The 111,792-nt window shown below is 68.1% G+C and carries 98 protein-coding genes (2 of these 98 running past the window's edge); 56 read left to right on the top strand and 42 right to left on the bottom strand.

Features of this window, described 5'->3' with window-relative positions:
• Positions 1 to 80, bottom strand: the 5' portion of a protein-coding gene (locus tag ACQ7JA_RS16665; protein ID WP_430899700.1) for an Lrp/AsnC family transcriptional regulator. It extends 388 nt beyond the left edge of the window; the window shows 80 of its 468 coding nt (coding positions 1–80); its start codon is at positions 78 to 80; its stop codon lies beyond the left edge, outside the window.
• A 143-nt stretch (positions 81 to 223) separates the two neighbouring features.
• Between ACQ7JA_RS16665 and ACQ7JA_RS16660 the strand changes: the two genes are divergently transcribed.
• Both ACQ7JA_RS16660 and ACQ7JA_RS16655 read left to right on the top strand, forming a co-directional pair.
• Entirely contained in the window at positions 224 to 3,778 is a 3,555-nt protein-coding gene (locus ACQ7JA_RS16660) for an indolepyruvate ferredoxin oxidoreductase family protein (protein ID WP_430899792.1), read from the top strand.
• Between the two features lie 150 nt (positions 3,779 to 3,928).
• A complete protein-coding gene (locus ACQ7JA_RS16655; protein ID WP_430899698.1) occupies positions 3,929 to 4,180 on the top strand; it encodes a hypothetical protein in 252 nt (83 codons plus the stop codon).
• Here ACQ7JA_RS16655 and ACQ7JA_RS16650 read toward each other — a convergent pair.
• The 5 genes from ACQ7JA_RS16650 to ACQ7JA_RS16630 all read right to left on the bottom strand — a co-directional run bounded on the left by ACQ7JA_RS16650 (position 4,177) and on the right by ACQ7JA_RS16630 (position 10,583).
• A complete protein-coding gene (locus ACQ7JA_RS16650) occupies positions 4,177 to 5,088 on the bottom strand; it encodes an alpha/beta fold hydrolase (RefSeq protein ID WP_430899696.1) in 912 nt (303 codons plus the stop codon). The two genes, ACQ7JA_RS16655 and ACQ7JA_RS16650, sit on opposite strands and share 4 nt — an antisense overlap.
• Positions 5,089 to 5,179: 91 nt before the next feature.
• Positions 5,180 to 5,788 carry a redoxin family protein gene (locus ACQ7JA_RS16645; protein WP_430899694.1) on the bottom strand — a complete coding sequence of 203 codons (609 nt, stop codon included), beginning with the start codon at positions 5,786 to 5,788 and terminating at the stop codon, positions 5,180 to 5,182.
• A 32-nt stretch (positions 5,789 to 5,820) separates the two neighbouring features.
• A complete protein-coding gene (locus ACQ7JA_RS16640) occupies positions 5,821 to 7,914 on the bottom strand; it encodes a protein-disulfide reductase DsbD family protein (RefSeq protein WP_430899692.1) in 2,094 nt (697 codons plus the stop codon).
• Between the two features lie 116 nt (positions 7,915 to 8,030).
• Complete coding sequence (locus ACQ7JA_RS16635) at positions 8,031 to 10,028, bottom strand: LTA synthase family protein (protein WP_430899690.1); 1,998 nt, start codon at positions 10,026 to 10,028, stop codon at positions 8,031 to 8,033.
• 210 nt (positions 10,029 to 10,238) lie between these two features.
• The gene (locus ACQ7JA_RS16630; protein ID WP_430899688.1) at positions 10,239 to 10,583 is read right to left on the bottom strand and encodes a four-helix bundle copper-binding protein; all 345 of its coding nucleotides are present in this window, start codon (positions 10,581 to 10,583) and stop codon (positions 10,239 to 10,241) included.
• Positions 10,584 to 10,708: 125 nt separating this feature from the next.
• Between ACQ7JA_RS16630 and ACQ7JA_RS16625 the strand changes: the two genes are divergently transcribed.
• From ACQ7JA_RS16625 to ACQ7JA_RS16610, 4 genes are all read left to right on the top strand, one after another.
• Complete coding sequence (locus tag ACQ7JA_RS16625) at positions 10,709 to 11,362, top strand: MarR family winged helix-turn-helix transcriptional regulator (RefSeq protein ID WP_430899686.1); 654 nt, start codon at positions 10,709 to 10,711, stop codon at positions 11,360 to 11,362.
• Between the two features lie 101 nt (positions 11,363 to 11,463).
• The gene (locus ACQ7JA_RS16620) at positions 11,464 to 12,006 is read left to right on the top strand and encodes a carboxymuconolactone decarboxylase family protein (protein ID WP_430899790.1); all 543 of its coding nucleotides are present in this window, start codon (positions 11,464 to 11,466) and stop codon (positions 12,004 to 12,006) included.
• Complete coding sequence (locus ACQ7JA_RS16615; RefSeq protein ID WP_430899788.1) at positions 12,006 to 12,542, top strand: redoxin domain-containing protein; 537 nt, start codon at positions 12,006 to 12,008, stop codon at positions 12,540 to 12,542. Before ACQ7JA_RS16620 ends, ACQ7JA_RS16615 begins: the two co-directional genes overlap by 1 nt.
• A 76-nt stretch (positions 12,543 to 12,618) precedes the next feature.
• Positions 12,619 to 13,269: a hypothetical protein gene (locus ACQ7JA_RS16610; RefSeq protein WP_430899684.1), complete on the top strand. Its 651-nt coding sequence runs from the start codon at positions 12,619 to 12,621 to the stop codon at positions 13,267 to 13,269.
• Positions 13,270 to 13,428: 159 nt separating this feature from the next.
• On the opposite strand, the gene ACQ7JA_RS16605 is transcribed toward ACQ7JA_RS16610, so the two are convergent.
• The 7 genes from ACQ7JA_RS16605 to ACQ7JA_RS16575 form a co-directional block, all read right to left on the bottom strand.
• Positions 13,429 to 15,717: a GH92 family glycosyl hydrolase gene (locus tag ACQ7JA_RS16605; protein ID WP_430899682.1), complete on the bottom strand. Its 2,289-nt coding sequence runs from the start codon at positions 15,715 to 15,717 to the stop codon at positions 13,429 to 13,431.
• A gap of 21 nt (positions 15,718 to 15,738) precedes the next feature.
• On the bottom strand, positions 15,739 to 18,102 hold the full coding sequence (locus ACQ7JA_RS16600; protein ID WP_430899680.1) for a GH92 family glycosyl hydrolase: 2,364 nt from the start codon (positions 18,100 to 18,102) through the stop codon (positions 15,739 to 15,741).
• Between the two features lie 282 nt (positions 18,103 to 18,384).
• Positions 18,385 to 27,855, bottom strand: coding sequence for an SdrD B-like domain-containing protein (locus tag ACQ7JA_RS16595; protein ID WP_430899678.1), 9,471 nt, complete (start codon positions 27,853 to 27,855; stop codon positions 18,385 to 18,387).
• Positions 27,856 to 28,000: 145 nt separating this feature from the next.
• A complete protein-coding gene (locus ACQ7JA_RS16590; protein ID WP_430899676.1) occupies positions 28,001 to 28,195 on the bottom strand; it encodes a PEP-CTERM sorting domain-containing protein in 195 nt (64 codons plus the stop codon).
• 477 nt (positions 28,196 to 28,672) lie between these two features.
• Entirely contained in the window at positions 28,673 to 31,075 is a 2,403-nt protein-coding gene (locus tag ACQ7JA_RS16585; RefSeq protein ID WP_430899674.1) for an ABC transporter permease, read from the bottom strand.
• Positions 31,076 to 31,085: 10 nt separating this feature from the next.
• Positions 31,086 to 31,766: an ABC transporter ATP-binding protein gene (locus ACQ7JA_RS16580; protein WP_430899672.1), complete on the bottom strand. Its 681-nt coding sequence runs from the start codon at positions 31,764 to 31,766 to the stop codon at positions 31,086 to 31,088.
• A gap of 33 nt (positions 31,767 to 31,799) precedes the next feature.
• A complete protein-coding gene (locus ACQ7JA_RS16575) occupies positions 31,800 to 33,083 on the bottom strand; it encodes an efflux RND transporter periplasmic adaptor subunit (RefSeq protein WP_430899670.1) in 1,284 nt (427 codons plus the stop codon).
• Positions 33,084 to 33,296: 213 nt separating this feature from the next.
• Between ACQ7JA_RS16575 and ACQ7JA_RS16570 the strand changes: the two genes are divergently transcribed.
• Entirely contained in the window at positions 33,297 to 34,646 is a 1,350-nt protein-coding gene (locus ACQ7JA_RS16570) for a sigma-54-dependent transcriptional regulator (RefSeq protein ID WP_430899668.1), read from the top strand.
• Positions 34,636 to 35,868 carry a sensor histidine kinase gene (locus ACQ7JA_RS16565; protein WP_430899666.1) on the top strand — a complete coding sequence of 411 codons (1,233 nt, stop codon included), beginning with the start codon at positions 34,636 to 34,638 and terminating at the stop codon, positions 35,866 to 35,868. Before ACQ7JA_RS16570 ends, ACQ7JA_RS16565 begins: the two co-directional genes overlap by 11 nt.
• Here ACQ7JA_RS16565 and ACQ7JA_RS16560 read toward each other — a convergent pair.
• Positions 35,858 to 36,652: an AraC family transcriptional regulator gene (locus ACQ7JA_RS16560; RefSeq protein ID WP_430899664.1), complete on the bottom strand. Its 795-nt coding sequence runs from the start codon at positions 36,650 to 36,652 to the stop codon at positions 35,858 to 35,860. The two genes, ACQ7JA_RS16565 and ACQ7JA_RS16560, sit on opposite strands and share 11 nt — an antisense overlap.
• Before the next feature lie 88 nt (positions 36,653 to 36,740).
• Here ACQ7JA_RS16560 and ACQ7JA_RS16555 point away from each other — a divergent pair, with 88 nt between their 5' ends.
• On the top strand, positions 36,741 to 37,964 hold the full coding sequence (locus ACQ7JA_RS16555) for an MFS transporter (RefSeq protein WP_430899662.1): 1,224 nt from the start codon (positions 36,741 to 36,743) through the stop codon (positions 37,962 to 37,964).
• A 4-nt stretch (positions 37,965 to 37,968) separates the two neighbouring features.
• Here the strand turns inward: ACQ7JA_RS16555 and ACQ7JA_RS16550 are convergent, their stop codons facing one another.
• From ACQ7JA_RS16550 to ACQ7JA_RS16535, 4 genes are all read right to left on the bottom strand, one after another.
• On the bottom strand, positions 37,969 to 38,343 hold the full coding sequence (locus tag ACQ7JA_RS16550; RefSeq protein ID WP_430899660.1) for a hypothetical protein: 375 nt from the start codon (positions 38,341 to 38,343) through the stop codon (positions 37,969 to 37,971).
• A 46-nt stretch (positions 38,344 to 38,389) separates the two neighbouring features.
• The gene (locus tag ACQ7JA_RS16545) at positions 38,390 to 38,782 is read right to left on the bottom strand and encodes a hypothetical protein (protein ID WP_430899658.1); all 393 of its coding nucleotides are present in this window, start codon (positions 38,780 to 38,782) and stop codon (positions 38,390 to 38,392) included.
• Between the two features lie 406 nt (positions 38,783 to 39,188).
• Positions 39,189 to 39,656, bottom strand: coding sequence for a MarR family winged helix-turn-helix transcriptional regulator (locus tag ACQ7JA_RS16540; protein ID WP_430899656.1), 468 nt, complete (start codon positions 39,654 to 39,656; stop codon positions 39,189 to 39,191).
• A 32-nt stretch (positions 39,657 to 39,688) separates the two neighbouring features.
• Positions 39,689 to 40,918: a metal-dependent hydrolase gene (locus ACQ7JA_RS16535; protein ID WP_430899654.1), complete on the bottom strand. Its 1,230-nt coding sequence runs from the start codon at positions 40,916 to 40,918 to the stop codon at positions 39,689 to 39,691.
• Positions 40,919 to 41,089: 171 nt separating this feature from the next.
• Between ACQ7JA_RS16535 and ACQ7JA_RS16530 the strand changes: the two genes are divergently transcribed.
• The 6 genes from ACQ7JA_RS16530 to ccoS all read left to right on the top strand — a co-directional run bounded on the left by ACQ7JA_RS16530 (position 41,090) and on the right by ccoS (position 48,670).
• Entirely contained in the window at positions 41,090 to 42,664 is a 1,575-nt protein-coding gene (locus tag ACQ7JA_RS16530) for a methyl-accepting chemotaxis protein (protein WP_430899652.1), read from the top strand.
• 149 nt (positions 42,665 to 42,813) lie between these two features.
• The gene (locus ACQ7JA_RS16525; protein ID WP_430899650.1) at positions 42,814 to 43,794 is read left to right on the top strand and encodes a hypothetical protein; all 981 of its coding nucleotides are present in this window, start codon (positions 42,814 to 42,816) and stop codon (positions 43,792 to 43,794) included.
• A 62-nt stretch (positions 43,795 to 43,856) separates the two neighbouring features.
• The gene (gene hemN, locus ACQ7JA_RS16520) at positions 43,857 to 45,299 is read left to right on the top strand and encodes an oxygen-independent coproporphyrinogen III oxidase (RefSeq protein ID WP_430899648.1); all 1,443 of its coding nucleotides are present in this window, start codon (positions 43,857 to 43,859) and stop codon (positions 45,297 to 45,299) included.
• Positions 45,296 to 46,069, top strand: a complete 774-nt coding sequence (locus ACQ7JA_RS16515; protein ID WP_430899646.1) for a sulfite exporter TauE/SafE family protein — start codon at positions 45,296 to 45,298, stop codon at positions 46,067 to 46,069. The genes hemN and ACQ7JA_RS16515 overlap by 4 nt, the downstream gene beginning before the upstream one ends.
• Positions 46,066 to 48,495, top strand: a complete 2,430-nt coding sequence (locus ACQ7JA_RS16510; protein WP_430899644.1) for a heavy metal translocating P-type ATPase — start codon at positions 46,066 to 46,068, stop codon at positions 48,493 to 48,495. Before ACQ7JA_RS16515 ends, ACQ7JA_RS16510 begins: the two co-directional genes overlap by 4 nt.
• 1 nt (position 48,496) lies before the next feature.
• Entirely contained in the window at positions 48,497 to 48,670 is a 174-nt protein-coding gene (ccoS, locus tag ACQ7JA_RS16505; RefSeq protein ID WP_430899642.1) for a cbb3-type cytochrome oxidase assembly protein CcoS, read from the top strand.
• Between the two features lie 44 nt (positions 48,671 to 48,714).
• Here the strand turns inward: ccoS and ACQ7JA_RS16500 are convergent, their stop codons facing one another.
• Positions 48,715 to 49,113 carry a TraR/DksA family transcriptional regulator gene (locus ACQ7JA_RS16500; protein WP_430899640.1) on the bottom strand — a complete coding sequence of 133 codons (399 nt, stop codon included), beginning with the start codon at positions 49,111 to 49,113 and terminating at the stop codon, positions 48,715 to 48,717.
• 170 nt (positions 49,114 to 49,283) lie between these two features.
• Between ACQ7JA_RS16500 and ccoN the strand changes: the two genes are divergently transcribed.
• From ccoN to ACQ7JA_RS16470, 6 genes are read left to right on the top strand one after another with little or no spacing between them, the layout of a single operon-like run.
• On the top strand, positions 49,284 to 50,735 hold the full coding sequence (gene ccoN / locus ACQ7JA_RS16495) for a cytochrome-c oxidase, cbb3-type subunit I (RefSeq protein ID WP_430899638.1): 1,452 nt from the start codon (positions 49,284 to 49,286) through the stop codon (positions 50,733 to 50,735).
• An 18-nt stretch (positions 50,736 to 50,753) separates the two neighbouring features.
• A complete protein-coding gene (ccoO, locus tag ACQ7JA_RS16490; RefSeq protein ID WP_430899636.1) occupies positions 50,754 to 51,368 on the top strand; it encodes a cytochrome-c oxidase, cbb3-type subunit II in 615 nt (204 codons plus the stop codon).
• A 2-nt stretch (positions 51,369 to 51,370) separates the two neighbouring features.
• Positions 51,371 to 51,571 (top strand): cbb3-type cytochrome oxidase subunit 3, encoded by a 201-nt coding sequence (locus ACQ7JA_RS16485; protein ID WP_430899634.1) that lies wholly within the window; start codon positions 51,371 to 51,373, stop codon positions 51,569 to 51,571.
• Positions 51,564 to 52,499 carry a cytochrome-c oxidase, cbb3-type subunit III gene (gene ccoP, locus ACQ7JA_RS16480; RefSeq protein WP_430899632.1) on the top strand — a complete coding sequence of 312 codons (936 nt, stop codon included), beginning with the start codon at positions 51,564 to 51,566 and terminating at the stop codon, positions 52,497 to 52,499. Before ACQ7JA_RS16485 ends, ccoP begins: the two co-directional genes overlap by 8 nt.
• Complete coding sequence (gene ccoG, locus ACQ7JA_RS16475) at positions 52,496 to 53,875, top strand: cytochrome c oxidase accessory protein CcoG (protein ID WP_430899630.1); 1,380 nt, start codon at positions 52,496 to 52,498, stop codon at positions 53,873 to 53,875. The genes ccoP and ccoG overlap by 4 nt, the downstream gene beginning before the upstream one ends.
• A gap of 14 nt (positions 53,876 to 53,889) precedes the next feature.
• On the top strand, positions 53,890 to 54,408 hold the full coding sequence (locus ACQ7JA_RS16470) for a FixH family protein (protein ID WP_430899628.1): 519 nt from the start codon (positions 53,890 to 53,892) through the stop codon (positions 54,406 to 54,408).
• A 28-nt stretch (positions 54,409 to 54,436) separates the two neighbouring features.
• Here the strand turns inward: ACQ7JA_RS16470 and ACQ7JA_RS16465 are convergent, their stop codons facing one another.
• The 3 genes from ACQ7JA_RS16465 to ACQ7JA_RS16455 form a co-directional block, all read right to left on the bottom strand.
• The gene (locus tag ACQ7JA_RS16465) at positions 54,437 to 54,922 is read right to left on the bottom strand and encodes a hypothetical protein (RefSeq protein WP_430899626.1); all 486 of its coding nucleotides are present in this window, start codon (positions 54,920 to 54,922) and stop codon (positions 54,437 to 54,439) included.
• 59 nt (positions 54,923 to 54,981) lie between these two features.
• Positions 54,982 to 55,752: a ThuA domain-containing protein gene (locus tag ACQ7JA_RS16460; RefSeq protein WP_430899624.1), complete on the bottom strand. Its 771-nt coding sequence runs from the start codon at positions 55,750 to 55,752 to the stop codon at positions 54,982 to 54,984.
• A 298-nt stretch (positions 55,753 to 56,050) separates the two neighbouring features.
• Positions 56,051 to 56,509 carry a hypothetical protein gene (locus tag ACQ7JA_RS16455; protein WP_430899622.1) on the bottom strand — a complete coding sequence of 153 codons (459 nt, stop codon included), beginning with the start codon at positions 56,507 to 56,509 and terminating at the stop codon, positions 56,051 to 56,053.
• 165 nt (positions 56,510 to 56,674) lie between these two features.
• Between ACQ7JA_RS16455 and ACQ7JA_RS16450 the strand changes: the two genes are divergently transcribed.
• From ACQ7JA_RS16450 to ACQ7JA_RS16430, 5 genes are all read left to right on the top strand, one after another.
• Positions 56,675 to 58,498 (top strand): DUF885 domain-containing protein, encoded by a 1,824-nt coding sequence (locus ACQ7JA_RS16450; protein WP_430899620.1) that lies wholly within the window; start codon positions 56,675 to 56,677, stop codon positions 58,496 to 58,498.
• A gap of 91 nt (positions 58,499 to 58,589) precedes the next feature.
• On the top strand, positions 58,590 to 58,958 hold the full coding sequence (locus ACQ7JA_RS16445) for a hypothetical protein (RefSeq protein ID WP_430899618.1): 369 nt from the start codon (positions 58,590 to 58,592) through the stop codon (positions 58,956 to 58,958).
• A gap of 36 nt (positions 58,959 to 58,994) precedes the next feature.
• Positions 58,995 to 60,389, top strand: coding sequence for a serine hydrolase domain-containing protein (locus tag ACQ7JA_RS16440; RefSeq protein WP_430899616.1), 1,395 nt, complete (start codon positions 58,995 to 58,997; stop codon positions 60,387 to 60,389).
• Positions 60,390 to 60,424: 35 nt separating this feature from the next.
• Positions 60,425 to 60,853 (top strand): VOC family protein, encoded by a 429-nt coding sequence (locus ACQ7JA_RS16435; RefSeq protein ID WP_430899614.1) that lies wholly within the window; start codon positions 60,425 to 60,427, stop codon positions 60,851 to 60,853.
• 49 nt (positions 60,854 to 60,902) lie between these two features.
• Positions 60,903 to 61,736 carry a metallophosphoesterase gene (locus ACQ7JA_RS16430; RefSeq protein ID WP_430899612.1) on the top strand — a complete coding sequence of 278 codons (834 nt, stop codon included), beginning with the start codon at positions 60,903 to 60,905 and terminating at the stop codon, positions 61,734 to 61,736.
• A 4-nt stretch (positions 61,737 to 61,740) separates the two neighbouring features.
• Here ACQ7JA_RS16430 and ACQ7JA_RS16425 read toward each other — a convergent pair whose 3' ends face one another.
• The 4 genes from ACQ7JA_RS16425 to ACQ7JA_RS16410 form a co-directional block, all read right to left on the bottom strand.
• A complete protein-coding gene (locus ACQ7JA_RS16425) occupies positions 61,741 to 62,670 on the bottom strand; it encodes a DMT family transporter (RefSeq protein WP_430899610.1) in 930 nt (309 codons plus the stop codon).
• Between the two features lie 57 nt (positions 62,671 to 62,727).
• Entirely contained in the window at positions 62,728 to 63,486 is a 759-nt protein-coding gene (locus ACQ7JA_RS16420; protein ID WP_430899608.1) for an AraC family transcriptional regulator, read from the bottom strand.
• 14 nt (positions 63,487 to 63,500) lie between these two features.
• Positions 63,501 to 64,265 carry a fumarate/nitrate reduction transcriptional regulator Fnr gene (gene fnr, locus ACQ7JA_RS16415; protein ID WP_430899606.1) on the bottom strand — a complete coding sequence of 255 codons (765 nt, stop codon included), beginning with the start codon at positions 64,263 to 64,265 and terminating at the stop codon, positions 63,501 to 63,503.
• A gap of 108 nt (positions 64,266 to 64,373) precedes the next feature.
• Positions 64,374 to 66,014, bottom strand: coding sequence for a hypothetical protein (locus tag ACQ7JA_RS16410; RefSeq protein ID WP_430899604.1), 1,641 nt, complete (start codon positions 66,012 to 66,014; stop codon positions 64,374 to 64,376).
• A 318-nt stretch (positions 66,015 to 66,332) separates the two neighbouring features.
• Between ACQ7JA_RS16410 and ACQ7JA_RS16405 the strand changes: the two genes are divergently transcribed.
• From ACQ7JA_RS16405 to ACQ7JA_RS16300, 22 genes are all read left to right on the top strand, one after another.
• Complete coding sequence (locus ACQ7JA_RS16405) at positions 66,333 to 67,820, top strand: cytochrome ubiquinol oxidase subunit I (protein ID WP_430899602.1); 1,488 nt, start codon at positions 66,333 to 66,335, stop codon at positions 67,818 to 67,820.
• 1 nt (position 67,821) lies between these two features.
• Positions 67,822 to 68,829: a cytochrome d ubiquinol oxidase subunit II gene (gene cydB / locus ACQ7JA_RS16400; RefSeq protein WP_430899600.1), complete on the top strand. Its 1,008-nt coding sequence runs from the start codon at positions 67,822 to 67,824 to the stop codon at positions 68,827 to 68,829.
• Entirely contained in the window at positions 68,829 to 68,972 is a 144-nt protein-coding gene (locus ACQ7JA_RS16395) for a DUF2474 domain-containing protein (protein ID WP_430899598.1), read from the top strand. The genes cydB and ACQ7JA_RS16395 overlap by 1 nt, the downstream gene beginning before the upstream one ends.
• Positions 68,973 to 69,047: 75 nt before the next feature.
• On the top strand, positions 69,048 to 69,746 hold the full coding sequence (locus ACQ7JA_RS16390) for a TorD/DmsD family molecular chaperone (protein ID WP_430899596.1): 699 nt from the start codon (positions 69,048 to 69,050) through the stop codon (positions 69,744 to 69,746).
• Positions 69,747 to 69,763: 17 nt separating this feature from the next.
• Positions 69,764 to 70,003 (top strand): twin-arginine translocation signal domain-containing protein, encoded by a 240-nt coding sequence (locus ACQ7JA_RS16385; RefSeq protein ID WP_430899594.1) that lies wholly within the window; start codon positions 69,764 to 69,766, stop codon positions 70,001 to 70,003.
• 28 nt (positions 70,004 to 70,031) lie between these two features.
• Positions 70,032 to 72,851, top strand: a complete 2,820-nt coding sequence (locus ACQ7JA_RS16380; RefSeq protein ID WP_430899592.1) for a formate dehydrogenase subunit alpha — start codon at positions 70,032 to 70,034, stop codon at positions 72,849 to 72,851.
• A 28-nt stretch (positions 72,852 to 72,879) separates the two neighbouring features.
• Complete coding sequence (fdh3B, locus tag ACQ7JA_RS16375) at positions 72,880 to 73,563, top strand: formate dehydrogenase FDH3 subunit beta (RefSeq protein WP_430899590.1); 684 nt, start codon at positions 72,880 to 72,882, stop codon at positions 73,561 to 73,563.
• On the top strand, positions 73,560 to 73,775 hold the full coding sequence (locus ACQ7JA_RS16370; protein WP_430899588.1) for a hypothetical protein: 216 nt from the start codon (positions 73,560 to 73,562) through the stop codon (positions 73,773 to 73,775). The genes fdh3B and ACQ7JA_RS16370 overlap by 4 nt, the downstream gene beginning before the upstream one ends.
• A 12-nt stretch (positions 73,776 to 73,787) precedes the next feature.
• Positions 73,788 to 74,891: a formate dehydrogenase subunit gamma gene (locus ACQ7JA_RS16365; protein ID WP_430899586.1), complete on the top strand. Its 1,104-nt coding sequence runs from the start codon at positions 73,788 to 73,790 to the stop codon at positions 74,889 to 74,891.
• Positions 74,892 to 74,901: 10 nt separating this feature from the next.
• Positions 74,902 to 75,357: a hypothetical protein gene (locus tag ACQ7JA_RS16360; RefSeq protein ID WP_430899584.1), complete on the top strand. Its 456-nt coding sequence runs from the start codon at positions 74,902 to 74,904 to the stop codon at positions 75,355 to 75,357.
• Complete coding sequence (locus ACQ7JA_RS16355) at positions 75,354 to 76,004, top strand: hypothetical protein (RefSeq protein ID WP_430899582.1); 651 nt, start codon at positions 75,354 to 75,356, stop codon at positions 76,002 to 76,004. The genes ACQ7JA_RS16360 and ACQ7JA_RS16355 overlap by 4 nt, the downstream gene beginning before the upstream one ends.
• Positions 76,001 to 76,441 carry a DUF3305 domain-containing protein gene (locus ACQ7JA_RS16350; protein WP_430899580.1) on the top strand — a complete coding sequence of 147 codons (441 nt, stop codon included), beginning with the start codon at positions 76,001 to 76,003 and terminating at the stop codon, positions 76,439 to 76,441. Before ACQ7JA_RS16355 ends, ACQ7JA_RS16350 begins: the two co-directional genes overlap by 4 nt.
• 11 nt (positions 76,442 to 76,452) lie before the next feature.
• Positions 76,453 to 76,923 carry a DUF3306 domain-containing protein gene (locus ACQ7JA_RS16345; protein WP_430899578.1) on the top strand — a complete coding sequence of 157 codons (471 nt, stop codon included), beginning with the start codon at positions 76,453 to 76,455 and terminating at the stop codon, positions 76,921 to 76,923.
• Complete coding sequence (locus ACQ7JA_RS16340; protein WP_430899576.1) at positions 76,920 to 78,599, top strand: 4Fe-4S binding protein; 1,680 nt, start codon at positions 76,920 to 76,922, stop codon at positions 78,597 to 78,599. Before ACQ7JA_RS16345 ends, ACQ7JA_RS16340 begins: the two co-directional genes overlap by 4 nt.
• Positions 78,600 to 78,691: 92 nt before the next feature.
• Positions 78,692 to 80,380, top strand: a complete 1,689-nt coding sequence (locus tag ACQ7JA_RS16335) for an AMP-binding protein (protein ID WP_430899574.1) — start codon at positions 78,692 to 78,694, stop codon at positions 80,378 to 80,380.
• Between the two features lie 521 nt (positions 80,381 to 80,901).
• Positions 80,902 to 81,807: a universal stress protein gene (locus ACQ7JA_RS16330; RefSeq protein ID WP_430899572.1), complete on the top strand. Its 906-nt coding sequence runs from the start codon at positions 80,902 to 80,904 to the stop codon at positions 81,805 to 81,807.
• 37 nt (positions 81,808 to 81,844) lie between these two features.
• Positions 81,845 to 82,033 carry a hypothetical protein gene (locus tag ACQ7JA_RS16325; protein WP_430899570.1) on the top strand — a complete coding sequence of 63 codons (189 nt, stop codon included), beginning with the start codon at positions 81,845 to 81,847 and terminating at the stop codon, positions 82,031 to 82,033.
• Between the two features lie 6 nt (positions 82,034 to 82,039).
• A complete protein-coding gene (locus ACQ7JA_RS16320; protein WP_430899568.1) occupies positions 82,040 to 82,597 on the top strand; it encodes a universal stress protein in 558 nt (185 codons plus the stop codon).
• A gap of 110 nt (positions 82,598 to 82,707) precedes the next feature.
• Positions 82,708 to 83,220, top strand: coding sequence for an SET domain-containing protein (locus ACQ7JA_RS16315; protein WP_430899566.1), 513 nt, complete (start codon positions 82,708 to 82,710; stop codon positions 83,218 to 83,220).
• Positions 83,221 to 83,229: 9 nt separating this feature from the next.
• Positions 83,230 to 84,423 (top strand): nicotinate phosphoribosyltransferase, encoded by a 1,194-nt coding sequence (gene pncB, locus ACQ7JA_RS16310; protein WP_430899564.1) that lies wholly within the window; start codon positions 83,230 to 83,232, stop codon positions 84,421 to 84,423.
• Positions 84,424 to 84,784: 361 nt separating this feature from the next.
• On the top strand, positions 84,785 to 85,534 hold the full coding sequence (locus ACQ7JA_RS16305; protein WP_430899562.1) for a GAF domain-containing protein: 750 nt from the start codon (positions 84,785 to 84,787) through the stop codon (positions 85,532 to 85,534).
• 92 nt (positions 85,535 to 85,626) lie between these two features.
• The gene (locus ACQ7JA_RS16300; protein ID WP_430899560.1) at positions 85,627 to 86,076 is read left to right on the top strand and encodes a DUF4019 domain-containing protein; all 450 of its coding nucleotides are present in this window, start codon (positions 85,627 to 85,629) and stop codon (positions 86,074 to 86,076) included.
• 3 nt (positions 86,077 to 86,079) lie between these two features.
• Here the strand turns inward: ACQ7JA_RS16300 and ACQ7JA_RS16295 are convergent, their stop codons facing one another.
• The 4 genes from ACQ7JA_RS16295 to ACQ7JA_RS16280 form a co-directional block, all read right to left on the bottom strand.
• Positions 86,080 to 87,144, bottom strand: coding sequence for an L-dopachrome tautomerase-related protein (locus ACQ7JA_RS16295; RefSeq protein WP_430899558.1), 1,065 nt, complete (start codon positions 87,142 to 87,144; stop codon positions 86,080 to 86,082).
• A complete protein-coding gene (locus ACQ7JA_RS16290) occupies positions 87,141 to 88,349 on the bottom strand; it encodes a DNA topoisomerase IB (protein WP_430899556.1) in 1,209 nt (402 codons plus the stop codon). Before ACQ7JA_RS16290 ends, ACQ7JA_RS16295 begins: the two co-directional genes overlap by 4 nt.
• Before the next feature lie 76 nt (positions 88,350 to 88,425).
• A complete protein-coding gene (locus ACQ7JA_RS16285; protein WP_430899554.1) occupies positions 88,426 to 90,078 on the bottom strand; it encodes a Na+/H+ antiporter in 1,653 nt (550 codons plus the stop codon).
• Positions 90,079 to 90,122: 44 nt separating this feature from the next.
• Entirely contained in the window at positions 90,123 to 92,378 is a 2,256-nt protein-coding gene (locus ACQ7JA_RS16280) for an ATP-binding protein (protein ID WP_430899552.1), read from the bottom strand.
• Between the two features lie 156 nt (positions 92,379 to 92,534).
• Here ACQ7JA_RS16280 and ACQ7JA_RS16275 point away from each other — a divergent pair, with 156 nt between their 5' ends.
• Genes ACQ7JA_RS16275 through ACQ7JA_RS16260 form a run of 4 tightly spaced genes read left to right on the top strand, consistent with a single transcriptional unit; the run spans position 92,535 to position 97,370 of the window.
• The gene (locus ACQ7JA_RS16275; protein ID WP_430899550.1) at positions 92,535 to 94,919 is read left to right on the top strand and encodes a bifunctional salicylyl-CoA 5-hydroxylase/oxidoreductase; all 2,385 of its coding nucleotides are present in this window, start codon (positions 92,535 to 92,537) and stop codon (positions 94,917 to 94,919) included.
• A 24-nt stretch (positions 94,920 to 94,943) separates the two neighbouring features.
• Complete coding sequence (locus ACQ7JA_RS16270; RefSeq protein WP_430899548.1) at positions 94,944 to 95,798, top strand: enoyl-CoA hydratase family protein; 855 nt, start codon at positions 94,944 to 94,946, stop codon at positions 95,796 to 95,798.
• Between the two features lies 1 nt (position 95,799).
• Positions 95,800 to 96,981 carry an acyl-CoA dehydrogenase family protein gene (locus ACQ7JA_RS16265; RefSeq protein ID WP_430899546.1) on the top strand — a complete coding sequence of 394 codons (1,182 nt, stop codon included), beginning with the start codon at positions 95,800 to 95,802 and terminating at the stop codon, positions 96,979 to 96,981.
• Positions 96,978 to 97,370, top strand: a complete 393-nt coding sequence (locus tag ACQ7JA_RS16260; RefSeq protein ID WP_430899544.1) for a RidA family protein — start codon at positions 96,978 to 96,980, stop codon at positions 97,368 to 97,370. The genes ACQ7JA_RS16265 and ACQ7JA_RS16260 overlap by 4 nt, the downstream gene beginning before the upstream one ends.
• 9 nt (positions 97,371 to 97,379) lie before the next feature.
• Here ACQ7JA_RS16260 and ACQ7JA_RS16255 read toward each other — a convergent pair whose 3' ends face one another.
• A complete protein-coding gene (locus ACQ7JA_RS16255; protein WP_430899542.1) occupies positions 97,380 to 98,579 on the bottom strand; it encodes a GGDEF domain-containing protein in 1,200 nt (399 codons plus the stop codon).
• Between the two features lie 276 nt (positions 98,580 to 98,855).
• Positions 98,856 to 99,383 (bottom strand): PH domain-containing protein, encoded by a 528-nt coding sequence (locus ACQ7JA_RS16250; protein WP_430899540.1) that lies wholly within the window; start codon positions 99,381 to 99,383, stop codon positions 98,856 to 98,858.
• A gap of 141 nt (positions 99,384 to 99,524) precedes the next feature.
• Between ACQ7JA_RS16250 and ACQ7JA_RS16245 the strand changes: the two genes are divergently transcribed.
• A complete protein-coding gene (locus ACQ7JA_RS16245; protein WP_430899538.1) occupies positions 99,525 to 99,848 on the top strand; it encodes a hypothetical protein in 324 nt (107 codons plus the stop codon).
• Positions 99,849 to 99,967: 119 nt separating this feature from the next.
• Here the strand turns inward: ACQ7JA_RS16245 and ACQ7JA_RS16240 are convergent, their stop codons facing one another.
• Complete coding sequence (locus ACQ7JA_RS16240) at positions 99,968 to 102,214, bottom strand: molybdopterin cofactor-binding domain-containing protein (RefSeq protein ID WP_430899536.1); 2,247 nt, start codon at positions 102,212 to 102,214, stop codon at positions 99,968 to 99,970.
• Positions 102,211 to 102,690: a (2Fe-2S)-binding protein gene (locus ACQ7JA_RS16235; protein WP_430899534.1), complete on the bottom strand. Its 480-nt coding sequence runs from the start codon at positions 102,688 to 102,690 to the stop codon at positions 102,211 to 102,213. Before ACQ7JA_RS16235 ends, ACQ7JA_RS16240 begins: the two co-directional genes overlap by 4 nt.
• 183 nt (positions 102,691 to 102,873) lie before the next feature.
• On the opposite strand from ACQ7JA_RS16235, the gene ACQ7JA_RS16230 reads away from it, so the two are divergent.
• The gene (locus ACQ7JA_RS16230) at positions 102,874 to 104,859 is read left to right on the top strand and encodes a diguanylate cyclase domain-containing protein (protein WP_430899532.1); all 1,986 of its coding nucleotides are present in this window, start codon (positions 102,874 to 102,876) and stop codon (positions 104,857 to 104,859) included.
• Positions 104,860 to 104,973: 114 nt separating this feature from the next.
• Here the strand turns inward: ACQ7JA_RS16230 and ACQ7JA_RS16225 are convergent, their stop codons facing one another.
• From ACQ7JA_RS16225 to ACQ7JA_RS16190, 8 genes are all read right to left on the bottom strand, one after another.
• Positions 104,974 to 105,246 (bottom strand): erythromycin esterase family protein, encoded by a 273-nt coding sequence (locus ACQ7JA_RS16225; RefSeq protein WP_430899530.1) that lies wholly within the window; start codon positions 105,244 to 105,246, stop codon positions 104,974 to 104,976.
• 97 nt (positions 105,247 to 105,343) lie between these two features.
• Entirely contained in the window at positions 105,344 to 106,096 is a 753-nt protein-coding gene (locus ACQ7JA_RS16220) for a hypothetical protein (protein WP_430899528.1), read from the bottom strand.
• The gene (locus ACQ7JA_RS16215) at positions 106,093 to 106,830 is read right to left on the bottom strand and encodes a phosphoribosyltransferase (protein ID WP_430899526.1); all 738 of its coding nucleotides are present in this window, start codon (positions 106,828 to 106,830) and stop codon (positions 106,093 to 106,095) included. Before ACQ7JA_RS16215 ends, ACQ7JA_RS16220 begins: the two co-directional genes overlap by 4 nt.
• Before the next feature lie 150 nt (positions 106,831 to 106,980).
• Positions 106,981 to 107,931, bottom strand: coding sequence for an IS481 family transposase (locus tag ACQ7JA_RS16210; protein ID WP_430899524.1), 951 nt, complete (start codon positions 107,929 to 107,931; stop codon positions 106,981 to 106,983).
• A 95-nt stretch (positions 107,932 to 108,026) separates the two neighbouring features.
• Positions 108,027 to 108,869: an S-formylglutathione hydrolase gene (gene fghA, locus ACQ7JA_RS16205; RefSeq protein ID WP_430899522.1), complete on the bottom strand. Its 843-nt coding sequence runs from the start codon at positions 108,867 to 108,869 to the stop codon at positions 108,027 to 108,029.
• A gap of 58 nt (positions 108,870 to 108,927) precedes the next feature.
• Positions 108,928 to 109,512, bottom strand: coding sequence for a chromate transporter (locus ACQ7JA_RS16200; RefSeq protein WP_430899520.1), 585 nt, complete (start codon positions 109,510 to 109,512; stop codon positions 108,928 to 108,930).
• Positions 109,509 to 110,078 carry a chromate transporter gene (locus tag ACQ7JA_RS16195; protein ID WP_430899518.1) on the bottom strand — a complete coding sequence of 190 codons (570 nt, stop codon included), beginning with the start codon at positions 110,076 to 110,078 and terminating at the stop codon, positions 109,509 to 109,511. Before ACQ7JA_RS16195 ends, ACQ7JA_RS16200 begins: the two co-directional genes overlap by 4 nt.
• Before the next feature lie 53 nt (positions 110,079 to 110,131).
• Positions 110,132 to 110,308 carry a hypothetical protein gene (locus ACQ7JA_RS16190; RefSeq protein WP_430899516.1) on the bottom strand — a complete coding sequence of 59 codons (177 nt, stop codon included), beginning with the start codon at positions 110,306 to 110,308 and terminating at the stop codon, positions 110,132 to 110,134.
• A 198-nt stretch (positions 110,309 to 110,506) separates the two neighbouring features.
• On the opposite strand from ACQ7JA_RS16190, the gene ACQ7JA_RS16185 reads away from it, so the two are divergent.
• Positions 110,507 to 110,734, top strand: coding sequence for a hypothetical protein (locus ACQ7JA_RS16185; RefSeq protein WP_430899514.1), 228 nt, complete (start codon positions 110,507 to 110,509; stop codon positions 110,732 to 110,734).
• A gap of 427 nt (positions 110,735 to 111,161) precedes the next feature.
• Positions 111,162 to 111,792 carry the beginning of an ATP-dependent helicase gene (locus ACQ7JA_RS16180; protein WP_430899512.1) on the top strand. Its footprint extends 1,457 nt past the window's final position, so only the first 631 of its 2,088 coding nucleotides appear in the window; the start codon lies at positions 111,162 to 111,164; its stop codon lies beyond the right edge, outside the window.

Genomic DNA, 111,792 nt, shown 5'->3' with positions numbered 1-111,792 from the left:
TCGTTGACGGACAGGCGCGCGTCCTGCTGCAGTTCGCGCAGGATGCGTACGGACGCCGGATCGAGGTTGGATTTATCCATATCGTGCTCAATATCGAAATAATTTACCTATTCTGACGTAAAACCCGACAAGTTAGAAATGCTATTTCATAGCAGAAGACTATCATCTACCACAATAGACAAGCCCTGCAGGGCTGCACAGTGGAGACGAATAGATGGGATCGATGCACGAGGAAGTGGGTAGCATGGGACAAGGCACGGGAGCGACGCTCGCCGACCCCGGCTACCAGCTGGACGACAACCTGAAGCGTGAGCAGGGCAGGGTCTTCCTGACCGGCACGCAGGCCCTGATCCGGCTGACGGTGATGCAAAAGGCCCTCGACGAACGCGCGGGCCTGAACACCGCCGGCTTCATCTCGGGCTACCGCGGCTCGCCCTTGGGCGCGGTCGACCAGGAAGTCTGGCGCGCCTCGAAGATCCTCAAGGCGAACGCCATCGAATTCCTCCCCGCGATCAACGAGGAACTGGGCGCGACCGCCGTGTTGGGCACCCAGCAGGTCGGCGGCGACCCGAACCGCACGGTCGACGGCGTGTTCGCCATGTGGTACGGCAAGGGCCCGGGCGTGGACCGCGCCGGCGACGCCCTCAAGCACGGCAACGCCTACGGCGCCTCGCCCCTGGGCGGTGTGCTGGTCGTGGCCGGCGACGACCACGGCTGCGTGTCCTCGTCGATGCCGCACCAGAGCGACCACGCCTTCATGGCCTGGGGCATGCCCGTCATTAACCCCGCCAACATCGAGGAATACCTGGAGTTCGGCCTCTATGGCTGGGCCCTGTCGCGCTTCTCGGGCGCCTGGGTCGGCTTCAAGGCGATCTCCGAAACCGTCGAGGGCGGCGCCGTCGTCGAGCTGCCCGAACCTCCCGTCTTCAAGGCGCCCGAGAACTTCGCGGCCCCGGCCGACGGCCTGCACTACCGCTGGCCCGACCTGCCCAGCCTCGCGATCGAACAGCGCGTGGCCGACAAGCTGGAGGCCGTGCACGCCTTCGCGGCCGCGAACTCGATCGACCGCCTGGTGGTCGCGGCGCCTGGCGCGAAGCTCGGCATCATCGCGGCCGGCAAGGCTTACCTCGACCTGCTCGAGGCACTCGACCGTCTCGGCCTGAAGCTCGACAGGCTGGAGGAAATCGGCCTGCGCCTGTACAAGCCCGGCCTGACCTTCCCGCTCGAGCGTACGCGCCTGCACGCTTTTACGGAAGGCCTGCAGGAAGTGCTGGTGGTGGAAGAGAAGGGCGACGTCATCGAAGGCCAGCTGAAAAGCCTGCTCTACAACCTGCCGCCAGACCGACGTCCGCAAGTGCTCGGCAAGACCGATGTGGCAGGCGCCCCGCTGCTGTCGCACCTGGGCGAGCTGCGTCCCTCGCGCATCGCCCCGGCGCTGGTGCGCTGGCTGGCGCCGAAGCTGCCCGGCATGCAGCTCGAGCAGTACCTGCCGCAGTTCTGCCGCGCCGAGGTCCTGTCCAACGGCGCCGATTCAGTAAAACGTACGCCTTACTTCTGCTCCGGCTGCCCGCACAATACCTCGACCAAGGTCCCCGAAGGCAGCCGCGCGCTGGCCGGCATCGGCTGCCACTTCATGGCGAGCTGGATGCAGCGCGACACGTTCACTCTCACGCAGATGGGCGGCGAAGGCGTGCCCTGGGTCGCGGCCTCGCGCTTCACGCGCGAGAATCACGTGTTCCAGAACCTGGGCGACGGCACCTACTACCACTCGGGCTACCTGGCGATCCGCCAGGCCATCGCGGCGCGCACCAACATCACCTACAAGATCCTGTACAACGACGCGGTCGCCATGACGGGCGGCCAGCCGGTCGACGGCACCCTCACCGTGCCGCAAATCCTGCAGCAGGTGCTGAGCGAAGGCGCGGTCGAGGCGGTGGTCGTCAGCGACGAGCCGGAAAAGTACGCGGGCATCCAGCTGCCGTCCGGCGTCACCGTACACCACCGCAACGAACTCGATGCCATCCAGCGTCGCCTGCGCGAGGTCACGGGCGTGACCGTGCTGGTCTACGACCAGACCTGCGCCGCCGAGAAGCGCCGCCGCCGCAAGAAGAACAAGCCGGACAAGGTGGTCTTCCCGGACCCGGCGCGCCGCATGGTGATCAACCCGGCGGTCTGCGAAGGCTGCGGCGACTGCGGCGTGCAGTCGAACTGCCTGTCCATCCTGCCGCTGGAAACCCCGCTGGGCCGCAAGCGCCAGATCGAACAGTCGTCCTGCAACAAGGACTACTCCTGCGTGGAGGGCTTCTGCCCGAGCTTCGTCTCCGTCATCGGCGGCGCGCTGAAGAAGCCGGCGGCAGCCACCCTGTCGCTCGGCCAGCTGGAGGACATGCTGGCCGCCTACCCGCTGCCGCAGCCGTATGGCTTCGACAAGCCCTTCGAGATGCTGGTGGCCGGCGTCGGCGGCACCGGCGTGGTCACGGTGGGCGCGCTGATCACGATGGCGGCCCACCTGGAAGGCAAGGGCGCCTCCACCCTCGACTTCATGGGCTTCGCCCAGAAGGGCGGGGCGGTGATGTCGCACGTGCGCGTGGCGCCATCGCCCAAGGCATTGCATCAGGTGCGCATCGACCTGCAGCAGGCCGACGCCCTGCTGGCCTGCGACCTGGTGGTGGCTGCCATGCCGGACGCGCTGGCCGTCATGCGCCGCGGCCATACCCGCGTGGTCGCCAACGAGAACGAGACCCCGACCGCCGAGTTCACGCGCGATCCGGACGCCGACATCCGCAAGGACGATCTGCTCGCCAAGATCCAGGACGCCGGCGGCGACCTGCTCTGCCTGAACGCCCAGGAAGTGGCGGCCAGCGTGCTGGGCGACCCGATCGGCGCCAACATCCTCATGATGGGCGCTGCCTGGCAGCTGGGACTGGTGCCGGTGGGCCTGCCGGCGTTGATGCGCGCGATCGAGTTAAATAACGTCGCCGTCGAGATGAACAAGAAGGCCTTCCTGCTGGGGCGCCTGGTGGCGGCCGACGGCAAGGCGATCGCGCGCCTGGCCCAGCCGGCCAGGGTGATCCAGTTCACGCCGCCGGCTTCCCTGGCAGACATCGTCGCTTTCCGCGCCGACTGGCTGACGAAGTACCAGGACGCCCGCTACGCCCAGCAGTACCGCGCGGCCGTCGCGCGGGTCGAAGCGCGCGAGGTCGCGATCGAAGGGCCGGATTCGAAGAAGGCGGTCAGCAAGGCCGTGGCCCGCTCGCTGTTCAAGGTCATGGCCTACAAGGACGAGTACGAGGTGGCGCGCCTGCACCTGGACACCGGCTTCCTGGAGGGACTGGAAAAGCAGTTCGAGGGCGGCTTCCGCGTCGAGTACCACCTGGCGCCGCCGCTGCTGGCCCGGCGTAAGCCCGGCAGCGACCTGCCCGCCAAGATGCGCTTCGGCTCCTGGATGCAGACGGCCTTCCGCGTGCTCAAGCCGATGAAAGTCCTGCGCGGCACGGCCTTCGATCCCTTCGGCTATACCCACGAACGGCGCGCGGAGCGCCGCCTGCGCGACGACTATCTGGCCCTGGCGGACATGCTGGCAAGCGGGCTGACCCTGGAAAACCGGGCCGCGGCCCTGAAGTTGGCCCAGGTCGCGGAGACCATCCGCGGCTACGGCCACGTAAAGGCGGCGAACATGGCGCGGGCGCAGGAAGAGAGTGCGCGCCTGCTGCAAGCCTTCCGCCAGCCGCCTGGCGCGACCTCGGTGGTGCAGCTGCACCGGCAGGCACAACGCTGAGGTCTCCGTACCACGCAGTTTCCTTGCTCAACGACAATATGCTGCAGTGCAGCGTATAATATGCTGTATCGAATCGCCGGCCTGCGCCGGCGATTGTCATTTCCGGCGCCGATCTTTCATTTTCATCATTGCCGAACAGCGGACACGACCATGGGCCACGACATCAAGACTTTCAGGGAAGCCGCCGCGCTCATGCTGCGCGTGTGGCGCGAATCGCGTGCATTCTTTCTCAGCATCGAGCTGTGGCTGATGGTGCTGGTCGCCGGCGCCACCGTGGGCGGCGCCTGGCTGGCGGTGATGGGGAGCGGCTGGAGCCTGCCGGTCTTCGGCTTCGCGATCGGCTACGTGGCCACGCGCACGGCGCTGCACATGAAGCGCATCCTGGCCTGGCCTTTCATCTAGGGTCCGTAGGGTGCGGCCAAAAAGGCCTTGAGTTCGGCCTGGAAGCGCTGCGGCTGGTCCCACATGATGAAGTGGGCGCTGTCCGGGATGCGCTTCAGGGTCAGCTGCTTCACCGGCGCGTAGGCGCTTTTATAGACGTTGTCGAACTGCTCGGCCGGAATCGGCACGGTCTTCGGCTGCACGTAGAGCACCGTGACCGGCTTGCTGATCTTCGCCAGTTCCGGAATCAGGTTGGTCACCAGCAGTTCGCGGAAGGCGCGCGTGCTCACGCCGGCATCGCTCTTCACGGAATCGTCGATGGCGCCGGCGCGCATCGCTTCGGTGTCGACCATGCCGGCGATGGTGGCGTTGGCGTTCTTGCGGCGCACCTCCGGGCTCGCGGCCAGGTTGCCGGCCGCAATCGCGTCGGCCACCGCGGCCACCTTCTCGGGACCCGCGCCGGGGCCGGCGAAGAAGGTGCCGAGATAGGGATACATGTCGACCACCATCAGCCTGGACAGCGCATCCGGGTGGCGCGCGGCCAGCATCATGCCCATGGTGCCGCCCATCGAGTGGCCGATCACGGCCGGCTGCTTCAAACCCGTTTCCCTGATGTAGCGCGCGATCTCCTCGGCCACCGGGGCAACCACATCGCCTTCCCTGTTGCCGCCCACCGGCTGGCCGGCGAATCCCGACAGCTGCACCAGGTGGTAGCGGTAGCCGGGCACCGCAGCCACGGTCGTGGCCCAGGCCCGCGGCGAGGAATTCAGGCCGGGGATCAGGACCACGTCGGGACCGGAGCCCTGGGTGGTGACGGTGATGCGCTGCGATTCGAAAGGCGCCGCCAGGGCATGCGCCAGCGGCAGGAAGGCGATGAGGGCGGCGGCCGCGCCGAGCATGGAGCGGCGCGGTAAGGAAGTTTGGCGCATGCGAGGATCCCCTTGGTTGTCGTGCCGGCTATCATAGCAGCGCCCGGCCGTGGCGGCCGGGGCAGGGGAAGCGATTATCCCGCTCGCATGATCAGCCGTACTTGACCGAGCAGCCGTAGGGCTTGGTCACCGCCTGGGCCAGGGGCTTGCCGGCCAGCGAATCGTCGATGGCCTGGACCACGTAGTTGGTGGCGGTCTTGATGTCGGCCGGGTTGGCGGTCGGCTTGCTGTCGATGGCGCCGGCGTAGACCAGCTTGCCGTTCGGGTCGATCAGGTACATGTGCGGGGTGGTACGGGCGCCGTAGGCCCGGCCGATCGCGCCGCCCGTGTCCATCACGGTGACGGTGGGCGCGGCGCCCTTGGCCTTCAGCCAGTCGTTCACGGCGGCCGCCTTGGCATTGCGGTCGCCGCTGTCCGCGCTGGTGCTCACGGCCACCCACACGACGCCCTTGCCGGCCGCGTACTTCTGCGTGCCCGGCATATTGCCGCCGTCGTAGTGCTTCTTCACGAAGGGGCACTCCGGATTGATCCACTCCATCACCACGTACTTGCCCTTGAACTGGCTGAGCGAAACCGGCTTGCCGGCGCTATCGGTGCCGGAGAAGGCCGGCGCCTGCTGGCCGACGACCGCTTCGGCGTGGACGGCGCCGGCCAGCAGCATGCCGGCGGCGATCAGGGAGCTCGGAATGGTGCGCTTCATGGATTCCTCCTTGGGTTGGACTTCAACAGGGATCAGGGCGCCGCGAGCGCCTGCCTTACCTCATCCACGCTTGGCAGTTCCGACAGCAGCGTGGCTTGCTGTGCGCCGTCGCGGTAGACGGCATATACCGGCACGCCGCTGCGTCCCAGTTCCTTGAGTGCCTGCGTGATCGTTTCGTCGCGCCGGGTCCAGTCGGCGCGCAGCAGGAGCACGTTCTTCGCGCGCAGGTCCTGCAGCAGGCCCGGGTCGGCCAGGGTGGTGCGTTTGTTGTACTGGCAGGTCACGCACCAGGCGGCGGTGAAGTCCACGAACACCGGGCGTCCCGCCTGGCGCGCCTCCTGCACCGCCCGGGGCGACCAGGCCTGCCATCCGCTTTCCGCGACCGTGTTCGCCGCCACGGGCGCCTGGCGCAGCGCCGGCCAGGACCAGGCGGCCGTGCCGGCAACGGCGGCGATGGCGCAGCCCACGCCGATCCAGCGGCCGGCCCTGCTGCGTGCGGGGATCGCGCCCACCCAGAGCGCAAAGGCCGCGGCCAGCAGCAGGCCGAGAAGGCCGGCCACCGCGTCGATACCGGCCTGCTGGCCCAGCACCCACAGCAGCCAGACGACGGTGGCGAACATCGGGAAGGCCATGACGGTCTTGAAGCGCGCCATCCACGGCCCCGGACGCGGCAGCAGGCGGGCGACGCCCGGGAACAGGCTGGCGGCGAGATAGGGCGCGGCCATGCCGGCGCCCAATGCCGCGAACACCGACAAGGCCTGCGCTGCGGGCCAGGACAGCGCGGCGCCCAGGGCCGCCCCCATAAAGGGTGCGGTGCAGGGCGAGGCGACGGCCACCGCCAGCACCCCGGTAAGGAAATCGTCGGCCACAGGGTTGCGCGCGCGCGCGTTGACGATGCGGTCCGGGAGAAAGTGGCGGAATTCGAAGAGGCCGGCCAGGTTCAGGCCGATCAGGGTGAACAGGATAGCCAGCGCCGCCACGAACAGGGGCGACTGCAGCTGGAAGCCCCAGCCCAGCTGCTCGCCGCTGGCGCGCAGCACCAGCAGCAGGGCGGCCAGCAGCAGGAAGGACGCGATCACGCCCACCGTGTAGGCGATGCCGCCCGCAACGACCCGCTTCCGCTGCCCGCCATGCTGGGCGAAGCCGAGGACTTTCAGGGACAGCACCGGGAACACGCAGGGCATCAGGTTGAGGATGGCGCCGCCGAGGAAGGCGAAGCCCAGCACGAGGAGCCAGGGCCGGTCGGCCGGCGGCGGGGCGGCAGGCGCGGGAGCCGGGGCTTCCGGCGCCGCACCCGCCTGCGGCCAGGCGCCCGCGATGGGAAAACCGATGCGGATGCCGGGCGTCCCGTGCTCCGCCGTCAGCACCGCATCCATTGCCGCCGGACTCTCGCTGCGCTGGGCCGACAGGGGCGCGCGCAGCGCAAGCTGCTGCCCCTTCCAGGTCTGGCCGAGCGGGGCGGGGTGGTCGAGCACCGCGCCGTTTTCCGGGAACAGCTGCACCTGCTTGCCGCGCCATGCGGTTGGCAGTCCGGTGACCTCGATCAGCAGCGCCTGGCCTTCGAGACGCGCGCTGGCACGGGCGCCTGAGTCAGTCCGCGGCATGGCGGCGAGGGCGCGTTCGAACAAGGCGGCATGTTCCGCCTGCGGCGCCGGTTGCACGAGGAGATCGAGTTCCGCGAACTCGGGGATGCAGACCTCTTCGCAGATCAGGAAGTCTGCCCGCAGCCTGGTCGGGACCGGGCCGCCCTTGTGCGCGGCGGGCACGGTGAGGCGTACCGGCAGCAGCAGGTCGCCGTCATAGCCGTAGTTCATCAGGGGGCCGAGCGGCAGCTGCTTCGGCGTCGGCCAGGCGATGTCGCCGGCGGCAAAGCCGGCCGGCAGGGTCCAGGACAGGGTGGTGGGCAGGCCGGAATCGCCCGGGTTGCGCCAGTAGGTATGCCAGCGCGGCTGGTGCGCGATGCGCAGGCCGAGCCAGACCGCGCTGCCTGGCTTGACGCCTTCGGGCGCATGCACCAGCAGGCTGGCGCGCGCGTGGCCGGTGTCGGCCGACGGCGCGGCCTGCGCCCAGCCCATCAGGAGGGCGCAGGTCAAGGCGAGCAGCAGGTGCAGCAAACGTGCAAGCATCTTGTCGTCCCCGATTGGATGGCGCAGCGCAGCCATCTTATCAGGAACGAATGACAAAAAATCACAGACAGCCGCCCGGTTTGTTGCAGCTTTGTTTCAGCGGTTTCGGCTGCTCGTCAGGGCGGCAGGCGATAGCGTTGCTCACGGTACAGGAGCGAGGGCAGCATGACGTGGGCCATGGCGCGTTCGACCTGGGCCGGGGTCGGCTTTCCGGCATAGGGATCGAGCGTGCCGCCGGCGGCATCGTAGCGGCCGAGCAGGGCAGGCTGGCCGGGGCGCAGGATGGTCGCCGCCGACCCTTCCAGGTAGGCAAACAGATTGTCGAACTGGATCAGGGCGCGGCCCGGCGTCTCGCTGTCGCGCACGAAGTCGCGGCCGATCATCGGATGGGTGCTCGACACGCCCAGCAGCGAGAGCAGGGTCGGGGCCAGGTCGATCTGGCTGGCGATGGTGCGGATGCGCTTCGGTTCGATGTCGGCGCCGAGGATCAGGCCGGGGATGTGGAATTTTTTTACCGGCACCAGGGCATCGCCGTAAACCCGGTTGTCGTGGTCGGCCACGATCAGGAAGACGGTGTCCTTCCAGTAGTCCTGCTGCTTGGCGGCGCGGATGAATTTGCCGAGCGCGTAGTCGGCGTACTTGACGGCGTTGTTGACGGTCTGCTTCGGCTGCTCGTGCAGGGCGATCTTCCCGTCCGGGAATTCGAAGGGCTCGTGGTTGGAGGACGTGAAGATCAGGCTGAAGAAAGGCTTGCCGCTCGCGTGCAGCGTGCGCAGGCGTTCGAGCGACTTGTCGAACAGGTCTTCGTCCGAGGCGCCCCAGCTGCCGACGAAATTCGGCCGCATTTCACCGATGTCGACCACCTTCCTGACGCCGTTCCCGGTGAAGAAGCTGCGCATATTGTCGAAGTGGGCTTCGCCGCCGTAGACGAATTCGGTGTGGTAGCCCGCGCGCCCCAGGCCGTCGGCCAGGGTATAGAAATTCTGCTGCGCCAGCGAGAGCTTGACGACGCTGCGCGCCGGCGTCGGCGCATAGCCTGCCATCACCGCCTCGATGCCGCGCACCGAGCGGGTGCCGGTCGCGTACAGCTGCTCGAACCACCAGCCTTCGTTCTTGAGCTTTTCCAGTTCCGGCGTGACCGGCAGGCCGCCGAGCGACTCCACGAAGGTGGCGCCCAGGCTTTCCTGCAGCACGATCACGAGGTTCAGCGGCCGCTCGCGGGCAATCGCGGCGGCCTGGTGGTGCAGGGTAGGCAATTCTGGATTGGCGAAGTGGGCGTCGCGCAGCCAGGGTGCGGCGCGCACCTGTTCCAGGATCTTCTCGCGCGGGAGCGCACCGTAGATGTCGGAGGAGGTCGTTTCCTTGCGCATGGCGCCGATGGCGTCCAGCACCGACCAGCCGGAATTGATGATCAGCGAGTTGACCAGGGAGTCGCCGGTCAGGGCGAACAGGGCGGGGTTGGCGGGACGGTGTCCGGTGGTGGAACGCACCCCCATGAAGACCAGCAGGCAGAAGAGGGGCCAGAGCAGCAGCAGGCGGCGCGCCGGCCACATGTCCATGCCGCTCGATGCGCGGCGCAGCAGGGCGAAGATGCCGAGGCCCAGGACGATGGTGAAGACGACACCCAGGATCAGCGCGATGCGAAAGCCGTTCCACAGGGTGGCGAAGACTTCGCGCGGATAGCCCAGGTATTCGACGAAGAGGCGGTTCGGGCGCACGTCGTACTGCAGGATGAACTGCGGCGAGGACAACTCCATGAAGACGATGAAGACCAGGGCGAGCGTGGCCCAGGCCAGGGTCGCCGTGCGCCAGAAGCCGGCGGCGAAGCGGTGCGCGAACAGGGGCGCGAACAGCAGCGGGACTGCGGCGAAATAGCCGAGCAGGATCAGGTCGGCGCGCACGCCCTGCAGGAAGACGGTGGGTGCGATGCCGGTGGCCTGGACCCGCTCCCACTGCCAGGCGACCAGGCCCAGGCGCGACAGCGAAAGGATCGCCAGGCCGACCACGACCATCTGCAGCACACCCGCATAGGGACCGGCCCACAGGGTAAGGCGTGCGAGCCAGGTGGCGGGAAGGGAGGAGCGAGCGGGTGCGCCGGGTGCTGGAAGGGCCATGGAAACCGGTAGAGGAGCCTGTCACGTGGAGCGCGGCGTCATGCTGCGCCGCACCATCGAAGCGTTGCCATGTGAAAGGACAAACGCCCCCTTTCATACAGGCAATATACATACGTGATGCTAGTTGAGCAAGGCTCAGTCTGCCGTTAGCCGGGTGTTAAGTTCGCGTTAAACGCATGCGCAGCCCTTCCCGCCGCGCCCACAGCTCCCTCAGATATGGCGTTCGCGCGCGTGCTTGTCGCACTCCAGGGCGCAGCGCTCGCATGCTGCCTGGCACTCGGCGCAGTGCTGGTGCATGGAGGCGTGCTTGGCGCATTCGGCCGCGCAGGCGCGGCAGATGTGGGCGCACAGAGCGCAGTAGTCGCCGTGGTGGGGCGAGCCGCGCGACAGCACGTTGAGGGTGGCCGCGCAGATGTCGGCGCAATCGAGGTTGATCGGTGCGCAGCTGTTCATGCCGTCGCGGATGTCGGCCGCCGCGCAGGCCTGGCAGGCGCGCAGGGCGGCTGCGCAGGCGTCGATACAGTGCTGGATGTTAGCCATTTCGGAATCGGCCATGGTCTCCTCCTTCGTCGATGGGTGAGGAGACATGCTATTCCAATGCCGCGAAGGCGGGCGCGCACTATCGCCGCAATTAATTAGGACTCCTTGACATATTGCCTGGGCGTGGTATTCTGCCCGGCATGGACATTCAAGCAGAAACCCCCTGGGACAGCACGCCGGACATCTCGGCGCGCATCGTCACCGCCATCGGCCGCATCGCCACCGTGCTGCGCTCGGGGATGTGGGAGGTCTCGACTGCCGAAGGCCTGAACCCGGCCCAGGCCGAGATCCTGCAGCTGCTGCAGCACCGCACCACCGGTGTGCGCCTGAGCTGGCTGGCCAGGCAGCTGTCGATCTCGGCGGCCAGCACCAGCGACTCGGTGGCCGCCCTGGTCGCCAAGGGGCTGGTGCGCAAGGCGAAGGCCGAGGATGACGGCCGCGCCACGGCCCTGCACCTGACGGCGGAAGGGGAGCAGGTCGCCGCACGTCTCGGGCACGCGCTGTCTTTCGCGGATACGGCCGTCTCGCACCTGCCGCCGGGGCAGCAGGTGCAGATGCTCACCGGCCTGTTCAAGCTGATCGCCGAGCTGCAGAAGACCGAGCGCTTCCCGGAGCTGCGCGCCTGCCTCTCGTGCCGCCACTTCGAGCCGAACAAGTACCCGGGGGAGGAAGTCCCGCACCACTGCGCGCTGGTGAATGCGCCGCTGCCGATCTCTTTCCTGCGCATCGATTGCGCGGAGCATATGCCTACCGACCCGGTGAGCCAGCGCCGTAACTGGGAGGCTTTCGCCTGACCATTTTTTTTGCCTGTGATAGTTAGGACTCCTATTTTATGAGGGTGGCGCGGCCGCACCCATCCACCGGCCCACAACTGAAGGAGTACACCATGTCCCAGATTTCCCGCATCGCACTCGTCAACCCCGCCGCCACCCAGGGCGAAGCCGGCCAGGTGCTGGAGCAGATCCACGGCGCCTTCGGCGTCATCCCGAACATGTTCCGCGCCGTCGCCAATTCGCCGGCCGCGCTGAGCAGCATGTGGGGATCGTTCGGCGCGCTCGGCGGCGGCACCCTCGGCGCCCGCCTGGGCGAGCAGATCGCGGTCGCCATCGCCGACCGCAACGATTGCGAATACTGCCTGGCCGCCCACACGGCGCTGGGCCGCAAGGCCGGCGCCAGCGCGCAGGAGATGGCCGCGGCCCAGGCGGGGGAATCGAGCGATCCGAAGACCGCCGCCGCCCTGAAGTTCGCGCTCGCCGTGGTCGAGAACCGCGCCCACATCCGGGACGCGGACGTCGCCGGCCTGCGCGCCGCGGGCTTCAGCGACGGCGAGATCGTCGAGATCATGGCGCACGTGGCCCTGAACCTGTTCACGAACTACGTGAACGTGGCCTTCCAGGTGCCGGTCGACTTCCCCGGCGTGAAACTGCGGGTGAAATGATGGACAGGACCTTGACGTCCGGCCCGGCGCCGGAGTTCGAGGTCTCGGCCTGGCTCAACGCGCCAGGCCCGCTGACCCTCGCTTCGCTGCGCGGCAAGGTGGTGGCCGCCTACGCTTTCCAGATGCTGTGTCCCGGCTGCGTCACCTACGCGCTGCCGCAGGCGAAGCAGATGGAAGCGCTGTTCGGCCGCCACGAGCTGGCGGTGCTCGGCCTGCACACGGTGTTCGAGCACCACGCCGCCATGAACCCGGAGGCGCTGGCCGCCTTCCTGCACGAGTACCGCATCGGTTTTCCGGTCGGGATCGACCTGCCCGGCGAGGATGGCCCGATTCCGCGCACCATGGCGCGCTACCGCATGCGCGGCACGCCGACCCTGCTGCTGTTCGACCGTGCTGGCCGGCTGCGCCACAGCCTGTTCGGGCACCAGGCCGACATGCAGGCCGGCGCCCTGGTCGGCGCGCTGCTGGCCGAAGACGCCGCGCAGTGCGGCGAGATGGGTTGCCGCCTGCCGGAAGGGAGCGCGCCATCTCGGTAAGGCTGGACGCTGCGCCTGCAGGGAAGCGCGGACGGCGGCATAATACGGCCCCTGTACATACCGATCCGTCCTGACCATGCAAGCCATCTTCCGTCTCGCGCAGCCGCTGGCGCTGCTGTTCGCCTTCGTGGCCGGCCCTGCGGATGCGCACGACCACAGCTTCGGCACCCACGGGATGGTGCTGTTCGGCGGACGCGAAGCCCTGTACGCCTCGCACCTGCCGCTGTTCCGGGCGCCGCACGACCACCAGGTCGTGCTCCAGGTCCGCCTGGCGGATCCGGCGCTCGACCGCGCGCTGCGCGAGCGCCTCGACGGCAAGACCGCCTTGTGGACGATCGAGCCGGAACGCTTCGAGCTGTCACGTCTCGATCCGGCAAGCAGGGCGCCGCTCCAGGCCTTCGATGCCGGTGTCTACGAGGGGCATTTCGAGCGGAAGGGTGTCCTGAGCTACAAGAAGGCCGGCTTTGTCGTCGAGCGCGTGCTGGTCTATCGCCAGCTCGACCCGGGCGCGCGCGTGCGTGCGCAGGCGCGCTACCTGCCGGTGGGACGCTTTCTCGTGAAGGAAATCGACAGCCGGCCCGACGTCGATCACATCGTGGCGCTCGAGGCCGCCCAGGCGGGCGTCGTGACGATTCCGAAGGCAGGCCTCGGGAATCCGGAAGAGGTGCTGAAACAGACCGCCCCGGTCAGGGGCACGGTCTATTTCGAGACGGAAGACTTGCGCTGAACCCCGGCCTGTCCGGCCGGGGTTAGACGTAGGGTGGGCAATCCTTTGCCCACGCGCTCAACCAGCAGAAGCATCGCCATGGTGCATCCGGGAGTTGAACGCGTGGGCGGAGGAGTCGCGGGGCCGCCCAGGCTCACCCTCCAAACTCAAGCGTATTGATCAGAGCTTCTCGTCGCGCGAGAACGAGTACGGCACGTCCTGCTCGCGGGTGCCGCGCACCATGTTCGGCTTGGCCGACATGCTGAAGTCCAGGGTCGCGCCCTTCATCAGCTCGTCGTGGCCCAGCCAGGTACGCCCGATTGCCTTGCCGTTAACTTTCAGCGCGTCCACGTAGCGGCCCTTGCCGCGGGCGTTCACGGTGAAGCTGCGGCCGTTTTCGAGCTTGACGGTGGCTTTCGGGAACAGCGGGGTGCCGACCACGTACTGGTTCACGCCCGGCGTGACCGGGTAGAAGCCGAGGGCCGAGAACACGTACCAGGCCGAGGTCTGGCCATTGTCCTCGTCGCCGCAGTAGCCGTCCGGGGTGGCCGCGTACATGCGGTCCATGGTCTCGCGGATCCAGTGCTGGGCCTTCCACGGGGCGCCCGCGTAGTTGTACAGGTAGATCATGTGCTGGATCGGCTGGTTGCCGTGCGCGTACTGGCCCATGTTCGCGATCTGCATCTCGCGGATCTCGTGGATCACCTGGCGGTAGTAGCTTTCGTCGTAGATCGGCGGCAGCGAGAACACGGTGTCGAGCTTGTCGACAAAAGCCTTGCGGCCGCCCATCAGCTGCACCAGGCCGTCGACGTCATGGAAGACCGACCAGGAATAGTGCCAGCTGTTCCCTTCGGTGAAGGCGTCGCCCCACTTGAAGGGATTGAACGGGGTCTGGAAGCTGCCGTCCTTGTTCTTGCCGCGCATGAGGCCCGTCTCCGGGTCGAACAGCTTCTTGTAGTTCATGCTGCGCTGGGCGTAGATGTCGATCTCGGAAGCCGGCTTGCCGAGCGCCTTGCCGAGGCGCCAGATGGTGAAGTCGTCGTAGGCGTATTCCAGCGTGCGCGCGGCGTTCTCGTTGATGCCGACGTCGTAGGGCACGTAACCGAGTTCGTTGTAGTACTTCACGCCGGCGCGGCCGACCGCGGTCAGCGGGCCTTCGTTGTTGGCGCCGTGCTTCAGGGCCTGCCACAGGGTCTCGATGTCCTGGCCGCGCACACCCTTGATCCAGGCATCCGACACCACGGAAGCCGAGTTATTCCCGATCATGACGTTGGCGTAGCCCGGGCTCGACCACTCGGGCAGCCAGCCGCCTTCCTTGAAGGAGTTCGCCAGGCCTTCCTGCATCTCGGCGTTGATCGAAGGGTAGACCAGGTTCAGGAAGGGATACAGGGCGCGGAAGGTGTCCCAGAAGCCGGTGCCGGCGAACAGGCGGCCGGGCAGCACTTCGCCGTTGTAGGGGCTCCAGTGGACAGGCTTGTTGTTCGCATCGAGTTCGTAGATCTTGTTCGGGAACAGGACCATGCGGTACAGCGAGGAATAGAAGGTGCGGGTCTGGTCGACCGAGCCGCCTTCGACCTGGAGTTTACCCATCACGCCGTTCCACAGGGCCTTGGCCTTGGACTTGGTGGTCTCGAAGTCGTCCTGGGCCAGTTCGCGGCGCAGGTTCAGCTCCGCCTGTTCCAGGCTGATGAAGGAGGAGGCCACGCGCATATTGACCTTCTGGCCCTTGGCGGTGCGGAAGCCCACCAGGGCGCCGCTATGCTCGCCGTCGTTTTCCAGCTTGCCTTCTTCCAGCTTGTCGCCCTGCCAGGTGTCGGTCGAGGCGAAGGGCTGGTCGAACTCGATCACGAAGTAGTTGCGGAAGTTCGCCGGCAGCTTGTGCGCGTGGCGGGTGCTCCAGCCGATCACGCGGCGCTGGCCCGGGATGATCTTCACATAGGAGCCCTTGTCGAGGGCGTCGATCACCACGTAGCTGGCATCCGACTTCGGGAAGGTGAAGCGGAACTGGGCGGCGCGCTCGGTCGGCGCGATCTCGGTGGTGACGTCGGCGTCGGCCAGGTACACGCTGTAATAATACGGCTTGGCCACCTCCGCCTTGTGCGAGTACCAGCTGGCGCGCGCGTCCTGGTTGAAGCGCTTGCCGCCGACCACCGGCATGATGGCGAACTGGCCGTAGTCGTTCATCCAGGGAGAAGGCTGGTGGGTCTGCTTGAAGCCGCGGATCTTGTCGGCGTCATAGGTATAAGCCCAGCCGTTGCCCATCTTGCCGGTCTGCGGGGTCCAGAAGTTCATGCCCCAGGGGACGGCGATGGCCGGATAGGTATTGCCGTTGGAGAGTTCGGGCTTGCTCTGGGTGCCCATCAGGGGATTGGCCCACTCCACCGGGTCGGTCACTTTGCCCACTACCTGGGCCTGTGCAGCGAATGCACTGGCGGCCAAGAGGAGGCCTGCTGCGAGATTCTTGGTCATGGCGTCTCTGGTCAGTGTTGATTATTGTTGATACGGGGTCTGGGTGTAGGGACGGGCGCTGCGTTCCTTGCCCCAGTCCTTGTTCGGCGTGGCCTGCATGGTGAACACCAGCTCACCGCCGGCCGTGATGTCCTCGTGGCGCAGGAAGCTGCGGGTCAAGGGCTTGCCGTTGAGCGTGGCGCGGCCGATGTAGCGGTTCGCTTCCGACAGGCCGTCGGCGCGGATCGTGAAGCGCTTCCCGTTCGGCAGGTTCATCTGGGCGCGGTCCAGGAAGGGGCGGCCGATCACATACTCGTTCGAGCCCGGCGCCACCGGATAGAAGCCCATCGCGGTGAAGGCGAACCAGGCCGACATCTGGCCCAGGTCGTCGTTGCCCGACAGGCCGTCCGGACGGTTGTGGTACTGGCTCGCCATGATCTGCGTCACGCGCTCCTGGGTGCGCCATGGGGCGCCGGCGTAGTTGTACAGGTAGGCCACGTGGTGCGAAGGCTCGTTGCCGTGGGCGTAGTGGCCGATCAGGCCCGAGATGTCTTCCATGTGGGCATAGAGATCGTCGCGGATCTTGGCGTCGAAGACTTCGTCCATCTTGGCCACCAGGCCGGCGTCACCGCCGAGGAAGGAGAGCAGACCGGCGTTATCGTGCGGCATATACCAGGAGTACTGCCAGGCGCTGCCTTCCGTGTAGTCGCTGCCGAAGTTCGACTGCACCGGGTTGAAGGGCGTGCGGAACTCGCCGGTCGACTTGCGGGCGCGGATGAAGCCCGTCTCCTTGTCGAACACGTTGCGGTAGTTCTGGGCGCGCTTGAAGTAGGTCGCGGCGACGTCCTTCCTGCCCATCTTCTCGGCCATGCGCGCGATGGTCCAGTCGTCGAACGCGTATTCGACGGTCTTCGACGCCGCTTCCGGCTCTTTGTCGATCGGCACGTGGCCGAGCTTCATATAGTGTTCCAGGCCGCCGTAGGGACCGTACTCGGCGGACGCCGTCATGGCCTTGAGCGCCTTGTTCGCGTCGAAGCCCTTGATGCCCTTCATGTAGGCGTCGGCGATCACGGGCACCGCGTGGTAGCCGATCATGCACCAGGTTTCCAGGCCATGGAAGGACCACACCGGCAGGATGCCGTAGGGGCTGTGCTCCTGGGCGGCGATCAGGGAATTCACGAAGTCGGCGTTGCGCTTTTCGGGCGCCAGCAGCGTGAGCAGCGGGTGCAGGGCGCGGTAGGTGTCCCACAGCGAGAAGGTCGAGTGGAAGTTGAAGCCCTTGGCCTGGTGCACCTGGTTGTCCGGACCACGATAGCGGCCGTCGCGGTCCATGAACAGCGACGGCGCCAGCATGCTGTGGTAGAGCGCCGTGTAGAACATGGTGCGCATCGGCTCCGGCGCTTCCGCCTTCACGCTTGATAGCGCATCGTTCCAGGCGGTGGAGGCGCGGGCGCGCTCGGCGTCGAAATCCCAGCCGGGCATCTCTTCCAGGTTGGCGATGGCGCTGTCTTCGCTGACCGGCGACAGCGCGACTTTCACGAGCAGCTGGCCGTCGGTCGGCACGCCGAACTCCAGCGCGGCCATCAGCGCCTTGCCCTCGACGATCGGCTTCTCGGCGGGCGTCTTGCCGGGCGAGGCGAAGCCGCGGTACTCGATGGCCTCCTCGCGGTTGAGCAGCTGGCGCGCGCTCATCGGGCGCGAGAATTGGATGGCGAAGTAAAGCTGGCGGCCCGGCGCCCAGCCGCGCGTCTCGCGCATGCCGGTGATGGTCGTCGCGTCGCGCACGCGCAGGCGCGACCACAGGTTCTTGCTGCCGTAGTCGTAGATGCTCTGGCGCAGGTCGAGGATCACCTTGGCCGGCGCATCCTTGCCGAAGCGGTAGCGGTGCAGGCCCACGCGCTCGCTGGCGGTCAGCTCGACGTCGACCTCGTTGTCCTTCAGGCGCACCGCGTAGTAGCCCGGCTCGGCCTTCTCTTCGTCGTGCGAGAAGCGCGAGCGGTAGCCGGAGTGCGGACGCTCGGGGTAACCCGGCTCCAGCTTGGTGTCGCCGGTGTAGGGCATGAGCAGGACGTCGCCCAGGTCCGAGTGTCCGCTGCCCGAGAAGTGGGTATGCGAGAAGCCCAGGATCGAGTCGTCGGCGTAGTTGTAGCCCGAGGCCCAGGGATAGCTCTGGCGGAAATGGCGCACCTGCGTATCGGGGCTGAGCTGCACCATGCCGAAGGGGCGGGTGGCGCCGGGGAAGGTGTGGCCGTCGCCGCCGGTGCCGATGAAGACATTCACGGCGCGGTTCGGCGCACCGACGGCCGGACTGCCGGGGGCCGCGGCGTCTGCGAGGCCGGGCGTCAGTACGGCAAGGACGGAAAGGACGGACAGCAGGGGGACAGCGCGGGTGAGGCGAACGATCATGGTGTCTCCAACGGTGGCGTTAAGCGCATTCTTGTGACACGTATATATATGCCGAGTTTGCCTTGTGGGCAACACACCGATGCTAAACCGCTCGCTATTTAGTGCCTTTTTAGTAAACAAACAAGCCAACCCGTGGACACCGAGGGTGTTGTGTGGCACTACAGCTGAGGCCGTGTCTGAATGTCAGACCTGACACCAGGGGGGGAGGTGGAAGGAGAGGAGTAATGGAAAAAGGGCTGGGAGCCGATGGCACCCAGCCCTTTCGTGCTACAGCGAAGACGCTTACATGACCAGCGCCGGCTGGCCGACGATCGCCACCGGCACCGCGGCATCGGTGTCCACCGCTGCCAGCAGGTCAGCCATCGTGGGCACACCCGACGCCGCTGCGTCGCGGGCATCGATCGCGAAGTAGACGTCGGTCATGTCGGCGACACGGCCGTTCGCCATGGTCGCGCTGCTGCGCTCGAGGTGCAGGTTGCCCTGGGCGTCGACGAAAGGCAGCACCACGTGCTCGACCTTCAGCGAGACCACGCCGGCCTGGGCCAGCGACACGAGTTCGCCGTCGTCGGTCTGGTGGTTGCCGTTCAGGTCCTGCCAGATGCGCAGGTCGCCGAAGGCGGCGTCCTGGGCATCGACCAGGCCGTCGTGGTTGCTGTCGTAGCCGGCCAGCTGGCTGAAGCCCGCGCCTTGCTGCGCGCCGCCGAACAGTTCCGAGATGCCGTCGATCTTGCCGTTGCCGTTGCGGTCCACCGCCAGGAAGCCGTCGCTCGAGGACAGCCAGCCCGACTGGATGCCGGTGCCGGTGCCCAGCAGGTCGAAGGTCGCGGCCGATGCCGAGCGCGCGACGGTGTGCACGCCGTCGCCGTTCAGGTCGATCGCGATCGGGGTGATCGCGGCGTCCCAGCTCATGTCGTTCTCGCCCGAGCTCAGGGTGATGTTGTCGGTACGGGTCACGTTCACTTTCGATACGCCGTCACCGTTCACGTCCGAGTCGATCGCGTCGTTGCTGCCGACGTTCTTGCTCGCCCACTTCCAGTTGTCCATGTTGATGCCCTTGTAGATGACATCGCCCTTGTCGAACTTCAGGTAGTAGGTGCCCGGATCGAGGTTGCTGAACTTGTAGTTGCCGGTGCTGTTGGTCTTGGTGGTCGCCAGCAGGGTGCCCGAGGACGTGTACAGCTGGACGGTGACGCCGGCGATGCCGCCTTCGCCCGAGTCCTGGATGTCGTCGTGGTCCAGGTCTTCCCAGACCTTGTCGCCCAGCGAAGCCTTGCGGTACAGGCCCGCGTCCCAGGTCAGGTCGTTCTCGCCCTGGGTCAGGGTGATCAGGCCGCTCCTGCCCGCGGTGGTGTCGATGTCCGAATCGATCGTGTCGTTCGTGCCCACGTTCTGCTTCGTCACGAAGTAGCCGCTCGGTTCGGCGACCTCGATGCGGTAGCTGCCGGCATTCAGGTTGTCGAACAGATACTTGCCGTTGCTGTCGGTGACGGTGGTTTCCAGCACCTTGCCGTTCGCGTCCAGCAGCTTCACGGTCACGCCCTTGATGCCCGCTTCGCCGCTGTCGCGGATGCCGTTGTAGTTATTGTCTTCCCAGACGGTGTCGCCGATCGAGCCGCGCTTGACCGCCACCGGGGTCGGCAGATTGATGTCGTCCGTATCGGTCGCGCTGTTGTTGCCGCTGTTGGTGTCGATGAAGGTCGACGGCGGGGTGACCTTGGCGGTGTTCGACAGCTGCGCCGGCACGGTGCCCGCCTTCCAGACCAGGAAGTCGTTGTTGGTGCCGTTCGGGTTGCTGCCCGCAACGAAGAACACGTACTTGGCGTCGGCATTGAAGGTCGAGGGACGCAGGCTCAGGATGTCGCCGCTTTCCGCGCCCACGCCGAAGTCGCCGTACCTGAAGGTGAACTTGGTGGTGAGGGTGGAGAGATCCGGCATCGGGTTGTCGGACCAGTACAGGGTGCCGATCTCGGCGCCACCGGAACCTTCGGCGTCCAGGTTCGAGACCCACAGCGAGCTCCACTGGTCGCCCGCTTCCTTGGTCAGGCGGATGACGTCCATGTTCTTCTGGTTCGACAGGCCGGTCACGGCTTCGCCGCCGGCGCTGTCTTCATAGCGCGAGATCACGCCCAGGCCCTTGTCCTCGCCCGAGTTGCGCGCCCACAGGGTGGCGCTGCCGACGGTGGAGCCGGACACGTAGGCCGCTTCCGCCGTCACGCCGTTGACGGTCTTGGTGGTGCCGACGCCGACGTTGTTGCCGAGGGTGGAGAAGTCCGAGACGGTTTCCAGCGCGGAGAGCGATGCGACCTTGGCGGTGACGGTGTAGGTGATGCTCGAGCCGCCGGCCAGGGTGACGTAGTCGCTGATGCTGCCGGTGCCCGATGCCTCGTTGCCGCTGGCGCCGGACGTCGCGCTGCTGGTCCAGGTGACGTTGGTGAGCGTCGACGGGATTGTATCGGTAACGAGGGCATTGGCCGCGATGGCGGTGCCGGTGTTGGTGACCACGATCTTGTAGGTGATGGTCTGGCCCGGCGTCACGAAGGTCACGCCGTCGGTCTTGGTGATCGAAAGATCGCCGGTCACGTTGACCAGGCCCGCGTCCAGGTTCTTGTTGTTCTCGCCCGACTGCAGGGTGACCATGCGGGTCGTGCCGGTGGTCGCGTTGGCGTCCGAATCGACGGCGTCGCTGCCGGCGCCGCCGCCGGTATACACGTAGCCGGTCGGCTTGCTGAACTGGACCTGGTACTGCACGCCCGGGGTCAGGTTGCTGAAGTTGTAGGCCCCATCGGTCCCGGTCAGCATGGCGACGCTGGTGTTGTCGGCGGTGGTCGAGAGCAGGCCGTCGGCGCCGCCGCCGATCAGGGTGACCGTGCGGCCGGCCAGGCCGGTCGCGCCGTCGTCCTGCAGGCCGTTGCCATTGGTGTCGATCCACAGGCGGTCGCCGATGCTGGCGTTGGCGTAGACGCCCGCATCGATGGTGTCGTTGAATTCGCCCGATTTCAGCGTCACGACCTGGCTCTTGCCGGTGGTGGTGTCCGCGTCCGAGTCGCTGGCATCGAGGCCGACGTCCTTCTTGGTGAAGAACATGTCGGCCGGCTTGCCGAAGGTGACCTGGTACTGGTTGCCCGGGATGAGGTCCTTGAACAGGTAGTTGCCGCCGGCATCGGTGGTGGTCGTGACCGTCGTGTTGTCGCCCGTGGTCGCGATCAGGCCATCGAGGCCGCCGCCGGTCAGGGTCACGGTGACGCCCGCGACGCCGGTCTCGCCCGCATCCTGCTGGCCGTTGGCGTTGGCGTCCAGCCAGACGCGGTTGCCCAGGCTCGCCGGGGTGTAGATGCCGGCGTCGACGGTGGTGTTGTTCTCGCCGGACGCCAGCTTGACGACCTGCGACAGGCCGGTGGCGCTGTCGGCGTCGGAATCGCCGGCGTCATTGCCCTTGTCCTGGCCGGTGAAGACCGTGCCGGCCGGCTTGCCAAACTGGACCTGGTATTCCATGCCCGGGGTCAGGCCGCTGAACTTGTAGTTGCCGTTGGCGTCGGTCGTGGTCTCGACCCTGGTATTGTCCGCGCTGGTGGATACCAGGCCGTCCAGCCCGCCGCCGATCAGGGTGACCTTGACGCCTGCGGCGCCCAGTTCGCCCGCATCCTGCTGGCCGTTGCCGTTGGCGTCGATCCAGACGCGGTCGCCCAGGCTCGCCGGAGCGTAGACGCCGGCGTCGATGGTGCTGTTGTTCTCGCCCGAGGCCAGCTTGACGATCTGCGACAGGCCGGCGCTGTTCGCGTCGGAATCGCTGGCGTCATTGCCCTTGTCCTGGCCGGTGAAGACATGGCCGGCCGGAGCGCTGAACTTCACCTGGTATTCGGCGCCAGGGGTCAGGCCTTCGAATTTGTAATTGCCATTGGCGTCGGTGGTGGTCTCGACGCTGGTGTTGTCGCCCGTGGTCGAGATCAATCCATCGGCGCCGCCGCCGACGAGGGTGACTTTGGCGCCGGCGACACCCTGTTCGCCCGCATCCTGCTGGCCGTTGCCGTTGGCATCCAGCCAGACGCGGTCGCCCAGGCTGGCCGTGTTGTAGATGCCGGCGTCGATGGTGGCGTTGTGCTCGCCCGACTTCAACGTAACGACCTGCGACAGGCCGCTCGCATTGACGTCCGAATCGCTCGCGTCATTGCCCTTGTCGCGCGAGGTGAACACGCTGCCGGCCGGCTTGGCGAACTGCAGCTGGTATTCCGCGCCCGGCGCCAGGCCATCGAAACGGTACTTGCCGTCGGCGTCGGTCGTGGTCTCGACGCTGGTGTTGTCGCCCGTGGTCGCAAGCTGCCCGTCGAGCCCGCCGCCGACCAGGGTGACCTTGACGCCGGCAACGCCTTGCTCGCCGTCGTCCTGCTGGCCGTTGCCGTTGGCATCCAGCCAGACGCGGTCGCCCAGGCTCGCCGGCGCGTAGACGCCGGCGTCGATGGTGGTGTTGTTCTCGCCCGATGCGAGCTTGACGATCTGCGACAGGCCGGCGCTGTTCGCGTCGGAATCGCTGGCGTCATTGCCCTTGTCCTGGCCGGTGAACACATGGCCGGCCGGGGCGCTGAACTGCACCTGGTATTCGGCGCCAGGTATCAGGCCTTCGAACTTGTAGTTGCCGTTGGCGTCGGTGGTGGTCTCGACCGAGGTGTTGTCGGCCGTGGTCGAGAGCAATCCGTCGGCGCCGCCGCCGATCAGGGTGACCTTGGCGCCAGCGACACCGAGTTCGCCCGCATCCTGCTGGCCGTTGCCATTGGCGTCGATCCAGACGCGGTCGCCCAGGCTGGCGGTCCTGTAGAAGCCCGCATCGATGGTGGCGTCGTGCTCGCCCGAGCCGAGCTTGACGACCTGCGACAGGCCGTTGCCGTCCGCGTCCGAATCGCCGGCGTCGTTGCCCACATTCGCGCCGGTGGCCACGAAGCCGGCCGGTGCGCCGAACTTCACCTGGTACTCCGCGCCCGGGGTCAGGCCGTCGAAGCGGTAGTTGCCGTTGGCGTCGGTGGTGGTCTCCACGCTGGTATTGTCGCCGGTGGTCGAGAGCAGGCCGTCGAGACCGCCGCCGACCAGGGTCACCTTCACGCCGGCGATACCGGTTTCACCTGCATCCTGCTGGCCATTCGCATTGGCGTCGTGCCAGACGCGGTCGCCCAGGCTGGCCGGGGCATAGACGCCGGCGTCGATGGTGCTGTTGTTTTCGCCGGAAGCCAGCTTGACGATCTGCGACAGGCCGCTTGCGTTGACGTCCGAGTCGCCCGCGTCGTCGCCCTTGTCCTGGGCGGTGAACACGGTGCCGGCGGCTGCGCCGAACTTCAGCTGGTATTCCATGCCCGGGGTCAGGCCCTCGAACCTGTAGTTGCCGTTGGCGTCCGTCGTGGTCTCGATGCTGGTGTTGTCCCCAAGGGTCGCGACCAGGCCGTCGGCGCCGCCGCCGACCAGGGTCACCTTCACGCCGGCGACGCCGGTTTCGCCTTCGTCCTGGCGGCCGTTGGCGTTGGCATCGAGCCAGACGCGATCGCCCAGGCTTGCCGGGGCGTAGACGCCGGCATCGATGGTGGTGTTGTTCTCACCGGAGGCCAGCTTGACGACGTGCGACAGGCCGTTCGAGCCGGCATCCGAATCGCTCGCGTCATTGCCGCTGTTGGCGCGGCTGAACACGCTGCCCGCCGGCGCGGCGAACTGCACCTGGTACTCCACGCCCGGGGTCAGGCCTTCGAAGCGGTAGTTGCCGCTGGCGTCGGTGACCGTCTCGACGCTGGTGTTGTCGCCGGTGGTCGAGAGCAGGCCGTCAAGTCCGCCGCCGATGAGGGTGACTTTCGCGCCTTCGACGCCGGTTTCGCCGGCATCCTGCTGGCCGTTGCCGTTGGCATCGACCCAGACGCGGTCGCCCAGGCTGGCGCTCTTGTAGAAGCCCGCATCGATGGTGCTGTTGTTCTCGCCGGAGGCCAGCTTGACGATGTGCGACAGGCCCGCGGCGGCGTCCGAATCGCTGCTGTCGGCGCCAAGGTTGGCGCCGGTGGCCACAAAGCCGTCCGGGGTGCCGAACTGCACCTGGTATTCGGTGGCCGGGGTCAGGCCGTCGAATTTGTAGTTGCCGCTGGCGTCGGTGGTGGTCTCGACGCTGGTATTGTCCCCAAGGGTCGAGATCAGGCCGTCGGCGCCGCCGCCGATCAGGGTGACCTTCACACCCGCGATGCCGGTCTCGCCGGCATCCTGCTGGCCGTTGGCATTGGCGTCGTGCCAGACGCGGTCGCCCAGGCCGGCCGGGGTATAGATGCCGGCGTCGATGGTGGCATTGTGCTCGCCCGACGCCAGGGTGACGACCTGCGAGAGGCCACCCGCAGCGGCGTCCGAGTCGCTCGCGTCCACCCCGATATCCTGGCCGGTGAAGACGCTGCCTGCCGGCTTGCCGAACTTGACCTGGTATTCCACGCCCGGGGCCAGGCCATCGAAGCGGTACTTGCCGTCCGCATCGGTGGTGGTCTCGACGCTGGTGTTGTCCCCAGTGGTCGCGACCAGGCCGTCGGCGCCGCCGCCGACCAGGGTCACCTTCACGCCGGCGACGCCGCTCTCGCCATCGTCCTGCTGGCCGTTGGCGTTGGCATCGAGCCAGACGCGGTCGCCGATGCTTGCCGGGGCGTAGACGCCCGCATCGATGGTGCTGTTGTTCTCGCCGGAGGCCAGCTTGACGATCTGCGACAGGCCATTCGCGCCCGCATCCGAATCGCTCGCATCGCTGCCGCTGTCGGCGCGGGTGAAGACGTGGCCGGCAGGCGCCTTGAACTGCACCTGGTATTCCACGCCCGGGGTCAGGCCGTCGAAACGATAGTTGCCGTCCGCATCCGTGGTGGTCTCGACGCTGGTGTTGTCGCCCGTGGTCGAGATCAGGCCGTCGGCGCCGCCGCCGATGAGGGTCACCCTGGCGCCGGCGACGCCGAGTTCGCCCGCATCCTGCTGGCCGTTGCCGTTGCCGTCCACCCAGACGCGGTCGCCCAGGCTGGCGTTCCGGTAGAAGCCGGCGTCGATGGTGGTGTTGTTCTCGCCCGAAGTCAGCTTGACGACCTGGGACAGGCCTGCGACGGCGTCGGAATCGCTGCCGTCGCTGCCGATGTTGGCGCCGGTCGCATTGAAACCGTCCGGCGTGGCGAACTGTACCTGGTACTCCACGCCCGGGGTCAGGCCCTCGAAGCTGTAGTGGCCATTGACGTCGGTGGTGGTCTCGACGCTGGTATTGTCCCCAAGCGTCGCGACCAGGCCGTCGGCGCCGCCGCCGACGAGGGTCACCTTGACGCCGGCGATGCCGGCTTCGCCCGCATCCTGCTGGCCGTTGGCGTTGCTGTCATGCCAGACGCGGTCGCCCAGGCTGGCCTGCCTGTAGACGCCCGCATCGATCGTGCCGTTATGTTCGCCCGACTTCAGGGTCAGCACCTGGCTCTTGCCGGCCGCGCCGGCGTCCGAGTCGCTCGCGTCGTCGCCGACATCGGCACCGCTCGCCACGTAGCCGTCCTTGCCGCCGAAGCCCAGCTGGTATTCCATGCCCGGCACCAGGCCGTCGAAGCGGTAGCTGCCGTTGGCGCCGGTGGTGGTCGTGAATTCCACGTTGTCGGCGGGGGTGGCGATCAGGCCGTCCGCGCCGCCACCCACCAGGGTGACCTGCACGCCTTCGATGCCGGTTTCACCCGCATCCTGCTGGCCGTTGGCATTCGCATCGTGCCAGACGATGTCGCCCAGGCTGGCCGGCACGTAGACGCCGGCGTCGATGGTAGTGTTGTTTTCGCCCGATGCCAGCGTGACGACCTGCGACAGGCCGCCCGCGCCTGCGTCGGAATCCTTGGTGTCGATGCCGTTGTCGGCGCGCGTGAAGACGGCGCCCGCGGGCGCTTCGAATTTCACCTGGTACTCGGTGCCCGGGGTCAGTCCCTCGAACTTGTAGTTGCCGTTGGCGTCGGTGACCGTCTCGACGCTCGTGTTATCAAGCGTCGTCGAGAGCAGGCCGTCGGCGCCGCCACCGATGAGGGTCACCCTGGCGCCGGCGACGCCGGTTTCGCCCTCGTCCTGCTGGCCGTTGCCGTTGGCATCGAGCCAGACGCGGTCGCCCAGGCTGGCCGGCGCGTAGACGCCGGCGTCGATGGTGGTGTTGTTCTCGCCGGAAGCGAGCTTGACGACCTGCGACAGGCCGTTCGCATTGGCGTCGCTGTCGCCGATGTCGTCGCCCTTGTCGGCGCCGGTGAAGACGTGGCCGGCCGGCGCGCCGAACTGCACCTGGTATTCGGTGCCCGGAGTCAGGCCTTCGAACTTGTAGTTGCCGTTGGCATCGGTCGTGGTCTCGACATTGGTGTTGTCAAGCGTCGTCGAGAGCTGGCCATCGGCGCCGCCGCCGATCAGGGTCACCTTGGCGCCGGCGACGCCGGCTTCGCCCGCATCCTGGCGTCCGTTGCCGTTCGCATCCAGCCAGACGCGGTCGCCCAGGCTGGCCGTGTGGTAGATGCCGGCGTCGATGGTGGTGTTGTTCTCTCCCGAGGTCAAGGTGACGACCTGCGACAGGCCGCCGGCGCCCGCGTCGGAATCCTTGGCGTCGTCGCCATGGTCGGCGCGGGTGAACACGCTGCCTGCCGGCTTGTCGAACCTGACCTGGTATTCCACGCCCGGGGTCAGGCCGTTGAACCTGTAGTTGCCATTGGCGTCGGTGACTGCCTCGACGCTGGTGTTGTCAACGGTGGTCGACAGCTTGCCGTCGGCGCCGCCGCCCAGCAGGGTGACCTTGACGCCGGCCACACCCGCTTCGCCTTCGTCCTGCTGGCCGTTGCCGTTGGCGTCGAGCCAGACGCGGTCGCCCAGGCTGGCGCTCTTGTAGAAGCCGGCGTCGATGCCGGTATTCTTTTCGCCCGGCGCCAGCACGACCTGGTTCGAGAGCAGGGCGTCGCTGTTCGCGCCCGAACCGGCGCTGCCGTCCGACTGGCGCGGGCTGACGCGCTCGTAGCCGGACGGGAGGCTGAAGCGGACCTGGTAAGTCAGGCCCGGGCTCAGGGCCTTGAACAGGTAGTTGCCGTTGGCGTCGGTGGTGGTGGTGCCCAGCACCTCGCCGGCATCGTTGAAGTCGCCATCCCCATTCTGGTCGCGCAGCAGTTCGACGGTGGCGCCGGCGATGCCGGTTTCGCCCGCGTCCTGGATGCCGTTCGCGTTCGCATCGTGCCAGACGCGGTCGCCGAGCGAGGCCGACTGGACCATGATGATGAGGGGCTGGCGGTGGGTGCTGCCGCTCATGGGGTCGACCACCAGGCCGATCGCTTCGCCTTCGCCCGGCACATAGCCTTCGTGCTGCATGGCGGTGGCGACCAGCGCCTCGATGTTCGCCTTGTTCTGCGGCAGGTAGCTGACGAACCAGTTGGCGCTGCCGATCATCTTCCAGACCGCGCCCTGGGTGTCGGCATAGCTGGCGCCCAGCGCCTTGTAGTTGTTCAGCAGCCAGTTGATGTTGTCGAGCTTGTCCAGGTTCGTCTTCGGCAGGCCCGGAATCGCGCCCAGCGTCGTCAGCTCGTAGGACGAGTACACGTAGGAGTTGTAGGTCGCGTTGGCCGGCAGCGTGATCGCTTCGTTCAGGCACCACAGGTCGTAGGGCGTACCGCCGGAAAGACCGCCGGGATTGAGCGGTGTATTTCCCTGGAAGTAGATATCGATGGCGTTCGGATCGTTGGTGGTACCCGGCCTGGTGACGAAAGTGACGATGCGCGGCGTGGCTGACATGATTGTCCTTGACGGTATTGTTAAGTACGGACTGAGGCCGATTTTTTGGCAAAAGGGGGCCCATGCGGGCCATCAGGGCCAGCGCCGGGTGACATCTTTCAGGAAAAAAGCATTGCGCCCCTCCTGGCGCGCAATGCGGATCCGCTTACTTCTTCTTGCGGAACTTGGTGACGATTCCTGCAACTGCGGCTGCGCCGAGGAACAGGTAGGCGGTGCTTGGTTCCGGAACTTCGCAGGACGGCTCGCCGACGCCACCGCAGAACGGATTGGCCAGCACTTCGGCCATGACGCCTGCGTAAACGAAGGCAGTCAGGACTACCTTGCCATAGAGGTTTTTCATGTTTTTCCCTTGTTTTAGGTATGAGAACAGCTCCACACGGCACCTCTGAATTGCTGTAATGCTAATACTTCTTTCCAATTTGCACCATGTGAGCCGTGATATTCTCACGGGCATGATTTTTTTTCAAGGAAATTGTTCGATTTGTAAGATGAATGCAACGCGGAAATTGATGATAAGGTTTGATGATCCAGTATTTTTCCGGCTGGAAAGTAGAAAACTGACGACCGAGAACGTTTCAAACACTTGATATCGTCAAATGACAGGCGCTTTTTTCCGGATCGGACCGCAGTCGACCGTCGTTTCCCGTATGCGTCAGAATTGCCATAATTGCCACACTTTCCCGCATCTGTGGAGATCAGATGTGGCAAAATATGGCAGTTTATTATCAATATGGCAAATGCGGGAAGCGAGGAGTGCGGTGCAGTTTTACCCACACCGTCAGGAGAGCAGCAGCAGCCGGCAGGCTGCCGCGGTGTCTTAGTCGCGCAGCGCCTGTACCGGGCGAATCCGGATCGCCGACACGCCGTGGCGCACGGTCGAGCCAAGCGCCACCAGCAAGGAAACCAGCAGGGCGGCGCCCAGGGTCCAGACGCCGACCGGCGCCTGCTCGGTGAAGCTGGCGAGATAGCGCTGCAGGGCCACGAAGGCGACCGGCAGGCCGACCAGGGCGCCGATGCCGATCAGGGCCAGGAACTCGCGCGCCACCAGGCGGCCGATGGCGGCGCTGCCGGCGCCGTAAAGCTTCCTGAGCACGATCTCGCGCGCCTTGCGCTGCACGCTGTAGGCGGCCAGCACATAGATGCCGAAGGCCGCGATGGCGGTGGCAATCACGCTGGACGCGGCCAGCAGCTTGGCCAGTCGCAGGTCGTCGGCGTAGCTCTGCGAGAACAGGGCGGCCATGCGTTCGAGCTCCAGCACGTCGTTCGGGAAGTAGCGCGGCCACATCTCCTCGATCGCGGCCTGCACGGCTTGCTGGCCCTGGCTGGTGCGCACGGTGAAGGTGCCGATGCGCTCGCCCAGATAGTAGACGGTGGGCTGCATCGCCTCGCGCGCCGAGCGGTGGCGGATGTCCGGCGCCACGCCGATCACCTGCATCGGCTCCTCGCCGTTCGGCATGCGAACCGTCTTGCCCACCGCGTCCGCCGCGCTCGCAAAGCCGAACCTGCGCGCGCCGGCCTCGTTGATGACGATCTTGCCCCTGTCCTCGCGCTTGTCGCGCGAGGCATCGTATAGGCGGCCGGCAGCCGGCTTGAGGCCAAGCACCTGGAAGAATTCCGGGCTGACCGCGCTCCAGCTGATCTCGATCGGGTTGCCGCCGTCACGCTTGAGCGCTGTGCTGTTGAAGTTGACGGTGACGGGCGAATCGGTGACCGCGACCCCGCTGACGCCCGGCAGGCGCCGCAGGGCATCCTCGAAGGCGCGCACGTTGGCGCTGCGGATATCGTCGTCGGTACGTACGATCAGCAGCGGAGCGGGATCGAAGCCCGGATTGAGGTTGCTCGCGTAGTGGGTCTGCCAGGTGACCGCCAGGGTCAGGCTGGTCAGGCCCATGGCGGTGGCGAACTGCAGCACCGTCAGGATCCGGCGCAGGCGCAGGCCGCCCACGGTTTCGCTGTTGCCCCGGCCGGCCAGCGCGGCGCTCGGGCGCACCTTGATCGCCGACCAGGCGGGATAGGCGCCCGCCAGCAGGCCGACCAGGGCGCCCAGCAGCACGCTCACGCCGATGGCCGCAAGGCTGAACATGTCGTCGAGCTTGCGTTGCACGAGGTCCGAGAACACCGGCAGCAGCAGCCATGCCAGCAGCAGGCCAATCGCGGTCGCGACGAGGCAGACCAGTACCGATTCGGCCAGGAAGTGGCGGCTCACGGCGCCTGCGGAAGCGCCGAGTACCTTGCGCATCGCGATCTCGCGCTGGCGCCGCAAGGTGCGTACGGTGGCCAGGTTGACGTAGTTGGTGGCGGCCAGCAGAAGGATCAGCAGGCCGACGGCGGCCAGCCCGAAGATGGTCTTGCTGTCGCCGTGCGTGCTGGATTGTTCCTTGATCAGCGGGTCGAGATAGGCTTCGGCGAGCGGTCCGAGGCGGAACTCGATCATGTCGCGGCCATTCAGCGCCGCGACCTGCTCGGGGCTCTGGCGCTGGTAGAAGCTCGACGCCAGCATGGCGCGGCGGGCGGCATCGAGGACGGGCTGCACGGGCGCGCCGGGCGGCAGCTTGACGTACACGTTGCCGTGCGAGGAGCCCCAGTTGGTGGTGACCAGCTGGCGGTATTCCTGTTTCCAGATGCCGGTCCGGATGCCGGCCAGCGCAGCGTAGGGCAGGGTGGTCGCGGAAGGCTGGTCTTCGAGCACGGCCGCGACCAGGTAGGGCTGGCCCGCCACCTGCACCGTCTTGCCGACCACGTCGATGCTGCCGAAGAGCTGGACCGCGGTTTCACGCGTCAGCGCCAGGCCATCGGGGCGGCTGAGCGCCGCGCCCAGGTCGCCCGACAGCGCCTTGGGCTGGAAGATCTTGCGGAAATCGGGATCGACCACCGTCAGGCGGATCGAGCGCACGTTGCTGCCTGTGCGCACGTCGATGTCGCGCTGGATGAAAGCGCTGGCCAGCAGCGGCAGGCCGCTGGCCACCAGCGCGTCGCGCGCGGGCAGGCTGGTCGAATCGTTCCAGTTGCCCGAAGCGCCCGGTGTATTCCATTTCTGCATGAGCCGGTAGATCTGCTCACGCTGCGGCACGTGACGGTCGTAGGACAGCGAGTGGACCACGTAGCCGAGCAGCAGGAAGCAGGCGGCGAAGCCGACCGCCAGGCCCATGATGACGACCGCCGAGTAGGCGGGCTCCTTGACCAGCAGGCGCCAGCCGATGCGGAAATCACGAAGTATCATCTGTCTCCCCTCAGGCCGCCTGCAGCGCGTCGACCACCACGCGGCCGTCGACCAGGTGCAGGGTGCGCGAAGCCTGGGCCGCGTGCGCCGGCGAGTGCGTCACCATCACCACGGTCGTGCCTTCGGCATTGATGTTGCGCAGCAGCCGCATCACCTCGTCGCCGTGGGCGGTGTCGAGGTTGCCTGTCGGTTCGTCGGCCAGCAGCATGCTGGGCTCGGCCACCAGGGCGCGCGCGATCGCGACGCGCTGCTGCTGGCCGCCCGAGAGCTGGGACGGACGGTGGCGCGCGCGGTGCGCCACGCCCAGGCGTTCCAGCATGGCTTCCACGCGGCGGCGGCGCTCCGCAGGCGGGGTGCCGGTGTATTCCAGCGCCAGCTCGACGTTTTCGTACACCGTCAGCTCCTCGATCAGGTTGAAGCTCTGGAAGATGAAGCCGATCTTCCCGCGGCGCAGGGCGTTCAGGCGCGCCTCGCTCCAGCCGGCCACGTTCTGGCCTTCGAAGAAGTACTCGCCTTCGTTGGGCACGTCCAGCAGGCCGAGCACCGACAGCAGGGTGGATTTGCCGCAGCCGGAAGGGCCGGTGATGGCGACGTATTCGCCGGCCGCGATGTCGACGTCGACGCGGTCGAGCGCGCGGGTCTGGACCTCGCCCGCGAGGTGGATCTTGGAGACGCCCCTGAGTTTCAGCATGGTGCTTCCTTTCTTGTTCGATGGATGGGGATGTTATTGCGTGATCTGCAGCTGCTCGGCCTTGCCGAACGGCGCGTAGCCGGACACGACGACCTGCTCGCCGGGTGTCAGTCCGGAGAGCACTTCGACGTGGCTGTTGTTGCGGCGGCCCAGGCGCAGGGCGCGCTTCTCCGCGCGGCCGCTGTCCTTGTCGACCACGAAGGCCCAGGCGCCGCCGGTGTCGTTGACAAAAGGCCCGACCGGCAGCAGCAGGGCCTTGGCCGGCTGGCCCAGGGTCAGCTGGGCGTCCAGGCTCTGGCCCGGGCTGATCACCTCGGGCTGCCCTTCGGTGAAGACCATCTCGGCGGTGAAGCGGCCCTCGCGGATCTGCGGGAACACGGTGCTGACCTTGAGCGGATAGCGCCGGCCGTCCTGCGTCACGCTGCCCACCAGGCCGCGCGAGACCCGGCTCAGGTAGAACTCGTCGATCTGGAGCGCCAGCTTGAAGCGCTTGGGGTCGTCGATGCGGCCGACGTTCTGGTCGGGACGCACGGTCTGGCCGACCTGCAGGCGGAAGTCGGTCAGCACGCCGGCCGCGGGCGCACGCACGTTCAGGGCGTCGACGGTGGCGCTGACCAGCTGCAGCCCGGACTGGAAGCCGTCGATCGCGGTCTCCATCTGCTGCAGGCCGCGCTGGCGCACGCCTTCCTCGGTCTCGATGCTGCGCCGCTCGTTGTCCAGCACGCGGCGCTGCTGCGCCAGTTTGTCGGCCGATTCTTCCAGGGCCACCGCCGAGATGAAGCCCTGCTGGGCCAGGCGCTGGTTTCGGCTGTGCTGCTTGACGGCCTGCAGCAGCGCGAACTCGAGGTCGGCCAGGCGCCGGCGGTGCTCGGTGCGGCCGGCTTCCTGGGCCACGCGCAGGTTGGCGAGGTTGGAGATCTGCTGGGCGTGTTCGGCCTGGCGCTCCAGCAGGGCCAGGTTGCGCATCGGATTCGAGAGGCGGAACAGCAGCTGGCCCTTGGCAACCGCCTGGCCATCTTCGACCAGCACTTCTTCGACGCGGCCGGATTCGACCGAATCGAGCATGATGGAGTTGAGCGGCTGGGCAGTGGCGCGCACCACGATGTCGTCGCGGAACACGCCCTGGGCGACTGCTGCGATGCGCACGTCGGCGCGATCGACTTGCAGGCCATGCGGCATGAAGTGCCAGGCGCCGGCGCCGAAGGCGGCCACCAGCAGCAGGGCGGCGCCGGCGCGCACAGGGAGTTTGCTGCGGGACCTGGTCACCACCATGTCCATGGCGGCGCCGGTGACGGCTTGGGGAGGAATGCGATCCATAGCGGCTGTTTCATGTGAAGCGTGGATGATGCCTCCCTCTTCGCAACTTCCGTGCCACCCGCTTTTTCGCGGGTTTGGACACGGTTTCGGACAGAAGTGTCCGGAAGCGGACAGGTATGCATGTTCGGGAGCGGACAGCTGTCCGGCCGCCTGTCCACCTGGCCCGGATGCGCTGCTAGAATGCCCTCCATTCCCATCCGCGCACGGCCACGCATGTCTCCCTCGACCGCTTCCATCCTGATCCTCGACGACGACGACGACGTCGCCTGCGCCGCCCAGCTGCTGCTGCGCCGGCGGCACGCCAGGGTCGCGACCCTGGACGACCCGCGCGGCCTCGACAGCGTGCTGGGCGAAAGCGTGCCGGACGTGGTGCTGCTCGACTTTAATTTTGCGCCGGGACGGATCGACGGCGCGGAGGGACTGGCCGTCCTCGACCGCCTGCGCGCGCTGCCGCGCCCGCCCGGCGTGATCGCGCTGACGGCGTATGCCGATGTGCCGCTCGCGGTCGAAGCCCTGAAGCGCGGCGCCCTGGACTTCATCACCAAGCCCTGGGACAACGACCGCCTGGTGGCGGCGGTGGACAGCGCCGTGGCGCGCCGCAATGCCGCCGCGCCGGCACAGGGAGCCGGCGCCTCGCCGCTGATGGGCGAATCGGGCCCGATGCGCGAACTCAAGGCAATGATCGCCGCCGTCGCGCCGACCGAGGCGAACGTCATGGTGCTGGGCGAGAACGGCGTGGGCAAGGAACTGGTGGCGCGCGCCATCCATGCCGCATCGGGCCGCGCGGCCGGCACCTTCCTGGCCGTCGACATGGGCGCGCTGCCGGAGACGACCTTCGAGAGCGAACTGTTCGGCCACCGCAAGGGCTCCTTCACGGACGCGCGCGCCGACCGTCCGGGACGCTTCCAGGCCGCGCGCGGCGGCACGTTGTTCCTCGACGAGATCGGCAATATGCCCCTGGGCGCCCAGGCCAAGCTGCTCACCGCGCTGGAGCGGCGCGAAGTCACGCCGCTCGGCGCAGACCGCGCCGAGAGCATCGACGTGCGCGTGGTGAGCGCCACCAACCTCGAGGAGGCGCGCCTGTTCGACCCCGCCGTGTTCCGGCCCGACCTGCTGTTTCGCCTGAATACCATCGTGCTGCGCGTGCCGCCGCTGCGCGAACGGGCCGACGATATCCCGCAACTGCTGCACCACTACCTGTCGCGCTACGAGAGCCAGTACGGGCGCCCGGTGCGCGAGCTCGCCCCCAGCGCACAGGAACAGCTGTGCGCCTGGTCCTGGCCCGGCAATGTGCGCGCGCTGCGCCACGCCTGCGAGCGCGCGGCCATCCTGGCGGCGGGGCCGGACTACCGCTTCGAGGACTTCGGGCTGGCGGCGCCGGCGGCCCCCATCCCGATGCCTGTCGCCGAAGCACCCCAGGAAGACTTTCGCCTCGGCGCCCTCGAACGCGAGACCATCGCCGCCGCCCTCGACAAGGCCAAGGGCAATATCAGCCTGGCGGCGCGCATGCTGGGACTGAGCCGCGCCGCCCTGTACCGCAAGCTGGGCAAGCATGGCTTCTGAGCGGCGCCTGAAAACGGCGGCCCTGCTGTGCGCGCTGGGCGTCGCCGTGCTCGGCTACGGCGCCGGCATGGTCCACGATTCGCCGCGGCTGGTGGTGTTGTGCGGCCTGGCGGCGCTGCCGCTGCTGGCGACCTTGTGGCGCTGCCTGACGCGGCTGGCCATGCTGCGTCATCCCAAGCCTCCCGAGCCCAAGGCGGTGCTGAGCATCGAGCAGCAGCACCTGGTCGACAATGCGCAGGCGCTCGAAGCGCGCCTCGAGCACGCGCCGATCGCGCTGTTTCGCATCGAAGGCATGGAGGACGCCCGGGTCACGCCCCTGAACCGCAATGCCCGCAAGCTGGTGGCGCCGGGCCGCGCCAGCGACCCGGCGAGCCTCTCCCGCGAACTCGGCGCCCAGCCGGCCGACAGGCGCGGCATGGTCCAGTACGACACCGAGCGCGGCGTGGAACGCGCGCTGGTGGCGGCAAGCAACCTGTCGCTGCAGGGCGGCAGCGAGCGCCTGGCGGCCCTGATGCCGGTCGAGAGCGAACTGGAAGCGGCGGCGCTGGACGCCTGGCGCCAGCTGGTGCACGTGCTGACCCACGAGATCATGAATTCGCTCACGCCGGTCGCCTCGCTGTCGCGCACCGCCCGCGACATGCTCGAGGAATGCCGCGCGAGCCTGCCGCCGGACGTGGGCCAGGACCTCATCACCGCCGTCGACGCCATCGGCCGCCGCGCCGACAGCCTGGCCGCCTTCGTCGCGAGCTACCGCAGCCTGTCCAATGTCCCTGCCGCGCAGCCGGAACGGATTCTCGTGCAGGCGCTGTTCGAACGGGTGCGCGCGCTGGCGGCGCCCGGCTGGCGTGCACGCGGCGGCGAGCTGCAGTTCTCGGTGGAGCCGGCCACGCTGGAACTGGTGGCCGATCCGGGGCAGCTCGAACAGGCCCTGATCAACCTGCTCAAGAATGCCTTCGAGGCGACCAGTAACATCGAGCGTGCGGTGGGGCGCGTCAGCGCGCGCCTGGTGAAGGGCGGACGGCTGCGCATCGAGGTGTCGGACGACGGCCCCGGCGTGCCGCCGGAACTGGTGCGCCACATCTTCACGCCCTTCTTCACCACCAAGAAGCAGGGCAGCGGCATCGGCCTGGCGATGGTGCGCCAGCTGGTCCACGGCAATGGCGGCACGGTGCGCTACGCCAGGCAGGTGGCGCAGGGCGCGCGCTTCGTGATCAGCTTCTAGGCTCCCCGGCGAAGTAGCCGGACGGCGTGGCGCCGAAGGTCTTGCGGAACATCGCCGTGAAGGCCGACTGGCTGGCGTAGCCCAGCTGCTCGGCCACCTGCCACAGCGGCACGCCGCGCGCGATCAGCGAGGCGCCGTGGGCCAGGCGCACCTGGCGCCGCCACTGGCCGAAGCTCATCTCCAGTTCCTGTTCGAACAGGCGCGCCAGCGTGCGCTCGGACGCGCCGGCGCCGCGCGCCCACTCTCCCAGCGTGCGGCCGTCGCCCGGCGCCTCCATCAGGGCCTGGCACAGCTGCAGGAGGCGCTTGTCGCGCGGCAGCGGCACCCGGATCGGACGGGTCGGCGCCTGGGCCAGCTCGTCGAGGATGAGTTCCCCCAGCAGTCCGGCGCGCATGGACGGCAGATCCGGGCCGCCCGCCACCAGGGCCGCAATCAGCTCGCGCATCAGGCCGCCCACCTCGACCACGCGGCAGGTCTCGCCGGGAAACGGGTCGCGCGAGGCATGCACCCGCAGGGGACTCAGGCGGGCCGGCTCGAGCAGGGTCACCTCGTGCTCGACGTGGGGCGCGATCCAGATCGCGCGCTGCGGCGGCACGATCCAGCTGCCGCCGGCCGCGCTGACCCGCAGCATGCCGTTGGCGGCATAGGTCAGCTGGCCCCATTCGTGGCTGTGGGCGCCGATCGAGACGTCGGCCGGCAGGTCGCGTGCGGACAGGCCGACCGGGCGTTCGCCCGTCGGGGCGGGCCCGGAGGCCGGGGGCAGCAATGGTCGGCGGGGCGGCATGGCGGTTTCTCGACAAATGTTGACGCGCTATCTTAAAACGGACTGGCCGATCGTGCTTACACTGGCCTTTTCGACAAGAGGCAGCGGCATGGCAAACGACAACAACACCTTGAGGCAGGATGCCCGCGTGATCGGCCTGGTGGGCCTGGCGCACGGCACCTCGCATTTCTACCACCTGATCCTGGCGGCCCTGATCCCCTGGCTGAAGCCCGCGTTCCAGCTCAGCTACACCGAGCTGGGCCTCCTGATGACGGTGTTCTTCGTGGTCTCGGGCATCGGCCAGGCCCTGGCCGGCTTCGTGGTCGACCGCTTCGGGGCGCGCGCCGTGCTGTTCTTCGGGATCGCCATGCTGGGCCTGTCCGCGCTGCTGCTGTCGCAGGCGAGCGGCTATGGCGGCCTGTTGGGGGGTGCGCTGCTGGCCGGGGTCGGCAATGCGGTTTTCCACCCGGCCGACTACACCTTGCTGAACCAGCGCGTCTCGCGCGAACGGCTTGCGCACGGCTTCTCGGTGCACGGCATCAGCGGCAACATCGGCTGGGCCGCCTCGCCCCTGTTCCTGGCCACCATCGCAGCCAGCCAGGGCTGGCGCGTGGCCCTCCTGTCGGCGGCGGCGCTGCCGCTGCTCGTGCTGGTCCTGCTGGTGCTGAACCGCCACGCCCTGTATCCGGATCCGGTCCAGCGCCAGGCCGGCGGCGCGCAGGGCGGCACCTTGTCCTTCCTGAAGCTGCCCGCGGTGTGGCTGTGCTTCGGTTTCTTCCTGCTGACGGCGGTGGCGCTGGGCGGCATCCAGAGCTTCGCGACGATCAGCCTGGAATCCCTGTACGGCATCTCGCATGCGCTCGCGACCAGTTCCTATACCGCCTACATGCTGGCTTCGGCGCTGGGCATGGCGGCGGGCGGTTTCGTCGGCGCCGGCAGCAGGCGCCACGATCGCACCGTGGCCCTGGCGTTTTCGGCCGCGGCCCTGCTGGCCCTGGTGCTGGCGGCGGGCGCGGGACCGTCCTGGATGGCCTTGCCGCTGATGGGCCTGATCGGCCTGTGCTCGGGCGTGGCCGGCCCTTCGCGCGACCTGATGATCCGCGCCGCCGCGCCGGCGGGGGCGACGGGACGGGTGTATGGCGTCGTGTATTCGGGCCTGGACAGCGGGCTGGCGATCGGCCCGCTGCTGTTCGGCCTGGTGATGGATGCGGGCCGTCCCGGCTGGGTGTTCGCCGGGGTGGCGCTGTTCCAGGCGCTGGCGATCGCGACCGCGGTAGGCGTGGGCGGCAATACCCGCGCCCGGGCGGCGCAGCCGGTCGGCAGCGCCGGCTGAGCCCTTACAGCGGGGCGCTGCTGAGCTGACTTGACGCCCCTGGTGAGGCGGGCGCCGCGGCGGCATGCGCCTCGCGCTCCTCGCGCACCAGCGACTGGATGGTCCTGACGCAGGCGATGGTCGGGGAGCCGGACTGGGCGTCGGTGCCCTTGGCATAGGCGCGCGCGATGCGCGTGGCGACCGGCGCGCCGCCTTCCACCTGCTCGCGGTAGAGACGGATCAGGGTCACCACCGTCTCGTGCAATGCGTGGTGGGCCGAGCGCGCGATATTGCGTCCCGGTCCGCCCTGGCGCACCGAATCCGTGACGATCTGTTCGAGCTGGCGTTCGGCCCGCTCGATCAGCATGGCCACCTGGCCTGGCGTGAAGGTGATTCGCATGGTTGTCCTCGTGTCGCGTGTTGTCGTCCTGGATGTACTTTTTGCTTCAGGCCGCTTCTTCGGCGCAGCCCGCCCTGGCGCCCGATCGCGGCATGATCCGCGAAGGCCGCACCCGCGGGGGCGGCGGCGGGGGCGCGAAGGGCCGGATCTGGGTCAGGGTGCCGGAGAAGGGCGCTACCGCATCGTCGATCTCGACTTCTCCGCCCAGGCCGCCCCCTCCCGCGAGGTACTGGGCGATAGCGATTCTGACCAGCGTGCGGTTGGTGAGTTCGGAGCCGGGCCCGACTTTCCGGCTGTGGTGGACGAAGGTCGCCGTCGCGCCGTCGGGGCCGGTGATCTCGACCTTCTTCGGCAGCGAGAAACCGTAACGCCCGCTGGCCCAGAGCTTGACCAGGCAGGCACCTTTGTGTGGGGTAGAGAAGCTGAAGTTCATGAGCAAAATCGTAATCCCGGCTGAGCATATGCACGATTCGAAATTGTTCCAAACCGTAACGGGCGAAATATTCGTTTCCAGCTGTCATTGATGCTCGCGGATTTTTCTGTAGGGAATACAAGCCGCCCGACCGCGCATTTACACTGCCAGGTATGCCATGTCGACCCGGCCCGCCCATGCTATCTGCCGAATGCGACAAACCGATGTCGCCGCGCCAGCCGGGCGCGCCCGGCGTGCTGGTAATCTGCAGCGACATCGTCCGGGCGCAGCTGAGCCGCGCGGCCTTGGCATGCGCTGCATTGGCGGGTCAGGAGGGGCGGGCCGGCGCGCGGCGGCGCTGGCGAACGTGAGCCGCGAGTCCGGGCAGCGTGATTGTGCCCGGCCGCGCTGCCGGCCTATCCGGCGGCGCGTCTCAATCGACGGCTGCGGGCAGTTGGCCGGGGTCGTGCAGGCCGCTGTCGACCACGGCGCGCATGGTGGCCAGCAGCTGGGCGCCCTGCGCGGCGCCGAACTGTTCGTCGAAGCGGGCCTGGGCGCGGCGCCAGGCCGGCAGGATCTCTTCCACCTTGGCGCGTCCCGCCGCGGTGAGCTCGACCACGCGCTCGCGCCGGTCGGTGTCGCTGGGCCGCACCGCCACCAGCTCGGCGCGCACCAGCGGCTGCAGGTTGCGCGCCAGGGTGGTGCGGTCCATCACCATGCCCTGGGCCAGGCGGCTGACGGTGGCCGGGCGGGCGCGCAGGCGCGACAGGATCGCGAACTGGGTGACGCGCAGGCCGGAACCGGACAGCATCTGGTCATAGAAGGAGGTCAGGTAGCGCGAGGCCTGGCGCAGCGAGGAGCAGTAGCAGAGGGTGTCGGGCAGGGGCAGGTCGGGATCCATGGCGGCAGTATAGCCCCTGCCGCGGCAAAGGCCTACCGGCCGCGCCCCGGCGCCCCAGTCCAGCCGAGCAGGTCCGCGCGCGGATAGCCCCAGTCCGCCAGCGGCGACGGGCAGGGCGCGCCCTGGCGCTCGGCAAAGGGCAGGGTCGAGAAGTTCGGCTGGTCCGGCGCGCCGAAGCGGATGTCGGTCGCGGCGCCCTGGGCCAGCGAGGGCACGCGCGCGAAGCGCAGCCAGGCGTCGAAATGGCAGTTGTTCCGCTGCAGGGCGCGGAACTCGGCCAGGCTGCGCGTTTCGCTGAACTTCCAGGCCAGGGCGGTTTCCTCGCTGCCCGGCACGCCACCGAAGCGCGCCGGGCAAGCCGACACCGGGTTCAGGCCGGGCGCCAGGCTGAGCACGCCGACGCGCACGCCATAGCTGCCGGCCGACGCGTCTTCGCTCACGGTGGCGAAGGACCAGCACAGCGGATTGGCCGGGAACGAGGACAGCGGAATGTCGAGCACGCGCGCGCCCGGCGCCGCCTGGGCCAGCGCGGCGCGCACTTCCGCACGCGCCATCTGGCCGGCCACGCCCTGTACGCCGACGAAGCCCAGGCACAGCAGCAGGGCCGTCACGAGGCCGGCGCGCCCCCCGAAGCGGCAGTGTGCGGCGGCGACGAACAGGCCAATCGCCGCGAGGCCTGCGAACGAGCCCCATTGCAGGAAACCGAGCCAGGTGAACAGCAGGGGCATCGCCGCGAAGAAGGCCAGCAGCGGCCAGCGCAGGCGCGGCCCGGCAAGCAGGGACAGGCCCGCGCCGAGCGCGGTCCAGAACACGGGTTCGACGATGAACACCAGGTCGCCATAGAGCCAGCGCGAGTCGAAGGGGTGGAAGGGATGCACGCCGTAGACGTTGAGGCCGTCGAAGGACAGGTGCAGCACCATGCCGAGCAGGGCGGTGCCGAGCACGGCGCGGCGCCCCTGGCGGTCCTCCTTCATGAGGCGGCGCGCGCCGGGCCACAGCAGCCACAGCAGGGCCAGCAGCAGCGCCACCTGGGGCAGGGCGTAGAGCAGGGTGTGGGTATGGCCGCGGTGGTGGATCAGGTAGCCGAGCGGCGCGGGAAGCAGCGGCGTCAGCACCAGATCGAGGTCGGGGAAATTGCTGGCCAGGAGGCCGGTGGCCAGCAGGAGGCGGCGGCGCAGCCGTCCCCGGCTGGGGTCGGCGGGAGCGGGCAGGGCGCGGTCGACCAGTTCGCCCAGGGCGAGGCCGACGAGGGAGTGTGTCATATTGTCCATGCCGCACAGATTACACGAAACAACAATGATGTAAATCAACCACTTTTCGGCGTAAAACCATTACGTCTCTCTTTGAATTTTGATCCAAATCAAAAATTCCGCACCAGCCTGCGCATATAATCGGGCGCTGGAATTTTGCCCATGGGCAACAAGGAGTCTGTCGTGCGAAACAATCTGCCGGTGACCGGCATCGAATACGTCTTGAAAGAAGGCCAATCCATCGTCTCGAAGACGGATACCAAGGGCCGCATCACCTACGTGAATCCCAGCTTCATCGAAGTCAGCGGTTTCAGCGAAGCCGAGCTGCTCGGCAAGGCGCACAACCTCGTGCGCCATCCGGACATGCCGCCGGAAGCCTTCGCCGACCTGTGGGCCACCCTGCAGGCGGGCGAACCCTGGACCGGCCTGGTCAAGAACCGCCGCAAGAACGGCGACTTCTACTGGGTGGTCGCGAACGTGGTGCCGGTCAAGGAAGGCGGACGCGTCACCGGCTATATGTCGGTGCGTACGGCGCCCAGCCGCGAGCAGGTGAAGGCGGCGAGCGAGCTGTATCGCAGATTCCGCGCCGGCGAGGCCGGCGGATTGAAGATCCAGCGCGGCGCCTGCGTGCGCAGCGGCTGGCGCGCCCGGATCGCAGGCCTGCGCCGGTTGCCGCTGTCGAAGCGCCTGGGCTTCATGATGTCCAGCCAGTCGCTCCTGATGGCAGGACTGGGCCTGGCCGCCGACGGCCTGGCGTGGAAGCTGCTGGCCACGTTCGGCGTGGTCGGCACCCTGGCCGCCTGGGCCGAACTGCACCGCAGCATCGCGCGTCCCCTGCGCGAGGCCACCAGCGCAGTCTACGCCCTGGCCGGCGGCGACCTGTCGCACCCCGTCGAGGCGGGCCGCGACGACGAGATCGGCCGCCTGCAGCTCGCGCTGCGCCAGCTGAACGTCAACCTGACCGCCATCGTCGGCGACGTGCGCCGCAACGTGGCCTCGATCGAACATGCGACGCGCGAGATTGCGGCCGGCAACGGCGACCTGGCCAGCCGCACCGAAGCCCAGGCGGCGAGCCTGGAACAGACCGCCAGCAGCCTGGCCCAGATCGCTGCGAGCGCCGGCCAGAACCTCGACAGCGCGGTGCGCGCCGACGGCATGGTGATGGCGGCTTCCAGCATCGCCGGCAGCGGCGGCCAGGCCGTCACCCGCGTGGGCGATACCATGGAGCGCATCAGCGCCTCGGCCACCCGCATCGTCGACATCATCGGCCTGATCGACGGCATCGCCTTCCAGACCAATATCCTGGCACTGAACGCCGCCGTCGAAGCGGCGCGCGCGGGCGAGCAGGGACGCGGCTTCGCCGTGGTGGCGGGCGAGGTGCGCAGCCTGGCGCAGCGTTCGGCCGCCGCGGCCAAGGAGATCAAGGCCCTGATCGAAGCCTCGGTGCAGCAGGTCGGCGAAGGCAATCTGCTGGTGGGCGACGCCGGCCAGACCATGCGCCAGGTGGTGGATTCGGTGCGCGATGCCGCCGCCATCATGCACGGCATCACGGGCGCCAGCCGCGAGCAGGGTGCGGGCATCGACCAGGTCAATGCCGCCATGGCGCAGCTCGACCAGATCACGCGCGAAAATGCCGCACTGGTCGAGGAATCGGCGAATGCCTCGAACAGCGTGGCCGCGGAGGCCGCACAACTGATGCAAGCCTTGTCAGTGTTCCGGTTTACTGAAGCGCCCTCGGCGCGCGGCGTGCGCCGCTGATCTGCCGGGGACGGCCATGTTTGTGAAACATTTCCAGCTTGAATTTAACATTTGATTAATATCAAATACCTGTAGTCTTCCGCCCTTAAACTGCGTGCTGAGTCCATTGGTTTGCAATTTCGCAAAGCAACACCTTACGGAGGCGATTCATGCACGCAGAACGATCGGCCGCGGCCACTCCCCTGTCTCCGTCTCTCGACTATATGCTGGCCGTGGCGCGCCTGCCCATGTACGACCTGCGGCCGCTCTCCCTGTGCCTGCATATCCCTGATTTCTTCGCCGAAGCGGACCCGGATGCGGCCCTGGAGAGCTATCTGTGCTACCTGAAGCGGGAAGCGACGCTGCATGCGGTCCTGCTCGCAGGGACGAGCAGCGTCAGGCAGCTCGGCTTCGATGGCGCCGGTGCGGCCAGCCTGCCCGAACGCGCGCTCGATGCGCTGATCGGCCACCTGCGCCGGCATTTCCGTTTCATGGACGGCGACGCGGGCGACTATGAAGCCGCGATCGACGCCACCACCATGGCGCCAGGCCGTTTGCGACGACTGCGAGAGCGCGGTTTCCACCGGATCCGGATCCATTTCGACGGAGAAGGCGTCGGGCCCGAGCGCCTTCCGGTGCTGGTGGACGGCGCGCGCGGGGCCGGCTTCCGTTCGGTCTGCGTGGCGCTGGTATATGGCATGCCCGGTCAACGGCTCGGCCGTCTGCGCTGGATGCTCGAGACCGTGGTCGGCGCGGCGCCTGACCGTATCGCGCTATGCCATGGCAGCAAGATGTGCAGCGGGACCGCCCTGCCAGGCAGCGTGGCCCAGCGCATGCAGCAGATGTGCGCCGACCGCCTGGACATGGCGTCGTACACGCATGGCGGCGCCGGCCGCTATGCTCGCCTGCCCGGAAACACGGCGCCGGCGTGCGCCCCGGGCGGCTATGGCAGGCCGTCCACCCATCTGGTCGGATGCGGCGTGGGCGCGGTGGCCGCGGTGGGACCGGTGGCCTGCCGTAACGTGTCGGTCCTGTACGACTATTACCGCCTGCTCGACCGCAACGAGCTGCCGGTCGAACGGCTGTTGCCCGTAGATCAGACTGAGCCGTATTTGATGCAAGTCAAGGATTCCCGAGACGCCGATCAATAAACTGCCTGCTATTCGAGCCGCTTTGCAGTTCCGCAAACCGGCAGCAGCAGGAGTAGATTGACATGCACGCAACAGCGGTTCCCACCCCGTCCCAGCCCGCCCCGCACACCGCCGCCTACCAGACCGTCGAATTCGACGCGGGGCTGCTCCAGCGCCTCGGCAAGTCGGGCCCGCGCTATACCTCCTATCCGACCGCCGACCGCTTCGACGAGGACTTCGGCTACCGCGACTACCTGCACGCGGTGGCGGGCATGCGCACCCGCGGCGGCGCCCGTCCGCTGTCGCTCTACCTGCACATCCCCTTCTGCGACACGGTCTGCTACTACTGCGCCTGCAACAAGGTGGTGACGAAGAACCGCGAGAAGGCGGCCACCTACCTGGCCTACCTGAAGCGCGAGATCGCCATGCAGGCGGCACTGTTCTCCAGCACCAACGAGGTGGAGCAGCTGCACTTCGGCGGCGGCACCCCGACCTATCTGAGCGACGCGCAGATGGACGACCTGATGGCCCACCTGCGCCGCAGCTTCCGTTTCGCGCCTGACGCCGCCGGCGAATTCTCGATCGAGGTCGACCCGCGCACCGTGTCGCCGGAGCGCGTGCACACCCTGCGCCGCCAGGGCTTCAACCGCATCAGCCTGGGCGTGCAGGACTTCGACCCCGAGGTCCAGCGCGCCGTCAACCGGGTCCAGCCCGAGGAAGAGACGCGCGCCGTGATCGATGCGGCCCGGGCCGCGGGTTTTCGTTCGGTGAGCATCGACCTGATCTACGGCCTGCCGAAGCAGACCCTGGAGACCATGCGCCAGACCCTGGACAAGGTGGTGGCGGCGGATCCAGACCGCATCGCGGTCTACCACTACGCCCACATGCCGCACCTGTTCAAGCCCCAGCGCCGCATCGTCGACGCCGACATGCCGGACAGCGAAACCAAGCTGCTGATGCTCCAGCTGTGCATCGAGCGCCTGGTCGACGCCGGCTACGTCTACATCGGCATGGACCATTTCGCCAGGCCGGGCGACGACCTCGCCGTGGCCCAGCGCCAGGGCCGCCTGCACCGCAACTTCCAGGGCTACTCGACCCATGCCGACACCGACCTGGTGGCCTGCGGCGTGTCGGCGATCGGGGCCGTGGGCGCGACCTACAGCCAGAACGTCAAGACCCTGGACGCCTACTACGAGCTGCTCGACCAGAACGAGCTGCCGGTGGTGCGGGGATGGCGGCTCGGCATGGACGACGCCCTCCGCCGCAGCCTGATCCAGAAACTGATGTGCCAGTTCGAGGTCTCGATCCCCGCGCTCGAGCAGGCCTTCCCGATCGTGTTCCGCGATTACTTCGCGCCCGAACTCGCGCGCCTGCGGGAAATGGAAGACGACGGCCTGCTCACCATCGGCGAGGAGTGGCTGAGCGTGACCATGAAAGGACGCCTCCTGATCCGGAATATCTGCATGGTGTTCGACCGCTATCTCGCCGTGCGCCCGGAAGGTCCGCGCCACTCGCAAACCGTATGATGACCCTCCACGGCATCGGCCTCCTGCCCGTCTTCCTCGTCGGCCTGTTCGGCAGCGTCCATTGCGCCGGCATGTGCGGCGGCATCGTCGCTGCGCTGTCCACCCCTGGCCAGGGGCGCAAGGCGTTCCCGGTGCCGGTGCGGACGGTGGGCGGCGCTGCCGCGGCGTGGCCGGCTGCCGCGACCCACGTCGCCGCCTACAATGCGGGCCGGCTGGCCAGCTATGCCACCGCCGGCGCACTCGCCGGCGGCCTGGCCGGCGGCCTCGGCGCGCTGGCCGGGCTGCCCGCCCTGCAGGTGGCCGGCTACTGGGCCGCCAACCTGATGCTGGTGGCGCTGGGACTCTATCTGCTCGACGCCTGGCGCGGCCTGGCCTGGCTGGAACGCGGCGGCCGGGTGCTGTGGCGGCGCGTCGCGCCAATGCTGGCCGTCCTGAAGCCCTTCGATTCCCCCGGCCGCCTGTTCGCGGCCGGCGCCCTGTGGGGCTGGCTGCCCTGCGGCATGGTCTACAGCGTGCTGGCGACGGCCATGCTGAGCGGTTCGGCGCCGGGCGGCGCGGCCGTGATGCTGGCCTTCGGCCTCGGCACCCTGCCGATGCTCGCCGCGATCGGCATGGCCGGCGTGCGCCTGCGCACCGTGCTGCAGCTGCGCGCCGTGCGCGCCGCCTGCGGCCTGCTGGTGCTGGGTTTCGGCCTGCTCGGCCTGTGGCGCGCGAGCGTCGGCCTGCCGGCCGGCGCCGCCGATCTCCTGTGTATCGGAGCGGCGCAATGAGCGCCGTGCTGGTCGAGGCGGTGCGGGACGCGCAGGGCGCCAGGGGAGAGCCGGCCCAGTGCTACCACTGCGGCCTGCCGGTCCCGGGCGGCAGCCGCTGGGAGGCGCACGTGGGCGGCGCGATGCGCAGCATGTGCTGCCCCGGCTGCGCGGCCGCGGCCGAAGCCATCGTGGCCGGTGGGCTCGGCAACTATTACGAGAACCGCACCGAGTTCGCCGCCACCGCGAGCGGCGGCGCCGACGCGCCGGAACTGGCACTGTTCGACGAAGCCGGCGCGAACGGGGAGGGCAGCTTCACCATCGAGGGCGTGCGCTGCGGCGCCTGCGTCTGGCTGGTCGAGCGCCGCCTGGGCGCGCTGCCCGGCGTGCGCGAGGTGTCGCTGAACGTCGCCACCGGCCGCATCCATCTGCGCTGGGACCCGCAGCTGTGTCGCCCGAGCACCATCGTGCGCGCGCTGCGCGCGATCGGCTACACCGCCTATCCGTACGAGGCGCAACGCCACGGCGACGCCATGCAACGCGCCCGCCGCACCCTGTTCCGCCAGCTCTTCGTGGCCGGCCTGTCGATGATGCAGGTGATGATGTACGCGGTACCGGTCTACCTGGCGGGCGACGGGACCATGGACGCGGACATGCGGGCCCTGATGCAATGGGCCTCCTTCGCCCTGACCCTGCCGGCCGTGCTCTACTCGGCGCTGCCCTTCTTCGCGGGCGCCTGGCGCGACCTGCGGCGCGGCATGCCGGGCATGGACGTGCCGGTGGCCCTCGGCATCGTGGCGGCCTTCGCCGGCAGCTGCGTGACCCTGCTGGCCGGGGAGGGCGAGGTCTACTTCGACTCGATCACGATGTTCATCTTCCTGCTGCTGGGCAGCCGCTACCTGGAGCTGGAAGCGCGCCGGCGCGCGACCGAGGCGCTCGATACCCTGCGGCGCGGCGCCCCGGCATCGGCGAATCGCCTGCGCGGCGATCCGGCCCTGCGCGACAGCGAGCTGGTCCCGGCAGCGAAACTGGCGCCGGGCGACCTGGTGCTGGTCAAGCCGGGGCAGGCGGTGCCGGCCGACGGCCAGGTGGTCGAAGGCGCGACCGAGGTCGATTTCTCGCTGCTGAGCGGCGAAAGCAGGCCGCGTCCCGCCGCGGTGGGCGATTCTCTCCCCGGCGGGGTGGTCAATGCCGGCCAGGCGATCGTGGTGCGCGTGACGTCGAGCGCCCACGAAAGCACGCTGGCCATGCTGGTGCGCCTGGTGGAGCGCGCGGGCCAGGGCAAGCCGGCCATCGCGCTGTGGGCCGACCGCGTCGCGGCCTGGTTCGTGGTGGCGCTGTTGGTGCTCACCGCCGTGGTCTACGCGATCTGGCATGTGCTCGACCCGGCCCGCGCCTGGCAGGCGGCGATCGCGGTGCTGGTCGTGAGCTGCCCCTGCGCGCTGTCGCTCGCCACGCCCACCGCGCTGGCCGCCGCCACCGACCGCCTGCTGCGCCGCGGCGTGCTGGCCGTCGCGCCGCACACCCTCGAGACCTTCGAGCGCGCCACCCACGTGGTATTCGACAAGACCGGCACGCTCACCCATGGCTGCCCGCGGCTGCGCCGGGTGCTGCCGGTGAGCGAACTCGATCGCGAGGCCTGCCTGCGCATCGCCGCCGCCCTGCAGGCCGACAGCTCGCATACCCTGAGCAGCGCGGTGCGCGCCGCCATGCCCGAGCCGGGCCTGCAGGCGCGCGATCTGCGTTTCGAGATCGGGCGCGGCATCGAAGGCAGCATCGACGGCGTGGTCTACCGCATCGGCAGCGCGCCCTTCGTCGCCGAGCTGGCGGGCGGCGCGGCGCGCACCGCGGCGCCGCCGGGCACCACCACGGTGTGGCTGGGGACGGCCGGCGCCTGGCTTGCGCGCTTCGACCTGTCCGACAGCCTGCGCGAAGAAGCGATCGACGTGGTGCGGCGCTTCCGCGACGGCGGCAAGACCGTGGTGCTGCTCAGCGGCGACGAGCAGGCCGTGGCCCAGGCCGTGGCGAACCAGCTCGGCATCGCGCATGCCTACGGCGGCCGGCTGCCGGCCGAGAAGCTGGCCTTCGTGCGCGAGCTGCAGAAGGGCGGCGCGGTGGTGGCGATGGTGGGCGACGGCGTCAACGATGCGGCGGTGCTGAGCGGCGCCGACGTGTCCTTCGCGATGGGACGCGGCGCCGAGCTGGCCCAGCTGCATGCGGACGGCGTGCTGCTGGGCGAGGGCCTGGGGCCGCTGGCCGACGCCGCCGATACGGCGCGCCGCACGCTGGCCATCGTGCGCCAGAACCTGGTCTGGGCCACGGTCTACAACCTGGCCGCGATTCCCGCGGCGGCGAGCGGCCTGCTCAATCCTTGGCTGTCGGGGATCGGGATGGCGGCGAGTTCGGCGCTGGTCGTGCTCAATGCCCTGCGGCTGAGGAAGGATTGAGATGGAAGCGCTGTATTTGCTGATCCCGCTGAGCGTGATGCTGGTGGCGCTGGCGGTGTGGATTTTCTTTGGCGCCGCGGAGAGCGGGCAGTTCGAGGATCTCGAAGGGCCGGGGATGCGGATACTGGTCGATGACGATCGGGTTGGGAACGACCGCGACACGATGCGTAGGTGAGTCGAACGCGCGGTCGGCGGGGCCGACCACCCTACATGACGGCATCACATCGAGGGACCGCGGCCGGTATGCCGGTCTTTCTCGAGCTGTTTCTGGCATTCGATGCACAGGCGCACCGTGGGCGTGGCCAGCAGGCGCGCTTCCGGGATGTCGCGCCCGCAGGATTCGCAGATGCCGGCGCCGCCGGATTCGAGCTTGCCGATGGCGACGTCGATCTCATGCAGCAGCTTGGATTCGTGGTCGGCCAGGTGCTGCTCGTTATGGCTGAGCATTTCCGATTGCGGCGCATCGTCGCTCTGGCCCTGGTGGGCCAGCGGACCGATGGATGGCGCTTCGTCGTCCGGGGACTCGGTGCGCGAGCGGACGGAGTCCAGCAGGTCTTCGCGGGCCTGGTGCAGGCTCGCCCTCAATTGTTCCGACACGGATTGCGATAGAGGCGGCATGGCGTTTTTCCTGTGTGGGTAAGGCTGCAGGGGCCGCTGCGCACGCGGACGCAACAGGCCGTTGCATAGCTCATCTGATGCTGAACAATTTGATTCACATCAAGGATTTTTACTGTCCGAAAAACGACACTCCTGATTGTCATTCATTAAGGTATTTTCAGGAGAGCATCTTGGACACCAGTCTAAACTATAACTACAAGATCGTGCGCCAGTTTGCCATCGCCACGGTCGTGTGGGGCGTCATCGGCATGGCCGCCGGCGTCTTCATCGCGGCCCAGCTGGCCTGGCCCGCGCTCAACTTCGACGTCCCCTGGCTGAGCTACGGCCGCCTGCGTCCCCTGCACACCAACGCCGTCATCTTCGCCTTCGGCATCTGCGGCCTGTTCGCCACCTCCTACTACGTCGTGCAGCGCACCTGCCAGGTGCGGCTGTTCTCGGACAAGTTGGCTGCCTTCACCTTCTGGGGCTGGCAGGCGGTGCTGGTGTCGGCCGCTGTTTCTTTGCCGATGGGTTTCACGCGCGGCAAGGAATACGCCGAGCTGGAATGGCCGATCGCCCTCCTGATCACCGTCGTCTGGGTGGCCTATGCCGTGGTCTTCTTCGGCACCCTCGTCAAGCGCCGCGTCAAGCACATCTATGTGGCCAACTGGTTCTTCGGCGCCTACATCCTCGCGGTCGCCATCCTCCACGTCGTCAACGGTGCGGTGATCCCGGTGTCGCTGATGAAATCGTACTCGGTGTATGCAGGCGTGCAGGACGCGATGATCCAGTGGTGGTACGGCCATAATGCCGTGGGCTTCATCCTGACCGCCGGCTACCTGGGCATGGTCTACTACTTCATCCCGAAGCAGGCCGAACGGCCCGTGTATTCGTACCGCCTGTCGATCGTGCACTTCTGGGCCCTGATCTTCACCTATATGTGGGCCGGCCCCCACCACCTGCACTACACCGCGCTGCCCGACTGGACCCAGTCGATCGGCATGGTGTTCTCGCTGATCCTGCTGGCGCCCAGCTGGGGCGGCATGATCAACGGGATCATGACCCTCTCGGGCGCCTGGCACAAGCTGCGCTCGGACCCGATCCTGAAGTTCATGATCGTCTCGCTGTCCTTCTACGGCATGGCGACCTTCGAGGGCCCGATGATGTCGATCAAGACCATCAACTCGCTGTCGCACTACACCGACTGGACCGTCGCCCACGTCCACGCCGGCGCCCTGGGCTGGGTCGGCTTCATCACCATGGGCTCGATCTACTACCTGATTCCGCGCCTGGCGGGCAGGAAGCAGATGGCGAGCGTGGCCCTGGTCGACGCCCACTTCTGGGTCGCCACCATCGGCATCGTGCTCTACATCGCCTCGATGTGGATCGCCGGCGTGATGCAGGGCCTGATGTGGCGCGCGGTGAACCCGGACGGCACCCTGACCTACACCTTCGCCGAAAGCGTCAAGGCCACCTACCCCTATTACGTGATCCGCTTCAGCGGGGGCTTGCTCTACCTGTCCGGCATGGTCCTGATGGCCTGGAACACCTGGCTGACGATGCGCGGCGCGAAGAACGCGGATGCGCCCATCCCGACCGACAAGCACCCGCATCTCGCGCACCCCGAAGCGGCGCATGCCTGAACCTGGAGCAGATTGAACATGAAATTTTCCCATGAATGGATCGAGAAGAACCCCTGGCTCCTCATTGGCCTGGTGCTGCTCGTGATCTCCTTCGGCGGCCTGGTCGAGATCGTGCCGCTGTTCTTCCAGAAATCCACCACCGAGCCGGTCGCAGGCTTGAAGCCTTACTCCCCGCTGCGGCTCGCGGGCCGCGACGTCTACATCCGCGAGGGCTGCTACAACTGCCACTCGCAGATGATCCGTCCCTTCCGCGCCGAGACCGAGCGCTACGGCCACTATTCGGTGGCGGGCGAGTTCGTCTACGACCACCCCTTCCAGTGGGGCTCGAAGCGCACCGGACCGGACCTGGCGCGCGTCGGCGGCCGCTACAGCGACGAGTGGCACCGCACCCACCTCGACAATCCGCGCGACGTGGTGCCGGAATCGAATATGCCGTCCTATCCCTGGCTGGCGGGCGCCAAGCTCAATCCGCGTGAAATCATCCCGAAGATGCGCGCGATGCGCACGCTGGGCGTGCCCTACAGCGAGGAAGAGATCCAGGCGGGACCCGCGGAACTTGAGGGCAAGACCGAGCAGGATGCGCTGATCGCCTACCTGCAGGGCCTGGGCACCCAGATCAAGACGAGGAATTAACCATGGCACTCCAAACAGGTTATTTGGACGCGGTACGCGTCTTGGCAATTCTTGATAACGCCAGCAGCGTGATGACGGTGATCAGCTTCACGACCTTCCTGGGCATCCTGGGCTGGACCTTCGTGCTGCGCAAGCGCAGCGATTTCGACACGGCCGCACAGCTGCCTTTCGCGGATGAAGCGGGGGAGAACGACCGTGGCTGATTTCTTCAACGGTTTCTGGCACTGGTACATCGCCATCATCACGGTCCTGTCCATCCTCGGCTGCGGCATCCTGCTGTGGTCGCAGTCGACCCACCGCGTCAAGCTGCGCGCCGACGGCACGCCCGAGAAAACGACGGGGCACGTCTGGGACGAGGACCTGACCGAACTGAACACGCCGATGCCGCGCTGGTGGATCGTGCTGTTCTACCTCACCATCGTGTTCGGCATCGGCTACCTGGTGCTCTATCCGGGCCTGGGCAGCTATGCCGGGAAACTCGGCTGGAATTCGACCGGCGAATACAAGGCCGAGCTGAAACAGGCCAGGGCGGAATTCGGCCCGCTGTTCGCGAAATACGCCGGCCAGGACCTGAAGGCCGTGGCGCGCGATCCCCAGGCCCACGCCATCGGAGAACGGCTGTTCCTGACCTACTGCGCGCAATGCCACGGCTCGGATGCGCGCGGCAGCAAGGGCTTCCCGAACCTGCTCGACAACGACTGGCTGCACGGCGGCGAACCGTCCACCATCAAGCAGACCATCATGCAGGGCCGTGTCGGCAATATGCCGGCGATGGGCGCGGCCCTCGGCTCGGACAAGGACATCGAGAGCGTGGCCCACTACGTGCGCAATCTGTCCGGTCTCACGGCCGACCCGATCAAGGTCGCTTTCGGCAAGCCGAAGTTCGCCGCCTGCGCCGCCTGCCATGGCGCGGAAGGCAAGGGCAATCCGATGCTGGGCGCTCCCAACCTGGCGGACAAGGTCTGGCTCTATGGCGGCAGCCAGGAGACCGTGATGGAAACCATCCGCAAGGGCCGCGCCAACACCATGCCGGCCTTCGGCGAATTCCTGGGCGAAGAGAAGGTGCACGTGCTGGCGGCTTATGTGTGGAGCCTGTCCAACCAACCCATCGTGACGGCTGAAGCAAAATGAACACCCCCCAGGAGGCGGTCATCCGCATGTATGCGGCGCGCGAAGAAATCTACCCGCGCGAGATCGAGGGCCGCTACGCCTCGCTGCGCTGGGCCTGCGTCTGGCTCACCCAGCTGCTGTTCTACGGCCTGCCCTGGATCTCGATGAACGGCCGCCAGGCGGTGCTGTTCGACCTGGCCAGCCGCAAGTTTTACCTCTTCGGCCTGGTGCTGTGGCCGCAGGACTTCATTTACCTGGCGGCCCTCCTGATCCTGTGCGCCTACGGGCTGTTCCTGGTGACGGCGGTAGCGGGGCGGGTGTGGTGCGGCTTCGCCTGCCCGCAGACGGTGTATACCGAGATCTTCCTGTGGATCGAGCGCAGGTTCGAAGGCGCGAGAAGCGCCCGCATCCGTCTCGCGCGCCAGCCCTGGACGCTGGAGAAGATCGCGCGCAAGGGCGGCAAGCATGTGGCCTGGCTGGCGGTGGCGCTGTGGACCGGTTTCACCTTCGTGGGTTACTTCACGCCGGTGCGCGAGCTGGGCAGTGGCGTGGCCGGCCTCACGCTGGGCCCCTGGGAGAGCTTCTGGGTGCTGTTCTACGCCCTGGCCACCTACGGCAACGCCGGCTGGCTGCGCGAGCAGGTCTGCAAGTACATGTGCCCGTATGCGCGCTTTCAGAGCGCGATGTTCGACAAGGACACGCTGATCGTCACCTACGACGCGGCGCGCGGCGAGCCGCGCAACCCGAGGCAGACGGCGCCCGGCGCCGGCGACTGCATCGACTGCAGCATGTGCGTGCAGGTGTGTCCGACGGGGATCGACATCCGCAAGGGCCTGCAGTACGAATGCATCGGCTGCGCCGCCTGCGTGGATGCCTGCAACGGCGTGATGGACAAGGTGAAGCGCCCGCGCGGCCTGATCCGCTACGCCACCGAGAATGCGCTGGCCCAGCGGTTCACGCCCGCCCGGGTGCGCCGGCGTGTCCTGCGCCCGCGCGTGCTGGTCTACACCGCCGTGCTGGCCATCCTGGGCACGGCCATGGTCACCTCGCTGGCCCTGCGCAACCCGCTCAAGCTGGACGTGATCCGCGACCGCGGCTCGATGGGACGCGAGGTCGAGGACGGGATGATCGAGAACGTCTACCGGCTGCAGCTGATGAATACCGTGGAGGACGCGCAGCGCCTGCGTATCGCCGTCAGCGGCATCAAGTCGGCCCGGGTGGTCGAAGGAGAGGTCGTCGACATCGACCCGGCTTCCACGCGCGCCATGCCCGTGCGGGTGCGCGTCAATCCGGGCGAGGCGATGCCGGGCTCGAACCGGATCGCCTTCCATGTGACGTCAAGCGACGGTCACGGCCTGAGGGTCGAGGAGGACGCGGTCTTCCTCGTGCCGAAATGAAGAAGGAGAAGGACATGGGAGCGAATCCCGCGTTGGGGGCAAGCGCGCCCTGGTACCGCCACCGCTGGCCGTGGTTCTTGATGATCGGGCCGGCGCTGGTGCTGGTCGGCGGCGTCGTCATGATCTGGCTGGCGACAACGCGCCCGGATGCGATGGTGGTCGGCGACTACTACAAGCAGGGCAAGGCCATCAACCAGGAACTGCGCCGCGACCGCGAAGCCACCCGCCTGGGCCTGGTCTTCGAGTCCCGTTACGACCCGGCCCAGGGGAAGTTGCGGGGGCGCCTGCTCAGCCACGGCAAGCCGGTGGCGGCGCCCTTCCACATCCGCCTGGCCCACCCGACCCAGCCCGAGCGCGACCGCGTGCTCGAGGCGCTGCCCGATGCGGGAGGGCGCTTCACCGCTGCCGCGCCAAAGCTGGAGGCGACGCACTGGCAGGTCGTGGTCGAGGGCGGGGCGCGCGACTGGCGCCTGGCGGGCAGCTGGGACTGGAGCAAGGACGCGGCGCTGGAGATCGAGGCCGACGCGCCCTGAGATAGCGTGTATGGCCTCGATCGATGGCTCAGGCGCCGGCCGCCGCTGCGGCCGTTCTGAAGCCAACGATGATACCGGTGACGAAGGGGATCGCACAGTTCGCGGCGAAGGCGATCAGGAGCGGCGCGGCCCATGACCGGCGGGTATAGGCTTCGCCATGGCGGTCGTCGATACGGCTGATTTGCGGGTAGGCCGAGAAAACGACCCAGATGCCGAACACGGCGAAGCCGGTCCACCATGGGACCACGTGATCTTCGCGTTCGAGCAGGACCGCGGCGGCGGCCAACAGGTATCCCGCCAGGCTGATCGCGAAGGTGCCTGCGAACCAGTAGCGCGCCCGCCTGGCCTGGCCCGGCTGACCGAGCCGTTCCCGGTTGCGCATGTGCAGCCAGGCGCCGAGTGCGGGAGACAGGAGCAGGCCCCATAGTGCAGCAGCGATGGGGTTCCACAGCGCGACGGTCTCGCTGCCGGTCGTGATGGTATCGTCTGCAGTCGTGTCCAGCGTCGTATCCATACACTCCCTCCATTGGGTTGCCCAGTGGAAAGAATTTAGGCGTTGAGGTGCAGAGCGCTTCACTCCGCCCGGAAGCCGCGTCCGGTCGCGGCCCAGTAGATCCCGCCGTACAGGTGGTGCAGGAAGACCGGGTCGCGGTAGGTCGCTGCCATATGCCCCAGCGCCGTATAGAAAGCGCGCCCGCCCTCGTAGGGCTGGTACCAGCTGATCGGGTGGAAGGCGCCCATGCCCGCGCCCTCCCGGTCCGGCCACTTCGTTTTCGGCGCGTAGGTGGATTCGTCGACGCTCAGGAGGTAGGTCAGCGTGTTCGACGTGGCGGGGCCGAACTCATACCACTCGTCGGTGAACAGGGTCCGCGGCGCGAAGCGCTCCATGCCGGGGAAGTTGCGCTCGCGGACCTGCAGCACGGCCGTCTGCACCGCGGGATGGACCTTGAACATGTGGCCCACCATCTTCGTATACCACGGCCAGCCGTATTCGGTGTCGGAGGCGCTGTGTACGCCCACGAAGCCGCCGCCCTTGCGGATGTAGCGCTCGAAGGCCGCCTGCTGGGCCTCGTCGAGGACGTCGCCGGTGGTGAGGAGGAAGATCACGGCCCCGTACTTGGCCAGCTCGGCGTCGTTCATCACGCGGTTCGCGTCGGCGGTCCAGAACACGCCGAAATCGTGCAGCTTGCCCAGCTCCTGCACGGCCGCGACGCCCGCATGCACGGCGTCGTGGTGCCAGCCGGCGGTCTTCGTAAAGAGGAGGACCTTGAACTGTTCGGCATGGGCGGGCGCGGCGCCGAGGAGGGCGGTCGACAGGGCAAGGGCGGTGAAACAAAATTTCATATGCGGGCCGGGTATGAAAGAATATTTCAGCAAACTTGATGGCGTGCACGAGGGGCAAGACCCTCATAGTGCCACACGGTCGAGCTGGAACGAATCGGTATGCGAATCGAGTGGCTGCTTCGTTACTGGCCGGCGGTTGCCGCGACGGGCGCCATCGCCTTCTTCATTCCGCACGTGGGCTGGGCCCTCGGCGTCCTCGCCTGCGGCGCAGGGCGGGCTTCAAGCCTGCATTGGCTGGCCTGGGGCGGTGCGTGCCTGCTTTACCTGGGCGGCGAGTGGCTGATTGTGGAGCGGATGTTCAGGGAGAGAGCCGGGCGAACGGCGGCGTAACCGCACCGTCCAAGGGCGGCAGCACGGTATCCAGCACGTTACCGAAACTGCGCGGCTGCCCCGTCCATTTCACCGGCGGCGGTGTGACAGGTGGGGGCGGAGGTCTGCCGATCTCAGTCCAGGCGCCGTCCTGCATCCGGTACTCCGCAAGGCGAGTATGCGCCCCAGCGATTCCGCCGCGCTCGAAGCGCACCAGGAGGCGCCCCGCTTCCCGCTCGATCGAGACCAGGCGCGCATGGTAGGTGCCGGGCGCTCTCACGCACCACGGACTGAACGGCGCCCCGGCATCCCCCATTTCCCCATACTGCCGTTCCAACAGGTCGCGGACCTGTTCGGGCAGGCTGGCCATTGTCACGGCGCCCGACGGCTCGGCCGCTGCGGCGGCGCCGGCGAGGCTCACGGCCAGCAAGGCGGCAAGGATGCGCATGGGGACTCTCCAGGGTAATGAGCGGCCAGTCTAGCACCGGGAGGCTAGGCTACGTCAATGCAGCGTGCATGCATTGTTCTTGTCAGCATTTCCATGTTAGATTCCTGCGCGGCGAGCCCGGCGTGCGACGCCGCCCACCCGATCACGACAAGGAAGAGACCAACGATGCCATCCCTCCGTCTGCGCGCCGCCATCGGCGCCCTGTTCATCCCCGCGGCCATTGCCGTCGCCAGCCTGCCGCTCGCCGCCCAGGCAGCCACACCAGGCAAGGCGGCCGCCGCCAAGCCGAACAAGGCCTTCGACACCTGGGCCGAGAAATTCGCGGAGGACTGGGTGCGCATGAACCCGCAGTCGGCCACCTCGACCCAGTACTTCAGCGGCGCCGAACAGGCGCGCCTGGACCGCGAGCTCACGCCGCTCACCAAGGCCCAGCGCCAGAAGATGCAGGCGATGGCCCGTACCGGCCTCGCGCGCCTGGAAAAGTGGATGGCCGGCCCGCTCGACGAGAACCAGCGGGTCTCGGTCAGCGTCATGCGCTGGTCGCTGCAGAACGTGATCGCCAACGAGCCCTTCGAAGACCACAACTTCGTCTTCTCGCAGTTCAGCGGCGTGCAGGTCAGCCTGGTCAACTTCATGACCACCACCCACCCGATGCGCAACCCGCAGGACGTCGACAGCTACCTGGCGCGCCTGGAGCAGGTCGGCACCCGCATGGACGAAGCGCTTTCGCGCGCCCGCGACGCGGCAAGCAGGTCCCTGATCCCGCCGCGCTTCATCCTCGAGCGCGCCCAGTACCAGGTCGACACCTTCCTCAAGCCCGCTGCGAACGAGAACGTGCTGGTGACCTCGCTGGCCCAGCGCACCGAGAAAATGGAAGGCCTGTCGCCGGAGGCGCGCAAGGCCGCACTGGCGCGCGCCGCCGGCATCGTCGAAGAGCGGATTCGTCCTTCGTACAAGCGCGTGCAGGCATTCATGGCCGAGATCCACCCGCGCACCGGCGACGTGGCCGGCATTTCGCGCCTGCCGAACGGCGCCGCCGCCTACGCGCGCGCGGTCGAGAACTTCACCAGCACCCGCTTGAGCCCGAACGAAATCCACGAGATCGGCCTGCGCGAAGTGGCGCGCATCGAAGGCGAGATGGACCGCCATTTGCGCGCGCTCGGCCTTACCGAGGGCAATATCGAGACCCGCATGAAGCAGCTCGACGCGCGCTTCCAGCCGAAAGGCGAGGGCGATCCGCGTCCCGCCATCCTGGCCAGCTACGCCGAAATGGTGAAGGACGCCGAACGCCGCAGCAGCACGCTGTTCAACCTGAAGCCACGCGCGCCGGTCGAAGTGCGCCGCGAGCCGCCGCTGACCGAGCCTTCGGCCGCCGCCCACTACTCGCTGCCGGCGCCGGACGGCACCCGCCCCGGCATCTTCTGGGTGCCGATGCGCGGCCCGACCTTCGACATGATCCGCATGCGCAGCCTGTCCTACCACGAGGCGGTCCCGGGCCACCACTTCCAGCTGGCGATCCAGCAGGAACTGACCGGCATTCCGAAATACCGCAGCCAGCGCATCTTCAGTGGCGGCAGCGCCCACTCCGAAGGCTGGGCCCTCTACACCGAGCGCCTGGCGGTGGAGCAGAACTGGTATGAAGGCGACGTCCCGGGCCTGCTCGGCGCGCTGGGATCGGAACTGTTCCGCGCCCGCCGCCTCGTGGTCGACACCGGCCTGCACTCGAAGGGCTGGACCCGCCAGCAGGCCATCGACTACGGCATCGGCGCCCAGGAAGTCGAGCGCTACGTCGCCTGGCCGGGCCAGGCCAATGCCTACATGATCGGCATGCTGCGCATCATCGAGTTGCGCGAGAAGGCGAAGAAGGAACTGGGCGACAGATTCTCCCTCCCGGCCTTCCACGATCTGGTGCTGGGCGCCGGTTCGGTGCCATTGGACGTGCTGGGCGAGCTGGTGGACGGCTGGATCGCGAAGCAGAAGAAGGCTTGACGCGGGATCGGCGGCCCGGCGTGACAATGCGTGAGCCTGTCACGCCGCCGCTGAGCTATCGTGTCGAACCTTCTGCAATAACAAGGACACCATGAAAGCAGCCATCCTGGCGCTGGCCATCCTCGTCCCGATCGCGGCGGCCGACGCCGTCGCAGCCGATGCGGCGCCATCGAGCACCGTGGTCACCCGCCTGGGCCTCTCGAGCACCGAGTTCTCCTGCTCCGACAGCGCCGGGCGTGAATGCCATTACCTGATCCTGCACTCGCTGTGCAATGAACGCTTCCTCGCGCCGGGACAGAAGGAGCGCACCTGCACCTACTCGGAAGCGGCGCCGCCGTTCCGGATCAAGTCGGGCGAACGCAAGAAAATCAGCGGCCTGGCCCAGGACTACCTGTACACGATGAAGGTGGGCGCCGCGCCGACGGTACAAGACGTGCTGCGCGAACCGATCAAGCATTGAGCCGGCTTGCCGGATAAACGCCATGAGGAGGCAGCCATGGGACGACGATGGCTGACAAGGTTGACGATGACGCTCACCCTATCCGCAATCCCCGTTCTGAGCGCGGCAGCGCCCCTGCCGGAGGCGCAGGCCGGCGCCCTGACACGCCGGCTCCAGGCCATCGTCGACGATCCGGCGATGCCGCTGCCCGGCCTGTCGGTGCTCGCGATCCGCGCCGGCGAGGTCGTCTACACCGGCCAGTTCGGCCACAAGCGCCTCGCCACTGCATCGATGCCGGCCGAGCCGATGGATGCGGACACCATGTTTCGCATTGCCTCGATTTCCAAGCTGGTCACGGCGCTCGGCGTGATGAAGATGGTGGAGGAGGGCGCCCTGTCCCTCGATGCGGACGTGGGCGCCTACCTGGGCTACCGCCTGCGCAACCCGCACTTTCCCGGGCAGCCGATCAGCCTGCGCATGCTGCTCACCCATACCGCTTCGCTGCGCGACGAGGGCGGCTTCAGGTGGGCGCCCGAGATCGACCTGCAAGAGGTGCTGCTGCCGGGCGGGCGCCACCACGGAAGTGGCGCCATGTGGTCCCGCACGCACGCGCCGGGCAGCTGGTTCGAGTACGTCAACCTCAACTCGGGCATGGTCGCCACCGTCATGGAGGCGGCATCCGGCGAGCGTTTCGACCGCCTGATGCGCCGCCTCGTCTTCGATCCCATGGGCCTGAAGGCCGGCTTCTACCTGGCCGACTTCGCACCCGCGCGCATCGACGACGTGGCGACCCTCTACCGCAGGCGCGAAAAGGATGGCGCCGAGCGCTGGGATCCGCGCGGCCCCTGGATCGCGCAGTCGGACGACTTCCACATCCAGGCCCCGGTCGCACCGCCCGGCCTGGATCGCTATGTGGCCGGGACCAATGGCACCCTGTTCGGCCCCCAGGGAAGCCTGCGCATCTCCACCGCCGAGCTGGGGAGCATCATGCTGATGCTGATGAACGGCGGCCGCCACGGCGGGCGGCAGATCCTGCGCGCGGACACGGTCGCCGCCATGCTGGCCCGCGAGTGGACGATCCGGGAAGGCGTGAACGGCAGCCGGAGCGGCGACGGCGGCGCCTATCCCGGCCTGTACCAGGCCTGGGGCCTGGGCAACCAGCACTTCCTGGATGCGAGCACCGTGGACGACGGGCGTGCACGCGGCGACCGCCTGGTCGACGGCGGCGGATTCACCGGCGTCGGCCATCTCGGCTGGGCCTGGGGAGTGAATGCGCTCTTCGTGTTCGATCCGGCCACGAAGAACGGTATGATCTATGCCGCCAGCGGCGTCGGCGCCGATCCGGACACCCAGCCCGGGCGCTTCTCGTCCGAGAGCCGCTTCCAGGAGCGGATCACCGATGCCCTGTACCGTGGGGCCATCCTCGGGGAAGGCGCCGGATCATCCAACTGAGCCATTTTCTTGATGACCTTCGTAAGGAGCACAGCATGGAAACACAGGAAATCTACCGCGGCCGCCTGATCGACCATATCCAGCTGGTGGTGCGCGACCTGAAGGCCTCGCGCACCTTCTACACCGCCGTGTTCGAGGTGCTCGGCATCCCGCTCGGCGGAGACGGCCCCGACTATTTCTGGGCCGACGAGCTGTTCGTCTCGAGCCGCAAGAGCCGCGCCGCGCAGGGCGTGCTCACCGGCCGCCACCACCTGGCCTTCCAGGCGCGCGACGGGAAGATGGTGAACGCCTTCTACTATGCGGCCCTCAAGGCCGGCGGCAGGGACAACGGCCGGCCCGGCGAGCGCCCCTACCATCCGGGCTACTACGGCGCCTTCGTGCTCGACCCCGACGGCAACAATATCGAGGCTGTCTACCACGGCAAAGCGAAGAGCAGCGCCCCTTTCGTGCGCATCACCTTCTGAGGGCCGCGCGGCGCAGGGTGGGCCTGAAACCCGCTATACTGCGCCGACCATGCGCATCCAGCTTTTCTCCGACCTGCACCTCGAACGCTACCCGGCGTTCGTCCCCCTGATCGACCCCGCCACCGACGTCGTCGTGCTGGCGGGCGACATCGGCTCCTACCAGTCCGGCTCGCGCCTCACCAGCGAGGACTTCGGCCTCGCACGCTTTTCGCCGCTGCGCGCGGGCGCCACGAACGCCCGGGTGCTCTACATCCCCGGCAACCACGAATTCGACGGCCTCGAATTCGACGAGGCCTACGCGCGCCTGCGCGCCACCTGCGCAGATCTCGGCATCGAATGGCTGGACCGCGAGACCCTCGTCATCGGCCACGTGCGCTTCATCGGCACCACCCTGTGGAGCGACTTCGATGCGCTGGCCGTGCAGGAGACGGTGCTGACGAAACAGCTGCAGCGCCGCGAAAAGGCGTTCCGGGCGGCGAACTACTACCTCGCCAAGAACACGACCCTGAAGGATGGCGTGCCGGTGCTGGCCGAAGGCATCCGCGCGATGTCGCTCGATTGCCAGGAATGGCTGCGCGGCGCCCTGGAGACGCCGTTCGAGGGCGCCACGGTCGCGGTGACGCACTTCGCGCCCAGCCTGCGCAGCGCCGATCCGCGCTACGGCCTCACGCCCGGCACCGCGGGCTTCTGCAACGCGCTCGACGCGCTGCTGCCGCTGGCCGATGTGTGGATGCACGGCCACCTGCACTGCGCCAACGATTACCTCGCCAGCGGCGAGAACGGGGACGGTCGCTGGTCCTGCCGCGTGGTGGCCAATCCGCTCGGCTACCTGAGCAAGGGGGAGCAGGAAGCCTTCCGCCCCGAGCTGGTCATCGACCTGTAAGGCTTCACTTCCTGTGCGCCGAGGCGCAGGACACCACGCCGCCCACCATCAGCACCAGCGCCGCCACCTCGAGCCCGGTCGGCCAGCGCGCCTCCCACATGAACCCGTACAGCGAGGCGAAGACGGTCTCGAACACGATCAGCTGCCCCGTCAGGGCCAGCGGCAGGCTGCGGCTGGCGTAGTTCCACAGGCCATTGCCCACCACCGAGCACAGGATCGCCACCGCCAGCGCCACGCCGCCGAAGCGCAGCCACTCGGCGCCCGCATGCCCGTCGCCGCCGAGCATGAAGGCCGGCACCGCGAGGACGACCGCTTGCGCCCCTGTCATGACGCCGGTGAGCAGGCTCCACTCGTGGGCCGTGATGCCGCCCAGGCGCGCCAGGCAGCGGCTGTTGGCCACCGCGTAGATGGTCCAGGATACCAGGGCGCCGACCGCGCAGGCCAGGCCCAGGGGCGCGCCGCCGCCCTGCGCGGAGGCCAGCGACTGCCAGGCGATGCAGCCCAGGCCGGCCGCGCCCAGCAGCAGGGCCGGGGCCAGGCGCCGCAGGGGCAGGGCGCCGTGGTCGCGGCTGCCGACCAGGGTGACGCTCAAGGGCAGCAGGCCGATCACGATCGCCGTCATCACGCCGCCGCCCGACTGCACGGCCTGGGCCACGAACAGGTAGTAGACGATGTTCCCGCACAGGCTGAGCCAGGCCAGCTGGCGCCATTCGCGCCAGCCCAGGCGGGGCAGCAGGCGGCGCCACATGGGGGCGACGAGCAGCGCCGCCACCAGCCCGTAGGCGAGATAGCGTCCTGCCGAGAGCTGCAAGGGCGTGAAGCCCGGCACGAGGATGGGGGCGAGGAAGACCAGGCCCCAGAAGGAGCCGGCGAGGATGCCGGCGCCGATGCCGAGCCGGGTGTCGTGAAGCGGGGTAGGCGATCGCGCGTGCATGAATTCTCCTGAAAGCGGAGATTCTGGGCTGCACGGCGGGCAGCATCTTGGCCGGGGCTACTGCGCCTTTGACCGCTTCTCGCGATGTTGCGTGCGGTAGGCGGCCGGTGTGGTGTCGAGCATGCGCCGCATCGCCCGCGTCAATGCGCTCTGCTCGGAGAAGCCGGCCGCCAGCGCGATCTCGGCGACCGGACGGTCGGTACTGCCGAGCAGCGTGCAGGCGCGCTTGAGGCGGCAGTCCAGCAGCCAGCCGTGCGGGCTGGCGTCCAGCTCCTCGCGGAACAGCGCGTGCAGGCGGCTCACGCTCAGGTTGGCCGCGCGCGCCATGGTCTCGGTGGTCCAGGGCAGGCCGGGATCGAGCTCGATGCGCGCGAGCAGGGCGGCCAGGCGCGAGGCGGGCCGGGGCGCGCCCATGCCCAGGGTATCGAGCAGCAGCGGCGCCCAGCCCTGCACCATCTGCGGCGCGAGCGGCTGGCTGTCCGCCAGGATGCCCATGAACTCGACCAGCTTGCGCGCCGCCGGGCCGATCCCGGTAAAGGGCCGCGCCAGCAGTCCGGCCCAGGGGCCGTGCGCGAAGGCCTCGGCCGCTACGTCGAGGATGAGGGAACGGTTGGCGACCCGGCTGTACTGGGAATGCCAGGCGCCGGGCGCGACCAGGGCCGCATGCAGGGGATCGAGCCGTTTCTCGCGGCCCTCGATCTCGAGCGCCACCTGGCCGCCGAGCGGCAGCACCACCTGGGCAAAGGCGTGGCGGTCGGCGTCACGCGTCTGGCCGTAGCTGCGCAGGTGCAGTTCGAAGCGCGGCGTGGGCTGCATGGAATATCCCGGGCTCAGCCCATCGGGCTGCACACATCGGTGCCGGCGGCGATCGCCTTGAGCTTGGCCGGGTCGAGCAGGGCGACTTCGCGCTTGTCGACCTCCAGCCAGCCCTGCTTCTTGAAGCGCGACAGCAGGCGGCTGATGCTTTCGATGGTCAGGCCCAGGTAGTTGCCGATATCCTCGCGCGACATGCGCAGCTGGAAGCGGTTCGGCGAATAGCCGCGCGCCGCGTAGCGGGCCGACAGGTTCACGAGGAAGACGGCGAAGCGCTGCTCGGCCCGCATATTGCCGAGCAGGAGCATGACGTTCTGCTCGCGCGTGATTTCCTGGCTCATGATGCGGTGGAAGTGGCGCAGCAGGGCCGGCACCTGGCCGAACAGCTCTTCCAGGCGCGAGAAGGGGATCTCGCAGACCTCGCTGTCTTCCAGCGTTACGGCATCGCAATGGTGGCTGCCGCTGATCGCATCCATGCCGAGCAGCTCGCCCGCCATCTGGAAGCCCGTGATCTGCTCTTCGCCGGCCGCATTCACCTGGTAGGTCTTGAAGTGGCCGAAGCGCACCGCATACAGGCTGCGGAAGGGCTCGCCCATCTTGTACAGGCGTTCGTCCTTGGCCAGCCGGCGGCGCCCGCCGATGATCTGGTCGAGGCGGTTGATGTCGGCATCCTCGAGTCCCATGGGCAGGCACAGCTGGTGCATGCTGCAATTGCTGCAGCTGGTCTTGAGGGCCTGGATGTTGAGCGGCGATTCGCCCGGCAGCGAGATGGCTTGGTTCATGGCGGAAAACGAAATGCTGACGAGGTCATTATAGACGGCTCGCCAGTTCCCGGCATTTCATTTTCTGGGAGGAAGCCGTCCGGGGCCGGCCCCGGACGGCGTGCAGGATTACAGATGGTGACGTCGTTCCGCCTTCATCCGGTAATACTCGCTACGGCCTTTCCGCACCACCGTGTCGGCGATCTGCGCTGCCTCGCCGGCTGCCTGGTTAACCGAGGCAAAGGCGTTCGGATCGTGCTTCAGGGCCTCGACGGTCTTGCGGGCCGGCTCGGAGCCGCTGAGGGCCAGGCCGAAGGTCGCCGATACGGCCAGCTCGGCCGCCAGGGTTTCGGCGCTCAGGGCCGTTACCCCGGTCCTGGCGGCATCAAGCTGCTCGAACGCCGCCTGCGGCGCGGCAAGGCTGCGGGCCAGGCCGATGTCGCCGGCAAGCTGCGCCAGGAAGTCGACCGCCGCCTGACTGGCCGAGCGGTTGGCCAGGTCGCCGAGCCGGATCAGGGCGATGTTCTTCGCATTGAAGACGGCGCGGCCGGTGCGCGGGCTTCTCACGAAGTCGATCAGGGCGCCGGTGGCGATCTCGCTGCCGATGTAGCCGAGGGTGGCCACGATCTGGCCCAGGTACTGCTCGTGCTTTTCCGGCTCGTTCACCAGCCAGTCGAGCAGCTTGCGCGCATCCGCTTCGCCATATTGCGAGGCCAGCTCCCAGGGCACGCCCTCGATCCAGGGCTGGCGGACGAAGTCGCGCACGTCCGCCGGCGCCTGCAGGCCCTGCATATCGCAGTTGCAGCCGCTGGCCGGCAGCACCTTGCCGGCGATGTTCAGGGGGCCGGCCAGGTAGGCCGCCGACTCGGCGGCATTGACCACGTTGTGGTCGGACCCGACCGACGGGAACATGACGGCGCGCGGGTCGTCGGTGCGGTGGCCCAGGCCGCAGTTGTGACCATACTCGTGGACCCAGATCAGGCCTTCCTGGCCGGCGTCGAAGCGCACCGCGGCCACGTTGACGTTGGCGCTGCCGACCGGGGCGCAGCCGATGATGTTGTCGCCGGGGCCGCCGCACCAGCGGATCGCCTGCACGACCTTGACCCCGGAGCCGGCCGTCAACAGCGCGGTCAGGTCGGCCGAGGTCGCGATGGTCGCCGGGACGGTTGCCGGCAGCACGCGGACCGCGCCGTTGCGAACGAACTGGACGGCCGTGGCGACGTCCGGGCCGGTGTCGTCGTTCTGCAGGATGGTGCCCATGTCGCCCAGGATCCGGTCAGCCTCGGCCTCGGATAGTAGAACGCTGCTGTGGCGGTGCACCGTCACCGACACGGTCCGGGTGCCGGTCACCGCCGGGTTCACCACCAGGTAGTCGGCGTAGATCGAGATGTCCGAGGGCCATTCGATATTGACCCAGATGTCGACCCCGCCCGCGCGCGGGGCCACGTTGTGGAGCGTGTAGCGGGCGGAGCCGATGAACTTGCCGGAATCGGGCCCGCCGCCCGCGCCTTCCGCGATCGACACGAAAACCTGGGAGCGGGTATCGACCTCGCCCCAGTTCAGCCGCAGCAGCCACTGGCCGCGCCGCGCGCCCCAGTCGTGCCGGTAGGTGAAGCCATTGCCGCTCAGGGCCGGTTGCAGGCCGCCGCTGCCGGTCTGGACGTCGGCCGTGGCCTCGGCCCAGGGGGCGGCATTGCCGGACGAGCCGGCGCGCTGCCGGGTGTCCAGGCTCATGACCGCGTCGCGGTCGAGACGATCGTTGGGCGCCATGTGAATCTCCTTTGCAAGGAAAGGTGAAGGACGAGACAAGCGAAACTGGAGTGAGCACGAGGAGGGATGACGGGCGGGAGCACACCGGGTGAAAGCCTGCGGTACCTGCCGGGTTCGTCATCGTCAGCCAATATAGACGAGCGCTTCGCCCCTGCACCGGCGATCTGCGTCGACATTAATCTGGGTCAGTGCCCTATGGTTTTCTGCCCAACTGGAAGCCGCGCACGATTGGACAAGAAACAAAAAACGGCAAGCGTGCGCACCCGTCCCGCATGCTAGATTCCGGACACCGTATCGGGTGAGAGCCTAGGAGCCTGCATGTTCGGTTTGTCTGCTTTGGATCTGGCGCGCGTGCAGTTCGCGTTCACGATGTCTTTCCACATCCTGTTTCCGGCGATCACCATCGGCATGGCGAGCTACCTGGCCGTGCTGGAGCTGTGCTGGCTGCGCACGAAGCGGCAGGTCTACGTCGACCTCTACCACTACTGGCTCAAGGTCTTCGCGGTCTGCTTCGGCATGGGGGTGGTCTCGGGCATCGTGATGGCATACCAGATCGGGACCAACTGGAGCTACCTGTCCGAGTTCGCCGGCAGCATCCTGGGTCCGATCCTGTCCTACGAGGTGCTGACCGCCTTCTTCCTGGAAGCGGGCTTCCTCGGCGTGATGCTGTTCGGCTGGAACCGCGTCGGTCCGGCCCTGCACTTCGCCGCCACCTGCGCGGTGGCCATCGGCACCCTGATCTCCTCGACCTGGATCCTGGCCGCCAACAGCTGGATGCAGACCCCGCAGGGCTATGCCATCGAGGGCGGGCGCATGGTGCCCGCCGACTGGCTGGCCATCGTCTTCAACCCCTCCTTTCCCTACCGCCTGCTGCACATGGTGATCGCGGCCTACCTCACCACGGCGCTGATCGTCGGCGCGGCCGCCGCCTGGCAGCTGCTCAGGAAGCGCGACAACCCGGCGGTGCGCAAGATGATGTCGATGGCGATGTGGATGATCCTGCTGGTCGCGCCGATCCAGGCGGTGGTGGGCGACTTCCACGGCCTGAACACCCTGGAGCACCAGCCGGCCAAGCTGGCGGCGATGGAGGGGCACTGGCGGAACGAGCCGGGCGAGGCCGTGCCGCTGCTGCTGTTCGGCATTCCCGACATGGAGGAGGAAAGGACGAAATACGCGATCGGCATCCCGCACCTGGGCAGCCTCATCCTCACCCACAGCTGGAATGGCCAGTTCAAGGGCCTGAAGGAGTTTCCCCGCGAAGACAGGCCGAATTCCCTGATCGTGTTCTGGAGCTTCCGCCTGATGGTGGGGCTGGGCCTCCTGATGATACTGCTGGGGGCATGGAGCCTGTGGCTCAGGCGCAAGGTGGCGGGAGAAGCACGGCTATGGCGCCAGCGCGCCTTCCTGCGCTTTGCGCTGTGGATGGGGCCGGCCGGCCTGGTCGCCATCCTGGCCGGCTGGACCACGACCGAGGTCGGGCGCCAGCCCTGGGTGGTCTACGGCGTGCTGCGCACGGCGGATGCGGTCTCGCCCCATGGCGCCGGTCCGCTGGCGCTGACCCTGGCCATCTTCGTGGTCGCGTATTTCTTCGTATTCGGGGCCGGCACCGCCTTCGTGCTGCGCATGATCCGCAAGGGCCCCCAGCACTTCGCGCTGCACTCCCCCGCACAGGGCGGCCCGGGCGAGGAGCGCACGCCGATGCGGCCGATCTCGGCGGCCGACGTGCAGAGCGACGACGACGACGAGGTCGCCAGGCCCGACCACCTGCCCGACATCAAGGGCAGCGACGCTGACAAGGAACGCTGACATGGGCATCGACACCACCGTCATCTGGGCGGTCATCATCTTCTTCGCCGTCTTCATGTATGTGCTGCTGGACGGCTTCGACCTCGGGATCGGCATGCTGTTTCCGTTCACCCCGAAGAAGCGCGACCGCGACACCATGATGCATACCGTGGCCCCGATCTGGGACGGCAACGAGACCTGGCTGGTGCTGGGCGGGGAGGGGCTGCTGGCCGCCTTCCCGGTGGCCTATTCGATCATCCTCTCGGGGCTCTACCTGCCGCTGATCTTCATGCTGGTCGGCCTGGTGTTCCGCGGCGTGGCCTTCGAGTTCCGCTTCAAGGCGAAGGAAGGGGAGCGCCACCTGTGGGACAAGGCCTTCATCGGCGGCTCCGTCGTGGCCGCCTTCTTCCAGGGCGTCTCGCTGGGCGCTTTCCTGGACGGGATCGCGGTGTCGGGACGCAGCTATGCGGGCGGGCCGCTCGACTGGATCGCGCCGTTTCCCTTGCTCGCAGGCATCGGCGTGATGATCGCCTACACCTTGCTGGGCGCGACCTGGCTGGTGATGAAGACCGAGGGCGAGCTGCACGCGCGCATGGTGCAGGTGGCGCGCCCCTTCGCCCTGCTGCTGCTCGCGGCCATCGTCATCGTCAGCATCTGGACCCCGTGGCGCGACCCGGCCGTGGCGGCACGCTGGTTCACATTCCCGAACATCGTCTTCCTGGCGCCCGTGCCCATCCTGGTGGCGGTCTCCATCTTCCTGCTGCTGCGCTCGCTGGGGCGCGATCCGCACCGGCTGCCCTTCGTTGCCGCCCTGGCCCTGATCTTCCTCGGCTACACCGGCATGGCGATCAGTATCTGGCCGCACATCGTGCCGCCCGCGATCTCGATCTGGGAAGCGGCGTCGCCACCGAGCAGCCAGGGCTTCGCCCTGGTGGGCACCCTGTTCATCCTGCCCATCATCCTGATGTACACGGGCTGGTCCTACTGGGTGTTCCGGGGCAAGGTCAAGGCCGACGCGGGGTATCACTGATGGCCGCGCTGCGCAAGGCCGCGCGACGCGAATGGATGCGGCGGCTGGGCTGGATGGCAGCCCTGTGGGCCGGCGGTGTATTGAGCCTCTCGGTGGTGGCTTACCTGATCCGACTGCTGATGCGGCTCCTGGGAATGCAATAGGAATCAACCGTGCGCGGCCTGCCGCTATGGAGGACTACACTGCCGATAACCCTTTGCTAACAGGAGAGCAGCACCGTGCCCCTTCCCGACGCGCCCCTGGTCGAACGTCCCAGCGTCAATACTCCATCGGTCCAGGCCGCCATGCAGGCTTCGGTCGCCATGCCACTCTCGGGCGAAGACCAGGCGCGCGCCGACCTGTACGCGCTGCTGGCGCGCCTGCTCCTCGCGGCGCCCGACCCCGGCCTGCTGGACGCGCTCTCCGCGGCAGACCCCATCGTCTCCGCCGGCCAGGAGCCGGCGCTGGAACAGGCCTGGGAAGCCCTGACGCTTGCCTCCGGCGTCATGGACCCGGATGCGGTACGGGAAGAATTCGACGCGCTCTTCATCTCGGTCGGCACGCCGCCCGTCAACCCGAATGGTTCGCGCTACCTGTCCGGCTACCTGAACGACACCCCGCTGGCCGAGCTGCGCGGCGACCTGGTGCGCCTGGGTATCCGGCGCATCCGCGGCGTAGGCGAGTTCGAAGATCACCTGGGCGCCCTGTGCGAAACCATGCGTGTCCTGATCACGGGCGCGCCCGGCATCGCGCGCCAGAGCGTCGAGCGCCAGCAGGCCTTTTTCGAGGCGCACATCGCACCCTGGTACGCGCGCTGCGTGACCGACATCGCGGACGCCGAAGGGGCGAATTACTACCGGCTGGTCGCGCGGCTGGCCGCCGCCTTCCTCGACATCGAGGCGCAAGCCTTCGTCGTCGGGGCGGCGGCAATAGATTAACCAACAGAGGCATCGACATGGAACAGCATCCGATCGACCAGGCGCCCGGTGCGCGCAACGAGCCTGAAGCAAAGCCGGATCCGGCGCGGCGCAGCTTCTTGAAGGCCGCCCCCCTGGGCGCCCTGGCGGTGGTGGCCGCCCCCGCGAACGCCGAGACCCCGGCCCCGGCGCCAGCGAAGGCGCAGCCGCAGGTCAAGCGCGGCTACCACGAGACCGAGCACATCCGCCGTTACTACCAGACCGCCGCCTACTGGTAAGACGCACCCTGACATTCGGAGAGCCAGCATGTCCCTAGTCAAAGCTACCCGCGACAGCGGGCTGAAACGGCGCCGCTTCCTGGCCGGAGCAGGCGTTGCCGTCGGCGCCGGCGCCCTGGCGCGCCACCTGCCGCTGAACGTCATCGAACCGGCCCAGGCCGACCAGGTGGCGGATGCCCCGGTGCCCACCGAGGTCAAGCGCACCATCTGCAGCCACTGCTCGGTGGGCTGCTCGGTGGACGCGGTGGTCGCCAACGGGGTCTGGGTGCGCCAGGAGGCGGCCTTCGATTCGCCCATCAATATGGGCGCCCACTGCGCCAAGGGCGCGTCGGTGCGCGAGCACGGCTTCGGCGAGTCCCGCCTGCGCTATCCGATGAAGCTGGTGAACGGCAAGTACCAGCGCATCTCCTGGGACCAGGCCATCAACGAGATCGGCGACCGCCTGCTCGAGATGCGCCAGAAGTCCGGCCCGGATTCGCTGATGGTGATCGGCTCGTCCAAGCACAACAACGAACAGGCCTACCTGCTGCGCAAATGGGTCTCGTTCTGGGGTTCCAACAACTGCGACCACCAGGCGCGCATCTGCCACTCGACCACGGTCGCGGGCGTGGCCCAGACCTTCGGCTATGGCGCGATGACGAACTCCTTCAACGACTTGCACCATAGCAAGGCGGTGATGTTCATCGGCTCCAATCCGGCCGAAGCCCACCCGATCTCGATGCTGCACTTCCTGCACGCCAAGGAGCTGGGCGCGAAGATGATCGTCATCGATCCGCGCTTCACCCGCACGGCGCGCTTCGCCCACCACTACGTGCGGGTGCGGCCTGGCACCGACATCCCGCTGGTGTGGGGGATTTTGTGGCACATCTTCCAGAACGGCTGGGAAGACAAGGACTACATCGCCCAGCGCACCTACGGCATGGACGACGTGCGCAAGGAAGTCGCCAAATGGACGCCGGACAAGGTCTCGGACGTCACCGGCGTGCCGGAAGCCTCGGTCAGGATGGCGGCCGAGATGCTGGCCAAGAACCGGCCCTCGTCCGTGGTCTGGTGCATGGGCATCACCCAGCACCACGTCGGCACGGCGAACGTGCGCGCCCTGGCCATCCTCCAGCTGGCGCTGGGCAATATCGGCATCCCTGGCGGCGGCGCCAACATCTACCGCGGCCACGACAATGTGCAGGGCGCGACCGACGTCGGACCCAACGGCGACTCGCTGCCGGGCTACTACGGCATCGCCGAGGGCGCCTGGAAGCACTTTGCGAATGTCTGGGGCGTCGACTACGAATGGATCAAGTCGCGCTTCGGCTCCAAGGAGCTGATGGAAAAGCCGGGCATCACCGTGTCGCGCTGGTTCGATGCGGTGAACGAGGAAGAGCGCTTCATCGACCAGCCGAGCAAGCTGCGCGCCGTGTTTTACTGGGGCCATGCGCCGAACAGCCAGACCCGCCTGCCGGACATGAAGGCGGCCATGCAGAAGCTCGACATGCTGGTCGTGATCGACCCCTATCCGAGCATGACGGCGTCGATGCACGGCCGCACCGATGGCGTCTACCTGCTGCCCGCGGCCTCCCAGTTCGAAACCCAGGGCTCGTGCACGGCCTCGAACCGCAGCATCCAGTGGCGCGAGCGCGTCATCCAGCCGCTGTTCGAGTGCAAGACCGACCACGAGATCATGTACCTGTTCGCGAAGAAGTTCGGCTTCCACGAAGAACTGTGCAAGAACATCAAGGTGGTGCTCAACGAGCCAGTGGTCGAGGACATCCTGCGCGAGATCAACCGCTCCTGCTGGACCATCGGCTACACCGGCTGCTCGCCGGAGCGGCTCAAGCTCCACATGGAGAACAAGCACACCTTCAACCCGACCACCCTGCGCGCCGACGACGGGCCCTGCAAGGGCGACTACTACGGGCTGCCCTGGCCCTGCTGGGGCACGCCGGAGATGAAGCACCCGGGCACCCCGATCCTGTACGACCTCAACAAATCGGTCGCGGAAGGCGGCCTGCCGTTCCGCGCCAACTGGGGCGTCGAGCACAACGGGGTGTCGCTGCTGGCGGCCGACGGCTCGACCAACAAGGACAGCCAGCTCGATACCGGCTATCCGGAATTCGACCACGTCTTCCTCAAGAAGCTGGGCTGGTGGGCCGAACTGACGCCCCAGGAGCAGGCCATGGCCGAGGGCAAGAACTGGAAGACCGACCTGTCGGGCGGCATCATCCGCGTCGTCATCTCCCACGGCTGCGCACCCTTCGGCAATGCGCGGGCGCGCTGCAATGTCTGGAACTTCCCGGACCCGGTCCCCGTCCACCGCGAACCGCTGGCGTCGCCGCGCCGCGACCTGGTCGCGAAGTACCCGACCTACGACGACAAGGCCAATTTCTGGCGCCTGCCGACCCTGTACAAGTCGGTGCAGGCGGTCGACTACTCGAAGGACTATCCGCTCATCATGACTTCCGGCCGCCTGGTCGAATTCGAGGGGGGCGGCGAGGAAACCCGCTCCAATCCCTGGCTCGCCGAGCTGCAGCAGAACATGTTCTGCGAGATCAACCCGCGCGACGCCGTCCAGATGAACGCCAGGACCGGCGAATTCGTCTGGGTCGAGACCCCGACCGGCGCACGCATCAAGGTGATGGCGATGGTGACGGAGCGGGTGCCGATCGGCCTGGTGTGGATGCCATTCCACTTCGGCGGCTGGTGGATGGGCGAAGACCTGGAACGCCACTATCCGGAAGGCGGGGCGCCGGCGGTGCGCGGCGAGGCCGTCAACACGGCCTGGACCTATGGCTATGACGCCGTGACGATGATGCAGGAAACCAAGGTATCGCTGTGCCGCGTGGTACGCGCTTGACGAGAAACGATTCCCAGAGGAGGGCGACATGGCCGCGAGGATGAAATTTATTTGCGATACGGAGCGCTGCATCGACTGCAACGGCTGCGTCACCGCATGCAAGAACGAACACGAGACGCCCTGGGGCATCAACCGCCGCCGGGTGGTGACGATCAACGACGGCATCCCGGGCGAACGCTCGGTGTCGGTGGCCTGCATGCACTGCACCGATGCGCCCTGCCTGGCGGTCTGCCCGACCAACTGCATCTACCATACCGAGGACGGCATCGTCCTGCACAGCAAGGACCAGTGCATCGGCTGCGGCTACTGCTATTACGCCTGTCCCTTCGGCGCGCCGCAGTTCCCGGAAACCGGCATATTCAACCACCGCGGCAAGATGGACAAATGCACCTTCTGCGCCGGCGGGCCGGAACCGGACACCTCGGAAGCGGAATTCAAGAAATACGGCCGCAACCGCATCGCCGAAGGCAAGCTGCCGGCCTGCGCCGAGATGTGCGGCACCAAGGCCCTGCTGGGCGGCGAGGCCAACCAGATCGCCGACATCTACCGCCAGCGCGTCGAGACCCGCGGCTACGGTCCGGAACTGTGGGGCTGGAAGATCGCCTACGGCCGTCCGAAACGCGGCGGCGAGATCAAGACCAAGGGCGACTTGCCGCGCGGCAACCAGATCGCCGGCGATGCGCAGAACCATCCGGGGAGGTTCCCGCAATGAAAAAACTCCGCTACTGCGTGCTGGCGCTGCCGCTGCTGCTCGCCGGCTGCCTCGAGGTCGACCAGCATCCGGAATGGCTGCACGGCGAATACGCCGGCAAGACCGACCCGCGCCACTACCAGACCCGCTTCCACAACGACCGCCTGGCCTGGTCGGCGACGATCCAGAACCGCGGTATGAAGCAGAACGAGTACAACCGGGCCAATCCATAAAGGGAGCTCACGATGCCTACTTCATCCTCGCGCTCCCTGTCCCTGCGCCTGCTGCTGGCGCTGGCTTTCGCGCTCCTGAGCACCTTCCTGCTGTCCGCAGCCCAGGCCGGCGTGCCCAACAAGGACGCCAAGCCGGCCTACGCAGAGGAGCAGACCATGCTCCAGATCGAGGGCGACTCGGTCGTGCCCGAACCGTCGCTCACCAATCCCGCGTCGGGCCGGGTACACATGGACCGCAATTATCTGGGCCAGTACGGGGCGACGGAAGCGAACGTCATCGTCCAGCGCGGCGGCAATACCTGGCGCCACCTGCGCAACGGGCCGCTCGCGACCATCGCCGGCTTCATCCTGCTGGGCGTGCCCCTGCTCATCTTCGTGTTCTACAAGGGCGTGGGCGCGGCCAAGGAAGTGCCGCCGTCCGGGCGCCGGATCAAGCGTTTTACCGACTGGGAACGCCACGTGCACTGGGCCACGGCCTACAGCTTCATCGCCCTGGCCATCACCGGCATCATCATCATGTACGGCAAGAAGATCATGCTGCCCTGGATGGGACACGACTTGTTCTCCTGGTTCGCCATCATCTCGAAATACCTGCACAACTTCGTCGGGCCGCTGTTCATCGTCTGCTCGGTGCTGATGTTCATCACCTTCCTGCGCCGTAACTTCTTCAACCGCAACGACTGGCAGTGGGTCAAGCAGGGCGGCGGCCTGGTCTCGCACAAGCACGTGCCGGCCGGCTTCTTCAACGCCGGCGAGAAGGCCTGGTTCTGGCTGGGCGTGACCCTGCTGGGCATCGTCATGTCGGTCACCGGCCTGGTGCTGGACTTCGTCACCTTTGGCCAGACCCGCTACGTGCTGCAGGTGGCGAACTACCTGCACATCGCCGGCGCCGCCTGCTACATCGCCGCCGCCATGGGCCACATCTATATCGGCACCTGGGGCACCCCGGGCGCCTACCAGGCCATGCGCGAGGGCACGGTCGACGAAGCCTGGGCCCAGGCCCACCACGCGATCTGGTACGAACAGGTGAAGAACGGCACCGCGACCGATCCGGCCCACCGCCCGCATCCGGACGCGCCGCGCGGCCCGGCGCCGCGCCCGGGCCCGGCTCACTGAGGAAACCAGCATGAAAGCATCGACCCTCCTGATCCACGGCGCCCTCGCCACGCTGGCCCTCGCGCTCGGCGGCTGCGACCGCGGCCGCCCGGCCAGCGCCGACGGCGTGGTGCAGACCAAGTATCCGGGCCAGGTGAGCGCCGGCGGCGCCACCAGCGGCACCATCATCGCCCAGAGCGCCAGGCCGGTGACCGACGCCACTTATGCGGGCGGCACGCCGGGCCATGCCGGCGGCGCGGGCGGCACCTCGTCCGGCGCGGCGACGGCCGGGACCGTGACCGAGACCGGTCAAGGCCCGAGCGCGGGCGTGACGCCGCCTTCCGGCGCCCAGCCCGGCACCCAGGCCCAGCCCGGCGACACCGGCAAGCCGGCCGCGCCGGCGCCCGGGACGACCGAGGCCCCGGCCGCCACCAACACCGCGCCGCTGGCGCCGGCCGGTCGCGGCACCCTGGAGAGCAAGCAATGATGACGACGACAAGAATGGCGTGCACGCTGGCCGCTCTGATGCTGTGTGCGCAGGCCGGGGCCGCACTGCCCCCGCCGACCCCGGCCCAGCAGCAGGCGGCCGCGGCGAAGAAGGCGGCCGACGATGCCAAGGCCGCCAAGGACAAGGAACTGCTGGCCGCGTCGATGGACGCGCTGGCCTCGCGCTGGCGCACGCAGGCGCCGTCGAAGGGCTGGAAGATCAATCCGCCGGTGACGGTTGCGGCTGCGCCGGTGTCTGCGGCCGCGGCGCCGAACATGGTGCTGGGTACCCCGGGCACGACAGCCGGCGGCACCCAGGCGGCGGCCGGCGGCACGGCCCCTGGGGCTGCGCGCGCGGCGGCCGCGGCAGGCACAGTGCCGGCCGGCGTGACGCCGCCCGCCGCCGGCATGCCGGCCGCGCCTCCCGCGAATGCGGCGCCCGGCACGGCCGCGGCCAGCCCGGCCACCGGCGCGGCGCCGCTCAGCCGCCAGGCGCTGAACGCCGCCAACGTCCCGATCAAGAGCGAGAAGCTCGGCACGGCCGCGCCCAGCGAGGACGTCAAGCGCGGGCCCACGAAATCGGTGCCGAAAGGGGTCGGCCCGGCGGTGGAGAAGAAAGTCAGCCCCGAAACGGCGAACAAGCAATGAAGATGGGCAGCATGCCGATCGCGGTGATCATGCAGCGCCGCGCCGTCCAGCACCGCTGGGCCGACGAGGCCTGGGCGGCGGTGGGCGTGGTGCCGGACCGCGGCGAACTGCCGCGCCTGCAGGTGCTGAGCGAGAGCCCTGAGCGCGACTACTACATGGTCTCGGGCCTGGAGCTCGAGCTGTGGACCGACGAGAACGACGGCTACTACGAGAACTGCATGGCGCCCGAGTCGAAGATCTTCGTGCTGTGGCGCATGGAGGAGGGCATGGCGATGCCCGTGCGCGCCTCGGCCAGCTATGTCGAGGGCACCCGCATGTTCGACTCCGGCGAGCAGGCCGACGGCGTGACGATGCCGGCCGAGATCTACGCCTGGGTGGCCGGCTACCTGCGCGAGCACTACCAGCCCAAGCCCCGGCGCGGCCGCCAGCACGGATGAAGGGGGCCTGAATGTCAGAGGAAGGATTCTTCCGGCGCTGGTCGCGCCTGAAGGCGACGGGCGAGGCTGCCGAAACCAGGCCTGCGCCGCCGCCGGTCCCTGTGCCGGTCGAGACGGCGGCCCGCGCCGAGCCGGAAGCACCGGCGCGGCCGCTGCCCACGCTCGACGACGTCGCGGGCCTGACGCCCGAATCCGACTTCTCCACCTTCGTTGCGAGAGACGTCGACAAATCGGTGCAGCGCCTGGCCCTGAAAAAACTGTTCGCCGATCCGCACTTCAATGTGGTCGACGGACTCGACATGTATATGAGTGACTACAACAAGGCGTCGCCAATGGCGCCCGCCATGCTGGCTTCGCTCCAGCATGCGCCGGGCCTGCTGGCGCAGCTGCTGGGCGACCGGCAGGACGCCGACAAAGAGGAAGAGGGGCAAGGCAGCAGCGATGCCGAAGCTTCTTCTCCCATCCAACAAGGGAACACATGAATATCCGATTTGCCGAGCATCCACCGATCGACCCGGTCCAGGAAGGCCGCAACACCGAGGCGCGCGCCGCCGCAATCGCAGCAAGCGACGCGATTCCCGCGTTCGAACCCTCGGTCACGGTGAGCTACCGCTCCTCCGGCAGCACCCTGGTGGTCGGCTCGAGCGAGCATGCGCTGCCCTGGGCCGATCGCCTGGCGGCCGCGCTGCCCGTCACCGTGCTGCTGCTCGACCAGCAGGCGCATCTGCAAAATGCGATGCCCGTGCGCCCCTATCCGGTGCACGTGGCGCGCGTGGCCGCCGTGGCCGGCTGGCTGGGCGCCTTCGAGGCGCGCTGGCAGGCGCCGCACCAGCCGGTCCGGCAGGGACGCTTCGACCTGGTGCTCGACCTCAGCCCGAGCCGCCTGATCCCCAGCCACCAGCGCCCACACGGCTATTATGCGCCGGGCTATGACGAAGCCTCGCGCCAGGAGGCCCTGGAGGCCATGCTGGACATGGTTGGCGATTTCGAGAAGCCCAAGTATTTCTCGTACAAGGAGAGGACCTGCGCCCATGGCCGCAACGGCGTGACCGGCTGCAGCGCCTGCATCGACATCTGCTCGGCCCAGGCAATCCACGATGACGGCGACCGCATCAAGGTCAACCCCTACCTGTGCGCCGGCTGCGGCGCCTGTTCGACGGTCTGCCCGACCGGCGCGATCAGCTACGCCTTCCCGCCCGCCGCCCTGACCGGCAAGCGCATGCAGGCGGCCTTGCGCTCCTACGTTGATGCCGGGGGCAGCGAACCGGTGCTGCTGCTGCACGATCCGGAGCAGGGCGCGGCGCTGCTGGCCCAGCTGGGCGACGACATCCCCGGGCGCATCATCCCGCTGGCCCTTCAGCACACGGCCTCGACCGGCATCGACGTCTGGTTCGCCGCCATCGCCTATGGCGCGGCCGGCATCGTCGTCCTGAATACGGGCCAGGAGGCGCCGCAATACGTCGCCGCCCTCGACCAGCAGATGGCGATCGCGCAGGCGGTCCTCGATGGCCTGGGCTACGACGGCCCCCACCTGCAGCTGCTGCGCGCCGGGGCGCCCGAGGAAGTGGCCGTGGCCCTGCGCCACGCGCCGCGCGGTGCGACGCCCGTCGAGCCGGCCGTGTTCCACCTGGCGAACGACAAGCGCAACACCCTCGACTACGCGCTCGAGCACCTGCACCGCCACGCGCCGGAGAAGCCCGAGCACGTCGCCCTGCCGCCCGGCGCGCCGTTCGGGACCCTCGAGGTCGACCGCAAGGCCTGCAGCCTGTGCATGTCCTGCGTCGGCGCCTGCCCCGCCGGCGCGCTGCAGGACGGGCAGGGCGCCCCGCTGCTGCGCTTCATCGAGAAGAACTGCGTCCAGTGCGGCCTGTGCGCCGCCACCTGCCCGGAAAACGCCATCACGCTGCAGCCGCGCCTGTCCTTCCTGGACAGCCGCAAGCAGGCCGTGGTGCTCAACGAATCCCAGCCCTTCCACTGCATCCGCTGCGACAAGCCCTTCGGCACCCTGCAGATGGTCGAGAACATGCTCGGCCGCCTGGCCTCCCACCCGGCCTTCAGCGGCCACCTCGACCGCCTGCGCATGTGCGGGGACTGCCGCGTCATCGACATGATGGCGCCGGAGGGCGAGATGCGGGTCACGGCCCTCAGGCGCGACTGATCCACGTCGGGTGGCCGTCAAGGCCGCCCAGCATCTACAATCATGGCAAAATGGCCACGAGCAGCCATGCCAACCAGCGACCAGGAGACACCATGACGCCGACCCAGCGCTTCCTTCACGCGCGCGACTTCCTGCTGCAACACCGACTCGACTACGAGACCGCCTACCGCGACTACCGCGCCCCCCAGCTGGAAGAGTTCAACTGGGCGCTCGACTATTTCGACCGGATGGCGAAGGACAACCACGCCCCCGCGCTGTGGGTGGTCGAGGAAGACGGATCCGAACAGAAGATCTCCTTCGCCGACATGGCGGCGCGGTCCTGCCAGGTGGCCGAGTACCTGCGCCTGTGCGGGGTGAACCGCGGCGACCGGGTGCTCCTGATGCTGCCGAACCGGGTCGAGCTGTGGGAGATCATGCTGGCCGGGATCAAGCTCGGCGCCGTGCTGGTGCCCACCACCATGCTGGTTTCCGGCGCGGACCTGCAGGACCGCCTCGAGCGCGGCCGCGTGAAGCACGTGATCGTCCAGGCCTCGGAGGCCCACAAGTTCGCGTCCATGCAGGGCAGCTTCACCCGCATCGCGGTGGGCGGCAAGCCCGAGGGCTGGCGCGCTTTCGACGACTGCCGCGACGTGCTCTCGGTCTTCACGCCCGAGGGCGAGACCCGCGCCACCGACCCGCTGCTGCTCTACTTCACCTCCGGCACCACGGCCAAGCCCAAGCTGGTGCTGCACAGCCACCAGAGCTATCCGGTCGGCCACCTGTCGACGATGTACTGGATCGGCCTGCAGCCGGGCGACGTCCACTGGAACATCTCTTCGCCGGGCTGGGCCAAGCACGCCTGGAGCTGCTTCTTCGCGCCCTGGAACGCCGGCGCCACGATCTTCGTCTACAACTACGAGCGCTTCTCGGCCAAGGCTTCGCTCGACACCATCGTGCGCTGCGGCGTGACCTCGCTGTGCGCGCCGCCGACGGTCTGGCGCATGATGATCCAGGAAGACCTGAAGGGCTGGCGTCCGCCGCTGCGCGAACTCGTGGGCGCGGGCGAGCCGCTGAATCCGGAAGTCATCGAGCAGGTGGAACAGGCGTGGGGCATCCGCATCCGCGACGGCTTCGGACAGTCGGAAAGCACGGCGCAGATCGGCAACCCGCCGGGCCAGCCGATCAAGCCCGGCTCGATGGGCCGCCCGCTGCCCGGCTACCGCGTGACCCTGCTCGACATCGACGAGCAGCCGGCCGCGGAGGGCGAGATCTCGCTCAGCCTCGACCCCGCCCCGCTGGGCCTGATGCTGTGCTACGAGGGCGACGAGGAGAAGACCGCGCAGGTCATGCGCGCCGGCCACTACCACACGGGCGACACCGCCACCGTCGACGAGGAAGGCTATTTCTTCTACGTTGGCCGCAACGACGACGTGTTCAAGTCCTCGGACTACCGCATCAGCCCCTTCGAGCTCGAGAGCGTGCTGATCGAGCACGACGACGTGCTGGAGGCGGCGATCGTGCCCAGCCCCGACCCGCTGCGCCTGTCGGTGCCCAAGGCCTTCATCACGCTGCGCTCGGGCGTCCTGCCGTCGCGCGAGGTGGCGGCCTCGATCTTCGCGTTCGCGCGCGACAGGCTGGCGCCCTACAAGCGCATCCGGCGCATCGAGTTCCGCGAGTTGCCCAAGACCATCTCGGGCAAGATCCGCCGGGTCGAGCTGCGCCGGGAAGAAGCGGGCAGGGGCGGCGCGCCCGCCCAGGACGGCGGCCTCGAATACCGCGAGGAAGACTTCGCGGCAGGCTAGCCGGGCGCGGGGCCGGTTGACTAAGAAACCAGCTCGTATATACTGATTCCGTTTCCATCCACGGGCTGATACGGGGTCGACATGCCTTGCATCCAATTCGACGGCGTCTTCCATGCTTCCCGCGCACCCCATGCGCAGGCGGCGCCGTCGCCATGCCCGTCGCACACTCCCCTCCTGCCGGGACTGAGCGCCTTCCACGCCCGTCTTGCGCAACGCTCGACCCGCGATCTCGCCTGCCTTTCCTGAGCTCGGCGAGAGGCGCTGAAGCCCAGGCTTCCCGCACTCTCCCGAGCCCATCCACCAGCACCTGTCGTTCGCCGCGGATCGCGGCGTGATTCCTCATTGTTGGCCAGCCTGGCACCAGGCTGGGAAAGGCATGTCATGTGCACCAAGCATTACCCGAGCCGGCACGCGCCGGCCGTCCTGGACCTGTGCGTCCATACGTCCGCCGCGGCCACAGCCGGCCGCGCGCGACTGCTCCCACTCACCATTTTCCGCGCGTCGACGGGAGGGAGCTAGCCATGCGCCGCATCGATCGCATCCTGCTGGCGGTCAGCCAGCACCACCCGGGCCCGGTCGAACTGCGCGCCGCCCGCCTCGCCCACCAGCTGGGCATCGAGGCCTTCGACGTGCTGGCGCTCAAGCGCGGCGGGGCGAGCACCGCGGTCAGCCATGCGCGCGTCGACGGCGCGGCCTTGCGCGTCGTCGTCGACGGCCAGGCGCAGGCGCTCGGCCCGGGCCTGTTCCCGGACGAACTCGAGAACACATGGGTCATGCGGCGCGGGCAGCCGGCCCAGGTGCTTGCCGAAGCGGCCGAGCGGATCGGCGCCGACCTGCTGCTGGCGGCCGCCCATGCCGGCCCGCGCCTGCCGTCCTGGGTGCGCTCATCGCGCAACCTCGAACTGCTGCGCGCCTGCGGCATGCCGGTCCTGCTGGTGCAGGGCGAGGCGCGATACGACTACCGCACCGTCGTGGTGGCCTGCGACTTCTCGCGCGCCGCGCTCGCGAGCGCGCGCATCGCGGCACTGCTCGCACCCGGGGCGCGCTTCGTGTTCGTGCACGCCTGCGCGCTACCCGAGGAAGCCATGATGCGCGAGCTGGAACTGCCGCCCCGCGTCATCCGCGCGGGCCGTGAACATGCCTGCGCGGTGGCGCGCCGGCGGCTCGAGGACTTCGTCGGGCTCTTCCTCGAGGAGGTGGACGCGCCGGTCTGCGAGGCGGAGCTCGGCCGTCCCCATGCCGTGATCGCCGACTGCGCCCGCCGCCATGGCGCCGACCTCCTGGTACTGGGCCGGGGCGCGCTGCATCCCGGCGCATGGCTCTCGTCCAGCAACGTCATGCAAAGACTGGTGGACGAGGCGCCCTGCGACCTGCTGATCGGCCCGGGGCGCCAGGGCGGCGACTGCGACCGGCGCCTCGCGGCGTGAACGGCCGCGCACGCATTCACTATTTTGGGAGAACACAATGAACAGGATTCGCATCGAGGCGCTCGACCGGGACGCCGCCGTCCGCGCGCGCGGTCGCATGGAAAGGCGGAGCAAGCGCCGCCTGGTGAAGCATCTGGTGCTGCGCAATGCCCGCTGGCGGCGCACCGTCGTCAAGGCCTTCGCTGCCGGGTTGGCGGCCGTGCTGGCCTTCGCGGCGCTGGCCTGAAGCGCCATGCAGACCGTCGTGGTCGGCTGGCAGGCGCGGCCCTGGCGGCCGGCCCCCCATAACCTGGGACGGGCGCTGGCGGCGCTGCGCGGCGGCGCGCAGGCCGTGCTGCTGGTGCGCGGGACTGGGCAGCGAGCTTACCGCCACGCCCTGTACCCGACCGATTTTTCCGGCGCTTCGCTGGACGGCCTGCGGCAGGCGCTGCGCGTGCTGCCGCGCATGCGCCTGACCCTGCTGCACCTGTGCCGCATGTGCGGCGAGGGCCGGCTCCAGGCGGCCGGCGTCTCGGTGGACACCCTCGACGCCTGCCGCCGCCGGGCGGAAGCGGCGGCGCGCGCGGCGGGCGTGCGCTTCGCCGCGAGGGCCGCATGCGAATCGCGGCTGGCGCTGCTGATGCTGCGCCAGCCATGGACGCTTGCCGTGGCCGGCTATGCGAACATGGTCCGCGCGGACGTGCTGGTGCTGCCGGCCGGGCCGGCAGGGCGCTGGCGCGGGGCCATGTGGCGGGCGGCGCTGCGCACCGTGCTGGCGCGTACCGATTGCGATGTGCTGCTGCTGGCCTGAGCGGTCGCATCGCCGGCGCCGCATGCCAAAATGTGCGGCATGCCGGCGCCGATCCGTACCATAATAGTCATCGCTTCCAACGATCCCGATCACCTACCGACCTCCATTCGATGACCACCACCCGCCAAGCCACATCCGCTTCCGCCGCCAACGGCGCCGCCTACGAAGTCCGGAAATCGCCTGTCCACGGCAACGGCGTGTTTGCGCTCAGGCCCATCGGGGCGGGCGAACGCATCATCGAGTACCGCGGCGAACGCATCACCTGGGACGAGGCGACCCGCCGCGCCGCCGAGGCAGGAGGCCCGATCAACCACACCTTCTACTTCACGCTGGCCGACGGCCGCGTGATCGACGGCGGCAGCCGCGGCAACGCGGCGCGCTGGATCAATCACGCCTGCTCGCCCAACTGCGAAGCCTTCGAGGACGAGGGCAGGGTCTACATCCACGCGATGCGCGACATCGAGCCGGGCGAGGAACTGAACTACAATTACGCCCTGATCTACGACGAGCGCCATACGCCGGCCCTCAAGAAGCTGTTCGCCTGCCGCTGCGGCACGCCCGGCTGCACCGGCACCATGCTCGCTCCGAAGAAGAAAACGAAGAAGAAAAACACCACCGCCTGAAGGAACAGCATGAAGCACGTCGTCCGCAGCCTCCTGGAAACCGATCTGTACAAGTTCACCATGTGGCAGGCGCTGCTGCACAGCCATCCGGGCGCGAACGGCGAATACGAATTCCGCTGCCGTAACGAGCCGGCCTATCCGCTGGCCGAACTCAAGGACGATGTCGAGCGCGAGCTCGACCACCTGTGCGAGCTGATGTTCTCCGAAGAAGAGGTGGCCTACCTGCGCGGCCTGCGCTTCATCAAGAGCGACTTCGCCGACTTCCTCACGCTGTTCCGCTTCCAGCGCAAGTTCATCCAGGTGTCCACCGATGGCCCCCACCTGCGCATCCACGCGGCCGGCCCGCTGGTGCACGTGATGGGCTTCGAGATCTTCGTGCTCTACATCGTCAACGAGCTCTACTTCCGCCGCTTCGACCAGGGGGCGGCCATCACCGAAGCGCGAATGCGCCTGCACCAGAAGATCGGGGAACTGCGCGCCTTCGAGGCCGAGCCGCAGCGCGCCACGCCCTTCGAATTCTTCGACTTCGGCGTGCGCCGGCGCTTCTCGGGCGAGTGGCACGACGAGGTGGTGGCGACGCTGGCGCGCGAGCTGCCGCAGTTCTTCAAGGGCACCTCGAACGTCTACCTGGCGAAGAAATACAATCTGGTGCCGATCGGGACCATGGCCCACGAATACCTGCAGGCCTACCAGGCCTTCGGCGTGCGGCTGGTCGACTTCCAGAAGGCGGCGCTGGAAGACTGGGTGCAGGAATACCGGGGCGACCTCGGCACCGCGCTCACCGACGTGGTCGGCATGAACGCCTTCCTGAATGACTTCGACCTGTATTTCGCCAAGCTCTTCGACGGCCTGCGCCACGATTCGGGCGACCCGGTGGAGTGGGGCGAGAAGGCGCTGGCCCACTATGCCCGCCTGCGCATCGACCCGCGCACCAAGCGCCTGGTGTTCTCGGACGCGCTCACGGTGCCGAAGGCGCTCATGCTATACCGGCACTTCGCCGACCGCACCATGCTGGGCTTCGGCATCGGCACCAAGCTGACCAACGACACGCCTTACCCGGCCCTCAACATCGTCATGAAGCTCACCCGCTGCAACGGCCAGCCGGTAGCCAAGCTGGCCGACACGGCGGGCAAGTCGATGTGCACCGACGAGACCTTCCTGGCCTACCTGCGCCAGGTGTTCAACCATCCCGGCGAAGACTGAAAGGCGCGCCGGCGGCAAGGACATCCGGAAAGCCGGGAGCACGGTGATACGTCCTTGGGAGAAGGCCGTCGAGCATAGCCAGGATCGCTTGCCCCGCCGAGCAGCGAAACGCTCAGCCCAAGGCCAGTCGCTGCGCGTCCACGCGCAGGCGCCGTCACGCTCTTGTCCCGCTGTCGCCTTCAGCCGCCATTGACTTGTGAAACAGATTTATGCAAATCGATTGTATTTGCTCAGATTCAATTGCTTTTTGTTACCAAAATTCGACGGAATTGCGTATATCAGAACATTTTTACTAATACAAGCATTTTCGATGAGGGATTTCGGCAAATCGGCTATACTATGTAAATAGATAGGATCGCAAATGCAGAGCAAGATCATCGAAGAGGACCCAATCCTGACCACCAGCGCCGCCGCAAGGATGCTGGGTGTCGCGACCAGCACCGTGCAGCTGTGGATGGAGAGTGGCGCCATCCCCTCGTGGAAAACGCCGGGCGGCCACCGCCGCACCCGCCAGAGCACGATCCAGGCGATGCTCGAGCGCGCCGGTCCGCTGTCGGGCGCCCTCTCGGGCGAGTCGACACCGCCCGTGCTGGACGATCCCGAATACCTCCTGAGCGGCAACGAAAGCTATCCGGCATCGGGCGACGAGGCGCGCCGCCTGGCCGCCCTGGCCGCAACCGGCCTGGTCGACAGTGCGCCGGAAGAGCGCTTCAACCGCATCGTGCGCCTGGCCGCCACCGTGACCGGATCGCCGATCGCCCTGGTGTCGCTGCTGACGGCGCGCCGCCAGTGGTTCAAGGCGCGCGTCGGCCTGGGACCCCAGGAAACCCCGCGCGAGTGGGCTTTCTGTTCGCATGCGATCCTGCAGGATGCGCCCTTCATGGTCGAAGACGCCGCCACCGACGAACGCTTCCGCGACAATCCCCTGGTGCTGGCCGAACCGCATATCCGTTTCTACGCCGGCGTGCCGCTGCGCGACCGCGCCGGCATGCCGATGGGTACCCTGTGCGTGATCGACCGCGAGCCGCGCCGCCTGCGCAGCGCGGAACTGCAGGCCCTGTGCGACCTGGCCGACATCGCATCCAGCGAGATCCAGGCCAAGAAAGACTGAGCACCTCCCGTGACAAAGCGCGCATCTTGCGCGCTTTGTTTTTGGATATGCTCGGGGCTGCTCTTTACCTTTATCACCTACCGGAGACCACCATGCGCCTGGCTGCCGCCCTCTTGTCGCTCACCGTATTCGCCATGCCCGCCTTCGCCCAGGAAGACGTCCAGGATGCGGCCAGGGACAGGGCCGCCGTCGCCAATGCGACGGATGCCGCCATCAAGGCGGCCGGCCAGTGGCTTGCCATTCTGGACGCGGGAAAATATGGGGAAAGCTGGAGCGAAGGCGCCGCCGCGCTGCGCTCTGTCGTGACCCAGGCCAAATGGGAAGAGGGACTGCGCGCCGTGCGCGCACCCGTCGGCGCGGCCGGCGCCCGCACCCTGACGCGCTCGCAGTACACGCGCGCGCTGCCGGGCGCTCCGGCCGGCGAGTACGTGATCCTCCAATACAGCACCGACTTCGCGGGCAAGCCCGGCGCCGTCGAGACGGTGGTGCCGATGCGCGAGGCGGACGGCAGCTGGCGCGTCTCGGGCTATTACATCAAGTAAGCTTCACAACCCTTCGCCGCGCAGGCGCCACAGCTGGGTCGGCAGGGCGGGCGGCGCGTCCGGCTTGAAGAAGGCCGAATCCTGGATGTGCGAGGTGGTGACGTAGATGGTCCCGTCGGGCCCCTGGGTGAAGGTGTCGGGCCAGCGCAGGCGCGCGTCCTGCACCAGGATGCGCGGCTTGCCACCGGGTCCTTCGTCGAGGTCGCGCACCTTGACCGCATCATCTTCCACGGCGCTGAGCAGCATCCTGTTCGTGCCCTGCGGGATCAACAGGCCGTCGGATACGCCGTTGATGCCGAACTCCTCGACCTCGCCGCCCACGTCTTCGCCTCCCATGCCCTTGCCGCACAGGACATCGGTAGCGATGCGGTACAAGGTGTCGCCCTTGATCGCCTGCCAGTAGAGCCAGCGGCCATCGTCGGACAGGGCGATGCCGTCGGCCGAGAACTCCACCCCGCGTCCGTCAGGGCGGCGTAGTTCCCTGCCGTCGGCCTTCACGTTCAGGCCCTTCTTCATCTGGGTCGAGGGATGGCCGTCGAGCAGGCGCGCGACCTTGCCGCTTTCCAGGTCGACCACCAGGATGGCGCCGACCACGCCGGAATCGGTGATGAAGGCGTGCTTGCCGTCGTTCGAGAAGCGCACGTCGTTCAGGTAGGAGCCCTGCGGCGCCGCTTCCTCGTCGAAGGCGATGCTGCGCTTGACCTTGTCGCTGGCCAGGTCGATCTGCACCAGCTTGGCGCCGTTCGATACCAGGTGGGCCTGGGCCGGCGCGGCCGGGTCCAGCACCCACAGGCTGCCGCGCCCATCGGCCACGATGCTCTGCACGCAGACCCACCCCTTTGCGGGGTCCAGCTCGTCCTTGCGGGCATTGCGCCAGGCGTTCCATTCCTCGTCCGGGTAGGGCCGCAGGCTGCCGTCGGCCTGCAGTTCGGCCACCGACACGGCCGTGTCCTCGGTCCAGCGCGGGAAGTTCACGAAGATGCGATTGTCGCTTGATACCGAGACGCCCGTGACCTGGTGCTCGAAGGCGGCCACCTGCTCGATGGTCCATTGCGATGCTTTGCTCATGCTGCTCCTCTCATGGCTTGGGGCGCGGCCCGGCCGGAGGCGCGGGCGCTGTTCTTCGCGGCGGGGCGCGCCGGTTTGGTGGACTTTCCGCTTGCCTTGCCGTTCGCCGCGGCCTGCTCCTGTTCGTGGCGCAGGCGCTGCTGCAGCATGGCGAGCACCGCGGCTTCCTCGGGCTGCAGGGCGTGCAGTTCCTGCTTCAATTCCTCTTCGGTGCGCTCGCGCAGCACTTCGAGCACGGCGCCGTCCAGGTAGGCGTCCAGCACCACCGGGTGCACGTAGCACTTGCGGCAGACCGAAGGCGTGTTGCCGAGCTTCTCGGCCACCGACTCGATCGCGCGCACGATGTTCTTCTTGGCCTGGGCCTCGGAATCGAACTTTTCGAATTCCTGCAGGGCCAGTGCGGCCAGCACGGTGCCGGACCAGGTGCGGAAATCCTTGGCCGTGTAGGGTTCGCCCGTGATCGTGCGCAGGTAGTCGTTGACGTCGCTCGAATCGATGCTGTGGGTCTCGCCAGCGTCGTCGATGTACTGGAACAGCTCCTGGCCGGGCAGGTCGCGCGAGCGCCGGATGATGCGGGCGAGGCGCCGGTCGTGCACCTTGACCTTGTGGTAGACGCCGCTTTTTCCCCGGAAGCTGAACTCGACCTCGCTGCCGTCGACCTTCGCATGGCGGTTGCGCAGGGTGGTGAGGCCGAAGGACTTGTTGGTGCGGGCGTATTCCTCGTTCCCGACCCGCATCATGGTCGCTTCCAGCAGGTAGACGATGGTGGCCAGCACTTTTTCGCGCGGCAGGCCGGGCAGGCCGAGGGCGCGGTCGACTTCGGCGCGGATCTGGGGCAGGGCCTGGCCGAAGTTGATCATGCGTTCGTACTTCACCTCGTCGCGCACCGCCCGCCATTTCGGATGGTAGCGGTACTGCTTGCGGCCCCTGGCATCGCGCCCGGTGGCCTGCAGGTGGCCGTTGGCCTGGGCGCAGATCCATACCTCCGTCCACGCCGGCGGTATCACCAGCGACTTGATGCGCGCCAGCGTCGTCTCGTCCTCGACCGGCTCGCCGCGCGCGTCGAAGTAGACGAAGCCGCCGTCTTTCTTTTCGCGGCGGATGCCGGGGCGGTCGTCGTGGACGTAGCGCAGCCCGGCGGCCCTGGCGGCGGCGGGCGGGTCGGAGAGCGGGGTGTCGGCGCTGGGCTGGTCTTCGCTGTGCATGGTGGCTTCCTCGTATCAGGTCGCCCGATGCTACGCCGAACGGGAGAGGCGCACCGTTCGCTTGCGCACCCGTGCGCTATGCGTGTTTCTGCGGCGAACGGTAGCGCGCCTCGACCAGGTCGATCTCCTGCACCAGCCGGCGCGCCGTTTCGTCTGACAGCTGTCCCTGGCGCGCCATCTGCTGCAACACCTTGCGCTCGGCCGCGAGCGCGGCCAGGCGGTAGAAGCGTTCGGCTTCCTCGGCGACCCGCACCCGCGCCGGGTGGCTGCCGTCTCCCGTCAGTCCGCCCAGCCGGTGCTGGTAGAGGCCGCGCACGTGCTCGGCGGCGCTGGCATGGATGTCGGCGTCCTTCTCGTCGTAGGGGAAGGGTTTGCCCGCGACGTCGATGGCGCCCAGTGCGGCCAGGGCAGCGGCCTGGCGCGCCCGGTCTTCCTCGACCTCCGATGCGGTTTCCGGCGGCAGCTCGAGGCCGCGCAGCACCCGCGGCAGCCCGACGCTGGCCACCACCAGCGACACCACGATCACGGCGCTGGCCAGGAACACGGCCAGGTCGCGGCCCGGGAAGGGCTCGCCGCCCGGCAGCACCAGCGGCAGCGTCAGGATGCCGGCCAGGGTGATGGCGCCGCGCACCCCGGCCAGCGAGGTGGCCAGGATCAGGCGTTTCCTCGGCATGATGCCGGGCCGCCCCGCGCGGCGCGCGGCGATGCGCGACAGTTGCAGCGACACCCACACCCACACGAGGCGCAGCAGGATCAGCCCGAAGCTGATCGCCAGTGCATTGCCCGCCAACCACCAGAAGTCGCGCGGCACCGGCAGGTCCGGTCCCTTGAGGGCGGCGCGCACGATGTCCGGCAGCTGTTCGCCCAGCAGCACGAACATCACGCCGTTGAGCGCGAACTGCACCGTGTCCCAGACCACGTTGCGGCGCACCCGCGTGGTGGCCAGGGCGCGGCCGCCCAGTTCCACATAGCTCATCGTGATGCCGGCGGCCACCGCCGCCAGGATGCCCGAGGCCCCGATGCGCTCGGCCGCCATGTAGGCGCCGAAAGGCAGCAGCAGGTTGAGCAGGATCGAGGCCCCGGGCTCCTCGCCGAGGCGCGAAGCCAGCAGGCGCTGGACGCCCGCCATGGCGGCGGTGACCAGCACGCCGGTGGCGATGCCGGCCAGCGCCACCCACAGGAAGGTGAGGGCCGCCGAGGACAGCGAGAAGGCGCCGGTGAGGGCGGCCGCGACGGCGAAGCGGAAGCACACCAGGCCGCTCGCGTCGTTGAGCAGGGATTCGCCTTCCAGGATGTGCATCAGGCGCGGCGGAATCGGCACGCGCGCCGCGATCGAGCCCACCGCCACCGGGTCGGTCGGGGCCAGGATCGCCGCCAGGGCGAAGGACACGGCCAGCGGCAGCTCGGGAATCAGCCAGTGGATCAGGAAGCCGGCGCCGGCCACGGTGAACAGCACCAGGCCGAGAGCCAGCTCGAGGATCACGCCCTTGTCGCGGAACAGGCCGACCTTGGGAATGCGCCAGCCGTCGAGGAACAGCAGCGGCGGCAGGAAGAGGACGAAGAAGGTATGCGGATCGAGGCGCACCGGATGCCAGCCGAAGCTGGCGATGGCCACGCCCAGCCCGATCTGCACCAGCGGCAGCGGCAGCGCGATGGGCAGCAGCCGCACCACATAGCCGCTCGCCACCACGGCCAGCAGCATCGCCAGCACTACCCCGACTTCACCCATCGTGCCCTCCTGTTACCGAAAGCCCGATGATAGGCGAAGGCAGGCTAGCGGGGCGCGCCCTGTGCCGGCGCGTCCGGCGCGGCGACGCGGGCCAGCAGTTCGCTCAGCTGCACGGTATTGACGGGCTTGACCATGTAGTGGTCGAAGCCTGCCGCGGCCGCCGCTTCGCGATCCTGCTGGCGCCCGTAGCCGGTGGCGGCGATCAGGGTGGCCTTGGCAGTCTCGGGCAGGCGGCGCAGGCGGCGCGCCAGCTCGTTGCCGTCCATGTCGGGCAGGCCGATGTCGAGCAGGCAGACCTGGGGCGCGAAGACTTCGGCGAGCTTCAGGGCGTCGATGCCGTTGTAGGCGATCTCGACGCGGTGTCCTGCGGCCGCCAGGTAGAGGTTGAGGGTGTGGGCGGCGTCGAGGTTGTCGTCCACCACCAGCACCCGCAGCGGGCGCGCGACCAGCGCCGCCTCGCGCACGGCGGCGTCCAGCGGCGACGCGACGGCCTGGGTGAAGCGCGGCAGGCGCACGGTGAAGGTGCTGCCCTGGCCGGGGCCCGGGCTGGCGGCGCTGACGCTGCCGCCGTGCAGCTCGACCAGGCTCCTGGCCAGCGCCAGGCCCAGGCCCAGCCCGCCCTGGGAACGGTCCGGCGTGCGCTCGGCCTGGGTGAACAGCTCGAACACGCGCTCGACCAGGGCCGGCTCCATGCCGATGCCGTCGTCACGGACTTCGAGCACGAATTCCCTGTCGGCTTCCGCGCGCAGCTGCAGGCGGATGTGGCCGCCTTCCGGCGTGTACTTGGTGGCGTTGCCCAGCAGGTTGGCGACCACCTGCACCAGGCGCTTGTGGTCGCCCTTGACGCTGGCCGCGCTGTCGGGAAGGTCGAGCACCACCTGGTGGCGGCGCGCCGTGATCAGGGGACGGATCTGCTCGGCGGCGTCGTCCACGACCTTGCGCAGGTCCAGTACCTGGGTCGACAGCGAGACCAGGCCGCGCGTGACGCGCGAGACGTCCAGCAGGTCGTCGACCAGGCTGGTCATGTGCTCGACCTGGCGCGCGATGATGGCGCAGGTCTGGGTGATCTGGGCGTTGTCCGAGTGCAGCAGCTTGAGCAGGTGGGCGCCCGTGCTGATCGGCGCCAGGGGATTCCTCAGCTCGTGGGCCAGCATGGCGAGGAACTCGTCCTTGCGCTGGTCGGCCGCGCGCAGCTCGCGCTCGGCCTGGCTGCGCGCCGCTTCCTTGGCCTGCAGGGTGGCCGCCATCTCGTCCAGGGCCGCGGCCAGTCGCCCGATCTCTTCGCGGCCATAGTCGATGCCGCTGCGCGCCTGCAGGTCCCCGGCGGCGATGCGGCGCGCCGTGTCCATGAGCTTCCTCACGCGCTGCACGATCAGGATGTCGCCTGCCAGCCAGGCCGCCAGCAGGGCCAGCAGGGTGGTGGCCGCGAGCCCGAGCAGGGACATCAGCTGCGCTTCGCGCGCGGCGGCCGTGATGGTTTCCAGGGGCACGCCGATGGTCACCGTGTATTCGGACAGCGAGGGCTCGCCGACCCGGGCAAAGGCATGCAGGCGCTCGACACCGTCTTCGCCGACCACGACCACCGATTGGTGCGAGGGCGCGCGCATGGCCGCCTCCAGGCTGGGGGCGATCTTGCGGCCGAACCAGCGCTCCGGGTCCGGCCGGCGCGAGATCACCGTGCCGCCGGAGTCGGCCGTCGCCAGGATCGAGCCGAGCGGCAGGTTGATCTCGTTCACATAGGTGTCGAGGCCGGCCAGGTCCATGGCCGAGAACACCACCGCGACGATGGCGCCGTTGCGGTCGGTGACGGGGTAGGTGAGATTGATCGTGTGCTTGCGGATCACGCGCCCGAACACATAGTCGCCCGCGATGAAGCGGCGCTCGGCGATCGCGCGGCGGAAGTGGCGCCGGTCGCCCAGGTTCACCGGGTGCAGCATCGGCACCGCGCTGCACGTGACTTCGCCGTCGAGGCGGATCAGGCCGAAGTTGACGTAGCCTTCATTGCGGTCCAGGACGTCCGCCAGCAGGGCGTTGCAGCGCGGGGCCGGGCCCATCAGGTCGGGCACGCTGACCAGGTCGACCAGGATCTGGCGCGCACGCTCGAGCGACTGGGCCTCGTTGGCCGCGGCAAGGGTGGTCAGGCGCTGCAGGTTTTCCTCGGAGGCGCGGATCGCGGCCTCGCGCTCGCGCATTCCGCCCAGCACCGTCATCACGGCGATCGGCGTGATGGCCAGGGCGACCAGCAGCATCAGCCGGCTGCGCAGGCTTTTCAGGCGTAGGCGCGGAATCATGGAGCTCATTCGGTTCTCGGTGAGTGGCGGATGCACCCGAAAGGTGCAGACGTTTCCCTATTGTACTAAACAAGGCGTACCCTGTATTGCTGCAAGCCGGTCAATTACTTGACACTTAAACTATCTGGCGCGTTAATATAGGAGGGGACACCTGAAGGAGCGTGAATGAACATCGTGTGCGTGGGCGGCGGGCCGGCCGGCCTGTATTTCGGATTGCTGGCCAAGAAGCGCCATCCCGACTATTCCGTCACCGTGGTCGAGCGCAACCGGCCCAGCGACACCTTCGGCTGGGGCGTGGTGTTTTCGGACCAGACCCTGGGCCATCTGGCGGGCGCCGACGAAGCGAGCGCGCGCGCCATCCTGCAGTCCTTCAACCACTGGGACGACATCGACGTGCACTTCAAGGGCCGCACCGTGACTTCCAGCGGCCACGGCTTTTGCGGCATCGGGCGCAAGCGCCTGCTCAACCTGCTGCAGGAGCGCTGCCTGGAATTGGGCGTGCGCCTGGAATTCGAGACCGAGGTGCGGGACGAAGCCGGGCTGGCGCGTACCTATGGCGCCGACCTCATCGTCGCCTGCGACGGCGTCAACAGCGCCATCCGCAGCCGCTACGCGGAAGTTTTCCAGCCCGAGGTCGAGCGCCGCCACTGCCGCTTCGTCTGGCTCGGCACCCGCAAGAAATTCGACGCTTTCACATTCGCCTTCGAAGAGACGGAGCACGGCTGGTTCCAGGCCCACGCCTACCAGTACGACGGCGAGACCTCGACCTTCATCGTCGAGACCCTGGAAGAGACCTGGCAGGCGGCGGGACTCGAAGCGATGGACCAGCGCGAGGCGCTGGCCTTTTGCGAGCGCCTGTTCGCGCGCCATCTCGACGGCCACGCGCTGATGGCGAATGCGGCCCACCTGCGCGGCTCCAGCATGTGGATCCGCTTCCCCCGCATCGCCTGCGGGCGCTGGGTGCACCGGGAAGAGATCGACGGGCGCCACGTGCCGGTGGTCCTGATGGGTGACGCGGCCCACACCGCCCACTTCTCGATCGGCTCCGGCACCAAGCTGGCGCTGGAAGACGCGATCGAACTGGCGAACTGCCTCGACGACCCCGCACAGCCGCTGGGAGAGGTCCTGGCAAGGTATGAAGCGGCGCGCCGCGTCGAGGTGCTCAAGCTGCAGAGCGCCGCGCGCAACTCGATGGAATGGTTCGAGAACGTGGCCCGGTACGGCGCCATGGAGACCGAGCAGTTCGCCTATTCGCTGCTCACGCGCAGCCAGCGCCTTTCGCACGAGAATCTGCGCCTGCGCGATCCGGACTACATCGCCGGCTTCGAGGACTGGTTCGCGCGCCGGGCCGCGGCGCAGGCGGGCGTGGCGGCGCCAGGCGGCCCGACGCCGCCGATGTTCACGCCGTTCAAGGTGCGGGAGGTGCTGCTCAAGAACCGCGTCGTCGTCTCGCCGATGGCCCAGTATTCGGCGGTGGACGGGCTTGTCGGCGACTTCCACCTGGCGCACCTGGGCGCCCGCGCGCTCGGCGGCGCGGCCCTGGTGATGGCCGAGATGACCTGCGTGTCGGCCGACGCGCGCATCACGCCGCAGTGCCCCGGCCTCTACAACGCCGAGCACACGGCGGCATGGAAGCGCATCGTCGACTTCGTCCACGCCAACAGCGACGCCAAGATCGGCGTGCAGCTTGGCCACGCCGGCGCCAAGGGCTCGACCCGGCCGATGTGGGACGGCATCGACCAGCCGCTCGAAAGCGGCAACTGGCCGCTGGTGTCGGCGTCGCCACAGCAGTACCTGGCCGGCGTCTCGCAGTGGTCCCGCGCGGCCACGCGCGAGGACCTGGAGCGGATCAAGGCCGACTTCGTGCGCGCCACCGAGGCGGCCGCCGGCGCCGGCTTCGACTGGCTCGAGCTGCACTGCGCCCACGGCTACCTGCTGTCGAGCTTCATCTCGCCGCTCACCAACCGCCGCGATGACGAATACGGCGGCAGCCTGGAGAACCGTTGCCGCTATCCGCTCGAGGTGTTCGCCGCGATCCGCGCCACCTGGCCGGCCGGACTGCCGATCAGCGTGCGCGTCTCGGCCCACGACTGGGTCGAAGGCGGCATCCTGCCGGACGACGCGGTGGAGATCGCGCGCCTGTTCAAGGCGGCGGGCGCGGACATGATCGATTGCTCCTCGGGCCAGGTCAGCAAGGACGAACAGCCGGTCTACGGCCGCATGTTCCAGACCCCGTTCTCCGACCGCATCCGCAACGAGGCCGGCATCCCGACCATCGCAGTCGGCTCGATCTACGAGGCCGACCACGTCAACAGCATCGTCGCCGCCGGCCGCGCCGACCTGTGCGCGGTCGCGCGCCCGCACCTGGCCAATCCGGCCTGGACCCTGCTGGAAGCAGCCCGCATCGGCTACGGCGGCGCGAGCTGGCCGCGCCAGTACCGCGCGGGAAAAAGCCAGCTGGAGCGCAACCTGGAGCGCGAGCGCCAGCAGCAGGCGGCCACTGCCGGCCTCTCGCCCCAGGAGCTGGCCGCGCGCCTGCTCGAGGGCTGACCCATTCATCACAGGAGCACACCCATGCATTACCTACCGGGGGAATCGCACCGGCTGCCGGGCAACCGCGCCGTCCTGGGCACCTATCAGGCCACCCATTTCCAGTACCAGGTCGAAAACCGGGTGGCGACCGTCACCTTGAACCGCCCCGAGCGCAAGAATCCGCTCACCTTCGAGTCCTACGCCGAGCTGCGCGAGCTGTTCCGCGCGCTGGCCTACGCCGACGACGTCAAGGCCGTCGTCATCACGGGCGCCGGCGAGAACTTCTGCTCGGGCGGCGACGTGCACGAGATCATCGGGCCGCTGACGAAACTCGACATGCCGGGCCTGCTGGCCTTTACCCGCATGACGGGCGAGCTGGTGAAGGCCATGCGCGCCTGCCCGCAGCCCATCGTGGCGGCGGTGGACGGCGTGTGCGCCGGCGCCGGCGCGATCCTGGCCCTGTCCTCGGACATCCGCTACGGCACCGCGCGCAGCAAGACGGCTTTTCTCTTCACCCGCGTCGGCCTGGCCGGCTGCGACATGGGCGCCTGCGCGCTGCTGCCGCGCGTGATCGGCCAGGGAAGGGCGGCGGAACTGCTCTACACCGGCCGCGCCATGAAAGGCGAGGAAGCCGAGCGCTGGGGCTTCTTCAACCGCCTCTGCGAGCCGCAAGACCTCCTGGCGCAAGCCCAGGCGTTTGCCGCCACCCTGGCGGGCGGCCCCACCTTCGCCCACGGCATGACCAAGAAGATGCTGCAGCAGGAATGGAATATGGGCGTGGACGAAGCCATCGAGGCCGAGGCCCAGGCCCAGGCGATCTGCATGGCGACCAATGACTTCCACCGCGCCTACCATGCCTTCGTGGCCAAGGACCAGCCGCGCTTCGAGGGAGATTGAGATGGCGGACCGTGACTACCTCGACTGGCCCTTCTTCGAACCCCACCATCGCGCGCTGGCCCTGGCGCTGGATGCCTGGGCCGGCGAGCATCTCCGGCACGCGCACGCCGGCGACGTCGATGCGGCCTGCCGCGAGCTGGTGGCCCTGCTCGGACGCGGCGGCTGGCTGCGCCACGCCATCGGCGGGCCCGGCCAGGCCATCGACACGCGCGCCATCTGCCTGATCCGCGAGACCCTGGCGCGCCACGCGGGCCTGGCCGATTTCGCCTTCGCCATGCAGGGCCTGGGCAGCGGCGCGATCTCGCTGTTCGGCAGCGCCGCGCAGCAGGAACGCTACCTGGCACGCGTCGCCGCCGGCGAGGCAATCGCCGCATTCGCCCTGTCGGAGCCGCAGGCCGGTTCCGACGTGGCCGCGATGCAGTGCGCCGCGCGCCGCGACGGTGACGACTACGTGCTGGACGGCGAAAAGACCTGGATCTCGAACGGCGGCATCGCCGACTTCTACGTCGTCTTCGCCCGCACCGGCGATGGCGGCGGGGAGGGCGGACGCGGCGCGCGCGGCATCTCTGCCTTCATCGTCGATGCCGACACGCCCGGCCTCTCGATCGCCGAGCGCATCGACGTAATCGCCCCGCACCCGCTGGCGCGGCTGCGCTTCGCGGGCTGCCGGGTGCCGGCGGCGCAGCGGATCGGCGACGAGGGGCAGGGCTTCAAGGTGGCGATGGCGACGCTGGACGTGTTCCGCACCTCGGTTGCGGCTGCCAGCCTCGGCTTCGCGCGCCGGGCCCTGGACGAGGGCTTGAAGCGCGCGCGTGAACGGGCGATGTTCGGCAAGACCCTGGCCGACTTCCAGCTCACCCAGGCCAAGCTGGCGCAGATGGCGACCGCTATCGACGCCGCGGCGCTGCTCACCTACCGCGCGGCCTGGATGCAGGATGTTAAAACCAAGCAAGGCAAGCGCGTGACGAAGGAGGCCGCCATGGCCAAGCTGACCGCCACCGAGACCGCCCAGCAGGTCATCGATGCGGCCGTCCAGCTCTTCGGTGGCCAGGGCGTCGTCAGCGGAGAAACGGTCGAGACCCTGTACCGGGAGATCCGCGCCCTGCGCATCTACGAGGGAGCAAGCGAGGTGCAGCTCCTGATCATCGCACGCGAAGTGCTTGCCCAGGAGGGAGGCCGATGAACATCCTGCAACCACCGGGATGGCCGCGCCCGAAAGGCTACTCGAACGGCATCGCCGTGAGCGGCCGCCAGGTCTATGTCAGCGGCATGATCGGCTGGGATGCCGAAGGCTGCTTCCAGACCGATGACTTCGTCGGCCAGGCGCGCCAGGCGCTGCAAAACATCGTGGCCGTGTTGCGCGAAGCCGGCGCCGGGCCGGAGCACATCGTGCGCATGACCTGGTACGTGCTCGACCGCAGCGAATACCTGGAGGCGGGCGCCGCCCTCGGCGCGGCCTACCGCGACGTCATCGGGCGCCACTATCCGACCATGAGCGCGGTGCAGGTGGCGGGACTGATGGAGGAGCGGGCGCGGGTCGAGATCGAAGTAACGGCTGTCGTGCCGGACTAGTCCCGGGTTTCAGGCCGTTGCCCGTTGCAGCAGCGGCTCATCGGCGGGCAGGTCGCGGCCGTGCAGCGCCACCCGGTTGCGGCCCTGCTGCTTGGCGCAGTACAGCGCCTTGTCGGCGCGGCCCAGGATGTCTTCCCATTTCCCGTCTTCCGCCCTGCGCTGGGCCACGCCGACGCTGATGCTCATCCGCACCGTCGCTTCCCCGCATTGCAGCGGCGAGCCGGCGACCAGCTCGCGCAGCCTTTCGGCGATGCCGCAGACATCGTCCAGGGTGCTGCGATTCACCATGACGGCGAACTCCTCGCCGCCGATCCGGAACAGGGCGTCGTTGCCGCGCAGCGCGCCGCTCGCGAGCGCGGTGACGTGGCACAGCGCCGCGTCGCCGACGGCGTGGCCGTGGCGGTCGTTGATCGACTTGAAGTGGTCGATGTCGAAGGTAATGAAGAACAGCTCCGCGCCGTTGTTGCGGCAGCGGCGGAACTCGGCGGCGGCCAGGTCGTGCAGGGCGCGCCGGTTCAGCCAGCCGGTGAGGGAGTCGGTCAGCGAGGCGCGGCGCAGCAGCTGGGCCTGCTGGTGGGTCACGATCAGGGCGCAGCCCATGGTCGCCACCGACAGGAAGACCAGCACGAACAGGGTGCCCGAGGTCTGCAGGAATTGACTGCCCATGAAGGTCAGTGCGTGGCCCTCCTTGAGAATCAGGTAGGCCGTGCGCAAGCTCAGCTGGAAGGCGAAGAACAGCTCGAGGATGGCGAGCGGAAGGTAGGGCGCCCATTCGCCGCGGCGAACGTGGTTCCAGAGCGTGACGGCGACGCCGACGTTGATGGCGGCAATGATCGGGGTGAACAAGAGCAGGCGGTGCGTCACCGAGGACTGCAGGAAGGGGAGGGCGTGCAGCAGCGGGATCAGCGCGGCGCAGGCGGCGAACGGCTTCCAGCCCGCAGGCAGGCCGAGGTGGCGCCGCAGGCCGGCCAGGATGCCGAAGTGGCCGGCAAGGTAGAGCGCATTGCCGAAGCCGGGGATCAGGAAGTGGCTGACCTGGAAGGTGATCGCGAGGGCGCCGATGACGTTGTTACCGGCGAAGAAGACGCCCGCCATCATCCAGTCGCGCAGGCAGGGCTGGCGCGAGCCGGCACGGTAGATCAGGCCCATGCTCCCGGCCATGATGGCGGCTGCCAGGCTTGACGCCACCACGAGCGTGAACGGATCCAATTTTTCTTCTGCGAGCGCTGCAATCGATCGATGCAGGATTATAGTTTTTCGCTCACAAGGGAATATTCACCGATTGTCTCAATTCAGCAGGAAATATGGCGCCTGCCGCGTGCCGGCGACGGATGGCCGGTGAGACTCGGCTGCGATCCGTGATCCCCGTGATCTTCCCATGGACGCCGGCGCTGGCAATGCTCGGCCGGGAGTATCCCGCGCTCGAGATCGCGATCGTCTCGGCCCCGCAGCCGGACGCCCTGCGCCTGCTGCATGAGGGCGGCGCTAGGCTTTTGCGCGCAGCAGCTGTGCGATCTCGTCCAGCTTCGCCTCGATCGAGCGCAGCACGCGCAGCTGGGCGTCGTTCCCGTCAGGCGCGGGTGCATGGCGCAAGGCTTCGCGCGCCTGCAGGATCTGCGCACGGAAAGCCTGGGCGTCGATGATGCCGGTCAGCTGCATGTCCGAGGCCTGGCCGGCGCTGTGTCCGGCGGTTTCGAATTTCACGGTGCTCAGGTTGAAGCGCCGCAGGATCGGGCCTTCCACGAAAGTCACGTCCTGGATATTCTCCAGAGGAATTGTCTTCTCGGTTGTAACCAGGATGCCTTTCCGGAAGCGGATGCTGCGCTCGCCCAGCTGGCACTCGAGCCGGTCGAAATAATGCTGGGCCCACCAGCGCCCGACGCCCAGGAACCAGACGATGGCAAGAGGGATCCCGATAACGGTGCACACCATCGTGAAGCCGATCTTGACGACCAGGAAGGGCTTGATCAGCGGATTGAACTGGGCGCGGACGCTCGCTTGGTCAGGGGTCATGGGATTGGGAAAGGATGAGCTCATCCCGAGTGTATGCGCTCCCGTCGGCGCCGGCAATCCTTCCGGCGAGCGCCCGAGCCGGGCGCCGGCGCGATGCCGATTCTGTTACGGTGGACTGCGACAGGCATCGATGGAGGCGGTATGAAACAGCAGCTCGTACGGGTGATCGACAATGTGCAGGACGCCGAGCGCGCGCGCCAGGCCCTGCTGGACGCCGGCTTCGACCGGGACGGCATCGAGATCAGCCACACCGGCGACGAAGCCGGCCCGTCGGAGGCCAATTTCACGGTGGGCGATTCGCCGGCGGTGAAGGGCGGCGCCGACTACAAGGATGTGTACACGCCGGGGCTGGAAATCGGCAAGTGCGTCGTCACCGTCACGGCCGAGGAGGGGCGGCTGGAAACAGCCGCCTCCATCCTCGCGTACCACGGCGCACAGGACAACGATCCCGCGCACCGGCATTGAGCCGCGTAGAGTGGACTGTTTTACGCCGTCCGTACGTTCAATCTGCAGGTAATTGGCCAATGCGCCTCATGTCACCGTGTATTTGAACGCGCGGACGGCGAAGCCGTCCACCCTACAAATTAACTCCAGCTCAGGTCCGTCTTGCTGAGCGGGAGCTCGCGCACGCGCTTGCCGGTCGCTGCGAAGATCGCATTGCACACGGCCGGCGCCAGCGGCGGCAGGGCGGGTTCGCCCAGGCCGGTCACCGGGTAGTCGGACTTGACGAAGTGCATCTCGATCCTGGCAGGCGCATCCGGCATGCGCAGCAGCGGGTAGTCGTGGAAGTTGCTCTGCACGATGCGGCCCTTCTCGATGTCGAGGGCCGGGTACATCATCGTCGACAGGCCATCGATCACCGACCCTTCGACCTGGTTCTCTGCGCCCGACAGGTTCACGATCTGCGAGCCGATGTCGGTCGCGACCACCACCCGGTCCACCTTCAGCTTGCCGTTCTTCGACACCGTCACTTCCGCCACCTGCGCCACATAGCCGCGGTGGCTGAAGTGGAAGGCGATGCCCTGGCCCTGGCCACGCGGGAATTTTTTCTTCCCCCAGCCGGCCCCGTCGGCCGCAACCTGGAGCACCTTCTTCATGCGCGCCACGCTGTATGGCTGGCCGCGCTCGCCCGTGCCCGGCACGATGTCGCGCTCGCCCAGCAGCTCCATGCGGAATTCCAGGGGATCGCGCCCGCCCGCATGGGCCAGCTCGTCGATGAAGCTGTGGAAGACCCAGGCGAACACGCAACTGCCCGGCGCGCGCCAGGGACCCATCGGCACCCGGCATTCCAGGGCGGTCTGCTCCAGCTGGCAATTGGCCAGCCAGCGGCCCGGGAACTCGTCGCCCGACAGGTTGCCGCCGCTGCCCGGCTGCAGGATGCTCTTGCCTTCGCGCTCCACGCGGTTGGCGAAGGTGACGAAGTGGTTGTGCCAGGCCACGGCGCGGCCGTTCGCATCGACGCCGCCGCGCAGGAAGTGGAAGCCCCCCGGACGGAAGTGGTCGTGCTGGAGGTCGTCCTCGCGGGTCCAGGTCAGCTTGACCGGCGCCGCGACCTTCTGCGCGATGGCGGTCGCCTCGACGATGAAGTCCGAGCTCAGGCGCCGGCCGAAACCGCCGCCGCTGCGGATGATGTGCAGCTCGATCTTCTCTTTCGGGATGCCGAAGGTCGACGTCACCAGGGCCTGGCCGGCGCCCGGGTTCTGGGTCGGCGCCCACAGTTCCAGCGTGCCTTCCGCCGGCTTGAACCAGGCGGTGCAGTTCTGCGGTTCCATGCTCGCGTGCGAGATGAAGGGGTAGCTGTAGGCGGCTTCGACCACCTTGGCCGCCCTGGCCAGGCTGCCGGCGACGTCGCCGTCCTTGCGCACGCTGGCGGCGCCGGGCTTGCTTGCGGCGGCCTTGGCCTGGGCGGCGAAGTCGGCCCAGCTATGGCCGGCGCCTTCACCTTCGTCCCATTCGACCTCGAGTGCGCGCCTGGCGCGGATCGCGTTCCAGGTCGAGGTGGCGACGATCGCCACGCCCGGACGCAGGCCGTTCAGGTTGGGCGTGCCCTCGATGATGAAGGCGTCCTTCACGCCCAGCATGGCCTTCACGGCCTCCAGGTTGGCCTTGAGTGGCTTGCCGCCGAAGACCGGGCATTTCGCATACACGGCGTAGAGCATGCCGGCCAGGCGAACGTCGATGCCGAACAGCGGCTGGCCGCTGACGATGGCGGCGTTGTCGACGCCGCCCACGCGGGTGCCCAGCAGGGTGTAGCTGGCCGGGTCCTTCAGGACCACCTGGGATGCCTCCGGCACCGGCAGTTTCGCTGCGCGCTCCACCAGGGCGCCATAGGCCAGCCTGCGCTTCGTCCTGCCGTGCACGACGGCGCCCTGTTCGGCCGCGCATTCAGCGACCGGCACGCCCCAGGTCTCGGCGGCGGCCTGCACCAGCATCATGCGCGCCGCCGCGCCGAGGCGGTGGAAGTTCTCGTAGTTGGTCGGGGTCGAAGTCGAGCCGCCCGCGCCCTGGGAGCCATATCTGGCCGTATCGAGGTCGCCCTGCACGACGCGCACGTTCTGCCACGGCAGCTCGAGCTGTTCGGCGATCACCATGGGCAGCGAGGTCTTGATGCCCTGGCCGATTTCGGGCTGCTTCGAGATCAGGGTGACGCGGCCGTCGCGGCCGATGCGGATGAAGGCATTCGGGACGAATTCCGGGCCGGGCGCGCCGCTTGCGCGGGCCGCCGCGGCCAGGGCGCCTTCGGCCGACATGCCGAGCATGAAGGCGGCGCCGACGCTGCTGGCCCGCAGGAAGCCGCGGCGCGATGCGGAAATGGGGAGGGTGCTCTTCATTTCTTGCCCTTTCCATTAGCGGCGATCTCGGCCGCGCGGTGGATGCCCGCGCGGATGCGGGTGTAGGTGGCGCAGCGGCACAGATTGCCCGCCATCGCCTCGTCGATCTGGGCGTCGCTCGGCTTCGGGTGCTGCTTGAGGAGGTGGCAGGCCGTCATGATCTGGCCGGCCTGGCAGTAGCCGCACTGGGGCACGTCGAGTTCCTGCCAGGCCTGCTGCAGCGGATGCCGGGCCCTGGTGTCCAGGCCCTCGATGGTCGTGATCTTCTGCTTGCCGAGGCTGGACACCGGCAGCACGCAGGAACGCGTCGGCACGCCGTCGACGTGCACGGTGCAGGCGCCGCACTGGCCGAGCCCGCAGCCGTACTTGGTGCCGACCAGGCCGAGCGTGTCGCGCAGCGCCCAGAGCAAAGGCGTATCCGGTTCGACTTCGACCGCTTGGGTCTTGCCGTTGACGTTCAGGGTGTATTTACTCATGGGCGGTCCTTGTCCGTCTGCGGGAAACCTGAAATCCTAATCGAAAAATCCGGGAATCGACAGTGCCAGCTTGCAATATCCCACGAGTAAGTGTTACCTACAATTGCAACGCGGAATGAAACTCGTCAGGATGGGGGAGTATGTAATACTTTGTCATTCTATTGAGCATTTCCGTCAAATTTCATGGTGATATCAAGGTCACTCCTGAGGTCCGCCAATCTGAAGCTGCGCCTGGCGTGCATCGCTGCGGCCCTGGTGTTCGCCGCGACCTTGCTGGTGACGCTGTCGACCCTCTCGGTCGCCGAGCGCGGCATGAAGTCGGTGATCGGCGACCAGGAATACACGATGCTGGCGGGGGCCGCTTCCTTCATGGACGACCGCATCGGCGCGCGCATGGCCCAGATCGAGGCCTTGGGCGCCGGGATTCCTCCCGCGCTGCGCACCGACTGGAAGAACTTGCCGGCCTTCCTCGGCGGCCAGGTGCGCCTCTGGGGCGCCGACGAGTACCTGAACCTGGTGGTGTTCGACCGCCATGGCGACATGCAGCTGTCGCTGCGCGAACTGCCCGGAACCGCGTCCCTGAATGCGCGCGGCACCGACTACTTCGACAAGGTGATGGAAGGGCAGCGCAGCGTGGTCTCGCGGCCCATCCGCAGCCGCCTGACCGGCAATCACATCGTCGTGTTCAGCACACCGGTCAGGGACGAGACGGGCGCCATCGTCGCGGTGCTGACCGGCAGCGTGGACCTGCGCCGCTCGGGCTTCCTGCGCCAGATCGGCGCGCTCAAGCCGGGCAAGACCGGCTACCTCTTCATCATGACCGCCGAGGGCGTCGTGATCGGCCACCCTGACCAGTCGCGCCTGTTCGAGCACATCAGCAGCTTCCCGGGCAACAACTACGGAACCGACAGGGCGCTGGCCGGCTTCGAGGGCTGGCTGGAAGCGCGTAGCAAGGACGGGACCGAGTCGATCTACGCCTACAAGCGCCTGCGCACCACCGGCTGGATCCTGGCGGCGCGCTATCCGCAGGCGGAAGCCTTCGCGCCGATGATCACGATGCGCCGCAACGCCTTCTTCAGCGCGGGAGGCCTGGCGCTGGCGGCCGGGCTGCTGGCCTGGGTGCTGGTGTTCCGCCTGCTCGCACCGCTGCAGGAACTGCGCGACAACGTGGCCGCGATCCGCCACGACGGCGCCGAGATCGAGGTGCTGCGCGACGGCCGCCGGGATGAGATCGGGGAGCTGGGCCGGGCCTTCCACGCCCTCATGGCCGAACGCGAGCGCGCCGAGAGCGGCCGCGCGGCCAGCGAGAAGCGCCTGCGCCTCATCACGGACAACCTGCCGGTGCTGATCTCCTATATGGACCGCGACCATTGCTTCCGCTTCGGCAACGCCACCTACGAAAAGTGGTTCGGCGTCACGCCGGAGCAGCTCGAGGGCATGCCGGTGTCCAGCCTGCTGGGCGGAGGCATCGCCGCCGAGGTCTTCCCGCACCTGGAACAGGCTTTCGCGGGACATAGCGTGACCCATGAGATCCGCATCCCGGTGCGCGGCGATCCGCGCATCCTGCAGGCGACCTACATCCCCGATTTCCAGCCGGACGGCAGTGTGGCCGGCGTGTACTCGCTGGTGCACGACATGACGCACGTGAAGGAGGTCGAGGAACAGCTGCTGCAGCTGGCGCGCATCGACACCCTGACCGGCATCGCCAACCGCCGCATGTTCGGCGAGAGCCTGCACCACGCCCTCGACCGCGCACGCCGGAGCGGACGGCCGCTTGCCCTGGCCTACCTCGACATCGACCGTTTCAAGCGCATCAACGACACCCACGGCCACGGCGTGGGCGACGAGGTGCTGAAGGAGTTTGCGCGCCGCCTGACGGTGGGCGTGCGCGTCACCGACACCCCGGCGCGGCTGTCGGGGGACGAGTTCGTCGTCATCCTCGAGGAGATCGGCGGACGCGTGGAGGCGGAGCGGATCGCCGCCAAGATCGTCGACGCGATGCGCACGCCCTTCCGCACCAGCGCCGGGCTGGTGCAGGCGTCGACCAGCGTGGGCGTGGCGCTGTCGGTGCCGCAGCAGAGCCAGGAGCAGCTGCTGGCGGCGGCGGACAGCGCACTGTATGCGGCGAAGGGGAAGGGGCGGAACGGCTACGCTTTCTTCGAAGTCTGAGGCTGGGTCCCGTAGGATGCCGACGCGGTCAAAACACCTATCCCGGCCCGCGCCGTGGCTCGCAACGGCGAGTTGGACGCGTGGGCGGAGGACCGCCCACCCTACGAAAGCAGGTCACAAACCCTGGGGGGAGGTCTCCGGCGGCTCGCCGGAATGCCAGCCACTGGTGGCATCCAGCGGCGTCACCGCACTGGTGCGGTCGATGTGGACGATCCCGTCGAACTGGCGCGCCAGCTGGGCCATGAAGTAGTGGCTCTGGCGCTCGGTGCGCGGCAGGTAGAGCACGCCGATCGCGCGCTCCAGGCGTTCTTCCATGAGCACGTCGCGCGCCGGCCCGGGATCGCGCAGCGGCAGGAAGAAGCGGGCATCGCCGACCAGCGCGAGCAAGGGATCGTCGTCGGCGTCACCCCCGCCGAGCGGATGGGCGGCGGCGCGGATGGCGCCGGTTTCGTAGGCGGTGACGGCGACCTTGGCGCATGGGCTGTCAGTGCAGGGTGCGGCTGCCCGGTTCGGTGCCCGACGGCAGGTAGGGCGCCGGTTCGCCCGCCTGCCTGGTCTTCGGCAGCGCGAGGCTGCCGACCGAGTAGCGCTGCGTGCCGCTACGCATCAGGAGGGCAAGGCCTGCCAGGCCGACCAGCAGGCCGGCGGGATTGCGCCGCATCACGCCGAGCAATCCCAGCAGGCTGCCGCCGAGCAGGGCGGAATCGGGACCGCGGCTCGCGCCGAAGACGGCGCCGAGACGGTCGCCCAGGTGCTGCAGCATGCCCGCCAGGCCGCCCCCATGGGCGTAGTGTTCGTCGTGGTCGTAGCGGTTGCGGCTGGCGTAGGAGTGCTCCGCCTGGTAGCGTTCCCGCTCGGCTTGCGCTTCCCGGCGGGCGCGCTCGCGGGCATGGTCGGCCTCGGCCGTGATGCGGTCTTCGGCCTCGTGCGCAGCGTGACGGGCGCGTTCGAGCAGCGGCGCGGCCTGGGCCTGCAGCTTGCCGGCTCCGCGCGAGATGGCGTCGGCTGCGCTGCCGGTCAGTGCGCCGAGGCTTTCTCCCGCGCTGTGCAGGGCGTGATCGACCGCACTACCGGTGCGCGCGGCGCCGCTTTTCAGCGCGGATGCGGCGCGCGAGCGCCGCGCCGGGCCGCGCTCGGGGTCGAGCAGATACATCAGGAGCGCGCCCGCCGCGGCTGCGCCCAGCCACTTGCCCACACTGCCCACATCGGTTGCCGTCTCGGTTGGAATTGGTTTCATGTCCGCTCCTTTCTGTTGTTCTCGTCCTGCGCGCCGGGCTTGGCCCATGCCTGCGCCAGCAAATCCTGCACTTCCTCGTCGCCGGTCTGTCCGAAAGTCCGGTAGAACTGGCCGACCGCCTGGAAGCGCGGCGGGGCCAGTGGACAGACCACCTCGTCCGCCTCGTTCCCGAGCAGGCCGACGGTATCGGGCGCCCCGACCGGGGCCGCCACCACCAGCCGGGCCGGGGCCTGGCGGCGCAGCACCTGCAGCGCCGCCATCATGGTCGCGCCGGTGGCGATGCCGTCATCGACCACGATCACGCAGCGTCCGGCGATGCGCGGCGCGGCGCGACCGCCCCGGTAGCGGCGGTCGCGCCGTTCGAGCTCGACCAGCTCGCGCCGGGTGACTTCCTCGACCTGTTCCTGCGTCACGCCCATCAGCCCGGGCACGCCCGGCTGCAGCACGCGCACGCCGCCGCTGCCGATCGCCCCCATGGCGTACTCTTCCTGGTTCGGCAGGCCCAGCTTGCGCACCAGCAGGACGTCGAGCTCGGCCCCGAGCGCCTGCGCGACTTCGAAGGCGACCGGCACGCCGCCGCGCGGCAGTCCGAGCACCAGCAGGTCTTCCTGCCCGCCGGGCCCGAGCCGGCGGCGCAGCTCGCGCGCCAGCTCGCGGCCGGCGTGGATGCGGTCCTTGTAGCCCTGGGTGTCCGGCATGGTGCGACGCGGTTGACGCAGGCGGTGATCAAGCATGGCGGGGCGGCGCGGACCGGGTCCGGCGCGTGCCGAAAGCCATGTATCCAGCATACACAGGGATCTGCGCCGACGGCGTACGTTTGCCGTATGGCATTGGTGCTGCAGGCGAGTGGGGAGAGGACCGGTGGGGCCACCGGTCCCGATGGACTAGCTGTGAAGTTGCAAGAGGTTGTTTCGATCGGTTGAGAGCCTGGACATCGGTGCCTTGCCGCCGATACCCTGGTGTGGACGATGCCAGTTGTAGTGATGAATCCATTCACGCAGCGTGTCTGCACGCTCGTCGGAGCTCTTGTAGATAAAGCCGTAGGCCCATTCACGTAGCGCAGATTGGATGAAGCGTTCAGCTTTACCGTTGGTCTGGGGCCGGTAGGGTTTGGTAAAGCGATGCTTCAGTTCCAGCCCTGCGCAAACGCGGCTGAAACTCTTTGCACGGAAGGCCGAGCCGTTATCGGTTAGCAGCCGCTTGGGTTTCGCGCCCAGCGAGCAGTAATACGCGTGAGCGTTTGCCAGGAAGCGGCAGGCGCTTTCCTGCGACTCATCGGGGTGCAGCTCGGTGTACGCGATTCGCGCGTGGTCATCGACGGCGACAAACAAGACTTCCCAGCCAGCACCGCGGCTGCGGTCACGACGGTCACCAGTAGCCCGGTGGCCGGTCTTCTCGATCCGGCCCAGTTTCTTCGTGTCGATGTGTATGAGGTCGCCCGGATTCTCGTGTTCGTAGCGCTTGACTGGTTCGGCCGGTTCCAGATCCGATAGCCGGGCCAAGCCCGCACGGCCGAGTACCCGGCTCACTGTGGCTTTTGACAGGGACAAATACTCGGCAATGCGTGCCCGCGTCATCCTCTTCTTGCGCAGCTCCACGATGGTCAACGCTTTTGACTCATCGATAGCACGCGGGCTGCAATCCGGTCGTGACGAGCGGTCATACAAGCCCGACTTGCCCTCGGCCAGAAATCGACCCACCCATTTGCGTACAGTGACCGCACTGACGTCGTACAGCTGAGCGGCTTGGCTGTCTGGCAAACGAGATTTAAGGACGTCTTCGACCATTTCGACTCGACGGATGAAGGTCAATCGGGCATTCTTATGGATGTTCATTCGGTTGGTTTCCTTGAGAACTGGGGGTTTGGCGATTTCCAGTTTCCCAAATCCAATCCGAATGAACAACCTATTGAAACATCACAACTAGCGCCTCAACCCAGCACGCGGCGGTGGAAGCGCAGGTGGTCTTCCAAGAAGGTCGAGATGAAGTAGTAGCCGTGATCGTAATCCGGCTGGCGGCGCAGGGTCAGCGGCTGGCCCACGCCCAGGCAGGCGGCCTCGAAGGCTTCCGGATACAGCTGCTCGGCCAGGAATTTGTCGGCCTGTCCCTGGTCGATCAGGATCCCGCCGGGGAAGGGCGCGCGCGTCATGCCCGCCATCAGCTCGGTGGCGTCGTACTGGCGCCAGAGCGCTTCGTCCGGTCCGAGGTAGCCGCCGAAGGCCTTCTTGCCCCATGGGCAGCGCATCGGCGCGGCGATCGGCGCAAAGGCGGAGACCGAGCGGAACAGGTCGGGATTGCGCAGCGCCAGCATCAGGGCGCCGTGGCCGCCCATCGAGTGCCCGAAGATGCCCACGCGCGCCGGGTCGGCCGGCAGCGTGTCGAGCACCAGCTGGCGCAGCTCGAGGATGTGGCTGTACATGCGGTAGTGGCGCGACCAGGGCTCCCGGAGCGCATCGACGTAGAAGCCGGCGCCGGCGCCGAAGTCCCAGTCGTCCGTTTCGCCCGGCACGCCGGCGCCGCGCGGGCTGGTGTCGGGCGCGACCAGGATGATGCCTTCCTCGGCGGCCACGCGCTGGGCGCCGGCCTTGGTCATGAAGGTCTCCTCGGTGCAGGTCAGGCCCGCCAGGTAGAACAGCACCGGCAGGGGCTTGTCGCCGGCCCCGGGCGGCAGGTAGACGGAATAGCGCATCGGCAGGCCGATCGCCTGGGAGTCGAAGGAATAAAAGCGCTGCACGCCGCCGAAGCAGGCGTGTTCGTTGAGCAGGTCTGGCATGACTGTTTTTCTTGGTTGGGATGCCGCCAGTATGCCCTGCTGCGCGCACGCGTGCCAGTCATACGAAGCCGAGCGCGCCCAGTACGGCGCCCAGGGCCAGCAGCCACAGGATGTGCAGGCGGGTGCGCCAGATGACGAGGCAGCTCGCGCCGGCCAGCAGCCAGAGCGCCCAGTCGCGGTTGCCGCCCCGGCTGCTCGCCGTGGCCAGCAGCCAGCTGGTCGCCAGCAGCATGCCGATCACCATCGGCGCCATGCCCAGCTTGAAGGCGCGCACCGCGCGCAGCTCGCGGTTGCGGTGGCCCCATCGGGCGACCTGGTAGGTCAGGACGGAGGAGGGTAGCAGGATGCCGGTCATGGTGGTGCCCACCCCGAGAAAGGCGGCCGCCAGGCTGCCCGTGTTCATGCCCACGTGCCAGCCCATCAGGGCCACGAACAGCACGTTGGGGCCGGGCGCGGCCTGGGCCAGCGCGACCGATTCGCTGAACTGCGATTCGCTGAGCCAGCCCTTGTCTTCGACCAGGTAGCGGTGCATGTCGCCCGTGGCCGAGATCGCGCCGCCCAGCGAGAGCAGGGACAGCATCAGGTAGTGGATGAAGAGGTCGAGCCAGTCGTGCCAGCCGAACACCAGCTGCGGCGCGTTCATGGCCGCAAGCGGCGCCAGGCCAGCACGCAGCCGAGCAGGCCGAGCGGCGGCAGCACCCACAGCAGCGGGACCCGCACCCACGCCAGCAGCACGAAGCCGGCGGCCGCGATCGCGATGCACATGGGAAGCGGAATGGGATTCCTGGCCAGCGCGCTCGACAGCCTGAGGCCGGCCGCCGCGATCAGGCCGGCGGATACCGCCGCCATGCCGCGCAGGGCGCCGCCGACGGCCGGATCGTCCTTGAACTGCGCGTGCACGACCGCCAGCAGCAGCACCAGCACCAGGGGCATGGCCAGCAGGCCGCCCATTGCCGCCAGGGCGCCGCGCAGGCCGAACCAGCGCGCGCCGAGCGTCAGGGCCAGGTTGACCACGTTGGGGCCGGGCATGATCTGCGCCACCGCCCAGTCCTCGACGAACTCCTCCTGCGTCAGCCAGCGCTTGCGCTCGACCAGCTCGTGCTGGACGACCGGCAGCACGCCGCCGAAGCCCTGCAGGGCCAGGACGGTGAAGGAGACGAAGAGATCGGTGAGCGAGGCGGGCCGGGGGCGGGAAGGTGGCGAGTCCATCGCCGCATTATCGCCGTGGGCGGCGCGCCCTGTCCACGCGGACCCGGCCGGCCTCAGCCGCCGCCGATCCCGCGCATGACGTGGCCGCTGCCGCCGCAGTTCGGGCAGGGCTTGCCGTCGGCCTGCTTGCCGCTGCCGGCGCAGATTTCGCAGACGTCTTCGCCGGCGCCGGGCGTGCCGGGTTCGGCTTCGTCGCCGGGATTCATGTCGGGGTCGGGATGGGTGTTCATGGTGTCCTCGTTCGTCGATGGGTGGCGCGGCCATTGTAGGCGGCGCGAGGAGGCTGTGTCGCAGCGCTGCCCGGCTTGTACAGTCCAAGCACATATTCGGAATCGTCCCTTTGACCTGAATCGGGTATTGACATTGATCTGGCTTCGACCATACTGCTCGCAGCCCCACCAATCCATGACAGAAAGGGCAGGCGCACGATGAATCCTCCGCGTACCCTCCACGCCATCTCCGACGACGCCAGGGAGGCCAGGTGCGACCTGCGCCAGCGCGACATCGTCGACGACGCGATTCTCCTGATGCGCGCCGCCGGCACGCTGTCCGCCCTCGAATTCCTGAAGTCGCATGCGGTCGACACGCGGATCATCACCCGTGTCCTGCTCGACCCGTCGAAGCGCCGCAGCGGCGCCGCCCTGCGCCCGGCCTGAAACGGCTTTGTGCACTGGCCGGCGCGGTTCGAAGGCGGGTCAGGCAGAGCCGGCTTATGCACATAAATTTTTTAAGGTTAATTTTGTGTGCAGGCCTGATGCGCAGGCGGGACATGCATGTAAACCCTTGATTTTTGGGGCTATCGGCGCTGCCTTCCCAATAGGCAAATTGTTGAAAGCCGCATCAATGGCCGCGTCCGGCGTGTCAAGCCCCCGCTTTTCCACATAGTTATTCACAGAGTTTGTGGATATCCGGAAAATATTTTATAGATCCGTGACTTAGCGATTTTTTTGCTTGTAATGCATGACCAGAGAGCGGGTATGTTCGGGCGACAGGCCAAGACAATGCTTGTGCCCGTCCAGATTTCTGCTTGCGCAACACAACTGGACAAATGTACAGTATGGCATTTTCACCCCAGCCGCCCCCATGTCCGCCGTTATCGACCAGCCTGCCGTGCCAAGCGATCCGTTCGCGAGCCTCAATGCCGAACAGCGGGCCGCGGTCGAGCACGACATCGGCGCTGAGCTGGTGCGTCCCCTGCTGGTCGTGGCCGGGGCCGGCTCGGGCAAGACGAATACCCTGGCGCACCGGGTGGCGCGCCTGATCCAGTCGGGAGCCGATCCCCAGCGTATCCTGCTGCTGACCTTCTCGCGCCGCGCCGCGGGCGAGATGGGCCAGCGCGCCAGCGGTGTGCTGCAGCGCCTGCTGGGCCGGAATGGCGCCGGTTCTCCGATCACGCTGCCCTGGGCCGGCACCTTCCACGCGATCGGCGCGCGCCTGCTGCGCGAATACGCCGGCCGCATCGGCCTCGACGAATCCTTCACCATCCATGACCGCGGCGATTCGGAAGACCTGATGGGCATGGTGCGCCACGAGATCGGCCTGTCGAATACAGAGAAACGCTTTCCGCTCAAGGGCACCTGCCTGTCGATCTATTCGCGGGTGGTGAACAGCCGCGCGCCGTTGGACCAGGTGCTGCAGTCGACCTTCCCCTGGTGCAGCGAGTGGGAAGGCCAGCTCAAGACCCTGTTCGGCGCCTACGTCGACGCCAAGCAGG

Source organism: Massilia sp. BKSP1R2A-1 (assembly GCF_050586525.1).
Classification (GTDB): Bacteria; Pseudomonadota; Gammaproteobacteria; order Burkholderiales; family Burkholderiaceae_D; genus Telluria.
This window is presented reverse-complemented; position numbering and strand designations above follow the sequence as displayed.

What these genes read in the sequence shown, in the direction of transcription:
- ACQ7JA_RS16660 (WP_430899792.1), top strand. Translation starts at nt 224, where the DNA reads ATGCACGAGGAAGTGGGTAGCATGGGACAAGGCACGGGAGCGACGCTC.
- ACQ7JA_RS16655 (WP_430899698.1), top strand. Translation starts at nt 3,929, where the DNA reads ATGGGCCACGACATCAAGACTTTCAGGGAAGCCGCCGCGCTCATGCTG.
- ACQ7JA_RS16650 (WP_430899696.1), bottom strand. Translation starts at nt 5,088, where the DNA reads ATGCGCCAAACTTCCTTACCGCGCCGCTCCATGCTCGGCGCGGCCGCC.
- ACQ7JA_RS16645 (WP_430899694.1), bottom strand. Translation starts at nt 5,788, where the DNA reads ATGAAGCGCACCATTCCGAGCTCCCTGATCGCCGCCGGCATGCTGCTG.
- ACQ7JA_RS16640 (WP_430899692.1), bottom strand. Translation starts at nt 7,914, where the DNA reads ATGCTTGCACGTTTGCTGCACCTGCTGCTCGCCTTGACCTGCGCCCTC.
- ACQ7JA_RS16635 (WP_430899690.1), bottom strand. Translation starts at nt 10,028, where the DNA reads ATGGCCCTTCCAGCACCCGGCGCACCCGCTCGCTCCTCCCTTCCCGCC.
- ACQ7JA_RS16630 (WP_430899688.1), bottom strand. Translation starts at nt 10,583, where the DNA reads ATGGCCGATTCCGAAATGGCTAACATCCAGCACTGTATCGACGCCTGC.
- ACQ7JA_RS16625 (WP_430899686.1), top strand. Translation starts at nt 10,709, where the DNA reads ATGGACATTCAAGCAGAAACCCCCTGGGACAGCACGCCGGACATCTCG.
- ACQ7JA_RS16615 (WP_430899788.1), top strand. Translation starts at nt 12,006, where the DNA reads ATGGACAGGACCTTGACGTCCGGCCCGGCGCCGGAGTTCGAGGTCTCG.
- ACQ7JA_RS16610 (WP_430899684.1), top strand. Translation starts at nt 12,619, where the DNA reads ATGCAAGCCATCTTCCGTCTCGCGCAGCCGCTGGCGCTGCTGTTCGCC.
- ACQ7JA_RS16605 (WP_430899682.1), bottom strand. Translation starts at nt 15,717, where the DNA reads ATGACCAAGAATCTCGCAGCAGGCCTCCTCTTGGCCGCCAGTGCATTC.
- ACQ7JA_RS16600 (WP_430899680.1), bottom strand. Translation starts at nt 18,102, where the DNA reads ATGATCGTTCGCCTCACCCGCGCTGTCCCCCTGCTGTCCGTCCTTTCC.
- ACQ7JA_RS16595 (WP_430899678.1), bottom strand. Translation starts at nt 27,855, where the DNA reads ATGTCAGCCACGCCGCGCATCGTCACTTTCGTCACCAGGCCGGGTACC.
- ACQ7JA_RS16590 (WP_430899676.1), bottom strand. Translation starts at nt 28,195, where the DNA reads ATGAAAAACCTCTATGGCAAGGTAGTCCTGACTGCCTTCGTTTACGCA.
- ACQ7JA_RS16585 (WP_430899674.1), bottom strand. Translation starts at nt 31,075, where the DNA reads ATGATACTTCGTGATTTCCGCATCGGCTGGCGCCTGCTGGTCAAGGAG.
- ACQ7JA_RS16580 (WP_430899672.1), bottom strand. Translation starts at nt 31,766, where the DNA reads ATGCTGAAACTCAGGGGCGTCTCCAAGATCCACCTCGCGGGCGAGGTC.
- ACQ7JA_RS16575 (WP_430899670.1), bottom strand. Translation starts at nt 33,083, where the DNA reads ATGGATCGCATTCCTCCCCAAGCCGTCACCGGCGCCGCCATGGACATG.
- ACQ7JA_RS16570 (WP_430899668.1), top strand. Translation starts at nt 33,297, where the DNA reads ATGTCTCCCTCGACCGCTTCCATCCTGATCCTCGACGACGACGACGAC.
- ACQ7JA_RS16565 (WP_430899666.1), top strand. Translation starts at nt 34,636, where the DNA reads ATGGCTTCTGAGCGGCGCCTGAAAACGGCGGCCCTGCTGTGCGCGCTG.
- ACQ7JA_RS16560 (WP_430899664.1), bottom strand. Translation starts at nt 36,652, where the DNA reads ATGCCGCCCCGCCGACCATTGCTGCCCCCGGCCTCCGGGCCCGCCCCG.
- ACQ7JA_RS16555 (WP_430899662.1), top strand. Translation starts at nt 36,741, where the DNA reads ATGGCAAACGACAACAACACCTTGAGGCAGGATGCCCGCGTGATCGGC.
- ACQ7JA_RS16550 (WP_430899660.1), bottom strand. Translation starts at nt 38,343, where the DNA reads ATGCGAATCACCTTCACGCCAGGCCAGGTGGCCATGCTGATCGAGCGG.
- ACQ7JA_RS16540 (WP_430899656.1), bottom strand. Translation starts at nt 39,656, where the DNA reads ATGGATCCCGACCTGCCCCTGCCCGACACCCTCTGCTACTGCTCCTCG.
- ACQ7JA_RS16535 (WP_430899654.1), bottom strand. Translation starts at nt 40,918, where the DNA reads ATGACACACTCCCTCGTCGGCCTCGCCCTGGGCGAACTGGTCGACCGC.
- ACQ7JA_RS16525 (WP_430899650.1), top strand. Translation starts at nt 42,814, where the DNA reads ATGCACGCAGAACGATCGGCCGCGGCCACTCCCCTGTCTCCGTCTCTC.
- hemN (WP_430899648.1), top strand. Translation starts at nt 43,857, where the DNA reads ATGCACGCAACAGCGGTTCCCACCCCGTCCCAGCCCGCCCCGCACACC.
- ACQ7JA_RS16515 (WP_430899646.1), top strand. Translation starts at nt 45,296, where the DNA reads ATGATGACCCTCCACGGCATCGGCCTCCTGCCCGTCTTCCTCGTCGGC.
- ACQ7JA_RS16510 (WP_430899644.1), top strand. Translation starts at nt 46,066, where the DNA reads ATGAGCGCCGTGCTGGTCGAGGCGGTGCGGGACGCGCAGGGCGCCAGG.
- ccoS (WP_430899642.1), top strand. Translation starts at nt 48,497, where the DNA reads ATGGAAGCGCTGTATTTGCTGATCCCGCTGAGCGTGATGCTGGTGGCG.
- ACQ7JA_RS16500 (WP_430899640.1), bottom strand. Translation starts at nt 49,113, where the DNA reads ATGCCGCCTCTATCGCAATCCGTGTCGGAACAATTGAGGGCGAGCCTG.
- ccoO (WP_430899636.1), top strand. Translation starts at nt 50,754, where the DNA reads ATGAAATTTTCCCATGAATGGATCGAGAAGAACCCCTGGCTCCTCATT.
- ACQ7JA_RS16485 (WP_430899634.1), top strand. Translation starts at nt 51,371, where the DNA reads ATGGCACTCCAAACAGGTTATTTGGACGCGGTACGCGTCTTGGCAATT.
- ccoG (WP_430899630.1), top strand. Translation starts at nt 52,496, where the DNA reads ATGAACACCCCCCAGGAGGCGGTCATCCGCATGTATGCGGCGCGCGAA.
- ACQ7JA_RS16470 (WP_430899628.1), top strand. Translation starts at nt 53,890, where the DNA reads ATGGGAGCGAATCCCGCGTTGGGGGCAAGCGCGCCCTGGTACCGCCAC.
- ACQ7JA_RS16465 (WP_430899626.1), bottom strand. Translation starts at nt 54,922, where the DNA reads ATGGATACGACGCTGGACACGACTGCAGACGATACCATCACGACCGGC.
- ACQ7JA_RS16460 (WP_430899624.1), bottom strand. Translation starts at nt 55,752, where the DNA reads ATGAAATTTTGTTTCACCGCCCTTGCCCTGTCGACCGCCCTCCTCGGC.
- ACQ7JA_RS16455 (WP_430899622.1), bottom strand. Translation starts at nt 56,509, where the DNA reads ATGCGCATCCTTGCCGCCTTGCTGGCCGTGAGCCTCGCCGGCGCCGCC.
- ACQ7JA_RS16450 (WP_430899620.1), top strand. Translation starts at nt 56,675, where the DNA reads ATGCCATCCCTCCGTCTGCGCGCCGCCATCGGCGCCCTGTTCATCCCC.
- ACQ7JA_RS16445 (WP_430899618.1), top strand. Translation starts at nt 58,590, where the DNA reads ATGAAAGCAGCCATCCTGGCGCTGGCCATCCTCGTCCCGATCGCGGCG.
- ACQ7JA_RS16440 (WP_430899616.1), top strand. Translation starts at nt 58,995, where the DNA reads ATGGGACGACGATGGCTGACAAGGTTGACGATGACGCTCACCCTATCC.
- ACQ7JA_RS16435 (WP_430899614.1), top strand. Translation starts at nt 60,425, where the DNA reads ATGGAAACACAGGAAATCTACCGCGGCCGCCTGATCGACCATATCCAG.
- ACQ7JA_RS16430 (WP_430899612.1), top strand. Translation starts at nt 60,903, where the DNA reads ATGCGCATCCAGCTTTTCTCCGACCTGCACCTCGAACGCTACCCGGCG.
- ACQ7JA_RS16425 (WP_430899610.1), bottom strand. Translation starts at nt 62,670, where the DNA reads ATGCACGCGCGATCGCCTACCCCGCTTCACGACACCCGGCTCGGCATC.
- ACQ7JA_RS16420 (WP_430899608.1), bottom strand. Translation starts at nt 63,486, where the DNA reads ATGCAGCCCACGCCGCGCTTCGAACTGCACCTGCGCAGCTACGGCCAG.
- fnr (WP_430899606.1), bottom strand. Translation starts at nt 64,265, where the DNA reads ATGAACCAAGCCATCTCGCTGCCGGGCGAATCGCCGCTCAACATCCAG.
- ACQ7JA_RS16410 (WP_430899604.1), bottom strand. Translation starts at nt 66,014, where the DNA reads ATGGCGCCCAACGATCGTCTCGACCGCGACGCGGTCATGAGCCTGGAC.
- ACQ7JA_RS16405 (WP_430899602.1), top strand. Translation starts at nt 66,333, where the DNA reads ATGTTCGGTTTGTCTGCTTTGGATCTGGCGCGCGTGCAGTTCGCGTTC.
- cydB (WP_430899600.1), top strand. Translation starts at nt 67,822, where the DNA reads ATGGGCATCGACACCACCGTCATCTGGGCGGTCATCATCTTCTTCGCC.
- ACQ7JA_RS16395 (WP_430899598.1), top strand. Translation starts at nt 68,829, where the DNA reads ATGGCCGCGCTGCGCAAGGCCGCGCGACGCGAATGGATGCGGCGGCTG.
- ACQ7JA_RS16385 (WP_430899594.1), top strand. Translation starts at nt 69,764, where the DNA reads ATGGAACAGCATCCGATCGACCAGGCGCCCGGTGCGCGCAACGAGCCT.
- ACQ7JA_RS16380 (WP_430899592.1), top strand. Translation starts at nt 70,032, where the DNA reads ATGTCCCTAGTCAAAGCTACCCGCGACAGCGGGCTGAAACGGCGCCGC.
- fdh3B (WP_430899590.1), top strand. Translation starts at nt 72,880, where the DNA reads ATGGCCGCGAGGATGAAATTTATTTGCGATACGGAGCGCTGCATCGAC.
- ACQ7JA_RS16370 (WP_430899588.1), top strand. Translation starts at nt 73,560, where the DNA reads ATGAAAAAACTCCGCTACTGCGTGCTGGCGCTGCCGCTGCTGCTCGCC.
- ACQ7JA_RS16365 (WP_430899586.1), top strand. Translation starts at nt 73,788, where the DNA reads ATGCCTACTTCATCCTCGCGCTCCCTGTCCCTGCGCCTGCTGCTGGCG.
- ACQ7JA_RS16360 (WP_430899584.1), top strand. Translation starts at nt 74,902, where the DNA reads ATGAAAGCATCGACCCTCCTGATCCACGGCGCCCTCGCCACGCTGGCC.
- ACQ7JA_RS16355 (WP_430899582.1), top strand. Translation starts at nt 75,354, where the DNA reads ATGATGACGACGACAAGAATGGCGTGCACGCTGGCCGCTCTGATGCTG.
- ACQ7JA_RS16350 (WP_430899580.1), top strand. Translation starts at nt 76,001, where the DNA reads ATGAAGATGGGCAGCATGCCGATCGCGGTGATCATGCAGCGCCGCGCC.
- ACQ7JA_RS16345 (WP_430899578.1), top strand. Translation starts at nt 76,453, where the DNA reads ATGTCAGAGGAAGGATTCTTCCGGCGCTGGTCGCGCCTGAAGGCGACG.
- ACQ7JA_RS16340 (WP_430899576.1), top strand. Translation starts at nt 76,920, where the DNA reads ATGAATATCCGATTTGCCGAGCATCCACCGATCGACCCGGTCCAGGAA.
- ACQ7JA_RS16335 (WP_430899574.1), top strand. Translation starts at nt 78,692, where the DNA reads ATGACGCCGACCCAGCGCTTCCTTCACGCGCGCGACTTCCTGCTGCAA.
- ACQ7JA_RS16330 (WP_430899572.1), top strand. Translation starts at nt 80,902, where the DNA reads ATGCGCCGCATCGATCGCATCCTGCTGGCGGTCAGCCAGCACCACCCG.
- ACQ7JA_RS16325 (WP_430899570.1), top strand. Translation starts at nt 81,845, where the DNA reads ATGAACAGGATTCGCATCGAGGCGCTCGACCGGGACGCCGCCGTCCGC.
- ACQ7JA_RS16320 (WP_430899568.1), top strand. Translation starts at nt 82,040, where the DNA reads ATGCAGACCGTCGTGGTCGGCTGGCAGGCGCGGCCCTGGCGGCCGGCC.
- ACQ7JA_RS16315 (WP_430899566.1), top strand. Translation starts at nt 82,708, where the DNA reads ATGACCACCACCCGCCAAGCCACATCCGCTTCCGCCGCCAACGGCGCC.
- pncB (WP_430899564.1), top strand. Translation starts at nt 83,230, where the DNA reads ATGAAGCACGTCGTCCGCAGCCTCCTGGAAACCGATCTGTACAAGTTC.
- ACQ7JA_RS16305 (WP_430899562.1), top strand. Translation starts at nt 84,785, where the DNA reads ATGCAGAGCAAGATCATCGAAGAGGACCCAATCCTGACCACCAGCGCC.
- ACQ7JA_RS16300 (WP_430899560.1), top strand. Translation starts at nt 85,627, where the DNA reads ATGCGCCTGGCTGCCGCCCTCTTGTCGCTCACCGTATTCGCCATGCCC.
- ACQ7JA_RS16295 (WP_430899558.1), bottom strand. Translation starts at nt 87,144, where the DNA reads ATGAGCAAAGCATCGCAATGGACCATCGAGCAGGTGGCCGCCTTCGAG.
- ACQ7JA_RS16290 (WP_430899556.1), bottom strand. Translation starts at nt 88,349, where the DNA reads ATGCACAGCGAAGACCAGCCCAGCGCCGACACCCCGCTCTCCGACCCG.
- ACQ7JA_RS16285 (WP_430899554.1), bottom strand. Translation starts at nt 90,078, where the DNA reads ATGGGTGAAGTCGGGGTAGTGCTGGCGATGCTGCTGGCCGTGGTGGCG.
- ACQ7JA_RS16280 (WP_430899552.1), bottom strand. Translation starts at nt 92,378, where the DNA reads ATGAGCTCCATGATTCCGCGCCTACGCCTGAAAAGCCTGCGCAGCCGG.
- ACQ7JA_RS16275 (WP_430899550.1), top strand. Translation starts at nt 92,535, where the DNA reads ATGAACATCGTGTGCGTGGGCGGCGGGCCGGCCGGCCTGTATTTCGGA.
- ACQ7JA_RS16270 (WP_430899548.1), top strand. Translation starts at nt 94,944, where the DNA reads ATGCATTACCTACCGGGGGAATCGCACCGGCTGCCGGGCAACCGCGCC.
- ACQ7JA_RS16265 (WP_430899546.1), top strand. Translation starts at nt 95,800, where the DNA reads ATGGCGGACCGTGACTACCTCGACTGGCCCTTCTTCGAACCCCACCAT.
- ACQ7JA_RS16260 (WP_430899544.1), top strand. Translation starts at nt 96,978, where the DNA reads ATGAACATCCTGCAACCACCGGGATGGCCGCGCCCGAAAGGCTACTCG.
- ACQ7JA_RS16250 (WP_430899540.1), bottom strand. Translation starts at nt 99,383, where the DNA reads ATGACCCCTGACCAAGCGAGCGTCCGCGCCCAGTTCAATCCGCTGATC.
- ACQ7JA_RS16245 (WP_430899538.1), top strand. Translation starts at nt 99,525, where the DNA reads ATGAAACAGCAGCTCGTACGGGTGATCGACAATGTGCAGGACGCCGAG.
- ACQ7JA_RS16240 (WP_430899536.1), bottom strand. Translation starts at nt 102,214, where the DNA reads ATGAAGAGCACCCTCCCCATTTCCGCATCGCGCCGCGGCTTCCTGCGG.
- ACQ7JA_RS16235 (WP_430899534.1), bottom strand. Translation starts at nt 102,690, where the DNA reads ATGAGTAAATACACCCTGAACGTCAACGGCAAGACCCAAGCGGTCGAA.
- ACQ7JA_RS16230 (WP_430899532.1), top strand. Translation starts at nt 102,874, where the DNA reads ATGGTGATATCAAGGTCACTCCTGAGGTCCGCCAATCTGAAGCTGCGC.
- ACQ7JA_RS16220 (WP_430899528.1), bottom strand. Translation starts at nt 106,096, where the DNA reads ATGAAACCAATTCCAACCGAGACGGCAACCGATGTGGGCAGTGTGGGC.
- ACQ7JA_RS16215 (WP_430899526.1), bottom strand. Translation starts at nt 106,830, where the DNA reads ATGCTTGATCACCGCCTGCGTCAACCGCGTCGCACCATGCCGGACACC.
- ACQ7JA_RS16210 (WP_430899524.1), bottom strand. Translation starts at nt 107,931, where the DNA reads ATGAACATCCATAAGAATGCCCGATTGACCTTCATCCGTCGAGTCGAA.
- fghA (WP_430899522.1), bottom strand. Translation starts at nt 108,869, where the DNA reads ATGCCAGACCTGCTCAACGAACACGCCTGCTTCGGCGGCGTGCAGCGC.
- ACQ7JA_RS16200 (WP_430899520.1), bottom strand. Translation starts at nt 109,512, where the DNA reads ATGAACGCGCCGCAGCTGGTGTTCGGCTGGCACGACTGGCTCGACCTC.
- ACQ7JA_RS16195 (WP_430899518.1), bottom strand. Translation starts at nt 110,078, where the DNA reads ATGGACTCGCCACCTTCCCGCCCCCGGCCCGCCTCGCTCACCGATCTC.
- ACQ7JA_RS16190 (WP_430899516.1), bottom strand. Translation starts at nt 110,308, where the DNA reads ATGAACACCCATCCCGACCCCGACATGAATCCCGGCGACGAAGCCGAA.
- ACQ7JA_RS16185 (WP_430899514.1), top strand. Translation starts at nt 110,507, where the DNA reads ATGAATCCTCCGCGTACCCTCCACGCCATCTCCGACGACGCCAGGGAG.